The 112,561-nt window shown below is 71.9% G+C and carries 99 protein-coding genes and 2 pseudogenes (2 of these 101 only partly in view); 50 read left to right on the forward strand and 51 right to left on the reverse strand.

Annotated features, from left to right (window positions below; translation table 11 throughout):
* Positions 1 to 397, forward strand: partial view of an Fpg/Nei family DNA glycosylase gene (locus tag ACGFML_RS31575; RefSeq protein ID WP_393549054.1) — the 3' portion only. Its footprint begins 473 nt before the window's first position; the window shows 397 of its 870 coding nt (coding positions 474-870); its start codon lies beyond the left edge, outside the window; it ends in the stop codon at positions 395 to 397.
* Between the two features lie 51 nt (positions 398 to 448).
* Here ACGFML_RS31575 and ACGFML_RS31580 read toward each other — a convergent pair whose 3' ends face one another.
* On the reverse strand, positions 449 to 2,263 hold the full coding sequence (locus ACGFML_RS31580; protein ID WP_393549055.1) for a choline/carnitine O-acyltransferase: 1,815 nt from the start codon (positions 2,261 to 2,263) through the stop codon (positions 449 to 451).
* Positions 2,264 to 2,434: 171 nt separating this feature from the next.
* Positions 2,435 to 3,304, reverse strand: coding sequence for an arpA protein (locus tag ACGFML_RS31585; protein ID WP_393549056.1), 870 nt, complete (start codon positions 3,302 to 3,304; stop codon positions 2,435 to 2,437).
* 492 nt (positions 3,305 to 3,796) lie between these two features.
* Between ACGFML_RS31585 and ACGFML_RS31590 the strand changes: the two genes are divergently transcribed.
* Entirely contained in the window at positions 3,797 to 5,812 is a 2,016-nt protein-coding gene (locus ACGFML_RS31590) for an FAD-dependent oxidoreductase (RefSeq protein WP_393549057.1), read from the forward strand.
* A 29-nt stretch (positions 5,813 to 5,841) separates the two neighbouring features.
* Positions 5,842 to 6,432 carry a PadR family transcriptional regulator gene (locus ACGFML_RS31595; protein WP_393549058.1) on the forward strand — a complete coding sequence of 197 codons (591 nt, stop codon included), beginning with the start codon at positions 5,842 to 5,844 and terminating at the stop codon, positions 6,430 to 6,432.
* A 70-nt stretch (positions 6,433 to 6,502) separates the two neighbouring features.
* On the opposite strand, the gene ACGFML_RS31600 is transcribed toward ACGFML_RS31595, so the two are convergent.
* The 3 genes from ACGFML_RS31600 to ACGFML_RS31610 all read right to left on the reverse strand — a co-directional run bounded on the left by ACGFML_RS31600 (position 6,503) and on the right by ACGFML_RS31610 (position 9,758).
* Positions 6,503 to 6,775, reverse strand: coding sequence for a hypothetical protein (locus ACGFML_RS31600; protein WP_393549059.1), 273 nt, complete (start codon positions 6,773 to 6,775; stop codon positions 6,503 to 6,505).
* Positions 6,776 to 6,911: 136 nt separating this feature from the next.
* Positions 6,912 to 8,564, reverse strand: coding sequence for an AMP-binding protein (locus tag ACGFML_RS31605; protein WP_393549060.1), 1,653 nt, complete (start codon positions 8,562 to 8,564; stop codon positions 6,912 to 6,914).
* Positions 8,565 to 8,852: 288 nt separating this feature from the next.
* Positions 8,853 to 9,758, reverse strand: coding sequence for a Gfo/Idh/MocA family protein (locus ACGFML_RS31610; RefSeq protein WP_393549061.1), 906 nt, complete (start codon positions 9,756 to 9,758; stop codon positions 8,853 to 8,855).
* Positions 9,759 to 9,949: 191 nt separating this feature from the next.
* On the opposite strand from ACGFML_RS31610, the gene ACGFML_RS31615 reads away from it, so the two are divergent.
* The 6 genes from ACGFML_RS31615 to ACGFML_RS31640 all read left to right on the forward strand — a co-directional run bounded on the left by ACGFML_RS31615 (position 9,950) and on the right by ACGFML_RS31640 (position 16,334).
* The gene (locus ACGFML_RS31615) at positions 9,950 to 11,476 is read left to right on the forward strand and encodes a hypothetical protein (protein ID WP_393549062.1); all 1,527 of its coding nucleotides are present in this window, start codon (positions 9,950 to 9,952) and stop codon (positions 11,474 to 11,476) included.
* Complete coding sequence (locus ACGFML_RS31620; RefSeq protein ID WP_393549063.1) at positions 11,473 to 12,594, forward strand: hypothetical protein; 1,122 nt, start codon at positions 11,473 to 11,475, stop codon at positions 12,592 to 12,594. Before ACGFML_RS31615 ends, ACGFML_RS31620 begins: the two co-directional genes overlap by 4 nt.
* Positions 12,595 to 12,786: 192 nt before the next feature.
* Positions 12,787 to 13,809 (forward strand): glutamine synthetase, encoded by a 1,023-nt coding sequence (gene glnII, locus ACGFML_RS31625; protein WP_393549064.1) that lies wholly within the window; start codon positions 12,787 to 12,789, stop codon positions 13,807 to 13,809.
* 146 nt (positions 13,810 to 13,955) lie between these two features.
* On the forward strand, positions 13,956 to 14,855 hold the full coding sequence (locus ACGFML_RS31630; protein ID WP_393549065.1) for a DUF6891 domain-containing protein: 900 nt from the start codon (positions 13,956 to 13,958) through the stop codon (positions 14,853 to 14,855).
* A gap of 1 nt (position 14,856) precedes the next feature.
* Positions 14,857 to 15,498 carry a rhomboid family intramembrane serine protease gene (locus tag ACGFML_RS31635; protein WP_393549066.1) on the forward strand — a complete coding sequence of 214 codons (642 nt, stop codon included), beginning with the start codon at positions 14,857 to 14,859 and terminating at the stop codon, positions 15,496 to 15,498.
* Between the two features lie 260 nt (positions 15,499 to 15,758).
* Complete coding sequence (locus ACGFML_RS31640) at positions 15,759 to 16,334, forward strand: winged helix-turn-helix domain-containing protein (protein WP_393549067.1); 576 nt, start codon at positions 15,759 to 15,761, stop codon at positions 16,332 to 16,334.
* A gap of 14 nt (positions 16,335 to 16,348) precedes the next feature.
* On the opposite strand, the gene ACGFML_RS31645 is transcribed toward ACGFML_RS31640, so the two are convergent.
* The 3 genes from ACGFML_RS31645 to ACGFML_RS31655 are packed head-to-tail and all read right to left on the reverse strand — an operon-like array spanning position 16,349 to position 18,730.
* On the reverse strand, positions 16,349 to 16,999 hold the full coding sequence (locus ACGFML_RS31645; RefSeq protein ID WP_393549068.1) for a DedA family protein: 651 nt from the start codon (positions 16,997 to 16,999) through the stop codon (positions 16,349 to 16,351).
* Entirely contained in the window at positions 16,992 to 17,930 is a 939-nt protein-coding gene (locus ACGFML_RS31650; protein WP_393549069.1) for a lysophospholipid acyltransferase family protein, read from the reverse strand. The genes ACGFML_RS31645 and ACGFML_RS31650 overlap by 8 nt, the downstream gene beginning before the upstream one ends.
* Complete coding sequence (locus ACGFML_RS31655) at positions 17,927 to 18,730, reverse strand: GNAT family N-acetyltransferase (protein ID WP_393549070.1); 804 nt, start codon at positions 18,728 to 18,730, stop codon at positions 17,927 to 17,929. The genes ACGFML_RS31650 and ACGFML_RS31655 overlap by 4 nt, the downstream gene beginning before the upstream one ends.
* 298 nt (positions 18,731 to 19,028) lie before the next feature.
* On the opposite strand from ACGFML_RS31655, the gene ACGFML_RS31660 reads away from it, so the two are divergent.
* The 8 genes from ACGFML_RS31660 to ACGFML_RS31695 all read left to right on the forward strand — a co-directional run bounded on the left by ACGFML_RS31660 (position 19,029) and on the right by ACGFML_RS31695 (position 28,851).
* Positions 19,029 to 22,163 carry an alpha-N-acetylglucosaminidase gene (locus tag ACGFML_RS31660; RefSeq protein WP_393549071.1) on the forward strand — a complete coding sequence of 1,045 codons (3,135 nt, stop codon included), beginning with the start codon at positions 19,029 to 19,031 and terminating at the stop codon, positions 22,161 to 22,163.
* A gap of 49 nt (positions 22,164 to 22,212) precedes the next feature.
* Positions 22,213 to 22,440, forward strand: a complete 228-nt coding sequence (locus tag ACGFML_RS31665) for a DUF397 domain-containing protein (protein WP_393549072.1) — start codon at positions 22,213 to 22,215, stop codon at positions 22,438 to 22,440.
* 82 nt (positions 22,441 to 22,522) lie between these two features.
* On the forward strand, positions 22,523 to 24,484 hold the full coding sequence (locus tag ACGFML_RS31670) for a hypothetical protein (protein ID WP_393549073.1): 1,962 nt from the start codon (positions 22,523 to 22,525) through the stop codon (positions 24,482 to 24,484).
* 102 nt (positions 24,485 to 24,586) lie between these two features.
* Complete coding sequence (locus ACGFML_RS31675) at positions 24,587 to 25,501, forward strand: metal-dependent hydrolase (RefSeq protein ID WP_393549074.1); 915 nt, start codon at positions 24,587 to 24,589, stop codon at positions 25,499 to 25,501.
* 1 nt (position 25,502) lies between these two features.
* On the forward strand, positions 25,503 to 26,618 hold the full coding sequence (locus ACGFML_RS31680; protein ID WP_393549075.1) for a PDR/VanB family oxidoreductase: 1,116 nt from the start codon (positions 25,503 to 25,505) through the stop codon (positions 26,616 to 26,618).
* Between the two features lie 70 nt (positions 26,619 to 26,688).
* On the forward strand, positions 26,689 to 27,387 hold the full coding sequence (locus tag ACGFML_RS31685) for a TetR/AcrR family transcriptional regulator (protein ID WP_393549076.1): 699 nt from the start codon (positions 26,689 to 26,691) through the stop codon (positions 27,385 to 27,387).
* Positions 27,388 to 27,443: 56 nt separating this feature from the next.
* The gene (locus ACGFML_RS31690; RefSeq protein WP_393549077.1) at positions 27,444 to 28,223 is read left to right on the forward strand and encodes a DUF4253 domain-containing protein; all 780 of its coding nucleotides are present in this window, start codon (positions 27,444 to 27,446) and stop codon (positions 28,221 to 28,223) included.
* A 43-nt stretch (positions 28,224 to 28,266) separates the two neighbouring features.
* A complete protein-coding gene (locus tag ACGFML_RS31695) occupies positions 28,267 to 28,851 on the forward strand; it encodes a GNAT family N-acetyltransferase (RefSeq protein ID WP_393549078.1) in 585 nt (194 codons plus the stop codon).
* Here ACGFML_RS31695 and ACGFML_RS31700 read toward each other — a convergent pair.
* From ACGFML_RS31700 to ACGFML_RS31710, 3 genes are all read right to left on the reverse strand, one after another.
* The gene (locus ACGFML_RS31700) at positions 28,848 to 29,966 is read right to left on the reverse strand and encodes a hypothetical protein (RefSeq protein ID WP_393549079.1); all 1,119 of its coding nucleotides are present in this window, start codon (positions 29,964 to 29,966) and stop codon (positions 28,848 to 28,850) included. The genes ACGFML_RS31695 and ACGFML_RS31700 overlap by 4 nt on opposite strands.
* On the reverse strand, positions 29,903 to 32,731 hold the full coding sequence (pulA, locus tag ACGFML_RS31705) for a pullulanase-type alpha-1,6-glucosidase (protein WP_393549080.1): 2,829 nt from the start codon (positions 32,729 to 32,731) through the stop codon (positions 29,903 to 29,905). The genes ACGFML_RS31700 and pulA overlap by 64 nt, the downstream gene beginning before the upstream one ends.
* 105 nt (positions 32,732 to 32,836) lie before the next feature.
* The gene (locus ACGFML_RS31710; RefSeq protein WP_393549081.1) at positions 32,837 to 33,316 is read right to left on the reverse strand and encodes an ATP-binding protein; all 480 of its coding nucleotides are present in this window, start codon (positions 33,314 to 33,316) and stop codon (positions 32,837 to 32,839) included.
* Between the two features lie 154 nt (positions 33,317 to 33,470).
* Between ACGFML_RS31710 and ACGFML_RS31715 the strand changes: the two genes are divergently transcribed.
* The 3 genes from ACGFML_RS31715 to ACGFML_RS31725 are packed head-to-tail and all read left to right on the forward strand — an operon-like array spanning position 33,471 to position 36,817.
* The gene (locus ACGFML_RS31715) at positions 33,471 to 34,295 is read left to right on the forward strand and encodes a Scr1 family TA system antitoxin-like transcriptional regulator (RefSeq protein ID WP_393549082.1); all 825 of its coding nucleotides are present in this window, start codon (positions 33,471 to 33,473) and stop codon (positions 34,293 to 34,295) included.
* Entirely contained in the window at positions 34,292 to 34,540 is a 249-nt protein-coding gene (locus tag ACGFML_RS31720; RefSeq protein ID WP_393549083.1) for a DUF397 domain-containing protein, read from the forward strand. The genes ACGFML_RS31715 and ACGFML_RS31720 overlap by 4 nt, the downstream gene beginning before the upstream one ends.
* 60 nt (positions 34,541 to 34,600) lie before the next feature.
* Positions 34,601 to 36,817: a PQQ-binding-like beta-propeller repeat protein gene (locus tag ACGFML_RS31725; protein ID WP_393549084.1), complete on the forward strand. Its 2,217-nt coding sequence runs from the start codon at positions 34,601 to 34,603 to the stop codon at positions 36,815 to 36,817.
* Positions 36,818 to 36,925: 108 nt separating this feature from the next.
* On the opposite strand, the gene ACGFML_RS31730 is transcribed toward ACGFML_RS31725, so the two are convergent.
* The 7 genes from ACGFML_RS31730 to ACGFML_RS31760 form a co-directional block, all read right to left on the reverse strand.
* Positions 36,926 to 39,373, reverse strand: a complete 2,448-nt coding sequence (locus tag ACGFML_RS31730) for a hypothetical protein (protein WP_393549085.1) — start codon at positions 39,371 to 39,373, stop codon at positions 36,926 to 36,928.
* Between the two features lie 145 nt (positions 39,374 to 39,518).
* Complete coding sequence (locus ACGFML_RS31735; protein ID WP_393549086.1) at positions 39,519 to 39,818, reverse strand: hypothetical protein; 300 nt, start codon at positions 39,816 to 39,818, stop codon at positions 39,519 to 39,521.
* A 923-nt stretch (positions 39,819 to 40,741) separates the two neighbouring features.
* Positions 40,742 to 41,785, reverse strand: coding sequence for a LacI family DNA-binding transcriptional regulator (locus tag ACGFML_RS31740; protein WP_393549087.1), 1,044 nt, complete (start codon positions 41,783 to 41,785; stop codon positions 40,742 to 40,744).
* Positions 41,782 to 43,419: a glycoside hydrolase family 13 protein gene (locus tag ACGFML_RS31745; protein ID WP_393549088.1), complete on the reverse strand. Its 1,638-nt coding sequence runs from the start codon at positions 43,417 to 43,419 to the stop codon at positions 41,782 to 41,784. The genes ACGFML_RS31740 and ACGFML_RS31745 overlap by 4 nt, the downstream gene beginning before the upstream one ends.
* 1 nt (position 43,420) lies before the next feature.
* Positions 43,421 to 44,368: a sugar ABC transporter permease gene (locus ACGFML_RS31750; protein WP_393549089.1), complete on the reverse strand. Its 948-nt coding sequence runs from the start codon at positions 44,366 to 44,368 to the stop codon at positions 43,421 to 43,423.
* A complete protein-coding gene (locus ACGFML_RS31755) occupies positions 44,365 to 45,243 on the reverse strand; it encodes a carbohydrate ABC transporter permease (RefSeq protein ID WP_393549151.1) in 879 nt (292 codons plus the stop codon). The genes ACGFML_RS31750 and ACGFML_RS31755 overlap by 4 nt, the downstream gene beginning before the upstream one ends.
* Before the next feature lie 83 nt (positions 45,244 to 45,326).
* Positions 45,327 to 46,604 carry an extracellular solute-binding protein gene (locus ACGFML_RS31760; RefSeq protein ID WP_393549090.1) on the reverse strand — a complete coding sequence of 426 codons (1,278 nt, stop codon included), beginning with the start codon at positions 46,602 to 46,604 and terminating at the stop codon, positions 45,327 to 45,329.
* 224 nt (positions 46,605 to 46,828) lie between these two features.
* On the opposite strand from ACGFML_RS31760, the gene ACGFML_RS31765 reads away from it, so the two are divergent.
* The 3 genes from ACGFML_RS31765 (at position 46,829) to ACGFML_RS31775 (ending at position 50,494) form a co-directional block, all read left to right on the forward strand.
* Positions 46,829 to 48,421: a glycoside hydrolase family 13 protein gene (locus ACGFML_RS31765; protein WP_393549091.1), complete on the forward strand. Its 1,593-nt coding sequence runs from the start codon at positions 46,829 to 46,831 to the stop codon at positions 48,419 to 48,421.
* Between the two features lie 25 nt (positions 48,422 to 48,446).
* Positions 48,447 to 49,496, forward strand: a complete 1,050-nt coding sequence (locus ACGFML_RS31770) for a LacI family DNA-binding transcriptional regulator (RefSeq protein WP_393549092.1) — start codon at positions 48,447 to 48,449, stop codon at positions 49,494 to 49,496.
* 137 nt (positions 49,497 to 49,633) lie between these two features.
* Positions 49,634 to 50,494, forward strand: coding sequence for a phosphatase PAP2 family protein (locus ACGFML_RS31775; protein ID WP_393549093.1), 861 nt, complete (start codon positions 49,634 to 49,636; stop codon positions 50,492 to 50,494).
* Between the two features lie 92 nt (positions 50,495 to 50,586).
* Here the strand turns inward: ACGFML_RS31775 and ACGFML_RS31780 are convergent, their stop codons facing one another.
* Together ACGFML_RS31780 and ACGFML_RS31785 are read right to left on the reverse strand one after the other, a co-directional pair.
* Positions 50,587 to 52,218: an amidohydrolase gene (locus tag ACGFML_RS31780; protein ID WP_393549094.1), complete on the reverse strand. Its 1,632-nt coding sequence runs from the start codon at positions 52,216 to 52,218 to the stop codon at positions 50,587 to 50,589.
* Positions 52,219 to 52,286: 68 nt separating this feature from the next.
* Positions 52,287 to 53,897, reverse strand: a complete 1,611-nt coding sequence (locus tag ACGFML_RS31785) for an APC family permease (RefSeq protein WP_393549095.1) — start codon at positions 53,895 to 53,897, stop codon at positions 52,287 to 52,289.
* A gap of 171 nt (positions 53,898 to 54,068) precedes the next feature.
* Between ACGFML_RS31785 and ACGFML_RS31790 the strand changes: the two genes are divergently transcribed.
* On the forward strand, positions 54,069 to 54,674 hold the full coding sequence (locus tag ACGFML_RS31790) for a TetR/AcrR family transcriptional regulator (protein WP_393549096.1): 606 nt from the start codon (positions 54,069 to 54,071) through the stop codon (positions 54,672 to 54,674).
* A gap of 21 nt (positions 54,675 to 54,695) precedes the next feature.
* Here the strand turns inward: ACGFML_RS31790 and ACGFML_RS31795 are convergent, their stop codons facing one another.
* A complete protein-coding gene (locus tag ACGFML_RS31795) occupies positions 54,696 to 57,719 on the reverse strand; it encodes a bifunctional [glutamine synthetase] adenylyltransferase/[glutamine synthetase]-adenylyl-L-tyrosine phosphorylase (RefSeq protein WP_393549097.1) in 3,024 nt (1,007 codons plus the stop codon).
* A 28-nt stretch (positions 57,720 to 57,747) separates the two neighbouring features.
* Positions 57,748 to 59,109, reverse strand: coding sequence for a type I glutamate--ammonia ligase (gene glnA, locus ACGFML_RS31800; RefSeq protein WP_189102998.1), 1,362 nt, complete (start codon positions 59,107 to 59,109; stop codon positions 57,748 to 57,750).
* A 318-nt stretch (positions 59,110 to 59,427) separates the two neighbouring features.
* Here glnA and ACGFML_RS31805 point away from each other — a divergent pair, with 318 nt between their 5' ends.
* Genes ACGFML_RS31805 through ACGFML_RS31815 form a run of 3 tightly spaced genes read left to right on the forward strand, consistent with a single transcriptional unit; the run spans position 59,428 to position 61,405 of the window.
* A complete protein-coding gene (locus ACGFML_RS31805) occupies positions 59,428 to 59,748 on the forward strand; it encodes a hypothetical protein (RefSeq protein ID WP_393549098.1) in 321 nt (106 codons plus the stop codon).
* A 2-nt stretch (positions 59,749 to 59,750) separates the two neighbouring features.
* Entirely contained in the window at positions 59,751 to 60,719 is a 969-nt protein-coding gene (locus ACGFML_RS31810) for a WXG100 family type VII secretion target (RefSeq protein ID WP_393549099.1), read from the forward strand.
* Between the two features lie 26 nt (positions 60,720 to 60,745).
* Complete coding sequence (locus ACGFML_RS31815) at positions 60,746 to 61,405, forward strand: hypothetical protein (protein ID WP_393549100.1); 660 nt, start codon at positions 60,746 to 60,748, stop codon at positions 61,403 to 61,405.
* On the opposite strand, the gene ACGFML_RS31820 is transcribed toward ACGFML_RS31815, so the two are convergent.
* Positions 61,371 to 62,255, reverse strand: coding sequence for an alpha/beta fold hydrolase (locus ACGFML_RS31820; RefSeq protein WP_393549101.1), 885 nt, complete (start codon positions 62,253 to 62,255; stop codon positions 61,371 to 61,373). The two genes, ACGFML_RS31815 and ACGFML_RS31820, sit on opposite strands and share 35 nt — an antisense overlap.
* A 417-nt stretch (positions 62,256 to 62,672) precedes the next feature.
* On the opposite strand from ACGFML_RS31820, the gene ACGFML_RS31825 reads away from it, so the two are divergent.
* Both ACGFML_RS31825 and ACGFML_RS31830 read left to right on the forward strand, forming a co-directional pair.
* Complete coding sequence (locus ACGFML_RS31825; protein ID WP_393549102.1) at positions 62,673 to 64,319, forward strand: multicopper oxidase family protein; 1,647 nt, start codon at positions 62,673 to 62,675, stop codon at positions 64,317 to 64,319.
* Positions 64,320 to 64,409: 90 nt separating this feature from the next.
* Positions 64,410 to 66,164 (forward strand): NAD+ synthase, encoded by a 1,755-nt coding sequence (locus ACGFML_RS31830; protein ID WP_393549103.1) that lies wholly within the window; start codon positions 64,410 to 64,412, stop codon positions 66,162 to 66,164.
* 282 nt (positions 66,165 to 66,446) lie between these two features.
* Here ACGFML_RS31830 and ACGFML_RS31835 read toward each other — a convergent pair whose 3' ends face one another.
* The 4 genes from ACGFML_RS31835 to ACGFML_RS31850 all read right to left on the reverse strand — a co-directional run bounded on the left by ACGFML_RS31835 (position 66,447) and on the right by ACGFML_RS31850 (position 71,379).
* Complete coding sequence (locus tag ACGFML_RS31835) at positions 66,447 to 67,667, reverse strand: MFS transporter (protein WP_393549104.1); 1,221 nt, start codon at positions 67,665 to 67,667, stop codon at positions 66,447 to 66,449.
* A gap of 144 nt (positions 67,668 to 67,811) precedes the next feature.
* Positions 67,812 to 68,816, reverse strand: a complete 1,005-nt coding sequence (locus ACGFML_RS31840) for an endonuclease/exonuclease/phosphatase family protein (protein ID WP_393549152.1) — start codon at positions 68,814 to 68,816, stop codon at positions 67,812 to 67,814.
* 284 nt (positions 68,817 to 69,100) lie between these two features.
* Positions 69,101 to 69,763, reverse strand: coding sequence for a TetR/AcrR family transcriptional regulator (locus tag ACGFML_RS31845; RefSeq protein WP_393549105.1), 663 nt, complete (start codon positions 69,761 to 69,763; stop codon positions 69,101 to 69,103).
* Positions 69,760 to 71,379, reverse strand: coding sequence for a DHA2 family efflux MFS transporter permease subunit (locus ACGFML_RS31850; RefSeq protein ID WP_393549106.1), 1,620 nt, complete (start codon positions 71,377 to 71,379; stop codon positions 69,760 to 69,762). Before ACGFML_RS31850 ends, ACGFML_RS31845 begins: the two co-directional genes overlap by 4 nt.
* Positions 71,380 to 71,580: 201 nt before the next feature.
* Here ACGFML_RS31850 and panB point away from each other — a divergent pair, with 201 nt between their 5' ends.
* From panB to ACGFML_RS31865, 3 genes are all read left to right on the forward strand, one after another.
* The gene (panB, locus tag ACGFML_RS31855) at positions 71,581 to 72,441 is read left to right on the forward strand and encodes a 3-methyl-2-oxobutanoate hydroxymethyltransferase (RefSeq protein ID WP_393549107.1); all 861 of its coding nucleotides are present in this window, start codon (positions 71,581 to 71,583) and stop codon (positions 72,439 to 72,441) included.
* Between the two features lie 89 nt (positions 72,442 to 72,530).
* Positions 72,531 to 73,559, forward strand: coding sequence for an ATP-binding cassette domain-containing protein (locus ACGFML_RS31860; protein WP_393549108.1), 1,029 nt, complete (start codon positions 72,531 to 72,533; stop codon positions 73,557 to 73,559).
* Entirely contained in the window at positions 73,556 to 74,386 is an 831-nt protein-coding gene (locus tag ACGFML_RS31865; protein ID WP_393549109.1) for an ABC transporter permease, read from the forward strand. Before ACGFML_RS31860 ends, ACGFML_RS31865 begins: the two co-directional genes overlap by 4 nt.
* Positions 74,387 to 74,437: 51 nt before the next feature.
* Here the strand turns inward: ACGFML_RS31865 and ACGFML_RS31870 are convergent, their stop codons facing one another.
* A complete protein-coding gene (locus ACGFML_RS31870) occupies positions 74,438 to 77,800 on the reverse strand; it encodes an ATP-binding protein (protein WP_393549110.1) in 3,363 nt (1,120 codons plus the stop codon).
* 225 nt (positions 77,801 to 78,025) lie between these two features.
* On the opposite strand from ACGFML_RS31870, the pseudogene ACGFML_RS31875 reads away from it, so the two are divergent.
* A pseudogene (locus ACGFML_RS31875) lies at positions 78,026 to 78,286 on the forward strand (site-2 protease family protein); the annotation flags it as partial.
* A gap of 469 nt (positions 78,287 to 78,755) precedes the next feature.
* Positions 78,756 to 78,998 (forward strand): hypothetical protein, encoded by a 243-nt coding sequence (locus ACGFML_RS31880; RefSeq protein ID WP_393549111.1) that lies wholly within the window; start codon positions 78,756 to 78,758, stop codon positions 78,996 to 78,998.
* A gap of 253 nt (positions 78,999 to 79,251) precedes the next feature.
* Here ACGFML_RS31880 and ACGFML_RS31885 read toward each other — a convergent pair whose 3' ends face one another.
* From ACGFML_RS31885 to ACGFML_RS31900, 4 genes are read right to left on the reverse strand one after another with little or no spacing between them, the layout of a single operon-like run.
* Positions 79,252 to 79,428, reverse strand: a complete 177-nt coding sequence (locus ACGFML_RS31885) for a DUF397 domain-containing protein (protein WP_393549112.1) — start codon at positions 79,426 to 79,428, stop codon at positions 79,252 to 79,254.
* Positions 79,421 to 80,284 carry a helix-turn-helix domain-containing protein gene (locus tag ACGFML_RS31890; protein WP_393549113.1) on the reverse strand — a complete coding sequence of 288 codons (864 nt, stop codon included), beginning with the start codon at positions 80,282 to 80,284 and terminating at the stop codon, positions 79,421 to 79,423. Before ACGFML_RS31890 ends, ACGFML_RS31885 begins: the two co-directional genes overlap by 8 nt.
* Before the next feature lie 7 nt (positions 80,285 to 80,291).
* Complete coding sequence (locus tag ACGFML_RS31895; protein ID WP_393549114.1) at positions 80,292 to 80,813, reverse strand: DUF6879 family protein; 522 nt, start codon at positions 80,811 to 80,813, stop codon at positions 80,292 to 80,294.
* Positions 80,773 to 81,192, reverse strand: a complete 420-nt coding sequence (locus tag ACGFML_RS31900) for a hypothetical protein (protein WP_393549115.1) — start codon at positions 81,190 to 81,192, stop codon at positions 80,773 to 80,775. Before ACGFML_RS31900 ends, ACGFML_RS31895 begins: the two co-directional genes overlap by 41 nt.
* Before the next feature lie 182 nt (positions 81,193 to 81,374).
* Between ACGFML_RS31900 and ACGFML_RS31905 the strand changes: the two genes are divergently transcribed.
* From ACGFML_RS31905 to ACGFML_RS31920, 4 genes are all read left to right on the forward strand, one after another.
* Complete coding sequence (locus tag ACGFML_RS31905) at positions 81,375 to 81,629, forward strand: hypothetical protein (RefSeq protein WP_393549116.1); 255 nt, start codon at positions 81,375 to 81,377, stop codon at positions 81,627 to 81,629.
* Positions 81,629 to 81,823 carry a hypothetical protein gene (locus ACGFML_RS31910; protein WP_393549117.1) on the forward strand — a complete coding sequence of 65 codons (195 nt, stop codon included), beginning with the start codon at positions 81,629 to 81,631 and terminating at the stop codon, positions 81,821 to 81,823. The genes ACGFML_RS31905 and ACGFML_RS31910 overlap by 1 nt, the downstream gene beginning before the upstream one ends.
* A 261-nt stretch (positions 81,824 to 82,084) precedes the next feature.
* Entirely contained in the window at positions 82,085 to 82,246 is a 162-nt protein-coding gene (locus ACGFML_RS31915) for a hypothetical protein (protein ID WP_393549118.1), read from the forward strand.
* Between the two features lie 125 nt (positions 82,247 to 82,371).
* Positions 82,372 to 83,229 (forward strand): aKG-HExxH-type peptide beta-hydroxylase, encoded by an 858-nt coding sequence (locus ACGFML_RS31920; RefSeq protein ID WP_393549153.1) that lies wholly within the window; start codon positions 82,372 to 82,374, stop codon positions 83,227 to 83,229.
* A gap of 4 nt (positions 83,230 to 83,233) precedes the next feature.
* Here the strand turns inward: ACGFML_RS31920 and ACGFML_RS31925 are convergent, their stop codons facing one another.
* Both ACGFML_RS31925 and ACGFML_RS31930 read right to left on the reverse strand, forming a co-directional pair.
* Positions 83,234 to 83,920, reverse strand: coding sequence for a pentapeptide repeat-containing protein (locus ACGFML_RS31925; protein WP_393549119.1), 687 nt, complete (start codon positions 83,918 to 83,920; stop codon positions 83,234 to 83,236).
* Positions 83,921 to 84,305: 385 nt separating this feature from the next.
* Positions 84,306 to 84,701 (reverse strand): hypothetical protein, encoded by a 396-nt coding sequence (locus ACGFML_RS31930; protein WP_393549120.1) that lies wholly within the window; start codon positions 84,699 to 84,701, stop codon positions 84,306 to 84,308.
* 388 nt (positions 84,702 to 85,089) lie between these two features.
* Here ACGFML_RS31930 and ACGFML_RS31935 point away from each other — a divergent pair, with 388 nt between their 5' ends.
* Both ACGFML_RS31935 and ACGFML_RS31940 read left to right on the forward strand, forming a co-directional pair.
* Positions 85,090 to 85,863 carry a site-2 protease family protein gene (locus ACGFML_RS31935; RefSeq protein WP_393549121.1) on the forward strand — a complete coding sequence of 258 codons (774 nt, stop codon included), beginning with the start codon at positions 85,090 to 85,092 and terminating at the stop codon, positions 85,861 to 85,863.
* Between the two features lie 59 nt (positions 85,864 to 85,922).
* Positions 85,923 to 86,486 (forward strand): annotated as a pseudogene (locus ACGFML_RS31940) (site-2 protease family protein); the annotation flags it as partial.
* Positions 86,487 to 86,489: 3 nt separating this feature from the next.
* Here ACGFML_RS31940 and ACGFML_RS31945 read toward each other — a convergent pair.
* The 7 genes from ACGFML_RS31945 to ACGFML_RS31975 form a co-directional block, all read right to left on the reverse strand.
* Positions 86,490 to 86,708 (reverse strand): hypothetical protein, encoded by a 219-nt coding sequence (locus ACGFML_RS31945; RefSeq protein WP_393549122.1) that lies wholly within the window; start codon positions 86,706 to 86,708, stop codon positions 86,490 to 86,492.
* A 77-nt stretch (positions 86,709 to 86,785) separates the two neighbouring features.
* Complete coding sequence (gene npdG / locus ACGFML_RS31950; RefSeq protein WP_393549123.1) at positions 86,786 to 87,517, reverse strand: NADPH-dependent F420 reductase; 732 nt, start codon at positions 87,515 to 87,517, stop codon at positions 86,786 to 86,788.
* A 55-nt stretch (positions 87,518 to 87,572) separates the two neighbouring features.
* Positions 87,573 to 88,421, reverse strand: a complete 849-nt coding sequence (locus tag ACGFML_RS31955; RefSeq protein WP_393549124.1) for a carbohydrate ABC transporter permease — start codon at positions 88,419 to 88,421, stop codon at positions 87,573 to 87,575.
* The gene (locus ACGFML_RS31960; protein ID WP_393549125.1) at positions 88,418 to 89,398 is read right to left on the reverse strand and encodes a carbohydrate ABC transporter permease; all 981 of its coding nucleotides are present in this window, start codon (positions 89,396 to 89,398) and stop codon (positions 88,418 to 88,420) included. The genes ACGFML_RS31955 and ACGFML_RS31960 overlap by 4 nt, the downstream gene beginning before the upstream one ends.
* Positions 89,395 to 90,726, reverse strand: a complete 1,332-nt coding sequence (locus ACGFML_RS31965) for an ABC transporter substrate-binding protein (protein ID WP_393549126.1) — start codon at positions 90,724 to 90,726, stop codon at positions 89,395 to 89,397. The genes ACGFML_RS31960 and ACGFML_RS31965 overlap by 4 nt, the downstream gene beginning before the upstream one ends.
* Complete coding sequence (locus ACGFML_RS31970; RefSeq protein WP_393549127.1) at positions 90,723 to 91,814, reverse strand: exo-alpha-sialidase; 1,092 nt, start codon at positions 91,812 to 91,814, stop codon at positions 90,723 to 90,725. Before ACGFML_RS31970 ends, ACGFML_RS31965 begins: the two co-directional genes overlap by 4 nt.
* Positions 91,815 to 92,023: 209 nt before the next feature.
* On the reverse strand, positions 92,024 to 92,707 hold the full coding sequence (locus tag ACGFML_RS31975; protein ID WP_393549128.1) for a FadR/GntR family transcriptional regulator: 684 nt from the start codon (positions 92,705 to 92,707) through the stop codon (positions 92,024 to 92,026).
* A 202-nt stretch (positions 92,708 to 92,909) separates the two neighbouring features.
* Between ACGFML_RS31975 and ACGFML_RS31980 the strand changes: the two genes are divergently transcribed.
* A complete protein-coding gene (locus ACGFML_RS31980) occupies positions 92,910 to 93,869 on the forward strand; it encodes a dihydrodipicolinate synthase family protein (protein WP_393549129.1) in 960 nt (319 codons plus the stop codon).
* A gap of 67 nt (positions 93,870 to 93,936) precedes the next feature.
* Positions 93,937 to 94,551: a hypothetical protein gene (locus ACGFML_RS31985; protein WP_393549130.1), complete on the forward strand. Its 615-nt coding sequence runs from the start codon at positions 93,937 to 93,939 to the stop codon at positions 94,549 to 94,551.
* A 34-nt stretch (positions 94,552 to 94,585) separates the two neighbouring features.
* On the opposite strand, the gene ACGFML_RS31990 is transcribed toward ACGFML_RS31985, so the two are convergent.
* The gene (locus tag ACGFML_RS31990) at positions 94,586 to 94,825 is read right to left on the reverse strand and encodes a hypothetical protein (protein WP_393549131.1); all 240 of its coding nucleotides are present in this window, start codon (positions 94,823 to 94,825) and stop codon (positions 94,586 to 94,588) included.
* 67 nt (positions 94,826 to 94,892) lie between these two features.
* On the opposite strand from ACGFML_RS31990, the gene map reads away from it, so the two are divergent.
* Both map and ACGFML_RS32000 read left to right on the forward strand, forming a co-directional pair.
* Positions 94,893 to 95,750 carry a type I methionyl aminopeptidase gene (gene map / locus ACGFML_RS31995; protein ID WP_393549132.1) on the forward strand — a complete coding sequence of 286 codons (858 nt, stop codon included), beginning with the start codon at positions 94,893 to 94,895 and terminating at the stop codon, positions 95,748 to 95,750.
* 307 nt (positions 95,751 to 96,057) lie between these two features.
* Positions 96,058 to 96,684, forward strand: coding sequence for a heme oxygenase (biliverdin-producing) (locus ACGFML_RS32000; protein WP_393549154.1), 627 nt, complete (start codon positions 96,058 to 96,060; stop codon positions 96,682 to 96,684).
* Between the two features lie 27 nt (positions 96,685 to 96,711).
* On the opposite strand, the gene ACGFML_RS32005 is transcribed toward ACGFML_RS32000, so the two are convergent.
* Positions 96,712 to 97,440 carry a PhzF family phenazine biosynthesis protein gene (locus ACGFML_RS32005; RefSeq protein ID WP_393549133.1) on the reverse strand — a complete coding sequence of 243 codons (729 nt, stop codon included), beginning with the start codon at positions 97,438 to 97,440 and terminating at the stop codon, positions 96,712 to 96,714.
* Positions 97,441 to 97,744: 304 nt separating this feature from the next.
* Between ACGFML_RS32005 and efeO the strand changes: the two genes are divergently transcribed.
* From efeO to ACGFML_RS32025, 4 genes are read left to right on the forward strand one after another with little or no spacing between them, the layout of a single operon-like run.
* Positions 97,745 to 98,899 carry an iron uptake system protein EfeO gene (gene efeO / locus ACGFML_RS32010; RefSeq protein WP_393549134.1) on the forward strand — a complete coding sequence of 385 codons (1,155 nt, stop codon included), beginning with the start codon at positions 97,745 to 97,747 and terminating at the stop codon, positions 98,897 to 98,899.
* Positions 98,900 to 98,933: 34 nt separating this feature from the next.
* A complete protein-coding gene (gene efeB, locus ACGFML_RS32015) occupies positions 98,934 to 100,235 on the forward strand; it encodes an iron uptake transporter deferrochelatase/peroxidase subunit (protein ID WP_393549135.1) in 1,302 nt (433 codons plus the stop codon).
* A gap of 45 nt (positions 100,236 to 100,280) precedes the next feature.
* On the forward strand, positions 100,281 to 101,273 hold the full coding sequence (efeU, locus tag ACGFML_RS32020; protein WP_393549136.1) for an iron uptake transporter permease EfeU: 993 nt from the start codon (positions 100,281 to 100,283) through the stop codon (positions 101,271 to 101,273).
* Positions 101,260 to 102,135: a hypothetical protein gene (locus ACGFML_RS32025; RefSeq protein ID WP_393549137.1), complete on the forward strand. Its 876-nt coding sequence runs from the start codon at positions 101,260 to 101,262 to the stop codon at positions 102,133 to 102,135. The genes efeU and ACGFML_RS32025 overlap by 14 nt, the downstream gene beginning before the upstream one ends.
* Before the next feature lie 105 nt (positions 102,136 to 102,240).
* Here ACGFML_RS32025 and ACGFML_RS32030 read toward each other — a convergent pair whose 3' ends face one another.
* The 6 genes from ACGFML_RS32030 to ACGFML_RS32055 form a co-directional block, all read right to left on the reverse strand.
* Complete coding sequence (locus ACGFML_RS32030; RefSeq protein ID WP_393549138.1) at positions 102,241 to 102,984, reverse strand: bifunctional DNA primase/polymerase; 744 nt, start codon at positions 102,982 to 102,984, stop codon at positions 102,241 to 102,243.
* A 141-nt stretch (positions 102,985 to 103,125) separates the two neighbouring features.
* Entirely contained in the window at positions 103,126 to 103,725 is a 600-nt protein-coding gene (locus ACGFML_RS32035) for a TetR/AcrR family transcriptional regulator (RefSeq protein ID WP_393549139.1), read from the reverse strand.
* 250 nt (positions 103,726 to 103,975) lie between these two features.
* Positions 103,976 to 104,932: a small ribosomal subunit Rsm22 family protein gene (locus ACGFML_RS32040; RefSeq protein WP_393549140.1), complete on the reverse strand. Its 957-nt coding sequence runs from the start codon at positions 104,930 to 104,932 to the stop codon at positions 103,976 to 103,978.
* A 10-nt stretch (positions 104,933 to 104,942) separates the two neighbouring features.
* Positions 104,943 to 106,022 carry a serine hydrolase domain-containing protein gene (locus tag ACGFML_RS32045; RefSeq protein WP_393549141.1) on the reverse strand — a complete coding sequence of 360 codons (1,080 nt, stop codon included), beginning with the start codon at positions 106,020 to 106,022 and terminating at the stop codon, positions 104,943 to 104,945.
* A 77-nt stretch (positions 106,023 to 106,099) separates the two neighbouring features.
* Entirely contained in the window at positions 106,100 to 107,431 is a 1,332-nt protein-coding gene (locus ACGFML_RS32050; RefSeq protein WP_393549142.1) for a multidrug effflux MFS transporter, read from the reverse strand.
* A 136-nt stretch (positions 107,432 to 107,567) separates the two neighbouring features.
* Positions 107,568 to 109,217, reverse strand: coding sequence for an alkaline phosphatase D family protein (locus tag ACGFML_RS32055; protein WP_393549143.1), 1,650 nt, complete (start codon positions 109,215 to 109,217; stop codon positions 107,568 to 107,570).
* Positions 109,218 to 109,413: 196 nt separating this feature from the next.
* Between ACGFML_RS32055 and ACGFML_RS32060 the strand changes: the two genes are divergently transcribed.
* The gene (locus tag ACGFML_RS32060; RefSeq protein WP_393549144.1) at positions 109,414 to 110,235 is read left to right on the forward strand and encodes an SDR family oxidoreductase; all 822 of its coding nucleotides are present in this window, start codon (positions 109,414 to 109,416) and stop codon (positions 110,233 to 110,235) included.
* 172 nt (positions 110,236 to 110,407) lie between these two features.
* On the opposite strand, the gene ACGFML_RS32065 is transcribed toward ACGFML_RS32060, so the two are convergent.
* A complete protein-coding gene (locus ACGFML_RS32065) occupies positions 110,408 to 110,887 on the reverse strand; it encodes a hypothetical protein (RefSeq protein ID WP_393549145.1) in 480 nt (159 codons plus the stop codon).
* Positions 110,888 to 111,312: 425 nt separating this feature from the next.
* Positions 111,313 to 111,639, reverse strand: a complete 327-nt coding sequence (locus tag ACGFML_RS32070; RefSeq protein ID WP_393549146.1) for an Lsr2 family protein — start codon at positions 111,637 to 111,639, stop codon at positions 111,313 to 111,315.
* Between the two features lie 856 nt (positions 111,640 to 112,495).
* Here ACGFML_RS32070 and ACGFML_RS32075 point away from each other — a divergent pair.
* Positions 112,496 to 112,561 carry the 5' end (the start) of a hypothetical protein gene (locus ACGFML_RS32075; protein ID WP_393549147.1) on the forward strand. 180 nt of this gene lie beyond the right edge of the window, so the window shows 66 of its 246 coding nt (coding positions 1-66); its start codon is at positions 112,496 to 112,498; its stop codon lies beyond the right edge, outside the window.

Consider the following 112,561-nt stretch of genomic DNA (forward strand, 5'->3'; position numbering starts at 1 on the left):
GGGAGAGCGCCGACAGATCAAGGGGCTGCTGCGCGATCAGAGCGTGCTGGCCGGGATCGGGAACGCCTACTCGGACGAGATTCTGCACGCGGCCCGGATGTCGCCGTTCAAACCGGCCGGCCGGCTCTCCGAGGACGAGGCGGCCCGGCTGTACGAGGCGATCGGCCGGACGCTCACCGACGCGGTCGAACGATCCCGGGGGCTGCCGCTCAAGGAGCTCAAGGCGGAGAAGAAGAGCGGGCTGCGTGTGCACGGACGCAGGGGCGAGCCCTGTCCGGTGTGCGGGGACACCGTCCGGGAGGTGTCCTTCAGCGATTCCTCGCTGCAGTACTGCCCCACCTGCCAGACCGACGGCAAGATCCTCGCGGACCGGCGGATGTCCCGTTTGCTGAAGTAGCGAGCGAGGGACATCCGCCGGTCGTGCCGGGCGGTTCGGCTGCCGGGCGGTTCAGCTGCCGGACGGGCCGGACGCCAGCAGCTCCCGCAGTTCGGCCACCGCCTCGCGGAGCCGGTCGGCAAAGGTCTCCATCTGTTCGGCCACCGCCTGTGGGGTGCTCAGGTAGAGGTGGAAGCGGTCGGGCAGCAGGACGTAGGCGACGCCGATACAACGGCTGCTGGTGGAGCCGAAGCCGAAGTACTGGATGTGGGCGGAGGGTGCGGAGCTGGTGCTCAGGTAGTCGTCGCGCATCGTCTGCCAGCCCGGGGTGCGGTAGAGGGCGGGCTGCTCGGTCACTCCGAGCTCCGCCCCGCGCCGCCGCTGGATCAGCTCCAGCTCCCACAGGTGCTGCTCGGGCGCCTCGCCGGCCTGGCACTCCTTGGCGCGGGCCACGTGCTTCCCGGCCGCGGCATGGAAGGCGGCCCGGCGGGTGTCCGCATCCGCCGCCGGGTCCTCCATCGCGGCGACGAACTCCTGGATCTCCGGGGTGACGACGCGCATCGCCTCGGTCCGGCCGTGCCGCCACTGCCGGGTGGCGATCGACTCGTAGGTGGCGCCGAGGTGTCCCTTGGCGCGCTGGTGGGCCAGCTGGTAGGCGAGCTGGACGAAGGCGTCCGGGGACGCCCCCAACGCCTTGGCCGCCGTGCTGCCGAAGTCGTCGAACGACACGGTCCGGGTCGCGGTGTCCTCACCGTACGCGGCGAACGCGGCGGCGGCGGAGCGCACTTGGGCGCGGAGGGGGCCGTCCAGCTCGAAGACCACCGGTTCCAGGGTCGGGAGCCCCTGGGAGCGGGCTCCGGAACGGCGGGAGTGTTCCTCGGCGGGGGTGCTGAGCAGGGCGTCGGTGAAGCTGAGGATGGTGGTCCCGTCCAGCTCGCAGTGCTCGACGTTGATGCCGGCCCGGCCGTCGGCGAAGACGACCAGGGACACGGCCTTGTCGAACCAGCGGTTGCCGCGGTCGCCGTACAGCAGCTGGTCGCAGGCGTCCTGGGTGTCCGCGGGCGCGAAGTCCTCGAGGCAGACGCAGAACAGCGCGGTCTCGACGGTCTCCAGCGCGTCGGCGTTGCCGGGGTGGCAGGCGCGCAGGGACTCCCGGGCGGCGGCCCACTCCGCGCGGGCCATGGTGGTGAGGTGGCCGACCGAGGTGTCCGGGCCGGCCGGTTCGGCACCGGCCTTCGTCACGGCGCGCAGGCCCGCTTCGAGGTCGTCGAGGCTGTGCGGGACCCCGTGCGGGCCGAGCACGTCCATCCGGAACATGCCACCGCGGAAGAACACCACGATGTGCCGGGCCGTCGACGGGCCCGGTGACTGTGCGCTGTACGGGCTTCGTACGGTGTCCTGTGCCGCTCCGGGGATCCGGGTGGTGGAGAACAGGTACGCGTTCTGCACCATGGACTGGGGCACACCGCGCTGCACCACCGGCGGAACGAGCTCCTGGTCGAGCTGCCGCTTGTAGTCGACGGCCCCGGCGATGAGCCCGGCCGCCCGCTCCGTCTGTGACTGCGGCCGCGCGGGGTCGGTGTCCTGGAACAGGAAGAAGAAGTTGGCGTTGAGCGCGATCCGGTCCCGGCGGCCCAGATAGCGGTAGGGCCAGAAGGTGTCGAGCCAGCTGTGGACGCCCTCGGCGGCGTCGTACTCCTCCAGCGCGGCCTGCAGCACCCGGCCGGGACCGCCGGGCCGGAGGAAGGCGGCCACCTCCGCCTCGGTCGCCGCCCGCTCGTCGGCGGTCAGCAGCGGCGCGGACCAGGCGAGGAACCTCTCACAGCTCGCCTCCAGCGGGGGCAGCGGCACCCGCGGCAGGCTGTCCTCCTGGGCGAACGTCGTCATGGCGGCCTTTTCCTGACAGGTATTCAATTCTGCTCTCTCGATTCCGGTCGTGGAGACCTGCGGTGTCACTCGTCCATGGTCATGCCGTCGCGCACGGTGCCAGGTGTTCCGTGGATCGTGGACCGTGGGAACCTGCGACGTGCCTGCGGCGCCGCGCGCCCGCGCCGCCCGTCAGTCGAGCAGCCGGTCGCCCCGGACGGCCCGGCCCTCCGCGGCCGTGTGGGCGGGCAGTACCCGGCCGAAGAGCTGCCGGGTGCGGGCCACGCTCCCGATGACGCCGGGGCGCTCGCTGTAGGCGAAGATCGCGGAGTGGCGCGCGGTCCCGCCCCGCACCGGACTCACCCGATGGAGGGCGTAGCGGCCCTTGAACAGCTGCAGATCCCCGGGGCGCAGCGGGAGGCGCCGGATCAGCCGCTCGCCCCGGCCGTCGAGTACGTCGCGGACGTCGTCGAAGTGCTCGTCGTGCGCGGACCTGATGTGCGGGCAGTACTCGAAGACACCGCCGTCCTCCGCCTGCCGGGTGAGCATGCTCACGGTGAACTCGTTGGTGTCGAAGTGCCAGGGGTGCTCCATACCGGGCGCGACGACGTTGAGCACCAGCCCGGAGAGCGGGTCCGCCAGTTCGTGCAGCTGCGGCAGCCCGAAGCAGCGGGCGATGAAGCCCTGGAACGCGGGGTCGGAGTAGAGCCGGCCGATGAGGGCTCCGGCGGGGATGCGGTCGCGGGGGACGAAGGCGTTGCCCCGCTGGAAGGTCCGCCGGCCGGGGTGGTCGCCGGGCAGCGTCGAGTCCACCGCGATGTTGTAGACGTTGACCGTCTCGACGTCGACGTGCGCCTCGGGGGCGAGGGCCGTGCCCTCCCGCTCCAGCGTCTCGCGGAGCGAGGGACGGATGAAGTCCGGCAGCACGGTGCAGCCGAGGGTGTTCAGCTCGCGCCGGGCGCGGGAGATCACGGCCCGCCCACGGGCACTGTCGAGATCCGGCAGGGGATACCGGTCGGGGTCGACCACCTGGTCCAGCGTGAGGGCTTGCGCAGTGCTCATTCGATCCTCTCCACGTGCGGGCAGACCGTCCCGAGCCGGATGCCGCCCGCGGCCCCGCGGCGTGTGCCGCCGGGGCCGCCTGCGGACAGCCCCTGCGCGCGCCGCGTGCCGTCGGGCCCGCTCCCCGGCTCTTCGGCAACTCCACTGATGAGTAGCAAAGTTGAAGCTCCCATAGTGCCGCCGTGTTGTCTGTGACTCGTGGCACTGCACGACGCGGCAACCGCGGCCGAGGGGAGGGCGGCGAGGAGGGGCGGGCGGGGGTGGCGACGAGAGGCGGGCGGTACGGGCGTCGGCCGGGGCGTCGGGGCGTCTCCCCTGCCGGTCGGCGGCTCGCGGAGCGGGGTGCCCGTCGCGGGGGGCCCGTCGCGGGAGGGGCGGGCTCCCTGGCGCGGCGGCGGGAGGGCGTCGCTCACATTTTATGCAACTTGTTGCACAAGCGGCTCGGGGTGGTCTACAACGTCTTGTGACGACCGCTGCCCGAGGAGGCGCACGATGAGCCCGTACCCGCACCTGATGAAGCCGCTCGACCTTGGGTTCACCACCCTGCCCAACCGGGTGCTGATGGGGTCGATGCACGTCGGCCTCGAGGAGGCCGAGAACGGGTTCGCGCGGATGGCCGCCTTCTACGCCGCCCGTGCGCGCGGTGGCGTCGGGCTGATGGTGACCGGGGGGATCGCGCCGAACGACGCGGGGCGGCCGTACGACGGCGGGGCGAAGCTCACCACCGAGGCGGAGGCGGCGCAGCACCGGACCGTGACCGAGGCGGTGCACGCGGCCGGGGGGCGGATCGCGCTGCAGATCCTGCACTTCGGGCGGTACGCGTACCACGAGGCTCTGGTCGCCCCCAGCGCGCTCCAGGCGCCCATCAGCCCCTTCACGCCGCATGCGCTCACCGATGACGAGGTCGAGCAGACCGTCGAGGACTACGTGCGGGCGGCGGAGCTGGCGCGGTCCGCCGGGTACGACGGCGTCGAGATCATGGGCTCGGAGGGGTATTTGATCAACGAGTTCATCGCGGGGGCAACCAACCGCCGCACGGACCGGTGGGGCGGCTCGTACGAGAACCGGACGCGGTTCCCGCTGGAGATCGTCCGGCGGACGCGCGAGCGGGTCGGTGCGGACTTCATCCTCATCTACCGGCTGTCGATGCTGGACCTGATCCCGGGCGGTTCGACGCTGGAGGAGGTCGTCGCGCTCGCCAAGGAGATCGAGGCGGCGGGTGCGACGATCATCAACACCGGCATCGGGTGGCACGAGGCCCGGATCCCGACGATCGTGACGTCGGTGCCGCGCGGGGCGTACACCTGGGTGACGAAGCGGCTGATGGGGTCGGTCTCCGTGCCGCTGGTGACCAGCAACCGGATCAACACCCCGGAACTGGCCGAGGAGCTGCTCGCCGAGGGGCGCGCGGACATGGTGTCCATGGCCCGGCCCTTCCTCGCCGATCCGGACTTCGTCGGGAAGGCGGCCGAGGGGCGCGCCGACGAGATCAACACCTGCATCGGATGCAATCAGGCCTGCCTCGACCACACCTTCAGCGGGAAGATCACGTCGTGTCTGGTCAATCCGCGGGCCTGCCACGAGACGGAGCTGGTGCTGTCGCCGACGCGGCTGGCCAAGCGGGTCGCGGTGGTCGGTGCCGGTCCGGCCGGGCTGGCGTGTGCCGTGTCGGCGGCCGAACGCGGCCATCACGTCACGCTGTTCGATGCGGCGCCCGAGATCGGCGGGCAGCTGAACATCGCCAAGCGGGTGCCGGGCAAGGAGGAGTTCGAGGAGACGCTGCGGTACTTCCGCAGGCAGCTCGCCCTGCACGGCGTCGAGGTGCGGCTGGGCACCGCCGTCACCGCCGCCGACCTCGACGGGTACGACGAGACCGTGGTCGCGACGGGTGTCACCCCGCGCGTCCCGGAGATCGAGGGGATCGACCACCCGAGCGTCGTCAGCTACCTCGATGTGCTGCGCGACGGTGCGCCGGTGGGTGAGCGGGTCGCCGTCATCGGGGCGGGCGGCATCGGCTTCGACGTCGCGGAGTTCCTGACCGATGCCGGCGACGGGGCGAGCCGGGACCCGGAGACGTACTTCCGCACCTGGGGCGTGGACACGGGGTACGGCGAGCGCGGCGGCCTGCGGGCGCCCGAGCGGCCCCGGGCCCCGCGTCAGGTGCATCTGCTCCAGCGCAAGGCGTCGAAGGTCGGCGCCGGGCTGGGCAAGACCACCGGGTGGATCCACCGTACGGAGCTCCGGCACCGGGGCGTGACGATGGTCGCCGGGGCGGCCTACGAGCGGATCGACGACGCCGGACTCCACCTCACCGTGGACGGTGTGCGCAGCACGCTGGCGGTGGACACGGTCGTCCTGTGCACGGGGCAGGAGCCGCGGCGGGAGCTGTACGAGGAGCTGCGGGCGGGCGGGCGGAGCGTGCACCTCATCGGCGGCGCGGATGTCGCCGCCGAGCTCGACGCCAAGCGGGCCGTGCAGCAGGGGACGGAGCTGGCGGCGACGCTGTGACCGGGGGCCGCGGTGCCTAGGATTTCCCCATGTCCCTTCCGCATGCGATTCTCACCGCCCTGCTCGAAAAGCCGTCGTCGGGGCTGGAGCTGACGCGCCGGTTCGACCGTTCGATCGGGTACTTCTGGTCGGCCACGCATCAGCAGATCTATCGCGAGCTGGGAAAGCTGGAGCAGGCCGGGTTCATTCGCGCGCTGCCGTCCGAGCGGCCGGCCCGGGGGCAGAAGAAGGAGTTCGAGGTGCTGCCCGCGGGCCGGGCGGAGCTGACGCAGTGGGCATCGCGCGAGCAGGACCCCAAGCCCATCCGGGATGCGCTGCTGCTGCGGATGCGGGCGGCGGCGGTCGTGGGGCGCGAGGGGCTTGAGGAGGAGCTGCGGCGGCATCTCGTGCTGCACCGGCGGCAGCTGGCGGAGTACGCCGAGATCGAACGGCGGGACTTCGGGGCGGCGACGGCCGACGCGGACCGGCTGCGGCGGCTCGTGCTGCGGGCCGGGATCGGACTGGAGACGTTCTGGGTGGAGTGGCTGGAGGAGGCTCTGGGAGAGGCCGCCGGGATGGGGTCGGGGCCCGGCGACTCCCCCGACGGCTCCGCCGCCGCCCCTCCCGGCGGGGGCGGGTGAGGCGCGGCCGGCCCCGGAGGACGTCCCGGAGCCGGCCGGCCTGTCGGCGCTGTCACAGGTGGGCGCCGCGTCAGCAGTTGTCGTAGAGGAGTGCCCGGACCAGGCGGCAGGTCGTGTCGGACGGCGCATGCACGCCGATGGCGGCGGCGGCGGTGCGGATCGTGCGGTTGTGGGCCTGCTCGGGGCGGTAGACGCCGCTGTCGAGCAGGGCTATCGCCAGCCGCATGGCCTTGAGGCGGCGGTTGTGGGATTCATACCGCTCGCGCGGCCAGCCGGCGGGCAGCGGCTTCTTGGCCGGCGGCTGCGCCGGGAGAGGTATCGAGACGAGTGTGGCAGCGGCCATCGGGGACCTCCTGGAGTGCTGGGCGAACCCTCATCGACTGGTTCCCATTCTACCGTCGGCCACTGACAAAAGCCTCTGGCCAGCAGCGATTTGAGGCCCCTGGCCGAGATCCGGCGGGAGCGTGCGGCGGCGGGTCTCAGGAGGCCGTCGCGGCGGCCCGCAGGCGGACCTTGTCGGGCTTGCCCACCGGGGTCAGCGGGATCGCGTCGAGGACATGGACGGCCGTCGGGACATAGAGGGCGCCCATGTGGGTTTCCACCAAGTCCCGGACCTCGGCGGGGCCGACCTCGCGGCCCGGGGCCGGGACGATCGCGGCGTGCACCTCCTCGGTCTCGTCCGCCGTGCGCACCCCGTAGACGGCGCAGTGGGCGATGGCCGGATGGGCGTGCAGCAGGTCCTCGATCTCCGCCGGGTGGACATGTCCGCCGACGACGATGATCAGGTCCTTGCTGCGGTCGACGAGGAAGAGATGGCCGTCGTCGTCCAGGCAGCCGACGTCGCCGGTGCGCAGCCAGCCGTCCCGGAGGACTTCGGCGGTGAGTTCGGGCTGTTTCCAGTAGCCGGACATCACGCCTGCGGAGCGCACATGGATCTCGCCCTGCTCGCCCGGCGGCAGTGTGCGGCCCGCCGCGTCCCGGATGGCGAGCTCCACGCCGGCCATCGGGCGGCCGACGGTGATCCGGCCGCCGGGCCCGGTGACGGTGTGGTCGTCCGGGCCCGCCTCGGTGATGGACATCGCCTCGGACTGGCCGTACCAGCCGTACAGGACGGGGCCGAAGGCGTCGAGGGCCTGCCGCAGCCGGGACGGGGCGGCGGCGCACCCGCCGTAGGTGATGCGGGTGAGCGAGCCGAGGTCGGTGGTGGGCAGGTCGGGGTGGTCCAGGAGGCGGTAGAGGAGCGGGGGCAGCAGCCAGAGGTGGGTGATGCGTTCGCGGGCGAGGGCGGCCAGGACGGCGGCGGGGTCGAAGGTGCGCTGGAGCACGACCGTGCCGCCGGCCGCGAGCGTGGCGTCGGTGAGGATCCCGGCGAGGTGCGCGAGCGAGGTGCAGACGAGCAGGCGGGGCGGGTCGCCGGCGGCCGGCATGCGGAGCGTGAGCAGGCGGGCGAAGGGGGCGTTCGCCATCCGGACGCCCTTGGGGATGCCGGTCGTTCCGCCGGTGTGGCGCAGGCACCAGTCGTCCTCGGGGCGGGCGGCGCAGGCGATGTCGGGGGTGGCGGGGAGCGCGGCGCAGGCGGCCAGGAGGTCGGGCCCGAGGGGGGCTTCCGGGTGCGCCGTGGCCGGAGAGGTGTCCGGGGCGGGCACCGGGCCGAGGGTCATGACCTCGGGGGCCGGACCCTGGAAGTGGCCGAGCAGCGCGCGTGCGGTGGCGCGCAGCTCCGGGTCGGCGAGGAGCAGGGCGGTGTCGGAGCTCTCCGCGATCCGGGCCAGCGTCTCGGGGGCCATGCCGACGTAGAGGAAGACCACGCGGGCGCCGACGAGGTTGGCGGCGTAACGGGCGGCGAGGACGTCGGGGCGGTTGCCGCTGAGGAGCGAGACGGTCCGGCCGCGGCCGATGCCGTGGCGGGCGAGGACGGCCGCCATGCGGTGCACGGTGGCATGCAGCGCACCGGCGGTGACCTCGGCGCCGTCCGCGTCGATCAGGGCGGGGCGGCCGGGGTCCCGGGCCAGGGCGGCGAGAAGGAGCTCCACGTAGCAGGCGGGGCCGGTGGCTTCGGCGGGGCCGGTATCGGCGGCGTTCGGGCCGGTGGCACGAGCTTCGGCGGCGCCGGGATCGGCGGCGTTCGTCATCGGGTGCGTCCCTGGGGTCGGCGGGGCGGGTGTCGTCCGGGCGCCCTCTTCGTCCGGTCGTCCGGGCGTCCGGACGAAGGGACGGTGCGGGCGAAGGGACGGTGCGGGCGCGCCGCCGATGCGGTGCGCGAGCGGCGCCGGACCGTTGCACTGACGACGTTAGAGCGGTGGCGTCATGCCTTCCACGACCGAATTCGCCATGTGCTCATGGCCGCCCGGGCATGAGGGACCGCCGAGAGCGGAAACGCGCCGCCCCGGGGCGCCGCGCTCTCCCGCTCGGCCGTCCGCTCACCCCAGCTCCGCCTCGGCCTGCGCCAGGATCTCCGTCACCCGCACTCCGAAGCGGACGTCGCAGGCGTGCGGGCGGCCCGAACGGGCGGCGGCGAGCAGGGCGTCGACGGCCCGGTGGAAGGCCGCTTCCGGGCCGGCCTCCCGGCGGGGCAGGGCGGTGGTGCCCGCGGTGCCGCGCAGGGTGACCGCGACGCCGGACGCGGGCCCGGGGGCGGTCAGGGCGAGCGTCACCGAGCTCGCCGCGCCGGACACATGACGCAGCGTCAGCAATACCGTGTCGGCCGGGCCGCGAACGGCGGTGACCGTCTCCACGTCCCCGAGGACCGGGAGCAGCACGGACAGGGCATGCGGGCCGACGTCCCAGAGGGCGCCCTTTTCGCGGCGCCAGGGCGAATCGGCGTACGGGCTGTCGCTGTCCTCGGCGAACACCGAGCCGAGCCAGTCGGCGTGCGCGGTGAACCAGCCGCCGGCGGAGGCCTGGGCGTCGATCCAGGCGCCCTCCCGCTCCCCGAAGCGCGCGGTGAAGAAGACCACCGAGGCGGCGCCCGCGCGCTCGGCGGCGCCGGCCACGGCGCGGGCCTCGGCGGCCGTGGTGGCGACCGGCTTGTCCAGGAGGAGATGGCAGCCGGCCTCGGCGGCCCGCACCGCCAACTGCGCCTGGACGGACGGCGGGACGGCGAGCGAGACCGCGTCGCAGTCGGCGAACAGCTCCTCGGGACGGTCGTGGACACGGGTGCCGTGGGTCCTCGCCAGCTCGGCGGCGGCCGGCGGTCTGCGCCCCCAGACGCCGGCGAGCTCGACGCCGGGGTGGGCGGCGAGGACGGGGGCGTGCACGCGCCGCGCCCAGGGGCCGGTGCCCAGGAGTCCGATGCGCACGGCCGGATTCAGGTCCACACTCGTCATGCGGCCAGTGTCCCGCGCTCCGCTGACAACGGCCCGCCGACGCGTAATTCCGGTGCCCGCGCGGCAGCACGGATGCTAGGTTTCCCCGGCCGGCCGCGGGACTCCGGTGCGACTTCCGGACCTGCTCTGCAAAGCAACGATTCGCTGTTCGCGCCCCCATTCCCCGGCCGGCTCTCGCTACGGGGGGCGACATGGCGGCAGGCACCGCACCGGCGCACGCGCACGACGACACTCATGCGGACACACCCGTGGGCACACCCGCGGATCTGGTGGCGGCCGAGGACGTGCTGCTGTTCGTGAACGCCGCGATCACCTCCACCGGGCAGCGGGAGTTCCACTCCGACGAGCACGCACAGCACATGTCGCTGGACTTCCTGCACGAGTACGTCCGGGTCAACTACCGCACCCTGTACGCCGCATCGCTCGCCCTGGACATCAACGACCACAACGCGGCGCTGATCGTCCGGCGGCTGCTGGAGACGGCAGGCGAGGCGAGCGCCGAGGAGCGGCGCGCGGAGGGGCGGCTGATCGCGGCCCGGCTGGCGCGGCTGCCCGCGCCGCGGGTGTACCGGCTCTTCCGTGCGCTGCGCGCCGCCCGGGTGAACAACCGCCGCACCCGGGCCATCATGCGCGACTGGCTCGCCGCACGCCCCGACCCCTCCCTGGACGCCGTCAAGTACCGTGCCGGCCTCAAGTGCGCCGTGCGCCACGTCCACCTGACGCTGGACGGCGCGCGGCACGGCGACGGCGAGCTGGGCGACTTCCTCTTCGCGCCGGGCCGCCGCAAGCACTTCGCCACCCCGCTGCTGGACGCCTGGCGGCGGGCGCACTACGAGCAGGGAGCCCTGTACGAGCTGCCGTTCACGGTGGCGGAGGGCTTCGCGGCGCGGCGCGGCATCGACCGCCGCGTCTTCCTGGAGCGCATCGCGCCCCGGATGACGCGGCTGGAGCGGCTGCGGGTGCAGGAGTCGGCACGGGCGCACCGTGCCGACGTGGACCGGGACCTCACGGGGATGCCGCTGACCCGGCTCGCCTCGTACGTCCTGGGCCTGTCCCTCGACGACCGGGTCGCGCGGCGCGCCGAGCTGACCGGTGCGCTGCGGGCCGCGGCGCGGCGCACGGCGGGCGCGCAGGCCGGGACGTGGGGCCGGGTGGCGGCCGTCCTGGACGACAGCTTCTCGGCGGGCGGTTCGCGGCAGAAGCGGCAGCGGCCGCTGGCCGTCGCACTGGCCTGCCACTTTCTGCTGGAGGCGCTGGCCGGGGCGTATCTGCCCGGGTGGACGTCGGGGCGGCAGGACGCCCTCCTGGCCTATCCCTACGGGCCGACGCCGCTCGGGATGCGGCTGCTGGACGCGCTGGAGTTCGCGCCCCAGCGGCTGGTGATCGTCTCGGACGGGTGGGACAACGCGCCGCCGGGGCTGGCCGGTGAGGTGCTCCGGGCCTGGCGGACCAGCCTGGATCCCGAGGGCCGGACGGCCGTCGTCCACCTCAACCCGGTCTACGACGCGGAGGACTTCGCCGTGCGGCGACTGTCGCCCTCGGTACCGACGGCGGGGGTGCGCAACGCCGAGGACCTGCCCGCGCTGGTGCAGCTCGCGCGGTTCGCCGAGGGGCGTACCGGGGCGGCGGAGCTGCGGGCCCATCTGGCGGGCCGGGTACGGCAGTTCCTGGCCGAGGGGGCGGACGGCGGGCGCCGGGAGCGGGGCGGTACGGCATGAGCGGGCTGGATCTGGACGGACTGCGGACGGGCCCGGCGCAGGTGTGGGGCGCCGTGCGGCTGGTCCCGCTGCTGCGGGCGGAGCCGGTCGCCGATCTGCGCCTGCACCGCGAGGTCCATGACGCGGGGGTGACCACGGTCTCGGCCGGCGGCCGCTCCTCGTACACCGCGTACATTCCGCACGGTTTCGTGGCGAACTGGACGGGTGACGGGACGCCCGCCGCCGCGTACGGCACCCAGCTGGGTGATCAGCGCGCCCCGGTGGACTGCGCGCCGCTGCATCTGGTGCGGCGGCAGCCCGGGTCCCGCCGGTCCGGCGGCGGGGCGGGCGCGCTGCGCTTCCTGCCGCTCCATCTGGCACTCGACGGCTATCTGGCGCTGCACTTCGGGGGCCCGTCCGTGGTGTGGGAGGAGTGGACACGGCGGGCGGTCCGCGAAGGGCTGTCGCCGCGCGCCGAGACGGCCTACCGGGGCGGGGTGGTGCGCGGCCTCGGCGATGCGCTGCGGATCTTCGAGATCCATCCGGGCCAGTGCGGGGTGCTGGTGTACGTCGCCGACGCCCTGGCGTCCGCCTTCGTGGTGCCGCATCCGGACGACTACCGGGCCCTGCACCCCTCGCTGCTGCACGACCTGTACGGCGAGCTGATCTATCAGTACGGCCGGTACGGGCCCGATGCGGTGCCGGATCTCCCGGTGCGGATCGATCCGGCGTACATCGCGTCGGTGGCGGACCTGCGGGCCGTGGCGGACCGGCGGCAACGCGAGTGGGAGGCGCAGCACCACGACCTGATGGCGGGCGACCTGCTGGACGAGTCGTACTCCGTGCGCCAGGTGTACCGGATGGGGCGCTTCCGGCTGTCGCGGTTCCGGCCGCCGTTCGCGCTGCACCGCACCCAGCACATCGGCGAGATGATCACGGACGGCAAGGGCCGGGTCGCGTATCTCAAGACGTTCCGGCTCTCCGACAAGCAGGTGCGGCGCGGCCACGTACTGGACCGGCTCGCGGTGCACGACTGGCACATCGGGGCGACGGCGGCGGCGATGGGGATCGGCGCTCCGGAACTGCTGCGGCGCATCCACCATCTGGGATTCACGGGGCTACTGAAGGGCGACGTCTGAGGTTTTCGCACCCAGAAGCCGATCGCACCCATGAAATGCCAGGCCGCGAGCACGGTAGAGGGTGACAATCGAAGGATGTCCGATTGAGTAACCCGCGGTTCACATACGAGCAACGGACGGGAAACGGCTGCTTGCGAGAGTGCATCGGTACGCCCGCACGCGTACCCGCACCTACCCGTATTTGAGGACCCCGTGACCATCAAGGCCGAGTACATCTGGATCGACGGCACCCAGCCGACCGCCAAGCTCCGTTCCAAGACCAGGATCCTTGCCGACGGCAGCAAGCTGCCGCGCTGGGGCTTCGACGGATCCAGCACCAACCAGGCCGAAGGCCACTCCTCGGACCTCGTCCTCGAGCCGGTGTTCAACTGCCCCGACCCGATCCGCGGCGGCGACCACCTGCTGGTGCTGTGCGAGGTCCTGCACACCGACCTGACGCCGCACGCCACCAACAAGCGTGCCCTGCTGCGCCCGGTGGCGGAGAAGTTCGCCGGCCAGGAGCCGATCTTCGGCATCGAGCAGGAGTACACCTTCCTCAAGGGCGACCGCCCGCTCGGCTTCCCCGAGGGCGGCGGCTTCCCCGCCCCGCAGGGCGGCTACTACTGCGGCGTGGGCGCCGGCGAGATCTTCGGCCGGGAGATCGTCGAGAAGCACCTCGACCTGTGCCTGGCGGCGGGCCTCGGCCTGTCCGGCATCAACGCCGAGGTCATGCCGGGCCAGTGGGAGTTCCAGGTCGGCGCGCTGGCGCCGCTGGAGGTCTCGGACCACATGTGGGTGGCGCGCTGGCTGCTGCACCGCGTGGCGGAGGAGTTCGGCGTCACCGCGTCGCTCGACGCCAAGCCGGCCAAGGGCGACTGGAACGGCGCGGGCGCGCACTGCAACTTCTCCACCCGCGCGATGCGCGAGGGCTACGACGCGATCATCACCGCGTGCGAGGCGCTCGGCCAGGACGGCAAGCCGCTGGAGCACGTCAGCCAGTACGGCACCGGCATCGAGGAGCGACTGACCGGAGCCCATGAGACCGCCCCGTGGGACGCGTACTCCTACGGCGCCTCGGACCGTGGCGCCTCGGTGCGCATCCCGTGGCAGGTCGAGGTCGAGAAGAAGGGCTACATCGAGGACCGGCGACCGAACGCCAACGTCGACCCGTACGTGGTCACGCGGCTGATGGTGGACACCTGCTGCACGGAGCTGGCGCGGCGCGAGCAGGTCTGAGAGAGCCCGGCGGGCGCACCGCCGGGGCCGATGTGAAGGGGCCGGAAGGCCGGACCGGGGTGGTCCGGCCTCTTCGCATGTCCGGCGGCCGAGCCCCGGGCCCCAGGTCGGGGCCGGTTGTCAGTGGCGGGTGGCACGCTGTGGACATGCTTGCGATCACCGTCACCACCGAGACCGGGCCGGAGCTCTCCCGCCCGGCCCCCGCCGAACTGGCCGCCGTACTGCGGCGGATCGGCGCCGACGCCGACCACTTCGCGGTGGTGGAGCGGATCCCCGCGGACGACCAGCGGTTCGTGCAGGTGTGGCGGGACGGCGACGGGCCGTTCACCGTGGAGTACCGCGAGGGCGGGCCGCAGGCGCATTTCCGCGCCGAGAGCACCGATGCCGACCAGGTCGCAGCGGTGTTCCTGGACTGGGCACGGGGCGGGGAGTCCTGGCGCACGGCGCTCGGCTGGCAGCCGCTGGACCTGGTCTCGACGCCCGGCCTCGCCCCGGAGACCCGCGCGGCGGCCGAAGAGAAGGCCCGCCGGAGCATCCGGTCCGGGTTCTGGGGCTTCCACGACGTCGCGCGCAACGTATCGGAGTCCTTCGAGCCCGACGAGGTCCCGCTCGACGACGCGGCCCGCATCGTCACCGGCCTGTGGGAAGAGCGCCTCGCCGAGCAGGCCGGCTGGCCCGAAGTGACCGACGCGGACCGGGTCGTCGAGGTGTTCGCCGCGCTGGGGCGGCAGGGGCTGACGGCACGGATGAACTTCAGCTGCTGCAGCGGCTGCGCACTGGCCGAGATAGGCGCCGAGCGCGCCGAGGGCGACCACGGCTTCGTCTTCTTCCACTACCAGGACACCGAATCGCTCGCGGACGGCCACGGCCTCTCGGTCCGCTACGGCTCCTATGCGGACTCCGGGCGCGACCGGGCGGAGGTCGGGCGCGCGGTGGTGGCCGCGCTGACCGGGGCGGGGCTGCCGGCGGCGTGGGACGGCGATCCGGACAAGGTCATCGACGTCGCCCCGCTGGACTGGCGCAAGCGGCTCCCGGTGAGGGCCTGAGATGCGGGCGGCCCCGAGGCGGCCGGCCCTCCCCTGGGCAGCGCCGCTGTACACCGCGGCCGTCCAGCTCGGCGCGTACGCCACCGGGCGGCTGCCCGCGCAGCGGCGCACCCAGCTGCTGCGCCGGCACTCCACCAATGTCGCCAACCTCCACGCCGGGCGGTGGTGGACGCTGGCCACCAGCGCGGCGTTCGTCGAGGAGCCGCTGCCGGTGGCGTACGGCGCCGCACTGGTGGCCACGCTCGGTACGGCCGAGGCCCGTTGGGGCACCGCACGCGCGGCCGGGGTGTTCGCGGCCGGGCACGTCGGCGCCAGCCTGCTGGTCCACGCGGGGCTGCGCCACCGGGTCCGGGTGGATCCGCCCGACGCGACCGCGCGGGCCGTGGACGTCGGCGCCAGCTACGGCTTCCAGGCCACGCTCGGCGCGCTCGCCGCCGCCGTGCCGCACCGGGGCGCGCGGGCCGCGGCGACGGCGGGGCTGCTGGCCCTGGGGGCCCTGCCGGTGCTGCGCCGGGGGCGGACCTTCACCGACGCCGGCCACCTGACGGCGCTCGCGCTCGGGCTGGCCATGGGCACCGCGCTGCGCGGCCGCGGGCCCCGTCCGACGCCCGGACGACCGTCCGCGATACCGAAGCCCACGTGATGTCGGTCAACTCCGTTCCCCATCTCCTCGACCGTCTGGTTGAATAGGGCCATGGCCAGCCTTCTTCACAGCGCGACGGGTCGCAGCGACCTCGAGCCTTTCTGGCCGTCCCGGCAGGCGCACTCTTTCGACCGTCTGTGTTGCCGCGCATACTGAGCGCGGGCCCGCACACGCCTCACCGACGCTGCTGACCGGCGTCCCCAGCCCTGCCCGCGCGCATGACGTCCCCGACGCCCCACTGCGCGAAAGAGCTGATCCCGATGACGAACCTCCGTACCCTGCCCGCCACCTCCGCGACGGCAACTCTCTCCGCCCCCGCCGCCCCGCCCCGACACCGATTGCGCGCCGTGGCACCTGACGAAGTACCGCCCGTGGCCGAGCTGTTGAACGCCGGTGCGACCTGGCTTCCGGCACCCCGGCACAGCCTGCCCGTCCTGCCCGGTCAGCCCCCGATGGTCGGCTACCTCGTCCTCGTGCCGGCCGAGCAGACCGCGGAGGCCCAGATGACCGCCGGGTCCACCGACGGGCCCGCGGCCGCCACGACCGGCGACGCGGTCGTGCGGATCGACCCCGAGCAGCGCAGCGTGCAGGTCCAGGGCCGGCCGCTGGACCTGACGTACCTGGAGTTCGAGCTGCTGGCCCACCTGGTGGCCCATCCGCACCGGGTGCACACCCGCGACCAGCTGGTGACCACGGTGTGGGGGTACGGCCACGTCGGCGACGGCCGCACCGTCGACGTCCATGTCGCCCGGTTGCGCCGCAAGTTGGGCGCCGAATTCCGGTCGTCGATCGTGACGGTACGGCGGGTCGGCTACAAGTACGTCCCGAGCGTGTAGGGCGGCGGGACGGGTCAGACCCCGTCCCGCGCCTGACGGCACACACCCGGCGGGGCGGGGACCGCTCCCCCGCCCCGCCGGCGCAGGACCGCCGCACCCACCGCGACCAGCAGCCCCGCCCCGGACGCCAGCAGCAGCGCGCGCACCGGGGAAGCGGTGAGCGCCGCACCGCCGAGCCCGCCGAGCGCGGTGCTGAACAGCGCCCAGAGCGTGGCGCCCAGCGCGTCCAGCAGCACGAAGCGGCGCAGCGGAAAGCCCGCGCCACCGGTGCAGAGCGCGGCGACCACCCGACCGCCGGGCAGGAAGCGCCCGGCGATGACGAGGGTGGCGGCATGCCGTTCGACCATCGCCCGGGCCCGCCGCATCCGGTCCCGGCCGCGTGCGCCGCGCAGCAGCCGGGTGGTGGCGCGCGGTCCGGCACGGCGGCCGACGGCATACCCGAGGCAGTCGCCCGCCAGTGCGCCGGCCGCCGCGACGGCGGCCAGCAGCGCGAGCTGCGGCGGGCGGGGGCCGATCAGCACGGCCACGCACACCACGGTGGTCTCGCTCGGCATGAACGGCAGCAGCGCGTCGAGGCCGGACACCAGCAGGACGGTCAGCCACAGCCAGGGCGAGTCCAGCATGCCCCGGAGCGGTGCGGCGAGCTGGTCCAGCTGGTCAACCATGCCGGTCTGCCATCGGTTGCGGCGTGCGCCGCGGCGCCGGCACGCCGGGCGCACCCGTCGGGAGTCCGGTCCGCACCCGGCCGCCCAGCACGGCGTGCTCCGCCAGGGCCGCCAGCTCCCGCCGGTCGAGCCCCACACCGGCCACCGCCGGATGGGCCGTGACGCGTACGGCCAGTGCGCGGGCCGTGAGCACCCGGCGCAGCGAGGCGGCGAAGGTGTCCTCGCCGCAGAACGCGGCCACCGTGCTGGGGCCGCCGCCCTGGGTGTAGCCGACCGTCACCGGCCGGACCGGGGCGCCCGCGTCGAGAGCGGCCTGGAAGGTGGCCCGGCGGAAGGCGCCCGGGCCGGCGGTGCACCAGGTGGTGGCCTGGGGGAAGACCGCGACCGACCGGCCGGAGGCGAGCAGTTCGGTCAACTCGGCGACGGCGTAGGGGAGCCGACGGGGATCGGTGCGGTCGATGAAGTGCGTACCGGCCCTGCGGGCGAGACCGCCGACGACGGGCCAGCCGCCGACCTCGCGCTTGGCGAGCAGCGTGACCGGTTCGACCGCGAGCAGCGCCGGGATGTCGAGCCAGGAGATGTGGTTGACGACGACGAGGGTGCCGGGGCCGCCGGCGGGCACGGTCAGGCCCTGGCCCTGGCCCTGGCCCGGGGCGGCGGGTCCGCCGGCGTCCGCGCAGCCCGTCCCCTCGCGCCGTATCCCCAGGGACGCGAGCAGGGCGCGGGCGTGGGTGCGCAGCCGTACCGGCTCGTCCGCCCGTCCGCCGTCCGTCAGGGCGCGGCGTACCGCGTGCGCGAACGCGGCGAGGCGGCGGGCGGTCAGGGCCGCCGGGACCCGGGGCAGGGTGTGCACGGCGCAGGCCGGGGTGCAGTCGGACCGGATGTCCCAGGGGCCCCTGACCGCGGCCGCGGCCGCCGCTGCGGCCGTCATCGCTCCCCCAGGAAGAAGCGGCGGTAGCGGTCGCCGAGGCGTTCCATGTCCAGGACGACGAAGAAGTCGGCGACGTCGAAGGCCGGGTCGTGGGCGGGCGCGCCGCAGATGACGGCGCCGATGCGCAGATAGCCGCGGAGCAGCGGTGGCAGCTGGGCGGCGACGGGGCGTTCGGGAAGGGGAACGGCGGGGCGCCAGGGGTGGTGCGGGGTGACCTGGAGCTCGGGCGGGGCGGCGTAGCGGGTGCGGCCCAGTTCCCAGGCGTGCGCCGCCGCCGTGCCGCCGTCGGCGAGCGGGACGGAGGCGCAGCCGGCGAGGTAGCGGTGGCCGGAGAGCAGGGTGTAGCGGGCGAGGGCGGCCCACATCTGGTTGATGACCGCGCCGCCCCGGTGTTCGGGGTGGACGCAGGAGCGGCCCGCCTCGATCAGCGAGGGCCGCAGCGCGTCCAGCGCGCCGAGGTCGAACTCGCCGTCGGAGTACAGCCGGGGGCTGCGGCCCGGCGGCAGCAGCCGGTAGGTTCCGACCACCTCACCGGTCTCGGTGTGGGTGACGACGAGGTGGTCGGCGAGGTCGTCGACGGCGTCGATGTCGTGGCCGGCCAGCGGTGAGTGCAGGGTGGCGCCCAGCTCCTCGCCGAAGACCCGGTGGCGCAGGCGCTGTGCGGCGCGGATCTGGTCCTGGGTGTCGGCGATCACGGCGGTGTAGGCCGGGGCAGCGGGCGGGCCGGTGACGGGAGAGGCGGGGGTGGCGGGGGTGGCGGGGGTCGGGGTGGCGGCGGACGCGGTCGGTGCCAAGCGCATGGGAGGCCTCCTCGAGACGGTGGTGGGTGCACCCCCGAAACGGCGGTGCGTACCCCTATGACCTGGCCTTCTCTACGCGCCAGACTGTCCCCGCGCCCGGCGGCCGGGGGCGTGAAGCCCAGGGAGCGTACGGATGAGGGTCCGCAGAACACTGGTCGCCGCGGCCCGCGGGTCCCTGCGTGCCCGGCCGCCGAACCGGCGGCTGCTCGCCGTCCCGGCCTACTTGGACCGCGACCGGCCGCCCGTTAGCGTGCCCCACGCACGGGTCCGTTGTAACTGCCGAGCAGTGGGGGCACACGTGAGCCAACCGTCACGACGCGCGCTGTTGGGAACCGCCGGAGCGATCGGTGCGAGGGCGGCGCTCGGCGCCGCGGCCCCGGCCACGGCCGCCGGGCCGCCGGTGCCCGGGCCGGAACGGGTGGCCACCTTCGACACCGCCCCGGCGCGGGCCGCGCTGGAGCGGCTGCTGCCCGGCCACGCCGAGCAGTTCCACCTGCACCGGCTGGCCCCGGACGACGGCACCGACCGCTTCCGCGTCGACGGCCGGGCGGGCCGGATCACCGTGGCCGGGACCACGCCCGCCGTCCTGCTGACCGGCGTCCACTGGTATCTGAAGTACACCTGCCGGGCCCACGTCTCCTGGGCCGGCGACCAGCTGGACCTGCCCGCCCGGCTGCCCGCGCCCGCCCGGCCGGTCGAGCGCGCCACCGGCCTGCCGCACCGCTTCGCGCTGAACGACACCCACGACGGCTACACCGCCCCGTACGCCGACTGGGCACACTGGGAGCGGATGATCGACGTCCTCGCGCTGCACGGCGTGAACGAGGTGCTGGTCACGCCCGGCACCGAGGCCGTCTACCACCGGGTGCTGACCGATTTCGGCTACTCCGACGCCGAGGCCCGCGGCTGGCTGCCGGCACCCTCGCACCAGCCGTGGTGGCTGCTGCAGAACATGAGCTCCTACGGCGGCCCCACCAGCGGCGAGCTGATCGCCAAGCGGGCCGCGCTGGGCCGCCGGATCACCGACCGGCTGCGCGACCTGGGCATGCACCCCGTACTGCCCGGCTACTTCGGCACCGTCCCGGACGGTTTCGCCGCCCGCAACCCCGGCGCCCGGACCGTCCCCCAGGGCATCTGGTCGGGTCTGCGGCGCCCCGACTGGCTGGACCCGCGGACCGGGGCCTTCGCCGAGGTCGCCGCCGCCTTCTACCGCCATCAGCACCAACTACTCGGCCCCGCCGACCACTTCAAGATGGATCTGCTGCACGAGGGCGGCGATCCGGGTGACGTCCCCGTCCCGGACGCGGCCCGCGCCGTGGAGAAGGCGCTGCGCACCGCGCGTCCCGGCGCCACCTGGGTCATCCTCGGCTGGCAGGGGAATCCGCGGCGCGATCTGCTGGACGCCGTCGACCACGATCGGATGCTGGTCGTCGACGGCCTCAGCGACCTGGAGACGGTCACCGACCGGGAGCGGGACTGGGGCGGGGTGCCGTACGCGTTCGGCTCCATCCCCAACTTCGGCGGCCGGACCACCATCGGCGCCAAGACCCATATGTGGGCGAAGCGTTTCACCGCATGGCGCGACAAGGAGGGCAGCCGGCTCGCCGGTACCGCCTACATGCCGGAGGCCGCCGAACGCGATCCGGCCGCGTTCGAGCTGTTCGCCGAACTGGCCTGGCGGGAGCGCCCGGTGGACCGCACCGCGTGGTTCGAGGGCTACGCGGACCTGCGCTACGGCGCCCGCGACGACCACGCCCGCGCCGCGTTCGCCGCCCTGCGCACCAGCGCGTACGCCATCGACAGCGCGGACGGCCGCCCGCACGACTCGGTCTTCGCCGCCCGCCCCGACCTCGCCGCCCGCTCCGGCACGCGCTACGCCACCCACACCCCGGCCTTCGACCCGGCGGCCTTCGACACCGCCTTCGCGGCGCTGCTGGCCGTCCGCCCCGGGCTGCGCGGCAGCGACGCCTACCGCCACGACCTGACCGACGCCGCCCGGCAGGCCCTCGCCAACCGCTCCTGGCAGCTGATCGGACAGCTTCAGGACGCCTACCGCCGCAAGGACCGGCCGACCTTCCGGGCGCTGGCGCGGCTGTGGCTGGAGCTGATGCGGCTGAGCGAGGAGGTCACCGGGGCCCACCGCCGGTTCCTGCTCGGGCCCTGGCTGGCGCAGGCCCGCGCGATGGCGTCCGGCGACGCGGAGGAGGCGCGGCTGGAGCACAGTGCCCGCGCCCTGATCACCACCTGGGCGGACCGGGCCACCGCCGACGGCGGCGGGCTCGCCAACTACGCCAACCGCGACTGGCACGGCCTGATCGGCGACGTCCATCTCCCGCAGTGGCGGGCGTACCTGGACGAGCTGGAGGACGCGCTGGCGGCGGACCGGCCGCCCGAGCCCTTCGACTGGTACGCGCTGGAGGAGCCCTGGACCCACCGGCGCGACGACCACCCGCTGCGGCCCACGGCCGACCCCCACCGGACCGCCCGCCGGGTCTACGCCGTCCTCGCCGCGGCCCCCTTCCAGGGCACCCTCACGGTCGGCGCGGATCCGCACACGCTGCCGCCGGGCGGCCACGCCACGGTGACCGCGGCGCTGCGCAACGTCAACGGCCTGCGCGCCACCGGCCGGGTCGACTTCGCCCTGAGCGGCGTCGAGGCCACCGCCGACGGGCCTCTCTCGCTGCCGTCCGTCCCGCCCGGCGGCACCGGCGAGGCACGCTGGCGGGTGTCGGCCCCCGCCGGGCCGCCGGGGGGTCCGCTGGAGCCGTTGCCGTACGGCCTGACGGCCGAGTACGGGCCCCAGGGCGAGCCCCGGGTCCGGGCCGTGCGGCACGGCACGTTCTTCGTGGCCGGTCCGCTGGACGAAGCGCTCGAGACCGTCACCACCAATGCGGCGGTTTTCGGCCAGTTGGACGGCCGTTTCGCGATCGACGGGGCGGGGGGCGACCTGTGGAAGGGCACCGCGGAGTTCGGGGCCGTCTACCGGGCGGGCGCGCTCGGCACGGGCGGATCGGTGACGGTGGACGTGACCCGCCAGGACGCCACGGGCCCGTGGGCCCGCGCGGGCGTCATCGTGCGCAACCACCTGGGTGCGGCCGCCTCCCCCGGTTTCGTCAACCTCTCGGTCACCCCCGCCAACGGTGTCGTGCTCTCCTACGACTCCACCGGCGACGGCACCCTGGACACCTACCGCCGCCTCACCGGCGTCACCGCCCCCGTCCGGCTCCGGCTGACCCGGGGCCGGGACGACGGGCGTTCGGGCACGTACACCGGGGCCTGCTCCACCGACGGCGGCGGCACCTGGCGCGAGATCGCCACGGTGAGCGTTCCCGGGGCCGCCGCGGAACAGGACGCCGGGCTGCACCAGTGCGCCGCCAACTCCGGTACCGGGGAGCGCGGTACGGCGGAATTCGGCCGCTGGATGCTGTCCTGACCACGGCGTACCCTGACCCCGAACGGATCACGAGCGAGGGGACACCGGCATGGGTACCGCAGCTGACAAGGAGTGGCTCTACGGCCTCGACATCTCCGATGCCGTCTGGCAGCGGCCGCCCGGCGACGCCGAGGAGGCCGTGGAGATCGCCTTCCTGGAGCGCGGCGCGGTGGCGATGCGCAACTCCACCGAGCCCGAGGTGGTCCTGCGCTACACCGAGGCCGAGTGGCGCGCCTTCGTCCTGGGTGCGCGGGACGGCGAGTTCGACCTGACGTAGCACCGGCCGGCGGCCCGGTCACCCGTGCGGGCGAGCTCTCGCCCCCGGGTGACCATCACAGGATTCACTCGTTTCACCGAACGTGGAGCAGCAGCAGGCGACATCCCCGCGTCCGGACCGCACCCCCTCGGGCAGTTTCGCCGACATCGGTGCGGCCATCGATGTCGAGCAGGCCGAGGCGGCCCTGGTCGAGCACTATCCGCGGCTGGTGCGGCTCGCCTACCTCGTGCTGCCGTCCGGCCGGGGCCGCGGCCGGCGGGTGCTGACCGCGCACGCGGTGGTGCAGCGGGCCCTGCCGCGCCAGCAGTCGTCCGCCCGCGGCGCCGTCCTTGCCGCCCCGGGCGGCGGCAGCGCCGGTGACGCCGATCCCTGCTACGTCTTTCTGCGCGGGCGGGTGCTCAGGGCCGCGCTCGCCGCCGGGCGGTCCCGGTGGCGGCCGCCGTCGCCACTCCCCCAGGTCTGGGGCCTGCGGCTCTTCCCGCGCTCCGGCGGCGCCGACGAACTCGCCCTGGACCAGGCGCTGTCGGCGCTGTCCGGGCCCGGCCGGGCGGCCTTCGTCCTGCGCGATCTGGAGGGGCTGACGCCGCCGGAGGCGGCCCGCGTCCTGGAGGCCGCCGGGGTGAGCGGTGTCCCCGAGGCGCTGGCGGAGGCCGACGCGGCGGCGGTCCCGGCGGGCAGTCGGGACCGGTCACTGCTGGAGTCGGTGGAGTTCGACCCGTGTGCGCTACAGGCCCGGCCGACGGATCTGCTCCGGCGGCGCCAGCACCTGCGCGCGGTGCTGGCGGCGGGCGCGGCGGTGGTGGTGTGCGGGGCGCTGCTGGGGTTGCCCGGGGAGGGTTGGGGGCCGGACGGGGCCGCCGCTCCCCCGTACGCGCAGAACACCGCGGCCGAAGCGGCCCTGGACCCGGGCCGGTTGACGAAGACCCCCGCGCACGCCTGGCGCGGGGCGGCGCGCCAGGACTTCTCGGCCTGGCCCGCCCGCGGCGACCGGACGGGCGACCGGGCGCTGCTGCGCCGGGCGCTGGCGGCATGGGCCAGGCCCGGCTCCGGTGTGCCGGTCTCGGCGACGCCGGGCACCATGACGGGCCCCGCCGCCGGGCCGCCGCAGCTGCTTTTCGCGGGCGTCGTGGACCACTCCGCGGTGGTGCTCTTCCACGACGGGCTACGGGTGGTGCGCTACGCCGAGGCGGCGGACGGCGAGGATCGGGCGCAGGGCACCGGTGCGGCACTCGACTTCGCCCGCGCGGACGGCGCGGAGAAGGCGACGGCCGACGCCCTGGTGGTGGGCCGCACCGAGGGCAACATCCGCTATCTGACGGCTCCTTGGGTGACGTCCGCCCAGCTGGTCGACCTGCTCGCGCCGGATGCGGCGCCCCAGCGTGCGGGCATCGACGCGCACGGTGTGACCGATCCCGTGCCGGTCCCCCGCCCCGAGCGGAAGTGCACCGCCTGGCCCGCGCTGCGGATGGGCGGGCAGCTGCTGACCGACCTGGGCGAACTGGCCCCGGCCCGGCTGACGTACGGCAGTCCGAGCAGGCCGGGCGAGGTGCGCACGCCGCGGGCGCGGACGGCCTGGGCGCGCGGCGCCTGCGCGCTGGCGGCGGTGCGCGGGCAGGGCGTACGGAGCGTGAACTCCTGGGAGTTCGCGCGGCAGCCGCTGCCGGGGGGCGCGGGCAGCGCGGCGTGGGTGTGCACCCGCGCGGAGACCTGGCGGGGGCCGGGCAGCCGGACGCTCGCGCAGTTCCAGGCGCCGGTGCCGGGCGGCCGGCCGTATCCGCCGGGCGCGGTGGCGGCCGTCGCCGAGGGCGGGACGGCCTGCGGGCCGAGGGCGCCGCGCGCGCTGGCCGGGGTGCTGTGGAAGGCAGCGGGCGGCCAGTGGTGGCTGCTGGCCGCGGGCAGTGCGCAGGTCACGTCCGTCACCGCCGACGGCGGGGTGCGCGGCCGGGCGGCCGGGCGGCTGATGGCGGTACAGGCCACTGCGGGCGCCCGGGCCCGGCTGGCGGGGCGGTTGGCGAACGGGAGGACCATCGACGCGCTCCGCTGAGTCCGTCCGTGCGCGGCCGGGGTCCCGGCCCGTGCGGGGGGGCGCGCGGAAAGGTGTGTCCGGGGGGTACCGGCATTCCTTACCCGCCAGTACATTGACGCCATGTCTAATACGGCCTCGTTGCGGCCCCGGCCGGTCGCGTCCGAACACCTCCCGCTGAAGGCCCGCAACGTCGCCTTCGACTGGGCGGACACCCCGCTGCACTGGATACCGGGCGACCCGTCGAGCACCCACACCATCAATGTCCTGCACCTCCTGCTGCCGGCCGGCGAACGCTGGTTCGTGCACGTCTACAAGCAGGTACTGCCGTACATCCGCGATCCCCGGCTGCGCGAGGACGTGATCGGGTTCATCGGCCAGGAGGCGATGCACTCCCAGGCACACGACGACGTCCTGCCGCATCTCAAGGCGCAGGGCCTCGACCCGACCCCGTACACCGCGCAGGTCGACTGGCTCTTCGAGAAGCTGCTCGGCGACCGGACGCTGCCGCCGGGCCGGGCCCGCAAGTGGTGGCTGCTGGAGCGGGTCGCCACCATCGCCGCGATCGAGCACTACACCGCCTTCCTCGGCGACTGGGTGCTCAACGCCGACGCGCTGGACGCCAAGGGCGCCGATCCGACCATGCTCGACCTGCTGCGCTGGCACGGCGCGGAGGAGGTCGAGCACCGTTCGGTGGCCTTCGACCTCTTCGTCCATCTGGACGGCGGCTACCGGCGGCGGGTGCGCACCTGGGCCACGGCCTTCGCCGCGCTCGTCTTCCTGTGGCAGCGCGGCACCCGCTTCTTCATGGCGAACGACCCCACCCTGGTGGAGGGCCGGGCCGCATTCCGGGAGTTCTTCCGCGCCGGCCGGCAGGGTCTGCTGCCGACCGCCGGGGCCATGGCCCGCTCCATTCCGCAGTACCTGAGCCGTGGCTACCACCCTTCCCAGCACGGCAGCACCGAGCAGGCCGTCGCCTACCTCGCCGCCTCCCCCGCCGCGACGGCGGCCGAGGCGCACCCGGCCGGAGGTGCCTGAGATGCCCCGCACCCTCCGCACGCCCCGGCTCCGTACCGTCGTCGTGGTCGCCGCGGCCGCGCTGGCCGCCCGGCGGGCGCTGCGCAGCCGGGTCCGGGCCTCGCCGCTCTGGCCGCTGCCCGCCCTGGAGCACCCCGTCTCGGGCCAGGGGCGGGCGGCCAACGCCTCCGGTGCCCCGCGGCGGTTGACGGTCGTGGAACGTACGCAGGAGGCCGAGGGCGTGGTGCGGTTGCGTCTGGCGGGCGACGATCTGCCGGACTGGGAGCCGGGTGCGCACATCGACCTGGTGCTGCCGTCGGGGACCGTACGGCAGTACTCGCTGTGCGGGGAGCCCGCGGCGGCCGGCTCGTACACCATCGCCACCCGGCTGATCGAGGACGGCCGGGGCGGCTCGCGCGAGGTGCACGAGCAGCTGCACGAGGGGACGGCCGTGGAGGTACGCGGTCCACGCAACCGCTTCCGCCTGGACGACTGCCACGCCTATGTCTTCGTCGCCGGCGGCATCGGCATCACCCCGCTGCTGCCGATGGTGCGGCAGGCCGAGCGGGAGGGGGTGCCGTGGCGACTGCTGTACGCGGGACGGTCGCGGGCCGCCATGCCCTTCCTGGAGGAGATCGAGAAGCTGGCGGGGGCCGGGGCGGACCGGGTGACCGTCGTCGCGGAGGACGAGGAGGGGCGCCCCGATCTGGCCGCGGCGCTCGCCGATGCGCCCCCGCACGCCGCCGTCTACTGCTGCGGGCCGGAGCCCCTGATGGACGCGGTGGCGGCGCTGCTGCCCGACGGCCCCGAGGGACTGGCCCTGCACACCGAGCGGTTCGCGCCCGCCGCGCCCGCACCGGCCGGCGAGGACGCCCCGTTCGAGGTGGAGCTGCGCCGCACCGGCCGTACGGTCACCGTGCCCGCCGGCACCAGTGTGTTGCGGGCGATCCGTGACCAGGCGCTGCCGGACCTGCCGTACTCCTGCGAACAGGGCTTCTGCGGCACCTGCCAGCAGCGGGTGCTGGCGGGCGAGGTGGCGCACCGCGACGAGCTGCTGACGGATGCCGAGCGCGACGACTCGCTGCTGATCTGCGTCTCTCGGGCGCGGGGCGGGGAGCGCCTCGTCCTCGACCTGTAGCTCCCGCCGGGGCACGGGCCGCTCCGGGCCGTGATACCGCGGGGCGTCCCCGGTCGTTAGGGTGGGCCGCATGACGACCGGGGCGCGCCGCAGGATGGGTGTCGAGGAGCGACGCGAGCAGCTCATCGGCGTCGCGCTCGACCTCTTCAGCCACCGTTCCCCCGAGGACGTGCAGATCGACGAGATCGCCGAGGCCGCGGGGATATCGCGACCGCTGGTGTACCACTACTTCCCGGGCAAGCAGCAGCTGTACGAAGCCGCGCTGGGGCGCGCCGCCGAGGAGCTGGCGGCGCGTTTCGTGGAGCCGCACGAGGGCCCGCTCGGCGCCCGCCTGCTGCGCGTGATGGAGCGGTTCTTCGACTTCGTGGACGACCACGGCCCCGGCTTCTCGGCGCTGATGCGGGGCGGCCCGGCAACGGGTTCGCAGAGCCGCACCGGGGCCATGATCGACGGTGTGCGGCAGGCGGCCCACGACCAGATCCTCGCCCATCTCGACGTCCTCGACCCGCCCCCGCGGCTGACCCTGGTGGTCCGTTCCTGGATCTCGCTCGCCGAGACCACCGCCCTGCTGTGGCTGGACGGGCGGCGGATCGCGCGCGAGGAACTGGAGCGACAACTGGTGCACGACTTCGCGGCACTGGTGGCGGTGAGCGCGGCGTACGACGCGCGGATGGCGGAGATCCTGCGCCGGATGCTGGCGGACGAGCCGGCGGACGGGATGTTCGCGGAGCTGGTGGCGCGGCTGATGGAGCTGCCACAGCCGGTGTGAGCCACCGTCCTCCCTCGCGGGGCCGATTGTCGGACCCTCGCCGTAGCGTGGTGGTCATGACGAACCCCCTGCTCGCGCTGAAGGACGATCCGAGCGGCCGGACGCTGGGGCTGGAGCTGCCCGCGGGGCGGCTGATCGACGGAACGGCCGACGGGCCCTGGCCGGAGCCGCTGTTGTGGTGTGCGGCGGATGCCGGGTCCGGCGGGGCGTCGGTCGCCGATCCGCGGTGGCAGCGGGCGGGGCTGTATCCGGTGATGCTGGACTGCGGCAGACGGCCGCGGCCGGACCGGCTGTGGGACGGGGAGCTGATGCCCGGGGAGTCGTCCGCGCCGGGTTCCTTCCACGCCGAGGACGTGCTGCGGAGCTGGTGGTCCGCATACGGCCGGGGGCGGTGGCCGGGGACGGCTCCCGGGACCGAAGGGGAGCGGGCCGGGGACCCGCCGGCCGTGGTGGGCGAGCGGGTGGCGCAGCTGCTGGTCGCCCACGGAGTGCTGAGGACACCGCGGTTGGGCCTGGTGCCGGCGGCCCGCGGGGCGGATGTCCTCCCCGCGATCGGCTGGACCGGTCCGCTCAACTACGAGAGCGACATGGGGCGGTACGCCGCCGTGCTGCGCTCGTGGGAGGATCGGTTCGGGGTCCGCGTGGTGGGGCTGGGCCTCAACACGCTGTACCTCTCGGTTCCCGCGCCGCCGCGCACGCCGGGCGAGGCGCTGCCGATCGCCGTCGAGCACCTCGCCTTCTGTCCGGACAACCTGCTGCAGAGCGACTGGACGTCGCTCGACGACTATGCGCGGTCGCTGGTGGATGTCGACACCTGGGGGTTCTGGTGGGACTGAGGCCCCCGCGTGGTCAGCGGACCCGTGGGGACACAATCGCCCCATGGATGCGATCATTTACCGGCTCGCCGACGCCGCACGCGACCTGCCCACCCTGGTGTCCCTCTACGACGGCGCGGCCCGCTGGATGCAGGACCACGACATCGATCAGTGGAAGCCGGGCGAGAAGGACGCGGAGCACTTCCGGCACCGGATAACGGAGCGGGAGAAGGGGGAGGTCTGGCTCGCGGAGGCGGGCGGGCGGATCGTCGGCGGCTTCGAGCTGTGGTGGGAGGACGTACCCGCGTGGGGCGAACAGCCCCCGGTGGCGGCGTATGTGCACCGGCTGATGGTGGACCGGACCTCTGCACCGGCCGGGACCGGGCGGGCAATGCTGGAACAGGCCGAGCGGCGGACCGCCGAGGCGGGGAGGGGATGGTGCCGGCTGGACTGCGTGGCGAGCAATCCGCGCCTGCGGACGTACTACGAGGGCGCGGGCTACACCGTCGTCGGGGAGCAGCCGCTCAAGGAGGGTGTGGGTGAAGGCCGGTATGCCGTCACCCTCCTGGAGAAGCGGCTGGTCTCAGCGGACCACTGGGGGGTGTCCGCAAAGTCCCGCCTGGTCCGCGACGCCTGGCACGGCACCTAGCGGGTACGGGCTCGGGCGCGGAGCGCCTTGTGGTACTCCTCGACCGCTTCCCCCAGCGCTCCCATGCGGTCGCGCATGCCACCGGACGTGCGTGCTTGCACGAGGGACCGCAGGACGTGGTCGGGAGAGAACGCCGCGCCGAAACCATGGGGAGTGTTGGCAGTGATCAACAGCTCGCTGGTGAACACCCGCTCCTCGTCGTCGGAGTGCCGGTAGGTCCAGCGGCACGGCCGGAGCCGCAGCGCGGTCTCTCCGACGTACCTGACCGCGCCCTCGAAGAACGCCTCTCCGGCCGCCGCCTCCAGCGCGGCGGGACCGTCGAAGCGGTCCAGCACCAGCCGTTCCAGCGCCGCGAGCGAGTCCGGCGAGTGGTCGAAGGGGAAGTCGCCGGGCAGATGGGCCGTCCGCCACCGCTCCAGTGCGCCGTCCATGGGCGCGAGCCACTCGTCGAGACGCCGGCGGGACTCCTCGCTCGCCTGCAGGCGGTCGTCCTCCATGTACCACGCGAGCGTCTCGGGTTCCGCCGTGGGGATCCCGTCACGCACCCGGTCGCCGAGGTCCACCGGCAGCGGCAGACCGAACTCCTGCAGACCTTCGGCCTGTTCGGGAGTCAGCGGGAGCCACCAGGCGTCATAGGAGTCCTCCTCCAGCTGGTAGAAGATCCGGGGATCGTCGTTGCAGGGGGCGAGGTCGCCGATGATGTCGAAGGCGATGTTCCAGTCCAAGTAGCGGTAGTTGTCCGAGGGGTCCCTCGTCCGGTGCCATACCGACCGCCCATTGCGCCGGTAGTGCAGGTACTCGAGTCCTTCCTCGACCTCCACCCGCTCGACCTCGTCGACCACCACCGAGCCGCCCGTGCACGCCGCTATCTCGTGCACCATCTCCTCGAGATCGACCCCCATCTTTTCGGGCGTCTGGAAGCCGAGGCCGCTGCAGAAGTCGAGGAGGCAGGTCAGCTCGTCGGCGTCCTCGGCGTCCTCGAATTCCTCGTCGAGGTCCAAGCCGATGTCGGCCGCCTCCGCCAGGCCGGCCGCGGTCTGCTCCTCCGTCGCTATGCCCAGCCGGACCAAGATCTCCGCAAACCCCCGGAGGGTGCGTGGTATTGCGTTGTCCATGACAGCACCCTCGCACAATCCGGTCGCCGCGCGGCGCGGATCTCCCCCTGGCGTCCGGTCGCCCGGGTGAAGACGGCGACCGTACGCGCCGGAACGGTGAAGCTGCCCGAAGTGGCGCTGTACGAAGCCGACTTGACGATCGGGTCGGAGCCGTGGGCCTGGCGGGGATGGAGCACGTACGACACCGGTCCCCCGGCGGAGGGCAGGCGTGGGGACTGGCGATGCGGGGTGGCGTTGAAGACCACGACGAGGCGACCGAGGCGCATCGTGATGACTCCGGGAGTCTCGTGCGTACCCGAGAGGGGGAAGGAGAGGGCGGACTGGACATCGGCGGTGGTGGCGAGGGCGAAGGCCGGTTCGGCGGCGTGGATGCGCAGCAGGTCACGGTAGGCGGCGGAGGTGGCGGCCATCGTGGCGCAGGAGGGGCGGAGGGCCGGGTCGGCGAGGAGGGGCTTGGCGTAGGGCCACTTGTCCTTGTTGTCGGCGGCCGGGGGCAGACCGCGCCCGAAGCCGTTGCCGGACCCGGTACCGCCGGTGCAGTTCCAGTGCAGGGCGTTGAACCAGTCGCCGCTGTCGAAGGAGTTGCGGTCGAGGGACTTGGAGCGCAGGAGGTCCGTCCCCGCTTGGGAGAGGGCCGGGCCCTGGGAGAGGGCGGCGGTGGCCAGGGCGACGACCTGCATACGGGAGCGGTCGGCGGCCGAGGTGCCGGGCGGAAGCTTGTAGGCGAGGGCGTCGTAGAGGGTTTCGTTGTCGTGGGCGTCGGCGTAGGCGAGGGCGTCACCGGGGGCGGCGGCGTATCCGGCGGGGGCGCCGTTGTAGTCGACCTCGGAGCCCTTGACCCGGCGACCGGTGGTGTCGGTGAAGGTGTAGCCCGCCAGGTTGCCGGTCAGGCCCAGCTTGACGAGGTCCTGGTAGTGCAGCAGGCGGGCGCGCTGGGCGGCGGTGTCACCGTTCGCGGGTGAGGAGTTGGGGTCGGTGAAGAGGCCGGAGGCGAAGCCCTGGACCCGGGGGTCGGGGTCGAAGGGGCTGCCGCCGCGGACCGCGTCGCGGGCGCGGTCGCTGAAGGTGGCGATGCCGGTGCCCGCCATGTTGCGCTGGGTGGCCTGGACGAAGCGGGCGTCGCCCGCGGCCTCGCCGAAGTCCCAGCCCTCGCCGTAGAGGACGATCGCTTTGCCGTCCACGCCGTCCCGCGCTGGGGTCAGGGCGTCGAGGGCCTTGCGTACGGCCAGGATGTTGGCCTTGGGGTGGTGGCCCATGAGGTCGAAGCGGAAGCCGTCGACCTTGTACTGCCGGGCCCAGGTGACGACGGAGTCGACCACGAGCTTGCCCATCATGGTGTGCTCGGGCGCGGTGTTGGAGCAGCAGGTGGAGGTGGCGACGCTGCCGTCGTCGAGAAGCCGCTGGTAGTAGCCCGGCACGATGCGGTCCAGGAGGGATTTCGGGTCCTGCCCGCCGGCCGCGGTGTGGTTGTAGACGACGTCCATGACGGTGCGCAGGCCCGCCCCGTTCATGCCCTGCACCATGCGGCGGAACTCCGTGGTGCGGCGGGGGCCGTCCGGGTCGGAGGCGTAGGAGCCCTCGGAGACGGTGTAGTGGAGGGGGTCGTAGCCCCAGTTGAACGCATCGCGGGCGGCCGTCCTGCCGGCGCATTCCTGCTGGCGGTCGGAGTCGGCGGGCAGGGCGGCAAGGTGGCAGTCGGGTTGCTGTCCAGGATCCTGCTGGTCGGTGCGGCGTTCGGGGACGGTGGCGAAGTCGAAGGCCGGCAGCAGGTGGACGTAGGACGTGCCGGCCCGCGCGAGGGATGTCAGGTGCCGCATGCCGTCCGAGCGGCTGTCGGTGAAGGCGAGGTACTGGCCGGGGTGGCGGGAGGTGCGGTCCGCGACGGAGAAATCGCGGATGTGCAGTTCCTGGATGCGGGCCTTGCGCAAGGGGACGGCGACGGGCTTCTTCAGCCGTGACCAGCCCTTGGGGGCCAGTCGGGGGTCGGCGAGGTCGACGACGAGGCTGCGGGCGGAATCGGCGGTCAGAGCGGTGGAGTAGGGGTCGGTGACCTTGTTGGTGACGAACGTGCGGACGCTGGGCGCCCAGACCCGTACGACGTAGCGGTACGGCTTTCCGGCCCAGGACGGTTCTCCCTGCGCCCGCCAGACGCCGGTCGCGTCGTCGCGGTGCATCGGGACCGTGCGGCCGTCCAGTTCGAGCGCGACGGTGCGGGCGGTGGGCGCCCAGACGGAGAGGGTGGGGCGTCCGGCGGCGTCGAACGTCGGTCCCAGGTGGGCGTGTCGGGCGGCGAGCCCGTACAGGTCGTCCAGGACGCCGGGTATCTGGACGCCGGTGGTCGCGGAGGACGCGGTCGCGGGGGACGTGGCCGCGTCCGAGGAGCGTTGCTGGGTGGCGATGAGGCGGTCGCGCACGGCGTCGCGGGCCAGGTTCCGATCGCGCGGGTCGACGGTGAAGGCGGGAAAGTCCTTCAGGTGGGGGTAGGCGGCCCGCTCGGCGGGGGTGAGGGTGCCCGGGGTCAGGCGGATGCGGTGCGATGGCCCGCCGTCGCCGAACTCCATCCGGGCGGCGGTGCGTTCGGCGCCCTTCCACACCACGGTGTCGCGGTCGATCCACTGCGCCTCGGCCTTGACCGGGTCGGCCGGGGATGCGTGTGCCTGCTGCCGTGGGGCGGTGGCGAGCAGTGCCGCCGCGCTGAGGGCGAGCACGGCGGCCAGGTGCCTGCGCGGCCGATGGCGGCGTTCCGTGGAGGACTTGGAGGACATGGGTCCCGGTTGTATCCGCGTTGCTCGATGACTGCAAGACCTTACGCAAGATATTGCAAGGGTGTTAAGTTCCCGCAGTAGCCGGTCCGGCCGGCCGGAGGGCCGTCATCGCGGGCCCCACGCGCCCGGCCGGTCGGACCGGCCCTCAAGCAGCAGTTCGGCGACGACGACCTTGCCGACCGGCGACCGCTCCTCGACCCGCCAGCAGGAGGCGAGTGCGGCGACGAGGGCGAGTCCGCGCCCGGATTCGCTGTCCGGCGGCGGGAGTTCGACCGCGCCGGGAGCGGGCGGGCGCAGCTCCGTACGGGTGTCGGCGACCGCGATACGCAGGACTCCGGGACGGGCCGAGCCCGGCAGCCGGGTGAGCCGCAGCTCGAAGTCCCGGCCGGGCACGCGGCCGTGGGTGGCGGCATTGGCGGCGAGCTCACCGACGATCGCGGCGACGGAGTCGGAGACCTCGCCGCCGTAGGGGAAGCCCCATACGTCGAGTTGATGGACGGCGAGGTGCCGGGCGAGGCGGGCACCCCGGGGGGTGGCGCTGAAGCGCTGACTGAACATACGTACGGTGACGGTGGGGGCTCGCATGATTCCAAGGTCGGCCTCCGTGTCCCCGGTGACCAGGGACCCCGCTCGTAGCGATGAAAGAGTACGAGCTCCGAGGGTGGACGCGGAGAGTAACCGCCCATGAATATGGGTGACTTGCGGGGACGGACACAAGTGACCCTCGGGGGTACCCGGTATGACGGAAGACACCACGGAGCCCGAACGTTCCGACAGCCTCAGGACCTTCGGCGCCGTATATCAGGCGTTCCGTGAATCCCGGGGATTCACCCAGGAGTCCCTGGCCCCGGAGATCCAATACTCGTCGGACTACATCGGCTCCGTGGAACAGGGCCGCATGCTGCCGTCGAAGAAGTTCATCGACCGCTCGGAGGAGGTGCTGGAGGCCCTCGGGGTACTGCAGAAGGCGGCCACGCGCCTGTCGAAGCAGCGTGGGCTGGCCTCGTGGTTCAAGGCGTGGGCGGGCCTGGAGGAGCATGCGATCACGCTGTATACCTACGAATGTCGTCTGGTTCCGGGGCTGTTGCAGACGGAGGCGTATGCGCGGACGCTGTTCACCCATCAGCTTCCGCCCCTGAACACCGATCAGATCGAGGTCCAGTGGGCGTCGCGGGCCGAGCGTCAGCGGCTGCTGCGGGAGCGGCCGAACACCGCGTACAGCTTCCTCCTCGAAGAGCACCTGTTCCTGCGACGAACAGGTGGAGCGGAGGTCACCCGGGGGCTGATCGACCACGTTCTCGCTCTCGCCGAGCAGCCGAACATAGAGCTTCAGATCATGCCGGTGGTGCGGGAGACGCACGCCGGGCTGGACGGTCCCATGCGGTTGCTGGAGACCCCGGAGAACCAGTGGCTTGCCTACTGCGAGGCGCAGCGAGGCGGCCTGCTCATCTCCGACCCCAAAGAGGTCAGCGTGCTCCAGATGCGGTATGCCAGGATGCGCTCACAGGCTCTCTCCCTTGATGACTCCTTGAGCCTGTTGCAGCGGATGCGAGGAGCGCTATGAGCACCACGGAACTGGCCTGGTTCAAGAGCAGCTACAGCAGCGGCGGCGACGGCGACTGCGTGGAAGTCGCCCTCTCCTGGCACAAGTCGAGCTACAGCGGCGGCGACGGCGACGACTGCGTAGAAATCGCCACCTGCCCCACCACCATCCACATTCGCGACTCCAAGGACAAGGCCGGCCCGCAGCTCGCGGTGCCGGCCGGGTCCTGGGCGGCGTTCGTCGCGTACGCCGCCCAGGGGGCCTGACACAGCGGCGCACTAGGCTGACCCTCCGGTCACGCGAACACGCGGGCGAGTAACGGGGGGATGGTTGCCGTGCAGCCGTTGCAGACAGGTGATCCGGAGAGCCTGGGGGACTACCGTCTCGTGGCCCGGCTCGGCGCGGGCGGAATGGGCCGGGTCTACCTGGCGCGCACATCCGGCGGACGTACCTGCGCCGTCAAGGTCGTACGGCCCGAACTCGCCGAGGACGCCGATTTCCGGCGCCGCTTCCAGCACGAAGTGAGCATCGCCCGCGCGGTGTCCGGGCCGTACACCGCCGCGGTCGTGGACGCCGACACCGAGGCCGCCCTCCCCTGGCTGGCCACCGCCTTCGTGCTCGGCCCCGCCCTCGACGACGTGATCGAGGGGCACGGGCCGCTGCCCGAGGCGTCCGTACGCGCCCTGGGTGCCGGCCTCGCGGCGGCGCTCGGCGGGATCCACGCCGCGGGGCTGGTGCACCGCGACCTCAAGCCGTCGAATGTGCTGCTGGCCGCCGACGGGCCGCGCGTCATCGACTTCGGCATCGCGCGCGCGGTCGACGGCGAGCGGCTGACGAGCACGGGAGTCGTGGTCGGCTCCCCGGGATTCATCCCCCCGGAGCAGGCCACCGGACAGGTGGCCGGACCGCAGGGCGACGTGTTCTCGCTCGGCGTCGTGCTGGCGTACGCCGTGAGCGGCCGCCGGCCCTTCGGTACCGGGTCGGCCGCCGGCCTGCTGTACCAAGTGGCACACGGCGAACCGGACCTGACCGGGATACCGGAAGCCTTGCGGCCACTCGTCGGGCAGTGCCTGGCCAAGGACCCGCAGGCGCGACCCACCCCCGACCGGCTCGTCGCCGAACTCGCCCCCGACGGCGTCCCGGCGGCGCTGGACCACTGGCTGCCGGGGCCGGTCGCCTCCGCCATCGCCCAGCACGCCGCGCGCATCCTGGACCTGGACACGCCGCTCCGTACAGGGCAGGAAGCGGCCGTCCGCACTCCCACCGCGCTCGATCAGGGAGCCTTCGACGGACCGACCCGTCCGGCGGCCGTGCAACCCGAGAAGCGCACCACGTCGCGTCGCGGGTTCCTCGCGCTGGGGGCCGGGGCCGCGGTACTCGCCGCCGGCGGCGGAGCGGCATGGGCGTGGCAGGGGCTCGGCGGCGAGCCGGCCCACCACAGGCGGCACCAGGGCAAGCGGGACCAGGACGACCCGGTCGATCCCCAGGACTTCACCACCCCGCCCGCCGGGACGAGCCCGAAGCCGCTGTGGGACGCGCAGGCGAAGCACCTCAGCCTGAACTACGAGATCCCGCCGCTGGCGATCGGCGATCTGATGGTCGCCAGCGGTGACCCGCTCATCGCCCACGACGTGGCGACCGGCCGGCAGAAGTGGTCGGTGGCCGGTGTGACGACCCCCGGCGCTCCCCTGGTCCACGCCGCCGGGCTGCTGTTCTTCGCCGGCAGCAAGTACGACGGCGACTTCGTGGGTCTCGACCCGGCTACCGGCAAGGAGGCGTGGCGCAGCAGGCTGGACGGCGGGTACGACACGCCGCGCCCGATCGCGGCCGACGGCCGGCGGGTCTTCGTCATCGCCGACGTCGTCACCGGCGACGTGGGAAAGACCTCCACGGTGATCGCTGCGGTGGACACCAAGACCCACAAGGTGCTGTGGAGGAAGCCGCGCGGGGCGGGATCCGGCGACTGGGACGTCGCGGCGACCGCCGACGGCCGGCATGTCGTCTACACCGACGACCTCCACAACCTCACGGTCCGCGACGCCGGGAACGGCCGGCAGTTGTGGACGAAACCCGTGGGTGAGGACAAGGCGGCGCGGCCCACCGTCCACCGCGACAAGGTCATCATCGGTGGTCCCACGATGCGCGCCTTCGACCTGAGGACGGGCGCCCCGCGCTGGTCGCTGCGCACCGGTCACAGCAATCCGTTCCAGACTCCGCTGACGCTCGTGGGCACGACCCTTTACGCATCGGTCTACAACGGCGGTGTGTGGGCGGTCGATGCGGCCACCGGCAAGAAGCTGTGGAAGTCGGACGACCTCGGCCGGCGGCCCGTCCCCGTCGAATTCGTGCAGGTCGAGGACACGGTCTACGGCGCGACCGCCTTCGACTCCGGCGGGGTTCACGCCTTCGAAGCGCGTACGGGCAAGCTCCGCTGGACGTACAACGACGGCGTGCACGACGACGGGGCCTGGCATATCGCGGCGGCGGGACGGCGGCTGCTCGTGGCCCACTCGGACCGGCTGTACGGGATCCCCGCCGTCTGACCGTGCCGGGGCGGGCGGGAAGCACGGCTCCGGCCGGCTCCCGGGCGGCGTTCGTCACGTACGCCGCCCGGAAAGGGCGCGAGCCGCACGGCTGATCGTGGACCCGTGTCAGCCGGCGACGGCGCCTGCCGTGGCGAGGAGTTCGGGGACGGTCCCGTGGAACTCCGGCAGCAGGCGCAGGGCCACGACCCATGCCTCGACGTTCGAGCCGAGGTGTTCCCGGGCCATCTGCCGCGCCTCGGCACGGGCTTGGGTCCAGGCACCCTTGTCGATCCGCAGATAGGGATTGGACGGGTATGCGGCAACGGTGGCAGCCGGCTGGGCGCACTGCACCAGGTCCTCGGGAGTGAGTGGCCCCCAGCCGAGGGACCACCGGACCCACCACTCATGGTTGGTCAGGCGTACGGCGGCCAGGCAGGCCCGGAGCAGGGTTCGAGGGCAGTCGCGCTCGTCCACGAGCGCGCGCAGGAGGCCCGTCGGGAGAGGATCCTCGGCGTGGGCCCGTATCAGCTCCGCCCAGGGGAACTCGGTGCCCTCGGAGACGATCCTGCGGATGCGTTCGGCGTAGGCGTCAGGTTCGTCGGCGTCGCGGACGGTGCGGACGTTGCGCAGGAGCGCCACCACCCGGGCGGGGTCCTCCTCTGCGGCGAGCCGCTCGCGCAGGCCGTTCGGGCCGCCGGGGGTGTCCAGGGCCTCGAGGACCGCCCGCTGGATGCGGACGGGCCAGGAGCGCCTGTCCTGGTGGAAGCGGGACTGCGTCAAGAACTCGCGGACCGCATCCGGGCCCTGCCGCTCCCACAACGCGATCACCAGGCGCAGCCGGCCGGCGTCCGTGTACAGCCTGACCCGGTCCAGTACGACTTCGAGCACCTGGGCGTCACCGGAGGCGATACCTGCCGTGAGCCACTGGCGGCAGCCGCTGAGGTCGAGGTGCCCGAGATACGAGAGCAGCCGGTCGTGCACGGGGACCGCGCCGCCGCCCCGGCCGACGCCCGCCAGAATCCGTATCCGCTCCTTCTGGCCGAGTCGGTGATCCTCGAACAACTGAGCGTTGACGAGGGGGTCGTCGCGGTCGAGGAGCCCGTCGACCACGTCCTTGGCCAGGACGACGCGGGACACGTGAGCCGCCAGCTCGGAGCCGTGGACGGCGACGATCTCGGCGCAGACGCGCGGAGACGGCTCGCGGAGGGCGAAGAGGTGCTGGACGGCCCGCATGTCCAGATGCGGTACGAGCGCGAGCTGCGCCTCCTGTGGCGCGCAGCCGAAGAGATCCAGAAAGACCCGTCGGGCGCCCTCGGGTTCGTCCTTTCCCGGATCGCCGGGGCCCAGCGGGTCGGGCCACGCGGTGACGCGCTTGGTCGAAGCACACACCTTGGCGATGAGTTCGGTGGCGGAGCCCTCGAAGCGGCGCAGGCGCTTGGAGAAGGTCAGCCATGCGGTGGGGTCGTTCCCGAGCGGAGCGATCAGTTCGGCGACGGCCTTGCGGACCGGCTCGTGGTCGTAGTCCAGAGCGGCCAGGATCCTGCGGGCGGGCGCCGCCTCCGCCAGGACGCGATCGAGGGGCAGCCAGCCGGCGAGGACGCCGCGGCGGACGAGGGCACCGACGTCGAAGCGCCGGTCTCGGGCCTCGGCACCGAACAGCACCTCCACCGGCAGCCGCGCCGCGGAATGCGCCGCCCCCCGCGGGTTGCTTCGGAAGATCTCCAGAGCCATGTCCTCGGGGCAGTCGGGCCATTCGCTCAGGGCCGGCAGCCGCTTGGTGCGGAACGGCCGCCGCTCGTGCTCGCGCCGTACCAGATCCCAGTCCAGGGGGACATGGACCGGCATGCGTCCCATGTCCTCGCCGTCTCCGCGCATCCGCAGCAGCACGGACACCGCCGCCGGGTCGATCCGCTCCCCCGGCTCCCGCCGGCTGCGGAGCACCGCGGCCGGGTCGGGTGCGGTGGCGGCCTCGTGCAGCAGCGCCAGGAGACCGGGATGGGCCGGCCTCCCGAGGGTGCCGGCGAGGTCCGCGAGCGCCTGCGGACCGCCGTGCGCGAGCAGGACATCGCAGGCGTCCAGCACCACCGGCAGCGGCAGATCCGACACGAGCACCCGCACGGCGTGCGCGACGACATCCGGGAACGGGCCCTTCAGGGCAGGCGCGAGCATGCTCGCGCCCTCCGCCCCGAGCAGCATCTCCACGAGCCCGCCCGGCGCGTGCCAGCCGGGGTCGGCGGGGTCGGCGGCGGCGAGCACGGCGGCCTGGACACCGGGCTCCTCCTGCACCTGCCCGATCCGGTACAGGTCACGGCCGAGCTCGGGGGCGCCGAGCTCGGCAAGCCGCAGCAGCGCCGCCGTATCGCACCCGTCCGGAGGGGAGTTGCCCACCAGGGCGGCGCACAGCTCCCGGTCGCCGGAGGCGGCAACGGCCGTCACCAGCTCGGCCGGCAGCGCCTTGCCCTGGCTCAGCAGCGAACGGGCCTCGGCCCGGAGCCGGATGAGCAGCGAACCGGCGAGAGACGGATCGGCCAGCTGGAAGGCCCTCTCGAGCGCTGTCTGCTCGTGGAGATTCATGTGTGCCTCGGTTCAACGGGGTGACGTGACAGACATGTTGGCAGGGGGGTCTGACAATCCCGGTCGGCGCGGGGCGGAGGTCCTCCGGCCTCGTTCTTCGGCCTCGTTCTCCGGCCTCGTTCCTCGCCGGTGGTGACGGTCGGATTCAGCGTTCGCCTTCCTGGACCGACCAGCGGTGGAGGGTGTCCCACTCCGTGGTCAGCCAGGTTCCGTCCCCGAGGGGCCACACGAAGCCGACGTCGCGCATCGGGTACTCGATCCGGCCGTGGAGGTCGCCGGTCGCCGGATCGGCCAGCCAGTGGCTGTGCTCCTCCCAGGCGTCCCGGCCGAACACGAAGACCCTGGCCTCGTCGTAGGAGTTGTGCAGGGTCACCAGGGCGGTGTCGGCGTCGACATAGCCGCCCCCGTAGGAGATCCAGGGGGCGGTCGTGGACCGAGCAGTCACCTGTGCCCGGTGCGGGGAAGTCGCTCAACGGCAGTACCGCCGCCACCTCATGGGACGGGAGCCGGTGCCAGCGAACGTCCCGGCCGCGCTCGTCGACGCTCATCTCCCCGGTGCCGGACGGGTTCGTGTCCACACGGTCCCGGCCGCACAGCGCCGGCTGTCCGGCCTGCGCCGTCGTCCGCTCCTTGAGGACGATACGGCCGCAGACCAGGGAAGCCGGATAGTGGGCCGTTCCCGCTCTGCGGTCGTCTACGTACACACCCGTCAGATACCCCTCGGACCCCCACGCGAGACCGGCGTTCCCCCCGCACGGCAGGACGCTGCGCGCCAGGACGTCTCCCGCGGTGTCCAGCGCGACGAACAGGGCCTTGTCGACGGGCGCCCGACGGCAGGCGCAGCAGGGTCTGGGTCTCCCGATACGGTCCCGCCATGGCGAAGCCCACGTGACCCGACCAGCTCGCCGGCCAGGTGCAGTAGGGGTGCTGCCACATCCGGTTGCCGTCCCGGTCGACGGCAACGTACGAGGTCTCTCACTCGAAAACGGCGAAGGACAGGTCCGGAGCAACCCAGTGGCCTGCGTCTCTCCAGCGTGTGGAGGGCCTGGGGAACTCGGCGAGCAACTCCGGCTCCCTGCCCAGCTCGTACACCCGAAGCGAGTCCGGGTCACCGAGCCGCAGCCGCGGAAGCGGTGTGCTCGGATCGAGCCTCCCGCCTCCCGTCGAGATGCGATGGACCCCCGGTATCCGGTACTTCGCCACCAGGCGAGGAGTGATCGTCACAGCTTTCCCTGTCGTTGTGTGCCTGGTCCGACGGGTCCGGCGGGTCCGGCGGGTCCGGCGGGTCCGGCGGGTCCGGCGGGTCCGACGGGTCCGACGACAGGCGAGGCGGTCGGTGGAAGTATCACCGACCGCCTGTCGCGCCCCTCAGTGCGGCAGCGGGGCCGGGCCCGTGGAACCCCGTACGACCAGCTCCGGCTGGAAGACGAACTCGGTGCGCTGGACGGGGTTTCCCTGGATCTCCTCGATCAGCGCGCCCACGGCGGCGGTCGCCATCGCCTGCACCGGCTGGCGCACCGTGGTCAGCGGCGGGTCGGTGAAGGCGATGAGCTGCGAGTCGTCGAAGCCGACGACGGAGAGGTGGCCGGGGACGTCCAGGCCGCGTTGGCGGGCCGCGCGGACGACGCCGAGCGCCATCAGGTCGCTGCCGCAGACGATGCCCGTACAACCGTCGTCCAGGAGGGCGGCGGCGGCCGCGTGGCCGCCCTCGACGCTGAACAGGGTGTGCCGGACGCGTCGTTCGGCCTGCCCCCTCGACAGGCCGAACGACTCCTCCAGCGCCGCCGCGAAACCCTCGGCCTTGCGGCGGGAGGGGACGTAGCGGGCGGGTCCCACGGCGAGGCCGATCCGTGTGTGGCCCAGCTCGGCCAGGTGGCGTACGGCCATCCGGGCCGCCGCGCCGTCGTCGGGTGAGACGAAGGGCGCGTCGATGCGGGCGTTGTAGCCGTTGATCAGGACGTACGGGACGCCCCGCGAGGTCAGGCGGGCGTAGCGGGACGGGTCGGCGGCGGTGTCGGCGTGCAGGCCGGAGAGGAAGACGATGCCGGTGACGCCGCGTTCCTCCAGCTGCTCGACGAGTTCGTCCTCCGTCGCGCCGCCCGGCATCTGGGTGCACAGGACCGGGGTGTAGCCGTGGCCTGCCAGGGACTGCTCGATGATCTGGGCGAAGGCCGGGAAGATCGGGTTGGTGAGCTCGGGGATGACGAGGCCGACCAGGCCCGCGCTGCGGCGCTTCAGCCGTACGGGGCGTTCGTAGCCGAGGACGTCGAGGGCGGCGAGCACGCGTTGCCGGGTGCCTGCCGCGACGCCCGCCTTGCCGTTCAGGACCCGGCTGGCGGTGGCCTCGCTGACCCGCGCCTGGGCCGCGATGTCGGCCAGACGCGGGGTGGGGCGGGGTGTCGGCAGGGTCACTCCTCCCACCAGATCGTGGTGTCGGCGGCAACCATGCGGTCACTCTCGGTGTTCACCACATGAGAAGAAGAAGAGGGGAGGCGGGAAGCAGCTGCGAGAGGGGAGGAGGGAAGGGATGAGAGGAGCACCCGGCCGGGTCGCGCGGGCAGTGTCACCGCCGCCTCGGTGGTGTTGACCGTGCAGATCAGGCCGCCCGGCCGCCGGAAGGCCAGTACGCCCGCGGGGGCGTCCAACCACTCGACCGCGTCGCCCGCGCCCAGACCGGGGTGGGTGCGCCGCAGGTCGAGTGCGGTGCGGTAGAGCTCCAGGGTGGAGTCGGGGTCGCCGGTCTGGGCCTGGACGGTGAGCGGGGCCCAGTCGGCGGGCTGCGGCAGCCATGGGGTGCCGTCGCCGAAGCCGTACGGGGGCGCCGCCTCGCCCCACGGGAGGGGGACGCGGCAGCCGTCGCGAAGGCCGTCCTGTCCGTTGGCGCGGAAGAAGGAGGGGTCCTGGCGGACGTCGTCGGGGAGGTCGGTGACCTCGGGCAGGCCCAGTTCCTCGCCCTGGTAGAGGTAGGCGGAGCCGGGGAGGGCGAGCATCAGGAGGGCGGCGGCACGGGCGCGGTCGAGGCTGCCGCCCAGGCGGGTGCGGTGGCGCACGACGTCGTGGTTGGACAGCACCCAGGTGGCGGGGGCGTCGACGGGGCGCATCGCCTCGAGGGACTCGTCGATGACCGCGCGGAGTGAGTCCGCATCCCAACCCGTGTTCAGGTAGTGGAAGTTGAAGGCCTGGTGCAGCTCGTCCGGACGGACGTAGAGGGCGGTGCGGGCGGTGGTGGGTGCCCATGCCTCGGCGACGGCGATGCGCTCGCCCGGGTACTCGTCCAGGACCGCGCGCCAGGTGCGGTAGATGTCGTGCACCCCGTCCTGGTCGAAGAACGGCAGGACCTGGTTGCCGAGGAGGGTGAGCTGCTCGCCGTGGCCCATGTCGGGCAGCCCGGCCGCCTTGACCAGGCCGTGCGCGACGTCCACCCGGAAGCCGTCCACGCCCAGGTCCAGCCAGAAGCGCAGGATGGAGCGGAACTCGTCCTGGACGGCGGGGTGTTCCCAGTTGAAGTCGGGCTGTTCGGGGGCGAAGAGATGGAGGTACCACTCGCCGTCGGCCAGGCGGGTCCAGGCGGGACCGCCGAAGATGGACTCCCAGTCGTTGGGGGGCGCCTCGCCGTTCTGGCCGCGCCCCTTGCGGAAGTGGAAGCGCTCGCGCAGGACCGATCCGGGCCCCTCGGCCAGCGCCCGGCGGAACCATTCGTGACGGTCGGAGCAGTGGTTGGGGACAATGTCGACGATGATGCGCAGGCCCAGGTCGTGGGCCTCGCGGATCACGGCCTCGGCGTCGGACAGGGTGCCGAACATCGGGTCGATGGCGCGGTAGTCGGCGACGTCGTAGCCGCCGTCGGCCTGCGGCGAGGCGTAGAAGGGGCTGAGCCAGACGGCGTCCACGCCCAGGCTCCTCAGGTGCGGCAGACGGCTGCGGATGCCCGCCAGGTCCCCCATGCCGTCGCCGTTGCCGTCGGCGAAGCTGCGCGGATAGACCTGGTAGATCACCGCGTCGCGCCACCAGTCGGTGGCAGGAGTGAGGTTGTGCTGTGCGGTCATGTCATCCCTTGGTGGTGCCGGCGGTCAGACCGGATACGAGGTGGCGCTGGGCGAAGGCGAAGACGAGCGCGGCCGGCACGGCGATGATCACGGCGGCGGCGGTCATCGAACCCCAGTCGTTGGTGTACTGGTTGACGAAGGTCTGCAGGCCGCCGGCGAGCGTCAGATTCTCCTCGCCGGTCATGAAGGCGGAGGCGTAGGCGACCTCGGCCCAGGCCGTGACGAAGGTGTAGAAGCCGGTGACGGCCAGCCCCGGTCGGGCCAGCGGGAGGACCAGGCGCCAGAAGGTGCCGAAGGGGTTGAGGCCGTCGACCCTCCCGGACTCGTCGATCTCCACCGGGATGGTGTCGAAGAAGCCCTTCATCATCCAGGCGCAGAACGGGACGGCGATGGTCAGGTAGGTGACGACCAGGCCGGTGGGCTGGTTGAGCAGGCCCAGGGTCGCCATCAGGTTGTAGAGCGGCACGATCAGCACGGCCACCGGGAACATCTGGGTGATCAGCAGCAGCCACATCAGCGGTCGCATACCGGGAAAGCGGAAGCGGCTGACGGCGTAGCCGGTGGTGGCGGCGATGAAGACGCCGAGGACGGTGGTCAGGCCGACCACGATGACGGAGTTCTTGAACCAGCTGAGGAACTCCGTGTCGGCCACCACATGGGCGTAGTTGGCGAAGGTGAAGTGCGTGACGAGGTTGGTGGAGAAGGCGTCGTTACGGGGCTTGAACGACGTCACCACCAGCCACAGGGGTGGGAAGACGGCGATGACGGCCGCCACCGCGAGGACGGCGTGCAGTCCCACGGAGGCCAGCGGATGCCGCTGGTCGCGCTTGCGCGGGGCACGCGTACGGGACACGGTCCTGTCGGACACGTGCTTGTCGGACACGGGCGCGTCGGACACGTGCTTGTCGGACACGGGCTTGTCGGATACGGGCTTGTCGGTCATGGTCACCACGCCTCTCCCTGCTTGCGCAGCGCCCGCCGGTAGACGACCGCGACGGCCGAGAGCAGGACGAGGATCAGGACGCCCCAGGTCGCGGACTCGGAGAAGTTGCGGGGGCTGTCGACGAAGGAGAGCCGGTAGGCGTAGGTCACCAGGATTTCGGTGGCGTCTCCGGGGCCGCCCCTGGTGAGCAGGAAGATCACCGGGAACATGTTGAAGGTCCAGATGGTGGAGAGCAGGATCACCGTGCTGCTGACCGCGCGCAGCCCGGGCAGGGTGATGTGGCGGAAGCGCTGCCAGGCCCCGGCGCCGTCCATCTCGGCGGCCTCGTAGAGCTGGCCGGGTATGGACTGCAGACCGCCGAGGAGCGTGACGAGCATGAACGGCACGCCCAGCCACACGTTGACGGCGATGACCGAGAGCTTCGCCCAGGTCGGGTCGTTGAGCCAGGGCACGGCGTCGATACCGCCGCCGGCCAGCAGCTTGTTGAGGATGCCGTTCTTCTCGTTGTAGAGCATCCGCCAGGTGAAGACGGAGATGAAGGCGGGGATGGCCCAGGGCAGGATCAGCGCGAGGCGGTAGAAGGTGCGGCCGCGCAGGGTGCGGTTGAGCATCGTGGCCAGGGTCAGGCCGAGCAGGAAGGTGCAGGCGACACAGGCGACGGTCCACAGGACGGTCCAGCCGAGGCGGTCCCAGAAGACGCCGTCGGAGAGCACCGCCCGGTAGTTGTCGAGGCCGGTGAACTTGTAGGTGGCGGGGATGTGGTTGACGCCGATGTCGCGTGCGACGTTGGCCTCATTGGCGTCGGTGAGGGAGAGATAGGCACCGCGCACGAGCGGGAAGCCGATGATGACCCCGATGACGAGTACCACCGGGGCGACCATCGTCCATGCGTACCAGTGGGTGCCCAGCGCACGGCGCACCCGGATGCGGAGCGGCGGCCGTGGCCGTGCCCGTACGGCGAGGGTCACTTGTAGTCCTTGAGCAGCTTCCGGTAGGCGTCGCCGGTCGCCTTGGCGGCCTGCTCGGGCGTGGAGGCGCCGGTGAGCACCTTGTTCATCTGGACCTTGATCGGCTCGAAGAGGGAGTTGCCCTCGGCGATCCAGGGGCGCTGTACGGCGCCGTCGACGGCGGGCTTGAAGAACGTCACCATCTCGTTCTTCTTGACGGCCGGCACCTCGTACACCGACTTGCGGGTGGGGAGCAGGCTGAGCTTGTTCGTGGTCTCCTGCTGCACCTTGGCGGAGCTCATGTACTTCACGAAGGCGTAGGAGGCCCGGAGGTTCTTGCTGCCGGCGTACACGGAGAGGTCCCAGCCGCCCTGCGGGGAGCCCTGGGCGGTGCTGCCGCCGGGCACGGGGGCGACACCCAGGTTCTCCTTGTCCTTGAACGCCTGGCCGGCGCGGGCGCCCTCGATGTCCCAGGGGCCGTCGACGGCCATGGCGACCTTGCCGTCCTTGAGGGCCTTGAGCTGGTTCTCCTGGCCGTCGGTGGCGTCGGTGACCGCCGCCTTGGAGGCGACCAGGTCCTTCATGGTCCTGAATGCCTTGACGCCCGCGCCGTCGTCGATCTCCACGATCTTGGATCGGGCGTCGACCATGTTGCCGCCCTCGCCGTAGAGGTAGGGCAGGAACCAGTACGGGTCGTCGCCGCGGAGGTAGAGGGCGGTGGCGCCGGTCTTGGACTTGATCTTCTTGGCGGCGGTGGACAGTTCGGCGAAGGTCTTGGGTACGCCGACGCCCGCGTCCTTGAGGAGCTTCTTGTTGTAGAAGAGACCGAGGGTGTCGATGACCTGAGGTGCGGCGTAGGTCTTGCCCTTGAACTTCGTGGATCCGACGGCCTGCGGGAGGTAGTCGCCGGCGTCGTCGAGGGCCTCGGTGCCGTCCAGCGGCGCGAGGTAGCCGAGGTTGGCGAAGTCGGCGACCCAGGCGACCTCGGTGCGCATCACGTCGGGGGCGCCGGAGTTCCCGCCCGCGGCGTTCTTGAACTTGGCGTTGGCGTCGCCGAAGGGCACGTTCACATAATTGACGTGGACCTTGGGGTGCTCCTTCTGGAAACCTTCGGCAAGCTTGCGGTACGTCGCCTTCTCGGCGTCGTTGGAGGTGTCCCAGAAGGTGACGGTTCCAGACAGTTCGCCGCCGCTCGCCCCGTTGTTGCCGTCGTCACCCCCGCCGCACCCGCTCGCCGCAAGTGCCAGGCCCGCTATCAGCGCGGTGGCGGTGACGCCACGCATGCCACGCCGCATGTGAACTCCTTAGGGAATCGCCAGAGATGGCGGTCAGGAAGTTAACAGCGCTGCAAAAAAACCGAAAGACCTTGCGGCAAATTTCTGCAAGGTCTCTGGAACTGGTTGCAACGCGATGGCCGGATCGGCACCCTAGCGGCCCCCTCGACACCGTCACCCCGCGCCCGCCCGGACGTTGATTGCGTGAAGGCACCCCAGCCTCTTGACCTCGACAGGGACGGCAGATGACCCAGGAGCTCACTTCCCCCAGCCCCGACCCCCGACCCCCCGCACCTCGCCGGGGAGCCGGCTGGTGGCGGGACGCCGTGATCTATCAGGTCTACGTCCGCTCCTTCGCCGACAGCGACGGTGACGGCATCGGCGATCTGCGCGGGGTGCGCGGGAAGCTCCCCTACCTCAAGGCGCTGGGCGTGGACGCCCTCTGGCTCACGCCGTTCTACGCCTCGCCGCAGGCCGACGGCGGCTACGACGTCGCCGACTACCGCACCGTCGACCCGCTCTTCGGCAACCTCGACGACGCCCGGAACCTGGTCCGCGCGGCCCATGACACGGGCCTGCGGGTGATCGTCGACATCGTCCCCAACCACACCTCCGACCGGCACCCGTGGTTCCAGGACCCCGAGATCGCCCGGCAGCGCTATCTGTTCCGCCCCGGCAAGGGCGAGAGCGGCGAGCTGCCACCCAACGACTGGGAGTCGGTCTTCGGCGGGCCGGCCTGGACCCGCACCGACCGGGGCGACTGGTACCTCCACCTCTTCGCCCCCGAACAGCCCGACCTGGACTGGAACAACCCGGAAGTCCACGCCGAATTCGACGCCATCCTGCGCTTCTGGCTGGACCTGGGCGTGGACGGCTTCCGAGTGGACGTCGCCCACGGCATGGTCAAGGCGGCCGGGCTGCCGGACATCGGCCGCGGCGAGCAGGCCAAGCTGATCGGCAGCCAGGTCCTGCCGTTCTTCGACCAGGACGGGGTGCACGACATCCACCGCACCTGGCGCCGCCTGCTGGACACCTACGACGGTGAGCGGATCGGCGTCGCCGAGGCATGGGCCCCCACCCCCGAGCGGCTGGCGCTGTACGTACGCCCCGACGAACTCCACCAGGCGTTCAACTTCCACTACCTGTACGCCGGTTGGGACGTCGAATCGCTTCGCGCCGCCGCCGACGCGTCGCTGGCGGCGATGCGTCCGGTGGGCGCGCCGGCCACCTGGGTGCTGTCCAACCACGACGTCGTGCGCCACCGCACCCGCCTGGGCGGCAGCCTCGACCGCGCCCGCGCCGCCGCCCTCCTGATGCTCGCCCTCCCCGGCTCCGCCTACCTCTACCAGGGCGAGGAACTGGGCCTGCCCGAGGTCACCGACCTCCCCGACGACGTCCGCCAGGACCCCTCCTTCTTCCGCGCCAACGGACAGGACGGCTTCCGCGACGGCTGCCGCGTCCCCCTCCCCTGGTCCGGCAGCGAGGCACCGTACGGCTTCGGCGACGGCGGCAGCTGGCTGCCGCAGCCCACCGACTGGGCCCCGCTCACCGTCCAGGCCCAGACCGGCGACCCCGACTCCACCCTGGAGCTCTACCGCACCGCACTCCATCTGCGGCGCCGCCTGCCGGGCCTGGGGGACGGGGAGATGAGCTGGCAGCCGGCCCCCGCGGGCATCCTCGCCTTCCGCCGCCCGGGCGTGCTGTGCACGGTCAACACCCGCCCGCACCCGGTCGAACTCCCCCTGCCCGGACCGCCGCTGCTCTCCAGTGCCCCGGTGACGACCGACGGCACCTGTGTCGTGGTGCCCGGTGACAGCTGTACCTGGTGGGCAATCTGACATGCGCCCGGTAAAGTCGCGTCCCATGACCGCCCGGCTTTCCGATATCGCAGCACAGGCGGGTGTCAGCGAGGCCACCGTCAGCCGGGTTCTCAACGGAAAGCCCGGTGTCTCCGCCACCACCCGCCAGTCGGTGCTGGCCGCCCTCGACGTGCTGGGCTACGAACGTCCGGTGCGGCTGCGCCAGCGGAGCGCGGGACTGGTCGGGCTGATCACGCCCGAGCTGGAGAACCCCATCTTCCCCGCCTTCGCCCAGGTCATCGGGCAGGCGCTGACCCGTCAGGGCTATACACCGGTCCTCGCGACCCAGACACCGGGCGGCTCCACCGAGGACGAGCTGACCGAGATGCTGGTGGACCGCGGTGTCGCCGGCATCATCTTCGTCTCGGGGCTGCACGCCGACACCTCCGCCGACATGCAGCGCTATGCGCAGCTGCGCGGCCTGGGCGTGCCCTTCGTCCTCATCAACGGCTTCTCCGACAAGGTGCAGGCACCGTTCGTCTCCCCCGACGACCGGGCCGCCGTGGACCTGGCCGTCACCCACCTGCACGCCCTCGGCCACCGGCGGATCGGGCTGGCGCTCGGACCCGAGCGGTTTGTGCCCGTACAGCGCAAGATCGAGGGCTTCGTCCGCAGCATGCAGGAGCGTCTCCAGCTCGGCCCCGCCGAGGTGGCGCCGTTCATCCAGCACTCCCTCTTCACCCTGGAGGGCGGGCAGGCGGCGGCCGGCGCGCTGATCGAACGCGGCGCCACGGCCCTGGTCTGCGCCAGCGACATGATGGCGCTGGGGGCCATCCGCGCGGCGCGGCAGCGGGGTCTGGACGTGCCGGGCGAGGTGTCCGTCGTCGGCTTCGACGACTCCCCGCTCATCGCCTTCACCGATCCCCCGCTGACCACGATCCGGCAGCCGGTCACGGCCATGGGCCAGGCGGCGGTACGCGCGCTGCTGGAGGAGATCGGCGGCACTCCCGCGCCGCACAGCGAATTCGTCTTCCATCCGGAGCTGGTGGTGCGCGGCTCCACCGCATCGGCGCCCAAGCCGGCCCGGATTCCCCGACCTGTCCGTACACCCTGAGACGGATCTCAGGGATTCGGTCGGCAATTCCTCCGGGTTACGGGGGTCGGTTGTCCCTCCACAGAGGGATACCGACCTTCGAATACCCGACCGAAGGATGATCGGCGACACGCCCGTTTCTGGCAGACTGTCTGCCTATGGGTGATCCGCATATGAGGACTTTGGACGGTCGGCCCACCGCCCCGCCACCCCGTGAGGGAAGCGCGGACCGCCCGTCGGGCGGACGCCGGTGGGCCCGGGTGCGCACACCTCGCACGCCACGCCTCTGGTTCGAGGTCCTGCTGATCGCGGTCAGTTACTGGACGTACTCGCTCATTCGCAATGCCGTGCCGGAACAACAGGCCAAAGCGCTCCGCAATGCCGACTGGATCTGGCATGCGGAGCACTCATTGGGCATTGCCGTGGAGCACACCGTCAACCACGCGGTGAATTCCGTGACGTGGCTGATCGTTTCGATGAACTATTACTACGCGACGCTGCACTTCATCGTGACGATCGGCGTGCTGATCTGGCTCTACCACTGGCATCCGGGCCGGTACGCCGCCGCCCGGACGGCGCTCTTCGCGACGACCGGGATCGCCCTGGCCGGCTACTACTTCTACCCGCTGGCGCCGCCGCGGCTGATGTCCGGCGGCGGCTTCGTCGACACCGTGGTCCAGCACGACACCTGGGGCTCGATGGCGTCGGGCAACCTCGCGTCGATGTCCAACCAGTACGCCGCGATGCCCTCCATGCACATCGGGTGGTCGCTGTGGTGCGGCATCACCATCGCGCTGCTGGCCAGGCCGCTGTGGGCCCGGATCCTGGGCCTGCTCTACCCCACCGTGACCCTGCTGGTCATCGTGTCCACCGCCAACCACTTCTGGCTGGACGCGGTCGGCGGTGCCCTCTGCCTGACCTTCGGATTCACGGCCGCGATGAGCTGGTACGGCAGGCTGCCGCACCGGCTGGCGCGATATGTCGCGGCGCCGGACGCGAATCTGCTGAAGGCGGGCTGAGCGCCCTCCGGCCGACGGGCGGGAGGGCTCGCCGCGCGCGCGTCCCGCCCGTCACCCGACTGGCCCAAGGTCCGCCGTATAGGTATGCGGCGTCAACTCACTCCGCGGTGCGTGACCCGCCCGCCCGTCATCGTCAGCCGCACCGGTGCGGCGCCGAGCTCATCGCCCGGTGCGGTCACCGGATCCACGGCGAGCGCGGTGAGGTCGGCGCGGAATCCGGGCGCGATGCGGCCCGCCTCGGACTCCTCACCGGCCGCCAGCGCGGCGTGCGAGGTACAGCCCTCCAGGGCCATCAGGCCGGTCAGGGCCTGTTCCGGGGTGACGGGTGCGACGCCGGGCTCGCCCGCGGGACGGCGCAGGCGCGCGGTGGCGAGGACCTGGCGGGGGTCGTGGTGGGCGATCGGCCAGTCGGAGCCCAGGACCAGGACCGCTCCGGCGTCGCGCAGATCGCGACAGCGCCAGGCGCGGCCGGCGCGCTCCTCGCCGACCCGGAGGGACCAGGCGTCGGTGTGATCGGCGCGGGTGTAGGCGGTGTGGGTCGGCTGCATCGAGGCGGCGACACCGAGGCGCGCGAAACGGCCGAGCTGGTCGGCGGGGACGGTCTCGATGTGCTCGACGCGGTGGCGGTAGCGGGCGGTCGGGTCGTCACCGAGCAGTTCGACGGTGTCCAGGACGTGCCGTACGGCGGCGTCGCCGATGGCGTGGGTGGCGGTGCGGACCCCGGCCCGCGCGAGGTGGTGCACGGCGTGGGTGTAGGCCGCCGGGTCGGGCCAGAAGGCGTCGGTGCCCTGACCGTGGCAGTCCGGGTGCTCCAGCCACGCCGTACCGCCCTCGACGGTGCCGTCCATGAAGAACTTCACGCCGCCGACCCGCCAGTGACGGCCGGCCAGGCGCTGGAGCGCGACGAGGTGGTCGAGCCCTTCGGCGTCGATGCCGGGCATGCACCAGGGGGCGAGCCGGAGGCGGACGGGGAGGTCGCCGTCCGCCTCGATACCGGCAAGCAGCTCGGGGACGTCCTCGTTCTCCATGTCCATCACATGGGCACCGGTCAGGCCGCCGGCGGCCATCTCGCTCAGGAGGGTCAGGAGCCGGGCGCGCCGGTCGGCGGCCGAGGGCCGGGGGACGACGGGCATCAGGAGGTTCATCGCGGCGTGTTCGACGAGGTGGCCGGTGGGGCGGCCGTCCGCGTCGCAGACGACGCTGGCGCGCTGGCCGAACGTGCGCGGCCCGGTGATGCCCGCCGCCGCCAGGGCCCGGCCGCTGGCCAGCGCCGAGTGGCCGTCGTAGAGCCGGATGACGGCGGGGGCGCCGTCGAGTGCGTCCTCGATCAGGTCGCGGTGGACGGCGTGGCCGGCGAAGACGTTGTGGTCCAGGCCCCATGCGGTGAGCCACTCTCCGGGGCCCAGCGCGCGGGCCGACGCGGCGAGGGCGGAGCGCAGTCCGGCGAGGTCGCGGCAGTCGGAGAGGTCGGTGCCGGTCGCCATCTCGACGCCCCAGACGGGGTGGCTGTGGCCGTCGACGAGACCGGGCGTCAGGGTGGCCCCGGCCAGGTCGATGACCTCGGTCGCCGCGCCCCGCCAGTCCCGTACGTCCCGTTCCTCGCCCACCGCGGCGATCCGTCCGTCCTTGACGGCGACGGCCCCGGCCGTGGGGCGCGCGGGGTCGAGGGTGCGGACCCGGGCACCGGTGAGGACGGTGTCGGCGGTGGTGAGGGCGGCGGGCATACGGGCTCCTTGGGGCGCGGGTGGGATGCGGGTGGTTCGGCCGTGGTGGCCGTGGTGGCCGGGTGACTTCAGCGGGCCGTCCCGGCGGCGGACGCAGCAGCGGCTGCGCCCTTCTCCCTCTTCTCCCCCTTCTCCCCCTTCTCGTCGTTCCGGTCGTCCTCGTCGTCCGCGCCGCCCTCGTCGTCCTCCTCGTCCTCGTCGTCCTCCGCCGGCTCCGCCGCGAAGCCCGCGTAGACCTCCGGGCGGGTGCGGCGTACCCGTCGGGCGAGGGCGAGGCCGAGCAGGAAGGCGAGCGGGACGGTGAGGACCAGGACGACATTGGTGGTGAAGGGCGCCCCCGTCATCAGGTCGATCTTGGCGATGACCAGCCAGAGGGCACCGATCATCAACACGGTGGCGGCGACGGGCGTGACGACCGTGCGCAGCAGCCCCTCCTGATGGGTGAAGCGGCGGAAATAGCAGGGGACGGCGGCCGCGGTGACCGCCTGGAGCGCCAACAGGCCCAGCATTCCAGGAGTGTTCATCCACAGCAGGAGCTGCTGGTAGGGGTCCATGCCGGCGAGGGCGAAGCCGAGGACGACAACGGTCGCGAGAACGCTCTGCGCGGCTCCGGCCAGGTACGGCGACCGGTGGCGCGGGTGGACCCTGCCGAGCGGGCCGGGCAGCACGCCTTCCTGGGCCATGGCCAGGCCGTAGCGGTTGATCGCGTTGTGGAAGGCCAGTTGGGAGGCGAGGATGCTGGTGATGATGAAGACGTGCATCAGGCCGGCGGCCCAGCCGCCCACGTACCGCGTGGTGGCGGTGAAGAACAGGCCCGCCGGGTCGTGCAGCGCGGCCGACACGATCTTGTCGCTGCCGAACGCCTGGATGACGATCCAGATGGTGAAGGCGTAGAAGAGGCCGAGGAAGGCGACGGCGATGTAGGTGGCGCGCGGGATGGTGCGGGCCGGACTGCGGGCCTCGCGGCGGTAGATGGCGGTGGATTCGAAGCCGGTGAAGGCGGCGAACGCGAACGCCAGAACCACGCCGGTGCCGGGGACCAGCACATTGCCGGTGGTGAAGGAGTCCGCCCCCAGTCCGTGCGCGCCGCCGTGCAGCAGCACTCCACCGGCGAGCAGCACGAGGATGCCGGTCTCGGCGGCCAGGAGGACGCCCAGCACCTTGGCGCCGAAGTCGATGCTGCGGTAGCCGAGGTACCAGATGACGAGGACGCCGACGAGGGCGATCGGCGGCCAGGGGACGTGGATGCCCCAGAACGCCGTCAGGGCGTCCTGGGTGGCGGTGGCCAGGAGTCCGTAGACGCCGATCTGCATGCCGTTGTAGGCGAGCAGCGCCACGGTCGCGGCGCCGAAGCCGGCCGGGCGGCCGAGGCCGCGGGTGATGAAGGCGTAGAAGCCGCCGCCGTTGCGGACGTGGCGGGCCATGGTGGTGAAGCCGACAGCGAAGAGGGCGAGGGTGGCGCCGGCCAGGACGTAGCCGACGGGGGCGCCGACGCCGCCCGCGGCGATGGCGAGCGGGGAGGTGCCGGCCATGACGGTGAGCGGCGCGGCGGCGGAGATGACGAAGAAGGCGATATCGGCGACGCCGAGGGTGCCGCGGCGGAGCGAGGTGTCCTCGGCGGGGGTCGGTGGTGCGGGCTGCTGCGGCGCCCCGTTGCGGGACTCGGACTCGACGGCCATGACTCGGTGCCCTTCTGCGGACGGCGAGGGGAGGAGAGGCGGCCCGGCACGTTCGGGGATGTGACGGCAGCATGACCGCGAAAAAAACCTAAAGCCTTTCGGTTTTTGGACCGTACCCCTCGCCGTACGATTCGGGAAGACCCGGCGACGGGTCGGTCGGAAGGGGGCACCATGGGGCGGCCGCGGAAGGCCCTGCTGGACAAGGAGCGCATCGGGGCGACGGCGCTCGAACTCGTCGACGAGATGGGCGACTTCAGCGTCCCGGAGGTGGCCCGCCGGCTCGGCGTGCAGACCGCGTCGGTGTATCACCATGTGGACGGCCGGGCCGGGGTGATCGAGCTGCTGCGGGAACGGATCACCGACGCGATCGACCCCGGCACCCTGGGCGACGCCCCCTGGGACCTCGCGCTGGCGGCCTGGGCGCGCTCCTACCGCGCCGCGTTCGCCGCCCATCCCCGCGCGATCGGGATGCTCATGACCTCACCGATCCGCGCCCCGAAGGTGCTCTCCCAGTACGACCGGGTGGCCGGGCTGCTGCTGGACGCGGGCTTTGCGCCGGCCATGGTGATGCCCGTGATCACCGGCCTGGACAACATCGTGCTGGGCTCGGCGCTGGACATGTCGGCGCCCGAGCCGATGTGGGACGTGTCCGGGGACGTCGACACTCCACGCCTGTCGGCGGCCCAGGAGGCGACCGGCCCGGACCGCGCCGACCACGCCTTCGATCTGACGCTGGCCGGGTACCTGGCGTACTGCCGCGGGCTGCCGGGGGCGTGAGCGGCCGCCCGCCGCCCCCGCTCAGCCCTCGTAGAAGAGCTCCTCGACGACTCCCCGCGCCCGCCGGGTGATCCGCCGGTAGTCGTCGAGCATGTCCCCGACGTGCCCCTCCTCGTAGCCGAGGTAGCGGCCGACCGCGGCCAGTTCACGGCCGTCCACCGGGAAGGTGTCACCGGAGCGCCCGCGGACGAGCATCACGGCGTTGCGCACCCGCGCCGCCAGCACCCACGCCTCGTCCAGGGTCTGCGCGTCCTCGGTGCCGATCAGCCCGGCGGCGTGCGCGGCGGCCAGCGCCTGACGGGTACGGGTCGTGCGCAGCCCGGGAATCTCCCAGCCGTGGCGCATCTGCAACAGCTGCACGGTCCACTCGACATCGCTCAGGCCGCCGCGCCCCAGCTTGGCGTGGGTGGTCGGGTCGGCGCCGCGCGGCAGCCGCTCGGACTCCATGCGGGCCTTGAGCCGCCGGATCTCCCGGACCGCGTCCTCGCCCAGGCCCTCGGCCGGATAGCGCAGCGGATCGATCAGGTCGACGAACCGTTGCCCCACCCCGGCGTCCCCGGCGACCGGCTCGGCACGCAGCAGGGCCTGCGCCTCCCACACCAGCGACCAGCGCCGGTAGTAGGCCGCATACGAGGCGAGGGTGCGCACCAGCGGGCCCGACCGGCCCTCCGGACGCAGATCCGCATCGATGGGCAACGGCGGGTCGGCGGACGGGAGTTGGAGCAGCCGGCGCATTTCGTTGGCGATGGCCTGGGCGGCCTTGGCGGCCTCCTGCTCGTCGGCGCCCTCGCGGGGTTCGTGGACGAACAGCACGTCGGCGTCCGAGCCGTAGCTCAGCTCATGGCCGCCGAACCGGCCCATGCCGATGACGGCGAAGCGGGTGGGCAGGGTGTCGCCCCACTGCTCGCGGACCGCCGCGCGCAGTGCACCGGCGAGGGTGGCGGCGTTGAGGTCGGAGACGGCGGAGCCGACGGCGTCGATGGCGTGGCCGTGGTCCTTCTCGGCAGGGTTGCCGTCCGTGCCGTACGCGCCGATCAGATCGGCGGCGGCGGTCCGGAACAACTCCCGGCGGCGGACCCCGCGGGCCGCCGCGACCGCCGCCTCGGCGCCGTCGGCGCGGCCCACCGCGGCCAGCACCTCCTGCTCCAGCGCGGCCCGGCCGCGCGGCTTGAGGCCGTCGGCGGCCCCCAGCAGCGCGACCGCCTCGGGGGCGCGCAGCAGGAGGTCGGGGGCGAGGCGCCCGGCGGACAGCACCCGGGCGAGGTTCTCGGCGGCGGCGCCCTCGTCGCGCAGCAGCCGCAGATACCACGGCGTCTTGCCCAACGCGTCGGACACCTTGCGGAAGTTGAGCAGTCCGGCGTCGGGGTCGGCGGAGTCCGCGAACCACGCCAGCAGCACCGGCAGCAGCGTCCGCTGGATGGCAGACTTCCGGGTCACTCCGGACGCCAGCGCCTCCAGGTGGCGCAGCGCGGCGACCGGATCCGCATACCCGAGGGCCTCCAGGCGGTGGCCGGCGGCCTTGGCGGACAGTCGGGTCTCGCCGGGCTCCAGATGGGCGACGGCGTCGAGCAGCGGACGGTAGAAGAGCTTCTCATGCAGTCGGCGCACCTCTCTGGCGTGCCACTTCCACTCCTTGCGGAGGGCGTCGACCGGCTCGGTGAACATGCCCAGGGAGCGGGCCAGGCGCCGCAGATCCGTCTCCTCCTCGGGCATCAGATGCGTACGGCGCATCCGGAAGAGCTGGATGCGGTGCTCCAGCGCGCGCAGGAACCGGTAGGCCGTGTCCAGCGCGGCGGCATCCTGGCGCCCCACATAGCCGCCGGCCGCCAGCGCCGCCAGCGCGTCCAGCGTGCCGGCGCTGCGCAGCGTACGGTCGCTGCGGCCGTGCACCAACTGCAGCAGCTGCACGGCGAATTCGACGTCGCGCAGGCCGCCGGGGCCGAGTTTGAGTTCCCGATCGACGCGGTCTGCGGGGATGTTCGCCACCACCCGGCGGCGCATCTGACGGACGTCGGCGACGAAGTTGTCCCGCTCGGCGACCTGCCAGACCATCGGTGCCAGCGCGTCGACGTACGCCTGCCCCAGGTCCAGGTCGCCGGCCATCGGGCGGGCCTTGAGCAGCGCCTGGAACTCCCAGGTCTTGGCCCAGCGCTGATAGTAGGCGAGATGGCTGGAGAGGGTGCGCACCAGCGGACCGTTGCGGCCCTCCGGGCGCAGGTTGGCGTCCACCGGCCAGATGGTGCCCTCGACGGTGACGTCCGAGCAGAGCCGCATCATCCGCGAGGCGAGCCGGGTGGCGGCCTGGAGCGCCTTCGCCTCCTCCACGCCCTCCTTCGCCTCGGCGGCGAAGATGACGTCGACGTCGGAGACGTAGTTCAGCTCCCGGGCACCGCACTTGCCCATGGCGATGACGGCCAGCCGGCAGACCGCCGCGTCGCCGGGGGCCTCTTCGTAGCTGATCTGGAGGGCGGCGCGCACGGTCGCGGTGGCCAGGTCCGCCAGCTCCGCCGCGGCCTCGGCGACATCGGTCGTCCCGCACACGTCGCGGGCCACGATGCCCATCAGGGACCGTCGGTAGGCGACCCGCAGCGCGTCCGCGCGGGCGCGGTCCGCGCCGCGCTCGCCCCAGATGCCCTCCGCCAGCGCCTGCTCGAACTCGGGGGTGGTGGGGTGCAGGTCGACGTACTCGTACGTGGCCAGCGAACGCCAGTCGGCCGGGTGCCGGGCGAGATGGTCGGCGAGCGCCTCGGAGGCGCCCATCACCCCCAGCAGCCGGTCGCGCAGCGGTTTGGCGGCCACCAGCGTGCTCAGCAGTTCCTGCTGCTCCTCGGGGGGCAGCGCCTCCACCAGACGGGCCAGACCGAGCAGCGCGAGATCGGGGTCCGCGGTGCCGCCGAGCGCCTCCAGAAGGACCGAATCCTCGCGCACCGAGGAGAACTCGGGCGTGCCGAGCAGCCGCCCGGCCGCCGAGGGGTCCGTGAACCCGTGTCTCAGCATCCGGGTGAAGGTGCTGCTCCGCCGTCCCTGCGGCGCGGGAAGTGCCATGGGTCCAGCCTCTCGGTGGCGCGGTGACTCAGAGCACGGGCAGCATCTTGCGCAGCTCGAAGGCGGTGACCTCGGAGCGGTACTCCTCCCACTCCTGCTTCTTGTTGCGCAGGAAGAAGTCGAAGACGTGCTCGCCGAGGGTCTCGGCGACCAGTTCGCTGCGCTCCATCAGCTCGATGGCCTCGCCGAGGTTCTGCGGCAGCGGCTCGATGCCCATCGCGCGGCGCTCGGAGTCGGACAGCGCCCAGACGTCGTCATCGGCACCGGCCGGCAGTTCGTAGCCCTCCTCGATGCCCTTGAGCCCGGCGGCGAGCAGCACCGCGTACGTCAGGTACGGGTTGGCGCCGGAGTCGATCGAGCGGACCTCGACCCGGGTCGAGCCCATCTTGCCGGGCTTGTACATCGGGACGCGGATGAGCGCGGAGCGGTTGTTGTGGCCCCAGCAGATGTACGAGGGGGCCTCGCCGCCGGCGCCCGCGGTGCGGTTGGCGCCGCCCCAGATGCGCTTGTAGGAGTTGACCCACTGGTTGGTGACCGCGGAGATCTCGCCCGCGTGCCGCAGCAGACCGGCGATGAACGAGCGGCCCACCTTGGAGAGTTGGTACTCCGAGCCGGACTCGTGGAAGGCGTTCCGGTCGCCCTCGAAGAGGGAGAGGTGGGTGTGCATGCCCGAGCCCGGGTACTCGGAGAACGGCTTGGGCATGAAGGTGGCCTGCACGCCCTGCTCCAGCGCCACCTGCTTCATGACCAGACGGAACGTCATGATGTTGTCGGCGGTCGACAGGGCGTCGGCGTAGCGCAGGTCGATCTCCTGCTGGCCGGGCGCGCCCTCGTGGTGGCTGAACTCCACCGAGATGCCCATCGACTCCAGCATCGTGATCGCCTGGCGGCGGAAGTCCATGCCGACGTTCTGCGGGGTGTGGTCGAAGTAGCCAGAGGAGTCACCGGGGGTCGGCCGCCGGCCGTCCACGGGCTTGTCCTTGAGCAGGAAGAACTCGATCTCCGGGTGGGTGTAGAAGGTGAACCCGAGGTCGGAGGTCTTGGCCAGGATGCGCTTGAGGACGTAGCGCGGGTCGGCGTACGACGGGGAGCCGTCGGGCATCAGGATGTCGCAGAACATCCGGGCGGTGCCGGGGGCCTCGGCCCGCCAGGGCAGGATCTGGAAGGTGCCGGGATCGGGCTTGGCGATCATGTCGGATTCGTAGACCCGGGCGAAGCCCTCGATGGCCGAACCGTCGAAGCCGATGCCTTCGTCGAAGGCCTGCTCCAGCTCCGCCGGGGCCACCGCCACCGACTTCAAAAAGCCCAGCACGTCGGTGAACCACAGCCGGACGAAGCGAATATCGCGCTCTTCCAGAGTCCGGAGCACAAACTCCTGCTGCTTGTCCATGGCTCACCAATCCTTGCAGGTCAATCGGCCTGTCCACGCACGTGGGATCACGCCGCGTGGCACACCAGTATCACGTGAGGGGGTTACCGTCACATTACGCACCCTTGGCCTGAAGCAGAACCGTCGGCCCGTGACCCTCGCCCCGATCCTTCCCGCACGAGGAGGAGTCAGCGCGGCCGGGGACGGCAATCGGGGGGCTTGACCAAGTCTTGATCCTTCAGTAGAGCGGCCTTGACCTGGCGTTGAAGGGTCTGTGTCATGGCCTTCCTAGCCTTGGCCGAGATGGTGATGGACAACCCGACCAGGGGGAGACGGGTAATGGGGCAAGGCTTCCAGATCAACCCGGACGCGATATTCCACTGTGCGTCCGGAACCGACCAGCAGAAGGAAGCGATCCCACGGATCGCGCGGGCGCTGGAACATGTGGAGATTCCTTCCGGAGCCTTCGGCAAGCTGCCGGAGTCCGACGAGCTGCTCAGCGCGTACAAGGAGCATGCCACCGCGGCGCAGGAGAACGTCCATGACCTCGTCGAGCTGCTCGAGGGGGCGGTGGAGGCCCTGCGGGCCACGGCGGGCAACTACGTCGCCATCGAGCACGAACTCGAGTCGGGCTTCAGCGGCAACGGCGGGGGTGCGTAGACATGACAACGGCTTCGGACGCGTACGCGTGGGTGAACAAGGAGATCGAGAAGCTCCCCGACATCCCGGAGATCAGCAACAACGCGGAGCACGGCATCGACGAGGGGCTGGACGATGCCATCCGGTGGTTCCTGGACAAGGTCGGGCTCATGGACGAGCTCGAAAAGCTCACCGGTATGCCGTCGCAGCTCACCGCGGCCGCGCAGGAGTGGCGCGCGCAGGCGGCCGCGCTGCACAAGGTGTCCGAGGGGATCCGGCAGGCCACGCGCCACCTGCCGGAGGAGTGGGAAGGCGACGCCTCCGACGGCTTCGGCCGCGGCATGGGCCAGATCGTCGAGGCGATCGACGGCACCGCCAAGGAGATGGGCGAGTGCGCGAGCATCCTCAGCCAGGCCGCCGCGGAGTGCAAGTTCGCCGAGGACGCCGTCGTCGCGATCATCCGCGAGGCCATCGAGTGGGCGGCGATGTCGATCGCCGCGATGCTGGTCGCCGACATCGTCACGCTGGGGCTGGCCTCGGTTGTGGACGCGCTGGTCGTCGAGGGGGAGGTGGCGGTCTTCCTGGCCAGGGTGGAGAGGGTCTCCGTCAAACTGGCCAAGACTCTGAGTGACCTGATGAAGGCCGTGCGGAAGTTCAAGGAGGGTGAGAAGTCCTGGAAGGCCTTCAAGGAGGCGAAGGCTGCTGCCAAGACGCTGCGCACGATGAGCAAGTTCAAGAACCGGCGTCTGGACGGGCAGACGTTGAAGGACTGGCAAGCCCACAAAATGGTGTCGAAGGGCCTGCTCCGCGGCCACGTCATAAACCCTGTCCTCACGGCCACCACCGGTCTCACGGGCGACTACCAGGGCAAGGCGAAGGAAGCGGTCGAGCACTTCGGCAAGGAGGCGCTGGACGAGCACGACGGCAAGGGCCCGAAGTCGCCGGAGCCGTACCGCGTGCCCAAGGCCAGCATCGAGGACACCTTCGGCTGAGCGCCAGGGCAGACAGAGAGACGGATATGAACCCCACCCTCGTAGTCCCGGACTGGGACGGGGACGCCTGGCTCGTCCCGCACACCACCGCTCATCTGCGACCGGGCGAGGCACTACAGGGCGTGCTCCCGGTGAGGCTGGACGTACTGGCCCCCGAAAGCATCCCGAAGCGGTACCGCAAGCCCAAGCCGGAGGTGGATACGAGTTCAGGGTTCAAGGGATGGCAGCGGATCTTTCTGCCCTGGGCGTACGTCACGTGGCTGTGTTCCCTTCCCGCCGGACTGCTGGAGGACGGCGCCGGCAAAACCTGGCGCGGCATCCGCCGGATCTTCCGGGGGCGGGTCTGGGAGGGCGGCTGGGACAGCACGGCGGGCTGGTTCGTCATCACCGCGCGCACCGGCCCGATGGACGACGGCGGGTACACCAACGACAAGATCGCGCTGGCGTGCACCGACCAGCGGCTGTTGTTGCTGAACAAACCCACGTGGCATGAGCGGGAAGCGGCGCAGCTGCTCGGTGAGCTCCCCCGCGGGCGGTTCGCGGTGCGCCGCGAGCCGCATCCGCCGCGCCACAAGCAGCGGGTGGACCTCGCGTTCCCCGACGGCTCATGGCTCGCCCTGGAGGTGAGCCGGACGCACGAGGTACCGCTGCTCACCGCCCTGCTGTCGCAGGATCGACGGGGCTGAGGTCCAGTACCGCACGGGCGACCGCCCCCGGTGCATCGGCCATCACCAGATGGCCGGCCGGGGCGGCGACCGTGCAGCGGCCGCCCAGCGCGGCGGCGAGCGCCCGCTGGCGTTCCAGCCAGCGCAGATCGCGGGCGGTCTCGCCGCCGTTGTACGCCGCCAGGACGGCGACCGGGATTACCGGGAGCGGATGGCCGGGCCGCAGGGCGACGAGGTCGGCCGCCTGGTAGGGGTAGGTGGCGTTCTCCAGGACGCAGGCGCGCAGCACCCGGCTGGTGCGGTAGCCGACGCTCTCCCACGGGTGCGGCGGATGGCTGCCGACGGTGGAGGCGCGGCCGATCAGCCGGCGGGCGGCGGGGCCCAGGGCGCGCGGCACCCCGGCTGCGGACAACGCGGTGGCGAGGCCGGACGCCCAGGCCGTGCGGGCCGCGCGGGGCAGCAGCGGGCGCGGGTCCTCCTCGATGCTGGCGTCGACGAGGACCAGTCCGGCGCACCGGTGCGGGTGCAGCCGGGCGAACGCCTCGGCGTGGAAGCCGGCGAGGGAGTGGCCGACGACGGTGGCCGGGCCCGGGAGGCCCAGGACGTCCAGGACGTGGGCGATCCGGTGCGCCTCGGCGGCGAGGTCGGGCGGCGTGGCTGACGGGGCGCTCAGGCCGAGGCCGGGCCGGTCGAAGCGGATGACGGTGCGGTGCGGGGCGAGCAGCGCGGCCACCTCGTCCCAGTCGAACCAGGCCATGCCGAGGCCGCCGCTGAGGACGCAGGGCGGACCGCTGCCCTCGGAGAGAACATGCAGCCGGATGCCGTCGACGGTGCGGATGCGGCCAGGGATGCGTATGGGGCGTCGGGTCATGTGCGTGGCCTCCGGCTTCGGTGTCCTGACTTCTTTGTGCCCGGCCGGGCGGCCTCGGCACCCTGCCGGCACCCGGGACGGCGGCGGCCCGGGAGAGGCGGGGCGGGGCACGGCCGGGACGTCCTGGTGATCGGATCGGGTGGACCCGGCCCGTCGGACGGAGCGCCGGGCGCACCAAAAGCGTGGAACGGCCAAGGATAGGCGGATGGTCCATGGCAATGGGGTGACGGCGGCGCACGGCGCCACGGGCGGTCGGCCCCGCACCGCCCCGCCACGGACTCCTCGCCCCGCTGTCGGTGCTGCGCGTGCAGGAGCGCGCCACGACGCCGACGCCTGTCCGCGTTCGCGCCCGCGCGCCCCCTCTTCCGTTCCTCACTTCGACTTGCTCACTTCGAAACCGACACGAGGTGCTCAGCCATGCGTATGCATTCCTCCCAGTCCCCCGCTCCCTCCAGCTCCCGCCGCACGGTGCTCGGCGCCGGCGTCGCCGCCGCGGGCGGCGCCCTGCTGGCCGCCTGTTCCGACGGCAGCTCCGGCCCGCGCGGCATGGACGGCATGGACGGCATGGACGACGGCAAGAACGGCATGCGCCACGACGGCGACCCGTCCGGCTACGTCAGCCCCGACGGCCCGGAGGTCGCCGCGGCCGAGAAGCACCGCCGCACGGACGGCACCGTACGGAAGTTCCGGCTCACCGCCGCCACCGCCGAGGTGGATCTGGGCGGCCGCACCGTCCACACCTGGGCCTACGGCCACGAGCTCCCCGGCAAGGAGGTCCGCGTCACCGCGGGCGACACCCTCCAGCTGACCCTGCACAACCACCTGCCCAAGTCCACGTCCGTGCACTGGCACGGGCTGACGCTGCGCAACGACATGGACGGCGTCCCGGGCGTGACCCAGCGCCCCATCAAGTCCGGTGCGTCCTTCACCTACCGGTTCGCCACCACGCACCCCGGCACGTACTGGCTGCATCCGCACACCGGCGTGCAGATCGACCGCGGGCTGTACGCACCGGTGATCGTCGACGACCCCAGGGAGCCGCTCCACTACGACTGGGAGTGGGTGGTGCTGGTGGACGACTGGGTCGACGGGGTGGACGGCAGCACCCCGGACGCCGTCATGGCCGAGCTGCACGGGGGCAGGGGCGGCGGCACGGGGCACGGCATGGACATGGGGGACGACGACGGGCACACCATGGACGGCGGCCGGTCCGAGGAGCCCGGCACCAAAGGGCCGTCCCGCCGGCTGAAGGCCGCCAGGAGCCGGCTGCTGCGCGGCGAACCCGGCGATGTGGACTACCCGTACCACCTCATCAACGGCCGCGTCGCCGAGGACCCGGAGGTGTTCCGGGCAAAGCCCGGCGACAGGATCCGGATCCGGCTCATCAACGCGGGCGGCGACACCGCCTACCGGGTCGCCCTGGGCGGTCACAAGATGACCATCACGCACACCGACGGCCACCCCGTCGAGCACACCGAGACCGACGCCCTGCTGATCGGTATGAGCGAGCGCTACGACGTCCTGGTCACCGCCAAGGACGGCGTCTTCCCGCTCACCGCGCTCGCCGAGGGCAAGAACCGCACCGCGCTCGCCCTCCTGCGCACCGGCGGCGGCGCCGCGCCCGGACCGTCGGTCCGCCCGAAGAACCTGGACGGCAAGCTGGTGACCGCGGACCGGCTGAGGGCCGCGGAGTCCGTGCGGGCGGTCGCCCGGCGCGCCGATCGCACCCTCGACTTCGTCCTCAGCGGCACGATGGAGAAGTTCGACTGGGCGCTCAACGGGAAGCAGTACACACCCACCGAGCGCTACCCGGTCGAGGCCGGTGAGCGGGTGCGGCTCGCCTTCCACAACCACAGCAGGATGTGGCACCCGATGCATCTGCACGGGCACACCTTCGCGTTGCCCGGCGGCGGAGCCCGGAAGGACACCACGATCGTGCTGCCCGGCAGCACCGTCAACGTCGACTTCGAGGCCGACAATCCGGGGCTGTGGATGCTCCACTGCCACAACATCTACCACTCGGAGTCGGGGATGATGACGACCGTGGGCTACCGCAGGAAGTAGGCCGGCCCACCTGGGGACGCGAAGGGACGAGGGACGTCCGACCTCCCCCTTCGCGTCAATTCGACGATTATTCTCCACTACACTGATCCCGTGGCCCAACTTCGTCTCGCCCTCAACCAGATCGACTCCTGCGTCGGCGACATCACCGGGAACGCCGAAACGATCGTGCACTGGACGCGGCATGCCGCCGACCAGGGCGCGCACCTCGTCGCCTTCCCCGAAATGGCGCTCACCGGCTATCCCGTCGAGGACCTCGCGCTGCGCTCCTCCTTCGTCGAGGCGAGCCGCACCGCACTGCGCGCCCTGGCCGGTCGGCTGGCCACCGAGGGGCTGGGCGAACTCCCGGTGGTCGTCGGCTATCTCGACCGCTGTGCACAGGACCAGAAGCGGTACGGCCGGCCGGCCGGCGCCCCGCAGAACGCCGCCGCCGTACTGCACCGCGGCGAGGTCGTCCTGAGCTTCGCCAAACACCATCTGCCCAACTACGGCGTCTTCGACGAGTTCCGGTACTTCGTCCCCGGAGACACCCTGCCCGTCGTCCGGGTGCACGGCGTCGATGTCGCGCTCGCCATCTGCGAGGACCTGTGGCAGGACGGCGGCCGGGTACCGGCGGCCCGCAGCGCGGGGGCCGGGCTGCTGGTGTCCGTGAACGCCTCGCCCTACGAGCGGGACAAGCACGACACCCGGCTGGAACTGGTGCGCAAGCGAGCCCAGGAGGCCGGCTGCACCACCGCCTATCTGGCGATGATCGGCGGACAGGACGAGCTGGTCTTCGACGGCGACTCCATCGTGGTCGACAAGGACGGCGGGGTGATCGCGCGGGCACCGCAGTTCGCGGAGGGCTGCGTGCTGGTCGACCTCGAACTGCCGGACGCGGCACCCGAGGCGCCCGCCGGCGTCCTGGACGACGGCCTGCGCGTCGACCACGTCGTCCTGACCCCCGACCCGCTGCCGCCGTACGCCCCCGAGACGCTCGGCGGCGAGGCCGAACGGCTGGGCGACATCGAGGAGATCTACACCGCGCTGGTCGTCGGCCTGCGTGCCTACGTCGCCAAGAACGGCTTCCACAGCGTGGTCATCGGCCTGTCCGGCGGCATCGACTCCGCGCTGGTCGCCGCCCTCGCCTGTGACGCGCTGGGCCCGGCGCACGTCCACGCCGTCGCGATGCCCTCGCGCTACTCCTCCGAGCACTCCCTCACCGACGCCGCCGAACTGGCACGGCGCACCGGGCTCGCCTTCCGCACGGTGCCGATCGCCCCGATGTTCGACGCGTACATGGAGGCGCTGGGTCTGACCGGCCTCGCCGAGGAGAACCTCCAGTCACGGCTGCGCGGCACGACGCTGATGGCCATCTCCAACCAGGAGGGCCACCTCGTCCTCGCGCCGGGCAACAAGTCCGAGCTGGCGTGCGGCTATTCGACGCTCTACGGCGACTCGGTGGGCGCCTACGGGCCGATCAAGGACGTCTACAAGACCGTCGTCTTCCAGCTCGCCCGCTGGCGCAACCAGGCGGCGGCCGACCGCGGCCAGACCCCGCCGATCCCGGAGAACACCCTCACCAAGCCCCCGAGCGCCGAGCTGCGCCCCGGCCAGGTGGACACCGACTCGCTGCCCGACTACGCCGTCCTGGACCGGGTCCTGGAGCTGTACGTCGACCGGGACCGGGGCCGCGAGGAGATCGTGGCGCAGGGCTTCGACGCGGAGCTGGTGACCCGGGTGCTGCGGATGGTCGACCACGCCGAGTACAAGCGCCGCCAGTACCCGCCGGGCACCAAGATCTCCGCCAAGGGCTTCGGCAAGGACCGCCGGCTGCCGATCACCAACCACTGGCGGGAGGGCGCGTAGCGCCTGGCCTTCTCCCCACGCTGGGTCCATCCCGCCGTGTGGTTTCGCATCGCGGTGGTTTCCCGCCGTGGTGGTTTCGCGTCGTTGCGCCTGCGGCGGGCGTGGGTTTGGTGGGTGCGGTGCACCACCTCCGGACTCCGTCCTGCGGCGCGGCCCCTCCCACGGGTGGGTGGAGAGCGGGTCGGTGGGGGTGCGCGTTCCGGGTCAGCTGCGCCCTGTGATGCGTCCCCAGGGTGCAGCTGACCACGCCCCCCACAGCGGGACGGCCGGCGACATGGGACCTCAGCCGCCGGCCGGCACCGTCTCGTCGGCGGATACCGCGGCCGCCTCCCCGCGGGCCACGATGCGGGAGGGGTCGTGGGCATCGCGGTCCAGCAGTCCGGCGACCACCGCGACGGCCAGGCCGACGGCGGCCAGGACGGCGCCCACCAGGGCCGGGGAGGTCCAGCCCCAGCCGGCCGCGATGGCCAGGCCGCCGACCCAGGCACCGCCCGCGTTGGCGAGGTTGAAGGCCGACTGGTTCGAGGCGGCGGCCAGGGTGGGTGCCTGGTGCGCCTTGTTCATGACGAGCATCTGCAGGGGTGTGGTGGTCAGGAAGCCGATGGCGCCGATGAGGACGACGCCCACCAGGGCGGCCCACTTCACCTCGGCGGTGAAGTGGAAGACGGCCAGCACGAGGGCGAGGGCCCCCAGCGCGCCGTACAGGGTGGGGCGCAGCGCGCGGTCGGTGAGCGGGCCCGCCGCGAGGGCGCCGAGGGTCATGCCGATCCCGAAGAGGGCGAGGACGAGCGTGACCGAGGTCTCGGAGAAGCCGGTCACCTTGGTCATCGTCGACGCGAGGTAGCTGTAGACGGCGAAGATCCCGGCGAAGCCGAAGACCGTGGTCAGCAGCCCGAGGAGCACTTGGCGGTTGCCGAGGGAGCGCAGCTCGCGGGCCAGGCCGGTGCGCTCCTCGGCGGGCAGCGGGGGGACCAGGCGGGCCAGGGCGGCCATCGCGGCGAGGCCGATGCCGGCGACCACGAGGAAGGTGGCACGCCAGCCCAGGTGCTGGCCGAGCAGGGTCGCGGCGGGGACACCGACGATGTTGGCGATGGTCAGGCCGAGGAACATGGTGGCCACCGCGCGGGCCTGGCGGCCCTCGCGCACCAGCCGGGCGGCCACCACCGCGCCGACGCCGAAGAACGCGCCGTGCGGGAGCCCGGCGAGCAGCCGGCCGGCGACCAGCAGGCCGAAGGTGGGGGCGAGGGCGGAGGCGAGGTTGCCCACCGTGAAGACCGCCATCAGCAGGACGAGCATCCGCTTGCGCGGGATGCGGGAGCCGAGGGCGGTCAGCAGCGGGGCGCCGATGACGACGCCGAGGGCGTAGGCGGAGACGAGGTAGCCGGCGGTGGGCACCGAGGTGCCCAGATCGTCCGCGACGTTGGGCAGCAGGCCCATCATCACGAATTCCGTGGTGCCGATTCCGAAGGCCGAGATCGCGAGAGCGAGCAGAGCCAAGGGCATGTGGACCTGGACCTTTCCGAGGGACGTGCGGGCGGTTCGCCGCCCAGTTCGTTTACGTACGGAACAAAGTCTCTCAGGTCCAGTATTCCGACGCGAGAACGGGACGTTACGACTCCGCGTCCGGTGCACGCCCCCCGGGCGGCGTCAGATCCTGACGGAGGCCGCGAGCGGCAGGTGGTCGCTGCCGGTGGCCTTCAGTGTCCAGGCGGCCACCGGGTCGATGCCCTTCATCATGATCTGGTCGATCCGGGCCATCGGGAAGGCGGCCGGCCAGCTGAAGCCGAAGCCGTCGCCGGCGGCGCCCTGCGCGGAGCGCATCTGGGAGGTGACCGGAGCCAGCGAGCGGTCGTTCATGGTGCCGTTGAGGTCGCCGAGCAGGATCACCTTCTTGGCCGGGTCGGCGGCGATCGCCTCGCCCAGCGCCTTGGCGCTGCCGTCGCGCTGCCCCGCGGTGAAGCCCGCCTCGACCTTGACGCGTACCGAGGGCAGATGCGCGACGAAGACGTCGAGCTGCCGGCCGTCGGCGGCGGTCACGGTGGTGCGCAACGCCCGGGTCCAGCCCATCTTGATGTCCACCGGTCCGGAGTTGCTCAGCGGCCGCTTGCTCCAGACGCCGACGGTGCCCTCGACCGCCCGGTAGGGGTAGGTCTTCGCCAGCTCCCGCCGGTAGGTGGGCAGGGCGGTGCCGGTCAGCTCCTCCAGGGCGACCATATCGGCCCCGGAGCGGACGATGTCCTGGGCGGTGGCCGCCGGGTCGGGGTTGTCGGCGTTGACGTTGTGGGTGACCACGGTGAGGTTGCCGCCGGTGCCCGACTTGTCGGTGAGCTGCCCGCCGAAGAGGTTGAGCCAGACCACGGCCGGCAGGACGAGGGCGAGGAGCGCGGTCGCGGAACGGCGCAGCACCGCGAGGAACAGCAGCAGCAGCACGCCGATTCCGAGCCAGGGCAGGAACGTCTCCAGCAGACTGCCCAGGTTTCCCACGTCGTTGGGGATCCGGCCGTGCAGGAACATCAGCAGCCCGAGCAGCACGGCCAGCACCGCGAGCACGATGCCGCGGCGCCACATCCCCTCCGGGCGCCACCAGTTCCGCAGGCGTCCGGCGCGGGAACCGGCCCGCTCGGGGGTGTGCCCCTGTCCCGGTTCCGTCATGTATGCCTGCGCCATGTAGCTGTCCTCACTGCCTTGCTCCGCGCCTCGCCTGTGGTCTCCGACCCTAGGCGATCGGCCTTAATGCCCGTTCTTAGAACCGTGCCGCCCAGCTGCACGCCGCGTTGCCACGCGGTGCGGGCGGCGCCGCTCGCCAGTGAGGACGGCGCGGTGACGGGATGGGGTTCCGGCCGGCGGGCCGGCGGCGGCAGCTGTGACAGAACGGGCATGTTCCCTCGTCGGGAGCGGGCACACGGGCGGACAACGGGCCGGTGCGGCGGCGCGGTTCAGCCCGCCGCCCGCCCCGGGCCGGGGCGTACGCCCTCGAGGACCAGGTCGACGATGTCCCGGGCGAGCCCCTCGGGGAGTTCCTTCCACTCGTGGAGGATGGCGCGGGCCAGCATCGGACCGACGAACAGGTCGGCGAGGGTCTCCACATCATGGTCGCCGCGGATCTCACCGGTGGCCACGCCCCGCCGCAGCACCCGCAACAGCGCCTCGTTACGTGCCCGTACGACCGTCTCGTGGTACTCCGCCCACAGCTGGGGGTGCCCCTGGACATGGCTGACGACGGTGCGCAGCAGCGCCGAGTTGCGCTTGGCGAGACCGCGCCGGCGCAGGAACTCCAGCAGGACGATCAGGTCGTCGCGCACGGACTCGCCGCCCAGCGGCGGGGGCGGCGAGTCCAGGGACCGCATGACGTCCACCATCAGGGCGTCCTTGCCGGGCCAGCGGCGGTAGACCGTGGCCTTGCCCACGCCGGCCTGGCGGGCGATGCGCTCCATCGACAGCTCGCCGATGGCGGCACCGTCCTCGATCAGGTGGAGCACGGCCTCGATGATGGCCGAGTCGGCCGCGGCGCTGCGGGGTCTGCCACGGCGCCCGGGAGGCGCCGGGTCCGGCCGGGCGCCGGCTGCCGTCGCGTCGGAGTCTCCCGCCGCCCCGCTCATCGCCCCACGCCTGCCTCTCGTTCCTCGTTCTGCTCCGCCTCGTGCGGCGCCGGTGCCATTCTGCCGGGCAGGAAGGCCGCGACCACGACGGCTCCCACCACCGCGGTGGCGGCCGAGCCGAGGGCCGTGACGTGCATGGCGTGCACGAAGGCGTTCCGGGCGGCGGCGATCAGGTCCTGCCCGGCCGGGCCCAGCTGCCGGGCGAGGGCGAGGGTGGCCTCGACGGACTCGCCGGCGGCGTGGCGGGCGGGAGCCGGGACGCCGGGCAGCGCGGCGAGCCGGTCCTGGATGCCGTTGCGGTAGGTGGTGGACAGCAGCGAGCCCAGGACGGCCACGCCGAGGGTGCCGCCGACCTGCCGGAAGACGTTGTTGAGCGCCGAGCCGGAGCCGGCCTTCTCACGCGGCAGCGACTGCATGACCGCGACGGTGACCGGCGGCATGATGTGTGCCATGCCGGTGCCCTGGAGGAAGAACACCGCCTCCAGGACCCAGATCGGGGTGTCGGTGTCCAGCAGCAGCAGCCCGGACATGGTGACGGCCACGGTCAGCATCCCGGCGGTGCACACCGCCCGGGCGCCGAAGCGGTCCACCGCGTGCCGGGCGCGCGGCGAGAAGACCATCTGGGCGACCGCCAGCGGCAGGATCAGCAGCCCGGCCTCCAGCGGGCTGTAGCCGCGCACGCTCTGCACATAGAAGACGATGAAGAAGGTGACGCCCATCAGCGCGAAGAAGACCAGCGCCACGGCGGCGATCGCGGCGGAGAAGGCGGGCTTGCGGAAGTAGCTGATGTCGATCGACGGGTGGTCGCTGCGCTTCTGGTGCAGGACGAAGACGGTCAGCGCGGCGAGGCCGCCCAGGATCGTGCCGAGCACCTGCGGGTCGGTGAAGTCGGCGAGCTGGCCGCCCCTGATGATCCCGTAGATCAGCAGGACCAGACCGATCACGGACAGCAGCACACCGAGCGGGTCCAGCCGGCCGGGGCTGGGGTCCTTGGAGTCGGGCACCAGGACGGCCATCGTGGCGAGTGCGATCAGCACGATCGGGACGTTGACGAGGAAGACCGATCCCCACCAGAAGTGGTCGAGCAGCAGGCCGCCGGCGATCGGGCCGATCGCGATGGCCAGGCCCACGCCGCCGGCCCAGATGCCGATCGCCCGGGGCTGCTCGTCGCGCTCGAAGACGTTCATCAGGACGGCAAGGGTGGCGGGCATGACGAAGGCCCCGCCCAGGCCCATCACGGCGCGGAAGGCGATCAGCTCGGCGGGCGAGGCGGCCATCCCGGCGAGCACCGAACCGGCGCCGAAGACGACCAGGCCGGACAGCAGCACCTTCTTGCGGCCGAGCCGGTCACCGAGCAGGCCGGAGGTGAACAGCAGCCCGGCGAAGACGAGCGTGTAGGAGTTGATCGCCCATTCCAGCTCGCTCTGCGTGGCGCCGAGGCCGGACGGCGCCGGGGTCGCGATCGTCTTCATCGCGACGTTGAGGATGGAGTTGTCCAGCACGACTATCAGCAGGCTGAGCATCAGGACGGACAGGATCGCCCAGCGGCGCCGGTGGACCGTGTCGGAGACCTGGCGGGCGGGCGGGCCGTCAGGTACGGGGGGAGAGGTGGCCATGCCGCCCACCATACGCTCATTTCGATACGAGCCCGTTCCGTATTGATGACGTTGCCCTTCGCCCCGGAGAAAGCACAGGTCAAAGCGGTGCGCACGGCAGCCGGCGGCCCCCTTCCCCTGGGCGCGCCCTGCGTGCCAGCATGGAGGGGATTCCGGGGACACCGTCAGGGTGCCTCGAGATGATGAACAGGAGCCGTCACCATGACGCAGCTTTCGCCTGCCCAGAAGCCGGTCGACAAGTCCCTGTACGGGGGCAGCGGCTCGCGCCGCCTCACGGTCCGCGACATCGCCGCCGCCAAGGAGCGCGGCGAGAAGTGGCCGATGCTCACCGCCTACGACGCGATGACCGCCTCCGTCTTCGACGGCGCCGGCATCCCCGTCCTGCTCGTCGGCGACTCGATGGGCAACTGCCACCTCGGCTACGAGTCCACCGTGCCGGTCACGATGGACGAGATCGCGCTGCTCGCCGCCGCCGTCGTCCGCGGCACCGACCGCGCCCTCGTCGTCGGCGACCTCCCGTTCGGCTCGTACCAGGAGGGCCCGGTGCAGGCCCTGCGCAACGCCACCCGGCTGGTCAAGGAGGCGGGGGTGGGCGCCGTCAAGCTGGAGGGCGGCGAGCGCTCCGCGCACCAGGTCGAACTGCTGGTCTCGTCCGGCATCCCGGTGATGGCCCATGTGGGCCTGACCCCGCAGTCCGTCCACGCCTACGGCGGCTACCCCGTCCAGGGCCGCGGCGAGGAGGCGGCCCAGCAGCTGCTGCGGGACGCCAAGGCGGTACAGGACGCGGGCGCGTTCGCGGTCGTCCTGGAGGCGGTGCCGGCGGAGCTGGCCGCCGAGGTCACCCGCTCGCTGCACATCCCGACCGTCGGCATCGGCGCGGGGCTGGAGTGCGACGCCCAGGTCCTGGTGTGGACCGACATGGCGGGCATGACGGCCGGCCGGGTGCCGAAGTTCGTCAAGCAGTACCTCGACCTGCGGGAACTGCTGGGCGGGGCGGCCAAGGCGTTCGCCGAGGACGTCGTCGGGGGCACCTTCCCGGCGCCGGAGCACACCTTCCGCTGAGCGACCCGCCGACCGGCCGCCGACACCGGGCAGACCGGCTGTCGGCGGCCTGTCGGCGCTCTGTCGGCGGCCGCTGGCACCTTGAGGGCATGACGCGACAGACGATGACTCCCAGGGGCGGCAACGCCGTGGAGGTGCGCGGTCTGGTCAAGCACTTCGGCGACGTCAAGGCCGTCGACGGTGTGGACCTGGACGTGCGGGAAGGCACTGTACTCGGCGTGCTCGGCCCCAACGGCGCCGGCAAGACGACCCTCGTACGCTGCCTGTCCACCCTCCTGGTGCCGGATGCCGGGCAGGCCGTGGTGGCCGGCTTCGACGTGGTGCGCCAGCCCCGCGCGCTGCGCCGCACGATCGGCCTGACCGGGCAGTACGCCTCGGTCGACGAAAAGCTCTCCGGCCGGGAGAACCTCTACATGATCGGGCGGCTGCTCGATCTGCCCCGCAAGGACGCCCGCCGGCGGGCGGACGAGCTGCTGGAGCGGTTCTCCCTGACCGAGGCCGCCACGCGCCCCGCCGCCAAGTACTCCGGCGGAATGCGCCGCCGCCTGGACCTGGCCGCCTCGATGATCGGCCGCCCCTCGGTCCTCTATCTGGACGAGCCGACGACCGGACTCGACCCCCGCACCCGTAACGAGGTGTGGGACGAGGTCCAGGGGATGGTGCGCGAGGGCGCGACGGTGCTGCTCACCACCCAGTACATGGAAGAGGCCGAGCGGCTGGCCGACGAGCTCACCGTCATCGACCGTGGCCGGGTGATCGCCGAGGGCCGGGTCGACGACCTCAAGGCGAAGGTCGGCGGCCGGACGCTGCAGATCCGGCCGGTCGGGCCGGGCGAGCTGGACCAGATGGTCGGCGCCATCGCGCAGGCCGGCCTGGACGGCATCGCGGGCGCCACCGCCGACCACGACGAGGGTGTGGTCAACGTCCCGATCATCAGCGACGAGCAGCTGACCGCGGTGGTCGGCGTACTCGGCCGGCGGGGCTTCGCGCTCTCCGGGATATCCACCCACCTGCCCAGCCTGGACGAGGTGTTCCTGGCCATCACGGGCCAGAAGACCTCCCGGGCCACCGGCTCCGAGGACGTCCAGGACGAGAGCTACGCGGAGGTATCGGCATGAGTACGGCCACACTGACGGCGCCGACCCTGAAGCCGGGCGCCGACGAGGGCCGGATCGGCCTGCGCGCCAATCTGCGGCACATCGGTGCGCTGGCGCGCCGCAACGTCCTGCAGATCAAGCAGGACCCGGAGTCGATGATGGACGTCCTGCTGATGCCCGTCATCTTCATCCTGCTGTTCACCTACGTCCTCGGCGGCGCCATCGCCGGCAAGGGCCACCAGCACGGATACACCCAGTACCTGGTCCCCGGCATGATGGCGATGATGAGCATGAACATCGCCATGGCGGTGGGCAGCGGCGTCAACGACGACTTCCGCAAGGGGGTCATGGACCGCTTCCGGACCATGCCGATAGCCCGGTCCTCGGTCCTGATCGCCAAGATCGTCGTCGAGATCGGCCGGATGCTGATCGCCATCGCGATCCTGCTCGGCATGGGCTTCCTGATGGGCCTGGAGCTCAAGGGCGGCGTCCTCGCCCTCCTCGGCGCGATCGCGCTCTCCACGGCCTTCGGCGTCGCCCTGATGTGGATCTTCATCGTGCTGGGACTCAGCGTGCAGACCCCGCAGGCGGTGCAGGGCATGGCGATGCTGGTGCTGATGCCGCTGCAGTTCGGCTCGTCGATCTTCGCGCCGCCGACGTCGATGCCCGGCTGGCTGGAGGGCTTCACCAAGGTCAATCCGCTCTCCAACCTGGCGGACGCGGCCCGTGCCCTGGTCAACGGCCAGGGTGCGGTGCTGCACCCGACGCTGATCACCCTCGGCTGGACGGTCGCCATCACGGCCGTCGCCATGCCGCTCGCGGTCGCGAAGTTCCGCAAGAAGACCTGACGCGGGTCCCGCGGGGGGCTTCCCCGCGGGACCGCCCTCGCCCGGCTCGCGTCAGATGAGGGCGGTGGCCTCTTCGAGAGAGAGGCCGCCGCCCTCGGCGTACCCGCGCTCGTACGCCGCATCGCCCAGCAGGGCCCGCGCCGTCCCCTCCGTACGTCTGCGGTCGGCCCGTACGGGCATCGGCGGCGCGTGCGAGGTCGACCGCAGTGCGTCGTACGCCCCCACCAGGCGCGCCGCGTCCGGACCGCCCCGTTCGCCGCGCACGGCCATCAGCACCCGTGCCCCGGTGAGGAGTTGGATCACCGCAAGGTCCGGCGCGACCATCTGCGCCAGTTCGTCCTGCGTCAGCTCCAGCGCCGCCCGGAACCTGGGCAGCAGATCCCCGCCGCGCCCCTCGTCGACATCCAGCGAGACCAGCGACAGCTCCAGGACCCCGGCGAACAGCTCCGGGGCGCGCGGCCCGAACGCCTCGCGCACCGCCTCCAGTTCCGCGCGCGCCTCCGCCGTACGCCCCTGGACGGCCAGATGCGTCGCCAGCGTCAGACGTGCGAACGGCACCGCATCGCGGCCGCTGCCGGCCTCCTTGCCCTCCTCCAGGATCTCGCGCAGCAGCCGCTCCCCCGCCTCCGCCTGGCCGTCCTCGAGCAGGACGCCGCCGAGTCGGCCGCGCAGCAGCTGGGTCTGACCGTGCGCGCCCAGGTCCTCGGCACAGTCCATCGCCGCCCGGTAGTCCTGCGCCGCGAGCCCGTACTCGCCGCGCTTCTCCCGGGTTTCGCCGCGCCCCGCCAGCGCCTCGGCGGCGCCCCAGGCATCGCCGATCCGGAGAAAGATGCGCAGGGCCTCGTCGGCATCCGCCAGCGCCTGCTCCAGCCGGCCGGCCCAGTCGTTGAGCACCTTGGAGCGCAGTTGCAGGACGTAGGCAAGCTCCCAGTCGTGGCCGAAGCCACGGCTGGCGCGCACCGCGCCGTCGACCAGCTCCACCAGCTGCTCGAACCGGCCGGAGATCAGCACCGCGAAGTACCACAGGACGCCCGGCATCCGGCAGGTCTGCGGCATCCCGGCGCGGTAGGCGGAGATGATCCCGTTCAGCTCCTGGCGCATCTCGGGGCTGCGCAGCGCCTCGATGTCGCTCTCGTGGCTGGCGAGCGCCACCAGGCGCACCCCACGGCGGGCCTCCAGGAGCAGCTCGGGGGCCATCGGCGGCGGGTTGTCGATGGGCCGCTCGAACAGATCGGGGGCGGCGGCGAACGGCGCCAGGAAGGGGTTGGGGCCGAGCGCTCCGGCCGCACGCGCCCAGTGCCGCGCATCGCTGAGGTGGTCGCGCAGCGACCAGAACCAGTGCAGGGACAGGACCATGCAGAGCGCCTCGTGCTCGTCGCCGGCGGCGACGGCGCGGCGCAGCGCGGTGCGCAGATTGTCGTGCTCCAGCTCGAGGTGGTCCATCGCGGCGCGCTGGCCCGGACCGCGCAGCAACGGGTCGGTGGTACGGGCCAGTTCGCGGTAGGCGACCAGATGGCGGCGCTCGACGCCGGCCCGTTCGCCGGCCTCGTCCAGCCGCTCACCGGCGTACTCCCCGACCGTCTCCAGCAGCCGGTAGCGCATCGCGCCCCCGGTGCCGGCACCGCTGCCCACGCCCTCGAAGCCGGCGGGCGCGGCCACCACCAGCGACTTGTCTATCAGCGAGCCGAGCAGCGCGGCCACATCGCGCCCGTCGACGCCGTCGCCCGCGCACACCGCCTCGGCGGCGGCCAGATCGCAGCCGCCGGCGAAGACGGACAGCCGGCGCAGCACCGCCCGCTCGGGTGCGTCGGTCAGGTCCCAGGACCAGTCGACGACGGCGCGCAGTGTCTGCTGGCGGGGCAAATGGGTGCGGCTACCGCTGGTCAGCAGCCGGAAGCGGTCGTCGAGGCGATCGGCGATCTGTCGCGGGGAGAGCAACCGCAGCCGGGCGGCGGCCAGTTCGATGGCCAGCGGGAGCCCGTCCAGGCGGCGGCAGATCTCGGCGCAGGCCGCCGGGTCGTCCGTGGTGTCGAACCCGGGGCGGGCGGCGGCCCCGCGGTCGGCGAGCAGCCGCAGCGCCACCGGGTCGGGCAGCGGCTCGACCGGCCGCAGCACCTCGCCCGGCACGGCCAGCGGCTCGCGGCTGGTGGCCAGCACCGTGACGCCGGGGCACTCGGCGAGCAGCCGCTCGGCCAGGGCGGCGGCGGCACCGATCACATGCTCGCAGTTGTCGAGGACGAGGAGCATCCGGCGGCCCGCGCACTGCTCGGCGAGCCGGGCCGCCGGGTCCAGCGCGGTGGGGTCGCCGGCGGCGCGCAGCCCCTCGGCGGTGGTGCCGCGCACGACGGTCTCGCGGGCGCCCAGTGCGGTGAGCACCGCCTCCGGCACCGTCGCCGGATCGTCCACCGGCGCCAGCTCGGCCAGCCATACGCCGTGCGGCCAGGTGTCCGGCGCCGCGGCCGCGGCGCTCTCGGCGCCCTCCAGCGACAGCCGGGTCTTGCCGGCGCCGCCCGGCCCCAGCAGGGTCACCAGGCGGTGGGCGGCGAGATCGGCACGGAGTGCGGCGATGTCGACGTCGCGGCCCACGAAGGAGGTGAGGCGCGGGCGGACGTTGCCGGGGCGTCGGCCTTCCGGAGCCGGCGCGGGGGCCGCCGGGGCGGCGGGCGGCCGGGCCGCTCGCGGGCGCAGCAGTTCGGCGTGCAGGGCCTGCAGTTCGGGGCCGGGGTCGGCGCCCAGGCGGTCGGCCAGGTCCGCGCGCAGCGCCTCGTACGCGGCGAGCGCCTCGGCGCCGCGGCCCGCCGCCCGCAGGGCACGCAGCCGTAGCGCCTGGAGGGGTTCGTCCAAGGGGCGGTCCTGGCAGAGTGCAGCCAGGACGGGCAGTGCCCGGTCCGGGCGGCCCAGGGCGAGGTCGGCGGCGAGGCGGCCGCGTCGGGCGTCCAGGCGGCGGCTCTCGGCGCGGGCCGCCTCGATGCCCGCGTCCGGCAGGTCGGCCAGCGCCGGGCCGCGCCACAGCGCCAGCGCCTCGTCGAGAAGGGCGGCGGCGCGGGCCGGGTCGGCCTCCTCCAGCGCCCGGCCGCCCTCCTCGGCCAGCCGCTCGAAGCGGTACAGGTCGACGGCGTCCGGTTCGACGCAGAGGCGGTAGCCGCCGTCGGCGGAGGCGACGGCGGGGTGGCCCAGGGCCCGGCGCAGCCGGCCGACCAGGGCCTGGAGGGCTCCGGCCGCGTCGGCGGGCGGGTCCATGCCCCAGACGTCGGCGATCAGCAGGTCCGGGGGCAGCGCCCGGCCGGGACGCAGCGCGAGGGCGGCGAGCAGGGCACGCAGACGTGCGCCACCGAGGGCGACGGGGGTCCCGTCGGCCCGGCCGGCCTGTGTGGTGCCGAGGATTCCGTAGCGCACCGCGCCATTGTCGTTCACGGCTGCGCCGCCCACTCCGCGCTCACGCCTCTCGCATCCCTGACCCGCCCCTGTCCTGCGGGGACCGCCCCCGAATTCTCCCCTGGGGTCCACTGTGCCCGGAACCCGGCGGGTACCGCGCGACGTTTTCCGCACAGGCCCGCTGAACGGGAACCGTGCGCCGGGTGCCACGTCGCGGTTACGGTCGGGGCTGCCCACCACTCGACCTCGGGAGAGCACGCCACGATGACCACAGCCATTCAGCGCGCCGACCGGCGCATCAGCCCGGTCTTCCTCGCGCTCGTCGCCGTCATGGCGGTATCGGGATGGGCCGTGTGGAGCCGGACCATAGCGGCCAACACCGGCTTCGCGGTGTTCTTGTTCGTGGTGTCCGGCTGGGTGGTGTCGCTGTGCCTGCACGAGTACGCGCATGCCCGCACCGCGCTGCACAGCGGTGACATCTCGGTGGGCGCCAAGGGCTATCTGACGCTGAACCCTATGCGTTATAGACCTGTTACCCATCAGGATGGTTACCGCGCTCAACCTGAGACGTGCCCACCATGGGCACCCGGACCCTGCACGCGCGGGCGCTCGCGCACCTAATGATTCATTCATTCACTGACACGGCGATATCCCCTATCGCTCGAATGTCATTACGCATTTTCGCACGCAAGATATTCCCTATCCGTGTCCACGCGGATACCTCACCACGCATGAATGAATGAACTATTGCGCACACACATGACGGGGGTAACACTTGATAATTCTTAAGCAGGACCCACCGGGGGCGCCTTCCTCGAACCGTGTACGGGTATGAACGAATCGCTCCGTCTCGCCAGACCGAGCCGGCGGTGGGGACCGACATGCGCATAGACCCAATCAGCCTCACCAACGTGCAAATGCGGCGGCGCGCTGTTCCCTTGGAGGTGTCGACGCGGCACCGGCCGCAGTCGTTCCTACAGGCAGGAGTGCCGAGATGCCGGAGCAGAACCCGTTCGCCGCAAGCAAGGGCAAGCCCGCAACTAGCGGACCGCTGGATCCGTCCGCCGGTAACCCGTTGGCGAACATTCCGGGCTTCAAGCAGGGCCCCGTCGTAGGGCTGGTGAGCATGATTGACCAAGCGCCAGTAGGAAGCAAGATCACGGTCACCCAAGATGTCAAGGACGCAGCCGTGTCACTCGGCGAAATCTTCAACACGTCTGACGGCGGCGGCAACTGACGCCCGAACCTGACGCTCGGACCCCTTCGACGGCAGGTGCAGATAGGCCCAGCAACCGGCACTCGTTCCGGTGATCGTGGTCACACTTCGGGGTTCGGGCGTGACGGATCGAGGGTCAATAACAGGTACGTTATTTGTGGGCCGGGTTATATACCCGGCCTCGGACGCCTCCCCTAAGGGAGGCCGGCAGATGATTCACTCACCAGACATGACTAAGCCCCCTCCCTGGCGAGGGGGCTTAGTGCGAACATCGTCAGGACTTGACGAACTCCACGAATTCCGTCCAGGAGGACGACGGGAAGGCCAATTCAGCGCCCTCCCGGCGCTTGGAGTCCCTCACTCTGACCTTCATCGGGTTATTGTCGGCGACTTCAACGCAGCTATCGTGTTGCGTGTAGCTACTGGTGCGCCATTTCGGATCTTCAATCACGATTTTCCCTCTCCATGCGTTCGAAATGCTCGATTGCAGCCATGATGAGGTCTCTGGCTGCCTTACCGTAGACAGCAGAATGCCGGTGAAGCTCGAATGCCTTCATGTAAATCTCGATCTCCCCAGGCTGCGTCACCTGCATCTCGGCAGACTCGGTCTCCACGCGGACGACCTTGTCGTCAAACATGGAAAATCCATGACCGAGCCAGATTTCGAGCGGTGCTGATCGGGGGACAATGCCGAGGCTGAGTCGGGGCAGCGCCATAACCACCGTGAGCCGGTCGAGCTGCCCCCGCATAACCTCCGCGCCGCCAAGGTTCGAGTAGAGAGCTTGCTCTCCAAGCACCACGTTGAAGATCCGGTCGCCTTCGTACAGGTATCTCTGTCGTTCGAGGCGCTTGGCCACCGCAGCATCCTCGCCCCCCGTGTCACCGTGCACCCTCACGACCGCTTCGAAGATCGCCTTGGCGTATTCGCCTGTTTGGAGAGTGCCCCACACGACGTTGGGCTCCCAGATCCGAAACACCTTGGTTTTCTGGTAGAGCGGCACCAACTTCTTCTGTGGCTGGTCAATGCCAGCCTGGAGCTGCCGACGCCACTCGCTCCACAGTTCGTCGATATGTCGGAGCGTCGCGACGAGATCCCCGGCGTTGGCTTCGCGCCCCGTCTTCTCGCACCAGACCCGGATGTCGTCCTCGCTGGCGTTCTGTTTGCCGTTCTCGATGCGGGAGACCTTGGACTCCTGCCACCCTGTGGCGGCAGCGAAGGCCCGGCCGCTGGGGAACCCCGCATCCTTGCGGAACCCACGCAGCCGGGCACCCAACGCCTCACGGGACTTCTGTGCCTGGTTGTTCACTGCTCGGTCAGGGCTTGTACTCGGAGTGCTGAATGGCAGAGTCCCAGAGCAGATCCCGGACACGGACACACTCGGCGACCGTCTCGGGATTGTCGATCACCTCGGACCCAAGAACCCTGCCGTCGTCGTCGAAGTGGCCCACGGCCAGGAGCTTGTCATCCAACAGCCACCAGTCTTTGCCGCCCAAGGGGAAGGACAGCCCCTCGGGAAGCTCCTGCCGCGGAAGCCACCGGATCTGTTCGCCGGCTCCCTCGTTCAGTGGGGTGGTCTCGTGCTCCCAGTGGATGTACGGGGTGTGAGGCTCGGTCACGACGCGGACGCGCCGGACGATCTTGCCTTCCTGGGTGAGCCTTCGGATCATCGACAACCACGAGTCCATGAAACCGTTGTCGACTACCCCCGCGAGCCACTTCTCGTACGGCCCGTCTTCCAATGGCACCGAGTAGTCGTCCCTCAGCTCCAGATGGAAGGCATCGTGCGCGACAGCCTCAATGAGCCGGTTGCGCTCGGCGCTGGAGATCAGCTCCACGTGGTTCCTCCAGTAGGGCTGTGATCGCGGCCTTGGGGACCTCGACCACGGTCTCGTAGTCCGGAATCGACATCTGGGACAGGGCCTCGGGATCAGTCACCTCCCGGCCCTGCACAACGTACGTTCCGCCCGGTGTGAGGACCATTAGCGGGTCCTCAAGACGCTTGAACTCCCCAGCGGGGAGACCGTCCTTCTCCAGGTGCTCGAACAGCTCGGTGGGCACCTCCACGGCAGTCTCTCCCTCGTGGAGGGTGAGTTGCATCAGCAGGTCGTTTGCGAAGATCTTCCACCCCTGGACGAGGTAGGTGTCACGGTCGGTTGCGTACAGGGTCGGGCAGTCGCCCACTTGGGAGTTCTTACCAAGGAACCGTAGCTTCATGGCTGTTCTCCTGTCGTCTGCCTTGCGCGAGATTGCGCGACACATCGATGGTCGATGCCCCGTTCGACCGCGTCAATCGTCTTCCTGCAAACTCGCGCAATCTTCTTGGAGGTTGGGGAAGCCCCGCTCTACGTTCGTCTTCGCATCCACGTGAGGCAGCGAGAACTGACGAGGAGCCACCGATGGCTATCCGCAGCACTGACACCGGAGACCCGAAGAGCCTCGGGTTGTCGCACTTCGATCACCCGCTACTCGGCCACCAGGTCGTTGACCACGGCCACGACGATGCGGTTGGCGTCCTGCGGGCCTTCGCGCCGGCCGTCGACAAGGTGACCCTCGTCCCCTCCATCCCGAAGGGCGACCCCGTGGCGTGGCTTGCTCCCGTCCGCGGCGGGTTGGAGTGGACCACGCACCCCGACGAGATCGAGGCCGTGTGATGGGCGCCAAGCTGCCCGAGGTGGGGGACGAGGTCGAGCACGTATCAGGACGGTCCGGTGTGGTCACGGACATCTGCAAGGGTGAGTTCATCCTGCGGTGCCCTGGCCAGTTGGACTGGCCCGTGTCCGACCCGACGCAGCTCACCGTGACACGGTGCCGGGAAGAGCGGGTCAAGGCCGGGGACTTCAGATGAGGGGCGCCCACGCAAAGCCTCGCGCCCCAATCCGTCTGGATGTTTGGCGGCCCATCACAGCCCTGGCGTTCCTCGGGATCGGTGTCCCCGTCGCCATGGTCAGCGGCCTCTCCGAAGCACATGGCGCTACTCCGTCGGCTATTGCCCTCGATATGGAGGATGACTGCGCCCCACAGTCCCCGTCCGCCTGCCCAGCCTGGCACGGTCGGCAGACGGACGGGTCAGCAAGTGCACCACCCACCCATGAGATGGAGGAGCACCATGATCAAGTCGAATGACCAGATCACCGTCCCGAGCGTACTCAACGGAGTGGTCGCGGCGGTCGCCCAGGACTCGCCGGCCGTCGTCGCCACCGTGGCCGCGAACGTCCAGCGTGCCCAGGAGGACGAGAACAGCTGCATGATGGGCGGCTGGACCGCCTGACCGCTCCTGAAGCGCTGACGCGCTGACGCGCTGACGCGCTGACGCGGTTCCCTCTCAGTGGGCCCGGAGCACCCCGCTCCGGGCCCACGCCTGGAGGCAAAGAAGGAGCGATCCTCGTGCACTTCATGAACATCGGCCACACCTACGAGAGCATGGCTCGGCTCGTCCACGCGCAGACGGGCGAGTACCCCACCGCTGAGGGCATGTCCGGGGCTTACCGGGCGGCTATCTCCAACCCGGCCATGCGACCCATGGCCGCCGCCCCCGCGGGTCTCGACATCACGTACGAGGACGGGGCCTGGGCGGACTTCTGCAAGGCCAACGGCATCTTCGCGCACATCTTCAAGGGGGCCGGCCCCACAGACGGTCCGACCCGTGAAGCATGGGACAACAAGGTCACCGAAGCCCTCGCATTGATCCAGGAGATCGACCCCAGCCTCCGCCTGATGGTCGACCTCCTCGTTACGGACCTCGTCATCCTCAACAGCGGGGCGGACGGTGGAGGGTCTGCCTCGCAGCTCCCCGGCGTCGTGGTCATGAGTCCCGGCGAGAAGTGGGAAGTACTCGACTACACGATGTGCCTCGTCCACGAGGCGATGCACCTGAACCTCTTCGTGGGCGACAAGGTCTACGGGACCTTCACCCTGTCCTCGCGTGAACTCGATGCGGACCAGTACCGCGCCCTGTCGGCGGTGAAGATCGGCCAGCGTCGGCCGCTCGACAAGGCGTTCCACGCCGCCATCGTGACCGTGCCCCTGATGTTCATGGAGCATCACCAGGGCAAGACGACCCTCGTTGACCTCTACACGGCCTCGCTCCGGGACGCGTGCGAGGACCTGAAGAAGCAGCGCGAGCACTTCACTCCATACGGGCGGATGCTGCTCGACGAGCTGTGTGCCTTCGGCGAGAGCATCGACTTCGAGGCGGTAGCCCACGCAACCTCCAGCGGGGCGTACGCGGGCTACCTGCCGGTCGCTGCCTGACGGCCTACGGCTCGAACAGGATTCCCGCTTCGCGGGCAAGGCTCAGGGCCAGTTCCATCGACCCTGGGCCTTGCACCGTCGCCCCCTTGAGGCTGGCGCCGCCGCCTACGTCGATGAGGGTGCAATTCTCGAAGCGGACGACGCCCATTTCAGCGTTTGCGAACTGTGCTCCTGTGAGGTCGCAGTTTTCGAAGCGTACGTTGTGCATTTCGGCTGCCTGAAAGTCGGCTCCGATCATTTTGCAATCGCTGAACACGACGCTGTAGAGCTTCATGTGGCGATACATTGCCGGGCTGCTTTGGCTCCCTTCGATACGCACGTCGCGGAACGTCCCAGACTTCCACGAGGCCCCGGTGATGCGGCTTCCGGTGATGTGGCACCGGATGAGTGAGACGTCTTGCGTGACTAGCTGAGCAAAGTCGCAGGTCTCGAACCGCGAGTCACTGAACTGGGTTTGTCGCAGGTCAGTGCCGGTGAAGCGCACGCTCTCGAAGCTGCACCCCTCGGCTTCGAGGGCTTCGACCGAGAGGCCGGCGAAGCTGGTCCCCTCGTACCGCACCCCCCTGATGACTGCATCGTGTTCGAAGTTGTCTTGGGGCATCTCAGCCAATCGCAGATTGGCCGAGACTTTGGGTGCCGTGGGGTTCTTAACTCGCGCGTTCCTTGCGCCCTGCCGAGCGATCTGAGCCATGCGGTTAATCCATTCTCGGGGTTCCTGAGAGGCGGCTCAGTCTAGGGGAAATAGCTGTCCGCTCTTGCCAGCTAACCCACTTGGGAGTGAATGAATGAATCATTGATCAGACGGGGCCGGGTCGTAGGCTTCCTTCACAGTCTCGTCGACCGCCTTCTCGGCCACCTTGTCCACGTGGTCGGGGTCCTTGACCTCTGCGGTGTTGTCCACGGGCACGTCGGAGTCCGGGGCAACAGCAACTGTCTGGACGGTGGTCGGGTCTTCCGTCGTGGCCTGACTCGGGTCCTCGACAGTCAGCAGCAGCTCGACGCCGGTCGACTCCTGCTCGTCTTGCTGCTCCTCGGTCGGGAACGCGGCGAAGAGCCCGCTGAGGAGCCCGTTCCTGTCACTTCTTCGGGTCCACCACAGCGTGGACGACGAGAGTGCCGTCCTGGGCGACGAACGCCTCGCCCTGATCCGGGTCGACGGCCTTCTTCTTGACGTCGTAGACGATGGGCTTGGCCCACTTGGGGGTGTACTTGCTGGAGCCGGGCAAGAACTTGTCGGCAAGATCACCGACGTAGGTGTGATCCTCTTCGTCGCTCTCCGGCTTCTGCGGCTTCTCGGGGTCGTTGTCCCTCCGCCGCTTGCCCTCTGTCTTGTCATCCTTCTTGCCGTTGGCCGGCCGCCCCTTGGGGTCCTCTGCGCCGCGGCCCCTGCGGTGATGCCCGGAGGTATCCGGATCGGGATCTGCGGGGGTTCCAGTCCGCTTCGCCTCCCAGCCCCCGGAGGTCGCCGGCATCGGTCCGTCGTCGTCCAGGTCCCGACCGGGCGCACCTTGTTGCGTGGTTGACGCTTCATGCGGCTTGTGGGGGAAGGAAGGCTGCCGGGACCGGCGCTCCTGCCGATCATGGATGCCGCCCGCTATCGCGATCGGTACGGCAGCTACAAGAAGGCTCCAACCCAGGATGGCGCTGAACGGTACGGACTTGCTCGCTGGCAGGCGCAAGGGTTCCCCCTGTGAAGCAGAATCAGTGGTTCCGCCACCTATCCAAATGTGCGTTCTAGGCGATCTTGGGTCGGGACGGGGTGAATAGGTACACAGCGAATTCAATGACCACAACTCAACCATTGAGGCCCAATCCGACTCAGCAGATGGTTCGCCAAGGACACACCTCTAGGCTCGTCGCATGGCCACCACAGCGTCCGCTAAAGAGCGGCAAGGGATCAGCCCCCTCTTCCTCGCGTTCGTCGCGATCACGCTCGTTTCCGGGTGGGCCGTCTGGAGTCGGTCCCTCGCAGCCAACCCCGGCTTCGCGGTCTTCTTGTTCGTGGTGGCCGGCTGGGTGGTGTCGTTGTGCCTGCACGAATACGCCCATGCCCGTACCGCGTTGCACAGCGGCGACTTGAGCGTGGAGGCCAAGGGATACCTTCGGCTCAATCCCCTCGCCTACAGCCACGCACTGCTGTCGATCGTGCTGCCAGTAATTTTCGTGATCATGGGCGGCATCGGACTTCCGGGCGGTGCCGTCTTCATTGAGCGCCATCGCATCCGGGGGCGCTGGCGGCACAGCTTGATCTCGGCGGCCGGGCCGCTGGTGAACCTCGTGTGCGCAGTGGGGCTTCTGCTACCCCTCGGTCTCGGCTGGCTCAGCTCGTCACCAATCGAGTTCCGAGCCGCGATGGCATTCCTCGGGTTCCTTCAAGTGACCGCGACGCTTTTGAACCTGTTGCCTGTCCCCGGCCTGGACGGTTACGGCGTCATTGAACCGTGGCTGTCGCACAAGATCCGCCGTCAGGTGGAGCCGTTCGCGCCGTTCGGGCTGCTGGCGATCTTCGGGCTGCTGTGGGTGCCGGAGATCAACCGCGTCTTCTTCGATGTGATCTACGGCTTGATGCGCGGCCTCGGGACGCCTCCAGAGCTGGCTTCCTTCGGCGAGAGCCTGTTCCGCTTCTGGCAGTAGCCCACTGGCTCAGTTTCGTCACCGTTTCCCCAGGTCAGATGGGGTTAACGGGTACATACCTCAGCCCACTGAAGTACACCCATGCGCTGCTGAGCATCGTGCTCCCGGTGATCTTTGTGATCATGGGTGGCATCGGGCTGCCGGGCGGCGCAGTGTTCATCGAGTGCGGCCGGATCCAGGGCCGCTGGCGGCACAGCCTGATCTCGGCGGCCGGGCCGCTGACGAACATCCTGTTCGCGGTGGTGTGCACCGCCCCGTTCTGGCTGCACGCCCTGGACGGCGTGCCCGTCCCGTTCCGCTGCGCCCTGGCGTTCCTGGCGCTGCTCCAGGTCACCGCGGCGATCTTGAACTTCGTCCCGGTGCCGGGCCTGGACGGCTACGGCGTGATCGAGCCCTGGCTGTCGCTGAGGATCCGGCGCCAGGTGGAGCCGTTCGCGCCGTTCGGGCTGCTCGCGGTGTTCGGTCTGCTGTGGGTGCCGGGGATCAACCACGTCTTCTTCGACCTGGTCGATGCGATCCTGCGCGGGCTCGGCGTCTCCCAGCTGGACACCTACCTCGGCCAGGAATTCTTCCGGTTCTGGCGGGGTGAGCCGGACCTCTCGCAGTTCAGCGGCCTGTTCTGAGGGTCAGCCGGCCGCTTCGGCCTGCTGCGCCCGCTCCAGCTTCGCCTTGCGCACGTAGAACCACGCCATGTTGCTGGAGATACCGGCCATCAGGACCCAGACGATGCCGACGAAGCTGCCGTTGACGAACGAGACGACGGCCGCGGCGACGGCGAGGGCGCACAGGGCGAGGGCCATGAGGGCGAGTCGCCGGGCGGGTCCGGGCGGGAGCAGGGGGGACATGGGGTCGGCTCCTGGGGGAAAGGGATCGGGCATTCCCACCCAGTGTCCCCCATGCCCCGCCGGCACCGCTGGCCGCCTCAGACGTCCGTGATCCGCAGCCCCGCGTGCGCCTTGTAGCGAGTGTTGGTCGAGATCAGGTTGGCGACCAGCGACTCGACCTGGTGGGCGTTGCGCAGCCGGCCCGCATAGACGCCGCGCATCCCGGGGATGCGGGCGGCCAGCGCCTGGACGACGTCGGTGTCGGCGCGGGCCTCGCCCAGCACCATCACATCGGTGTCGATCCGCTCCGTCGCCTCGTCCTTCAGCAGCACCGCCGACAGGTGGTGGAAGGCGGCGGTGACGCGGGAGTCGGGCAGCAGGGCCGCGGCCTGCTCGGCGGCGCTGCCCTCCTCCGGCTTGAGCGCGTAGGCGCCCCTCCGGTCGAAGCCGAGCGGGTTGACGCAGTCGATGACGAGCTTGCCCGCCAGTTCCTCGCGCAGCCCCTCGAGGGTCTTGGCGTGGCCCTCCCAGGGCACGGCGACGATCACCACATCGCTGCGCCGGGCGCAGTCGGCGTTGGCCTCGCCCTCGACGCCGAGTCCGAGTTCGTCCGCGGCGGCCTGCGCACGCTCGGCCGCCCGGGAGCCGATGATCACCTTGTGGCCGGCCCGGGCGAACCGGTAGGCGAGGCCGCGGCCCTGGTCACCGGTGCCGCCGAGGACACCGACGACGAGGCCGGAGACGTCCGGGAGGTCCCAGGGGTCGCGCTTGAGGGCGGCCTTGGCGCGGGTCGCGGCGTTCGGGGACTGGGCAGGATCAGGAGTAGTCATGACAGCGATACTGTCACGCCGCACTGCGCGCGGCCGTGCCGTCACGGTGATCCACTCATGCCTTCACGCTGCCCTCCGTCAGCCCCGTACGCCAGTAGCGCTGGAGCACCAGCATCAGGACCATCAGCGGCACCACGGACAGGAACGCGCCGCCGACCGTGTACTGGTAGAGCACCGGCTTGCGGTCGGCGAAACCGGTCCAGGACGTCAGGCCCAGCTGGATCGGGTAGAGGCCGGAGTCGGACAGCATGACCAGCGGCAGGAAGTAGTTGTTCCAGATGTGGACGAACTGGAACAGGAAGACGGTGACCAGCGCCGGCGTCATCAGCCGCAGGCCGAGCCGGCCGAAGATCCGGGCCTCCCCCGCGCCGTCGATCCGGGCCGCCTCCAGCAGCGAGTCGGGCACCGCAGCGGTGGCGTAGATCCGGCACAGATAGACGCCGAACGGGCTGACCACACTGGGGATCAGCACCGCCCAGTAGGTGTTGGCCAGGCCGATCTCGCTGAAGAGGAAGTAGAGCGGCAGGGCGAGCGCGGTGCCCGGGACGAGGACCCCGGCGAGCACGGTGTTGAAGATCGCCTCCCGGCCGCGGAAGGGGAATTTGGCCAGCGCGTAGCCGGCGGCGGCGGACAGCAGGGTCGCACAGACCGCGCCGACCCCGGCGTAGAGCAGGGAGTTGGCGAACCAGCGGGCGTAGATGCCGTGGTCGTAGGTGAGGACGTCGATGAGGTTGTCGACGGGGTGCGGGTGGTCGGAGAACCAGAAGCCGAAGGTGCCGAAGAGGTCGGCGCTGGACTTGGTGGCGGAGACGACCAGCCAGTAGACCGGCACCAGGAAGTAGAGCGCTGCGATCGTCAGCAGCGACGCGGTGATGATCCGGTGGCGGACCGGGGGACGGGTCATCGGCGCTCCTTCCCGCGGCCGCCCACCAGCCGCAGGAAGCCGAAGGACAGGACGCACGCCACCAGGGCGAGCAGCACCGCCTCGGCCGCCGCCACGTGCTGGTTGTTGCCGATGAACGCCTCGCTGTAGGCATGCAGATTGGGGGTGAAGCCGGTGTCGATGGACGACGCCAGCGGGCGCAGCACCTTGGGCTCGGCGAACAGTTGGAGGGTGCCGATGATGCTGAACACACCGGTCAGGACGAGCGCGGGGCGGATCAGCGGGATCTTGATGTACCGGGCGACCTGCCAGGCGCCCGCGCCGTCGATGCGCGCGGCCTCGTACAGCTCGCCGGGGACGGACTTGAGCTGGGCGATCAGTACCAGCATGTTGTAGCCGGTGAACTGCCAGGTGACGATGTTGGCGATGGACCACAGGACGGTGCCCCGCGAGAGGAAGTCCACGTCCCAGCCCACGGACTGGGCGATCTTGACGAGCGGGCTGATGCCGGGGACGTAGAGAAAGCCCCACAGGATCGAGGCGATCACGCCGGGCACGCCGTACGGGAGGAAGAACGCGCTGCGGAAGAAGGGGATGCCGCGGGCGCCGGCGCTCTCCAGGAGCAGCGCGAGGGCGGTGGCGAGCACGATCATCAGCGGGACCTGGACGGCGCCGAAGAGCAGCACCCGGCCGAAGCCGGCCAGGAACTGGTCGTCGGCGAGCGCGTGGGCGTAGTTGGCGAGGCCGGCGAATGCCTCGTGCTCCTGGCCGCCGAGGCCGAGCGGGCCGGTGCGTTCGGTCTTGTGCAGGCTCTGGTGGACCGCGTAGACGATCGGCGCGATGAAGCAGAGGGCGAACAGGACGAGGAAGGGCAGGATGAAGCCGGCCGCGGCGCGGGCGTTGCGGGCCTCGGTGCGCGAGACGCGGCGCGTCCGACGTGGGACGTCCCTCCTGCGCCGGGTGAGCGGTTCCGGCCTGCTCAGCGTGGACCGGCTCACCCGCCGCTCGCCACTTTCAGGCCCTTGCCCTTGAGGTCGGCGACGGTCTGGCCCTGGACCTTCTTGAGCACGGAGCGGAAGGAGGCGCCGGTGCCGAGCGCGTCGGTGAAGGCGTCGCCCAGGCGCTGGTAGAGGGTGTCGACGCCGGGACCCCACTGCCAGCTGGTGTCGACGTGCGCCCCGGCGTCGGCGAAGATCCTGCTGTACTCCTGGCCGCCGAAGAACGGCTTGTCGACGTCGAGGGCCGTGGTGGCATAGCCCTTCTTGGCGCTGGGGAAGCCGTAGCCGCCGTCGATCAGCAGGCCGATCGACTCCGGGTCGGTGTTGAGCCAGACCGCGAAGTCCAGGGCGTCCTTGGGGTAGCGGGCCTTGGCGAAGACCGCGGTGGTCGAGCCGCCCCAGTTGGCGTACACCCTGGCGCCCGCCCGCCACTGTGGCAGCGGTGCGGCCCGCCATTTCCCCTTGGTGCCCGGTGCGTTGCCGACCAGCAGCGCATCGCCCCAGCTGGCGCCCACCCAGGCGGCGATGTCGCCGGTCTGCAGGTCCTTGTACCAGGCGTTCTGCCGGTCGGGGATGGTCTTGATGAGCTTCTGCTTGACGAGGGCTTCCCAGTAGTCGGCGACCTTGCGGGTGGGCTCGTCGTCGACGTTGATGATCCAGGTGTCGCCGCTGGTGGCGTACCACTTGGCACCCGCCTGCCAGGCGAGACCGGCCAGGCGGTTGCCGTTGGTGGCGGAGAAGGTCTCGATCCAGGCGCCCTTCTTGCGGATCTTCTTGGCGGCCGCCTCGTACTCGTCCCACGTCGCGGGGACCTCGACGTCCCACTTGTCGAAGAGGTCCTGACGGACGAACAGGCCCATCGGGCCGGATGCCTGGGGGATGGCGTAGATCCCTTGCCCGAACACCGACTGCTTCCACTGCCAGCCGAAGAACCGGTCCTTGTGCCGGGCGGCGCCGAGCGGGGCGAGGTCGAGCAGCCCGTTGTCGAGCAGGAAGCTGGGGATGACCGGGAACTCTATCTGGCCGAGGTCGGGCGGGTTGCCCGCCTTGATGGCGGCGTGCATCTTCGCGTACTGCTCACCGTCGACGGCGGACACCTTCTCCACCGTGACCTGCACTTCGGGGTTCTTGCGGTTCCACAGGTCGACGGGCTTGTCGATACCCGGCACCCAGGACCAGAAGGTCAGCTCGACCTTCTGCCCCTTCTTGCGCTCCCTGGGCGCGCCGCCCCCGTCGCCGCCCTCGCCGCAGCCGGTGAGCGCGCAAGCGGCGGCGAGGGCGGCCGCCCCGCCCAGGACCGATCTGCGGTACACGTCGTTGCTGGTCATGCCGGCTCCTCCACGGGGATGCGGCGGAAGGTGATCGTCGAGTAGGCGCTGTATTCGCCGGTCTCGTAGAGCAGTCCGACGCTCGCCCGGTCCAGCCGGACGAGGTCGGAGTAGGCGGCGGGCAGCCCCGAGACGGTGCGGGCGGTCCGCCAGGTCAGGCCGCGGTCGCGGCTGACGCGCAGGGTCGGCAGGGCGCGGGCGAGCGGATGGGCCGGGCCGGAGAACAGCAGTTCGTCGCGGTCCGCCAGGTACAGCAGGCTGCCCTGGCAGACCGGTCCGGCCAGGCCGGCCTGCGGGCGGAAGGGGGCGGTGAGGTGGGCGCCGCCGTCGACCGAGCGGGCGTCGGCCCGGCGCCAGGCCGCGGTGGTCTCGGAGCGGGTGTTCAGGTAGAGGCTGCCGTCGGGGAGTTCGGCGGCGGTGGTCTCGTTGGGAGCCACCGAGGGGTGGGTGTCGCCGTCGGTCCAGCCGATCCGCCAGGTGGCGCCGCCGTCGTCGCTGAGCAGCGCATGGCCGCCGTTGTAGCGGGCCTCGGTGCCGTCGTCACCGGGGGCGACGGGTGGGGTGGAGTGGTTGGCGGGCACGACGAGGCGTCCGGCGTACGGGCCGTGGCGCAGCCGCAGCGCGTGGCCGGGGCCGGTGGCATACCAGCGCCACTCGGGCCGCTTGACCTGGTCGGTGATCTCGCGGGGCGGGCTCCAGTGCGCCCCGCCGTCGTCGCTGTGCTGGAGGTGGACGCGGCGGCCGTCGGCGGGCGGGACCTCGCCGCGGCGGATCCGCTCCTCGGTGGCGTCGGTGGCGCTGTGGACCTGGAGGAGCAGCACCCGGCCGTCGGCGAGGACCACGGGCGCCGGATTGCCGGCGGTACCGGTGCCGTTGCGGGCGACGACCTGGAGCGGGCCCCAGGTGCGGCCGCCGTCCGTGGAGCGTTTGAGCACGACATCGATGTCGCCCCAGTCGGCGGCCGAGGCGACCCGGCCCTCGGCGAAGGCGAGCACGGCCCCGGAGCGGGTGCGCACCACGGCCGGAATCCGGAAGCTCGTATACCCCTCGGTCCCGGCGCGGTACGGCACCGAACTCTCGTCCACCACGGGTCACCCCCAACGGCCGGACGTAGGATGTCCCCTGTCCTGCGGCGACCATAAAGAGGGCCCAACTGACCGTCAAGGCACCCGACATACCCCGTTTTCGTGTCGGCAACGAGGTCGTCGACTCCGGGTGAAATCGCGGTGAACGAGAGCCGTGGTGAGGCCGGGGCCGCCGCCGTGGCGACGGCCCCGGGACTGCCCCGCGGGCGGCGCTATTCGGTGAGCCGGCGGCGGATGCCGTCGAAGTGCCGATGCATCGCCGTCACCGCGCGCTCGCCGTCACCGGCCTCCAACGCCTCGACGATCGCCAGGTGCTGACGGTAGGTCACCTCCGGGTCCTGGGTGTCGTCGGCGCGGTCCTCGCGCACCCGCCGCAGCGCGGCCCAGAACGCGTCCAGCACCTCGCTCAGGAGGTGGTTGCCCAGCGAGCGGTACAGCGCCTGGTGGAAGGCCCGGTCGGTGGCGCTCTGCACCCGGCCGCCGCGCGCCTCCTCCGCCATCCGCTGCACCAGGCCCTTGAGGTGGGCGAGGTCCTCGGCGGGCAGATTGCGCGCGACGGCGGCGATCAGCCCGGCCTCCAGTGCCTCGCGGACCTCCATCAGCTCGTACAGACTGGATTCGCCCTGGTGGTGGCGGACCGCGGCGCGGAAGGCGACTCCCTCGACGAACGGTTCGAGGGAGAGCGGGCCGACGTAGGTGCCGAAGCCGTGCCGGATCTCCACGATGCGCATGGCCTGCAGCGCCTTGAGCGCCTCACGGACCGAGTTGCGGCTGACGTCGAGCAGGGCGACCAGCTCGGCCTCGGTGGGCAGCGGGTCGCCCGGCGTCAGCCTGCGCCGCAGGATGAGCCGCTTGATCTGCGCCTGGACGTCCTCCGCCATCGTGCCTCGCGCCATGTGGTCACTCTCCTTCTCCCGCGTCTGTCGTGCCGCCGACCCGTCAACGGCCCCGTCGGACCGCGCGTCCGCTGCCCGGGTGCCGGCGCACGCGTCTATTGTGACCCCGAGATAGGACATCCCATGTCCCACGTCCGACCTACTCGACCGGCCGCGACCTGCCCCGATCACGCACCGTGGCCCCGAAGCCGCTGGAGCCCCCATGGCATTCCCCGCACCGCTGCGCGGCGTCGTCCCGCCCGTCTGCACCCCGCTCGACCCGCACGGCGAGGTCGACACCGCCTCGCTGACGCGCCTGGTGACCCACCTCGTGGACGGCGGCGTCCACGGGCTGTTCGCACTCGGCTCCACCGGCGAGGCCGCCCACCTCACCGACGCCCGGCGCGCCACCGCCCTGGAGACCGTCGTCAAGGCGGCGGACGGCCGGGTCCCGGTACTCGCCGGGATCATCGACACCACCACCCCCCGGATGCTCGACCACGCCAGGACCGCCGCCGCGCTGGGCGCCGACGCCCTGGTCGCCACCGCGCCCTTCTGTACCCGCACCCACCCGCGCGAGATCGCCGCCCACTTCCGCCGCCTGCGCGCCGACACCGGCCTGCCCCTCTTCGCGTACGACATCCCCGTCGTCGTGCACCGCAAGCTGCCCGGTGAGCTGGTCCGCGAGCTGGCCGAGGACGGCACCCTCGCCGGTCTCAAGGACAGCAGCGGCGACGACGGCGCACTGCGCCGACTGCTGGTGGCCCTGGGCGGCCGCACCGCCCGGCGCACCGGCCCCGCGCCCGACTTCTGCGTCCTGACCGGATCCGAACTCACCGTGGACGCCGCCCTGCTGGCGGGCGCCGACGGCGTCGTCCCCGGCCTCGGCAACGTCGACCCGGCGGGCTACGTACGGCTCCACGAGGCCGCCCGGACCGGCGACTGGGCGCGGGCCGCCGCCGAACAGGAGCGCCTGGCCGCGCTGTTCTCCATGGTGGACATCGCCCCCGAGTCGGAGATGGGCCGCGGCTCCGCCGCACTGGGCGCCTTCAAGGCCGCACTGTGGCTTCTCGGGGTGATCGACCACGGCGCCACCGCCCTTCCGCAGCTCCCGCTGAGCAAGGAGGCGGTGGCCGAGGTAGGACGTCGGCTCACCGCCGCCGGGCTGCCGCCGGTGCGGTGAGCCCGTACGGGTGACCCCTGGCGAAACGGCGCCGCGGCCGCGGCGTCCGGCGGCAGGATGCGGGCGCATGGATGCCGTACGGGTCGCGCTGCTGCGCGAAGTCCTTGCCGGAACCGAATGGGTGCAGGCCACCCGCCGTTTCGCCGGATCGCTGCGGGCCTCGGTCGCGGCGCACGACGGTGGTCTGCTGCTGGTGGGCAGCCAGGCGTACGAGCCCTGGCACCTGGCCGCCCACCTGGACGACGAAGCCGCCTGGTCCGGCCTGCCCCAGCTGTCGCCGACGCTGGTGCGGCACCGCGTCCCCGGCGGCGCGCCGGCCCATCTGGCCGTGGGGCTGGGCCGGTTGGAGGCCGCCGGGCGCGGCGCGACGCTCCTGGTCGTCACGCCGGAGCAGCCCGGCGCCGGTCTGCTGGAGCGGGTGCACGACGCCCGCCGCAACGGCGCGACGGTGCTCGCGCTGGACGCCGGCGATCATGATCTGCGCTCCCTGGCCCATGACGCGCTGGCCGCCCCCGACCCGGCCCAGGACATCGACCTGGACACGGTGCAGCACCTGGTGAGCGCCGCCGCCGGCGAGAACGGCCTCCCCGCCCCGTTGGGTGGCACCGCCCGGCGCCGCTTCCGCGACCGGCTGGCCCGTCTCGCGGACGGGCTGACGGCGCCCCCGCCGCCGCGGTGGTGAGCCGGGGTCCGCGCATCCGGGGAGGGCGGCCCGGTCAGGGGGTGTCGTCCCCCTGGCCCCCGCCCTGCCCCTTGTCGTGCCACTTGGGGTCGTTCTCCCACTCCAGGTTGCGCTCGCGGGCCGTCTCCATGGCGTGCGCCGCCTCCTCGCGGGTGGCATACGGGCCGAAGCGGTCGGCGGCCCGGCATTCGGGACCCTCCTCGACCTTCTGGTGCGCGAGGCAGTAGTACCACTCGCCCGGCTTGCCGACCGTACGCCTCTTGAACAGCGCCATCGCCGCCTCCTGTGACCGACTTCAGTGCCGCCATCCTGCCCGATGGCCCGCGGATACACTCGCTGGCATGTCTGGCCAGTCGCTCCTTGTCCCGGGGAACATCTCCCCCACCCGCCCCGTCCCCTCCTCGATCCCGCGTCCCGAGTACGTCGGGAAGGACGCTCCCACCCCGTACACCGGGCCCGAGGTGCAGGACGCCGAAACGATCGAGAAGATGCGGATCGCCGGCCGGATCGCCGCGCAGGCGATGGTGGAGGCCGCCAAGCACATCGCACCCGGCGTGACGACCGATGAACTGGACCGGGTCGCCCACGAGTTCATGTGTGACCACGGCGCGTACCCGTCCACGCTCGGCTACCGCGGCTTCCCCAAGTCCTTGTGCTCCTCGCTCAACGAGGTCATCTGCCACGGCATCCCGGACTCGACCGTCGTGAAGGACGGCGACATCGTGAACCTGGACGTCACGGCGTACATCAACGGTGTGCACGGCGACAACAACGCCACCTACCTGTGCGGCGAGGTGGACGAGGAGTCCACGCTCCTGGTGGAGCGCACCCGCGAGGCGCTCAACCGCGCGATCAAGGCGGTCAAGCCGGGCCGCCAGATCAACATCATCGGCCGGGTCATCGAGTCGTACGCCAAGCGCTTCGGCTACGGAGTCGTCCGCGACTTCACCGGTCACGGCATCAACTCCTCCTTCCACTCCGGTCTGATCGTTCCGCACTACGACAGCCCGCACCACACCACCGAGATCAAGACCGGCATGACCTTCACCATCGAGCCGATGCTGACCCTGGGCACGTACGAGCACGACATGTGGGAGGACGGCTGGACGGTGGTCACCAAGGACCGCAAGCGGACGGCGCAGTTCGAGCACACCCTCGTGGTGACGGACACCGGAGCGGAGATCCTCACGCTTCCCTGACGTCAGGAGGGGGCGAATTTTACCGACAGGGCGTCGGGAACAGGCGTAGGCTGGTTTACCGACAGGCCGTCGGGAACGGGTTGACTCGGGCGACGTCGGGTAGTTAGGTAAGCCTAACCTGATCGGCGACGGCAGGACAGCCGGCCTGTTCCCGTCCGCTCCCCTCGGCCCCCGGAGGCCCGCCTTGGAAGCGTCCCGCCCGACCCCGACGCCCTCCCCCAAGCTCTCGGACCCTCCTCCGCGTTCGGCTTCGCCCGAGCGCGGGGAGCGCCATGAGCAGGACGGAACCCCGCCCTTCTCGACGGTCATCCGCACCGCCTCGCACGAACAGCACACCGAGGCCGAGAACTCCTCGTTCATGAGCGACCTCCTGGGCGGCAGGCTCGGGGTCGCGGCCTACCGCCGCTACACCGAGCAGCTGTGGTTCGTCTACCGCGCCCTGGAGGAGACCTCCCCGGCGCTCACCGACGACCCGGTGGCGAGCCCCTTCATCCGTCCCGAGCTCGCCCGCACCGCCGAGCTGGAACGCGACCTCGTTCACCTGGGCGGCCCGTCCTGGAGCGCCGGCCTGGAGCCGCTGCCCGCCACCGCCGCCTACGCCGACCGCGTGCGCCACTGCGCCCGCGACTGGCCGGCCGGCTATGTCGCCCACCACTACACCCGCTACCTCGGCGACCTCTCGGGCGGCCAGATCATCCGCGGCACGGCCGAGAAGACCTGGGGCTTCGCGCGCAAGGGCGACGGCGTGCGGTTCTACGTCTTCGAGGACGTCGGCAATCCCGCCGCCTTCAAGCGCGAGTACCGCGAGCTGCTGGACGCCCTGCCGGTGGACGACCTGGAGAAGCAGCGGGTGGTCGACGAGTGCAAGCGCGCGTTCGCGCTGAACAGCGCCGTCTTCCGGGAGCTGGGCGAGGAGTTCCCGCTCAGCGCGTGAGGGGCGCGCGGCACGCGGCGCGGCCCGTCAGGCGCCACCTGCCGGGCCGGCCGCGGCGAGGGCGACGCGGCCGCCGATGTCGACGGCGCCGTCCGGCCGCGGCCGGGTCAGGATCTGCGAACCGGCGCCCTGCCGGATGTCGAGGGCGCGGCCCAGCTCATGGGTGAGGGTGAGCGCCGCGGCGCCGGTGGCCTCGTCCTCGATGACGCCGCCGGCACGCCGCGGGAAGGCCCGCGCCCTCACGACGCCCGCCGCCCTGTCCTGCCAGGCCCACGCGTACAACCAGCCCTCACCCGGCGGGGGTGCAGGCAGCGCGTCGACCTCGGCGGGGGTGGCGTACTCCTCCGTCCGGCGCCCGGTCGCCCACTCCGGGCGGCCGCGCACCCAGGTGAACTCCGCATCGCGGACGACCGGCACCTCACCGGCGGGCGGGCGCAGCGTCCCCACCGGGCGGCCCAGGTGGCGCAGCAGCCAGGCCACCCCCACCAGCGGATGCCCGGCGAACGGCAGCCGGCCGCCCGGAGTGTGGATGTCCACCGTGCCGCGGGTCTCGTCGTCGATGAACACCGTCTCGCTGAAGCCGAGTTCGACGGCGAGGGCCTGCCGGTCCGCCGGCGCCGGACAGGCGGCTCCGTCGAGCACGACACCCAGCAGGTTGCCGCCGCGCCCCCCGCTCCCGCAGAACACCCGCAGCACCCGCAGCCCGGCCCGGCCCCCGTCGGCCGCCACGGCGCCCTTCCCGCTCCCGTCGATCATCCGCCCAGTCAACCGCACCCGCTGCGGGGCAGGCGAGCGCGGCGGGAGGTGCCCGGCGGCCGGTGGGGCCGCCTGCCGGCGCCGGTCACAGCCCGTCGCCTCGACGGGCCCTTACCTTGACCGGTCGATGACGCTTTCGTGACCGGAGCAGACCCAACTCGTGACCGCGCCGTTGTCGGTGAGAGCGGGATCACTGGACAGGGTGCACGGGAGCAGGTAAGCCTCAGATAACTTAGGGCTGCCTTAGTGGCCGCCCCCCGTCCGTCCCCCGTTTCCGCAGCACCGAAAACCGCCTGGAGTCCGCATGCGAGCCCACCGCTCCGCCGTCGTCGCCGCCATAGCCGTGGCCGCGGCCCTGACCGCCGTCACCGGCTGCGCCGAGAAGAGTGACGGCAAGGGCACCGGCGGCAAGGGCGTGGTCGAGGTGACCGCGACCGACAGCGCGTGCACGCTCTCGGCCAAGGAGTTCCCGGCCGGCCATGTGCGCTTCGCCGTGCAGAACAAGGGCTCCAAGATCACCGAAGTCTACGTCTACGCCCCGGGCGACCGGATCGTGACCGAGCGGGAGAACATCGGGCCCGGCACCAAGACGGAGATCACCGCGGAGATCAAGCCGGGTTCCTACGAGGTGGCGTGCAAGCCCGGCATGAAGGGCGACGGCATCCGCCAGAAGGTGACCGTGAGCGGCAAGGGCACGGCGGCCGAGCGGAATCCGAAGCTGGACGCCGCGGTTGCCGCGTACCGCAAGTACACCCAGGAGCAGGCCGACCGGACCCTCCCCGCGGCGCAGAAGTTCGCCGACGCGGTGGCGAAGGGCGACGTCGAGGCCGCGAAGAAGACCTACGCCCTCTCGCGGGTGGGCTGGGAGCGGACCGAGCCGGTGGCCGAGTCGTTCGGTGACATCGACCCCAGGGTGGATGTGCGCGCGGACGGGCTGACCGACGGCCAGAAGTGGACCGGCTGGCACAAGCTGGAGCAGTCCCTGTGGGAGAAGAAGAAGATCTCCGCGGACGACAAGAAGCTCGCCGGGCAGCTGATGCGCGACCTCAAGGACTGGCAGAAGCGGGTCGGCAAGGCCGTCATCACCCCGACCAGCATGGCCAACGGTGCCAAGGAGCTGCTCGACGAGGTGGCCACCGGCAAGGTCACCGGTGAGGAAGAGCGCTACAGCCACACCGACCTGATCGACTTCCACGCCAACGTCGAAGGCGCCCGCAAGGCGTACGAGCTGCTGAAGCCGGTCGTCGCCAAGAACGACCCGGCGCTGGCCAAGGAGCTGGACAAACAGTTCACGGCGATCCTGGCGCAGCTCGACGAGCACCGCGACGGCAAGTCCGCCGACGGCTTCGCCGCGTACGACACGGTCGGCAAGACCGAGCGCAAGAAGCTTTCGGACGGCGTCAACGCGCTGGCCGAGCCGCTGTCGAAGTTGGCCGCCGCGGCCGCCGAAGCCAAGTAGTCCGGGCATGAACGACGGGTCAGGGGGTCCTTCCATGGCGCACGACGAGACGCACGACCGGACGCACGACGCGCCGGCCGGCCGCACGCCCTCGCGGCGGTCGCTGCTGGGCTGGGGCGGCGCCGGGCTGGCGCTCGGTGCGGTCGCCGCCGGCGGTACGGCAGCGGCGCTGCGTACCGGCGACGACGCCCGGCCGGCCGGCGCGGACGCCACCGCGGGCGCGGCCGTCGCCTTCCACGGCAGGCACCAGGCCGGGGTCGCCACCGCGGTCCAGGACCGGCTGCACTTCGCGTCGTTCGACGTCACCACCGAGGACCGCGCCGAGCTGATCGCGCTGCTGAAGGAGTGGACGAAGGCGGCGGCGCGGATGACCGCGGGCGACGCGGTCGGCGACGGCGCCGTCGGCGGGCTCGCCGAGGCGCCGCCGGACGACACCGGTGAGGCACTGGGCCTGCCGCCGTCCCGGCTCACCCTGACCTTCGGCGTCGGCCCGTCGCTGTTCGAGAAGGACGGCAAGGACCGCTTCGGCCTCAAGGCGCGGCGTCCGCAGGCGCTGATAGACCTGCCGAAGTTCCCCGGCGACAACCTCGACAAGGCCCGCAGCGGCGGCGATCTGTGCATCCAGGCGTGCGCGGACGACCCCCAGGTCGCGGTGCACGCGATCCGCAACCTGGCCCGTATCGGCTTCGGCAAGGTCGCGATCCGCTGGTCGCAGCTGGGCTTCGGCAAGACGTCCTCGACGACGCCGGACGCGCAGACCCCGCGCAATATGTTCGGCTTCAAGGACGGCACCCACAACATCGCGGGCACCGACGACGCGGCGCTGGACGCGCATGTGTGGGTCGGCGAGAAGGAAGCCAAGGACGACGCCGCCTGGATGGCCGGCGGTTCGTACCTCGTCGCGCGCCGGATACGCATGCACATCGAGACCTGGGACCGCACCTCGCTCAAGGAACAGGAGGACGTCTTCGGGCGGAACAAGGGAGAGGGCGCACCCGCCGGGAAGAAGCACGAGCGGGACGCCCCCCATCTGAAGTCGATGCTCCCGACGGCCCATGTCCGCCTCGCGCACCCGGACTCCAACGGCGGCGTGCGGATCCTGCGCCGCGGCTACTCCTTCACCGACGGTACGGACGGCCTCGGGCGGCTGGAGGCGGGGCTGTTCTTCCTCGCCTACCAGCGCGACGTCCGGCACGGCTTCGTCCCGCTCCAGAAGCGACTGGCGTCGAGCGACGCCCTCAACGAATACATCCAGCACGTGGGTTCGGCGCTGTTCGCGGTCCCTCCGGGAGTCCGGGACGCGGACGACTGGTGGGGCCGGGGACTGTTCGCCTGACGCGTCCGACGCTGTCACCACAACGAAGGAAGGGGAGGAACCGACGTGTTCGGCAACTACCTGATCGGTCTGCGCGAGGGCCTGGAAGCCAGCCTCGTCGTCTGCATCCTCATCGCCTATCTGGTCAAGACCGGCCGGCGGGAGGCGCTGCGGCCGGTCTGGCTCGGCATCGCGCTCGCCGTGGTGCTGTCGTTCGCGTTCGGCGCGGCGCTCCAGTTCGGTTCGCAGACGCTGACGTTCCAGGCGCAGGAGGCGCTCGGCGGCTCGCTGTCGATCATCGCGGTGTGCCTGGTGACGTGGATGGTCTTCTGGATGCGGCGCACCGCGCGGCATCTGAAGCGGGAGCTGCACGGGAGGCTGGACGCGGCGCTCCGGATGGGCACCGTCGCACTGGTGGTCACCGCGTTCCTGTCGGTGGGCCGTGAGGGCCTGGAGACCGCGCTGTTCATCTGGACGGCCGCACAGTCCGCCCACGACGGCGTACGGCCGCTGATCGGGGCGCTGCTGGGCCTGCTGACGGCCGTGGTCCTGGGCTGGCTGTTCTACCGCGGTGCGGTGCGGATCAACCTCGCGAAGTTCTTCACCTGGACCGGCGGCATGCTCGTCGTCGTCGCGGCGGGCGTGCTGGCGTACGGCTTCCACGACCTGCAGGAGGCGGCACTGCTGCCGGGCCTGGGCAGCCAGGCCTTCGACATCAGCGCGCAGATCCCGGTCGACAGCTGGTACGGCACACTGCTGAAGGGCATCTTCAACTTCCAGCCGGATCCGACGGTTGTTCAGGTCACGGTGTGGGCTCTGTATCTGATCCCGACCCTCGCGCTCTTCTTCGCCCCCGGTAGGGTTGCGCCGAATCGTGCCACCCCGGCGGACGCCGAGTCCGCCCCGGTCGCCCCGAAGGAGCCCGAGCCCCATGACACGCAGGTCGCCGTTCCGGGTGCCCGCAACACTGACGTCGGCAGCGGCGGCGATGGTGATACTGAGCGGGTGCATGACGGTGCACGGCGAGCGGGAGATGCTGCCGGCGGTGACGAAGGCTGAGGGCGCCAAGGCGCTCCGGCACTTCACCGACGGCTTCAACAAGACCTACCGCACGCTCGATCCCAAGCTCAACGCCTCCTACGAGGCGGGCGCGCTGCTGGCCATCGACCAGGCAAAGGTCAAATCGGCCCACGGCATGCGGCCGCGGGGCAACCCCGGCTACACGCCGCTGACGTTCAAGGACACCCACTTCACGGTGCCCGAGCAGGCGGGCTGGCCGAAGTCGTTCGTCGCGGACGGGCTGACCAACCGCAAGGACCCCCGCACCGGTGCGCTCCTCCGCTGGTTCCTGGTGTTCAGCCGGGACGGCATCGACGAGCAGTGGCGCGCGGTGCATCTGGCGACGTTCAAGAACAACACGGCGCCCCAGCTCAAGAGGGACGGGAAGTTCGCCGAGGCGGTGCCCGTGAGTGCCGCTTCGGGGCTGAAGGTGGCACCGGGCAAGCTGAGCAAGACGTACGCGGACTACCTCACGACCGGCAGGGGTGGCGCCTTCGCGCCCGGCGCGGACACCGACGCCTGGCGGCGGGACCGGGCCAAGCAGGCCAACGGGGTGGGCTCGCGGATCCAGGTCCAGGACCAGCCCTCCGACTACCCGGCGTTCGCGCTGCGCACCGAGGACGGCGGCGCGCTGGTGTTCTTCTCGACCTACTACCACCAGCAGCAGACACTGTCCACGGGGCTGACGATCCACCTGCCCGACCGGCTGCGGGGGGTCATGCAGGGCCCGGCCAAGAAGACCAACCGGATGGCCTTCACCTCGGTCTCGGGCCAGGCGGCCAAGGTGCCGGCCGAGGACGCCGGCGGCCGGATCGAGATCCTCAACCGGCTCGACGCCATCACCTCGGCGAAGCCGCTGTAGGCGGGAGCGGTACGCAGGGCCGTCGGTTCTCCGGCGGCCCCTTCGTCGTGCGGATCGTCGTACGGCTCGTCCGGCGCCCGGCAGGACGGGAGCCGGCGGGGCCGGTCAGCGGCCGATCGGCCAGGCCGCCGTCTCGTGGTCGGGGGCGCCTTCGATGAACGCGGCGCAGGCGTCGGTGAGCGACTCCAGCAGCGTCAGCGGGTCGGGGAGCGGCAGCTCGGGGCCGCGCAGCCAGCTGACCGCGGGCTGTTCGCCGGGCAGTGTCGAAGGCGGCAGCAGGACGTAGCTGCCGCGGCAGTGCCAGCGCAGTCCGGGGTGCTCGTCCAGGGTTTCGGGGTGGCAGTCCAGCTCGCAGGGCCACCACTCGTCCTCGTCGTCCGGGGTGCCGCGAGTGGCGGTGAAGAACAGCATCCGGCCGTCGCCGAATCCGGCGCCGCTGAGGGTGACCGGCCCGACGTCGACGCCCGCCGCATCCAACCGGCCCAGTGCGCTGCGGCCCGCCTCGACGGGGACGTCCAGCACGTCGTGGGCGATGCCGGTGGCGGTGATGAAGTTGGCCTGCGGCAGGGTGCGGACCCAGGCGGCGACCTTGTCGCGGTCGGTGGTGGCGACGGTCTGCCAGCCGAAGGAGACCGGATGTCGACCGGGGGTCGGACAGCCGATGCGCTCGCAGGAACAGCCGTAGCCCGAGGGGTGCGCCGCCGGGGCCACCGGGAAACCCGCGTCGGCCGCCGCCAGCAGCAGGTCCTCGCGGCTGCGCGCGGCCGCCGGTCCCGTGTCCGTATCGCCGCCGTCCCCTCCGCTCTTCGGGCGGCGCAGCCACTGGGAGAACCTGCTCTTGCGGTCCATCTATCCCCTCACTTCGAGCGGTGGTCTGGGATCAATGCTGCCACCATCCTGCGCCTCGGGTGACCGGTGTACGGATCCGGGGTGAACGAATGGGGGGCGAAAACCGGCAATCGGCTCCATCGGGGCATTCCGCCGGTCCGGTCAGCCGCGCACCCGCAGACCGCGCAATGCCAGGTCGACCAGGGTGTCGACGTAGTCGTAGGTCAGTTCGCCGCTACGCATCAGCCAGCGCTGTGAGAAGGGACTCAGCACCAGCTCGGCGGCGATCCGGGGGTCGATGTCGGCGGCCACCTCGCCGGACTCCTGGGCGGCGCGGATCCGGTCGACGTAGCCGCGGATGCCGGGCTCCAGCAGGCGGGCGGTGAAGGCGCGGGCGAGCTCCTCGTCGGCGGCGCCGGCCGCCGCGAGGGCGCGGTAGGGGGCCTGGAACGCGGGGTCGTTGAACTCGTCGGCGGTCGCCCGCAGTACGCACTTCAGGTCGGCCGCGAGATCGCCGGTGTCCGGGAGTGCCTCTTCGCGACCCTCGTCCGCTCCGGCCGTGAAGGCGTCCAGGAGGACGGCGGCCTTGGACGGCCACCAGCGGTAGATCGTCTGCTTGCCGACCCCGGCGCGGGAGGCGATGCCTTCGATCGTGAGCCTGGTGTAGCCGAGCTCGCCGACCAGCGTCAGGGCGGCATCGAAGATCGCACGACGGGAGCGCTCGCTGCGGCGGGAGATGTCGGGGACTGCCCTGTCGGCCATGTGGCCGAGCCTATCGAGGGCACAAGGCGAGACGTATCGTCTCGAATGGACCTGACGAGGCCATCGCCTCGCTGCCTGCCCGATCTCGCGCGAGGCGGACCGTCCCGCACGGGAGATCCATGGCGGCGGAACGGAGCCCTGAGCGGGGCAACGCAGGCGGCACGCCCTCAGTGGGCGATACCCGCGCCCGTCCCGCGCGCTGCTGCGCGGACCCCGGGAGGGGCGGGGACGCCCGGCGGCAGCGGGCCGGTCAGGCCCATTCGTCGCCCCAGGACGCGTCCCGGGCGGCACGGTAGTCGGCGCCGTGCCGCTTGGTGACGGTGGCCCGCCGCAGCCCCTCCCCCTCGGTGCACAGGTCCAACAGGACCTGTCCCTTGCGCAGTTGGGGCTTGCGGATGATCCGAGCCGTCGGCTCCGTCGCGGCGGCGTCCAGGGTGGTGGCCGCGACATAGCTGAACTTCTCGTCCTCGTACGCCAGGGAGCCCCCCTTGACCTGGCGGTGCAGCGAGGAGCGGCTGACCCGGGCCGAGAAGTGGCACCAGTCCGTACCGGGGACGATCGGGCAGGTGTCGCTGTGCGGGCAGGGCGCCACGACCCTCAGACCGGCCGCGACGAGCTGGTCGCGGGCCTCGCGGATGCGGAGATAGCCCTCGGGGGTGCCCGGCTCCACCAGGACGACGGACCGGGCGGTGGCCGCGGCCTGGACCACGGCCCGGCGGGCCTCGGGACGCAGCTCGCCCAGGACGTAGGAGACGGTCACCAGGTCGGTGCCGTCCGGGACGGTCAGGCCCTCGCCGATCACCTGCCGCTGCCACCGGGTGTCCGGCAGGGTGGCGGCGGCCAGTTCGCGGCCGAGCTCGAGAGCCGGCTGCGCCCAGTCCAGGACCGTGCTGTGGTGGTCCTCCCAGACGGCCGCGGCGGCCCAGGTGGCGGCGCCGGTGCCGCCACCGATGTCGACATGGGTGACCGGTGACCAGTCGGGCATCCGGGCGGCGAACGCGCTCAGCGCGGCCCGCGCGGCCTCGAAGGTCGCGGGCATCCGGTAGGCGGCGTACGCGGCGACATCGGCGCGGTCCCGCAGCACCGGGGCATCGGTGGGGGTGGTGCCCCGGTAGTTGGCGATCAGCCGGTCCACGGCCTGCGCGGCCTGCTTGGGCGGCAGGCCGTCGAGCAGGCCGGCCAGAGCGGCGCGCAGTTCCTCGTGCATTCGGCCAAGTTTACGGGGCGGCCGGCCCACCCCGGTCCGCTCGGTCGGTGACCGCACGGGCCAGACACGTTGCGGCCCGCGCGCGGGGGGCGCTGTCGCCGCCGGTGCGCCGCGGGTGGACGGTGTTGGCCAGCAGCACCAGGAACGTGTCGGTGGCGCGGTCCAGGACCAGGCTGGTGCCGGTGAACCCGGTGTGTCCGGCCGCCCCGCGGCCCGCCAACTCCCCCATGAAGTACGGCTGGTCGACGCCGAAGCCGAGGCCGGGCGGATCGAGCAGGGCGGCCACCGCCTCCGCCCCCAGGATGCGGGCGGTGCCGTAGGCGCCGCCGTTGAGGAGCGCCCGGCACAGTACGGCCAGGTCCTGCGCGGTGGCGAAGAGGCCCGCGTGTCCCGCGACGCCGCCCAGCGCCCAGGCGTTCTCGTCGTGCACCACGCCGCGCAGCATCCCCCGGTCCGCCTTGCCCCACGGCCGCCGCTGGTCCTCGGTCGCCGCCACACCCGGCGGCGCCAGCGGCCCGTAGGAGGTGCTGACCATGTCCAGCGGGCGGGTGATGCCCTCCCGTACGAGGGCGTCCAGCCGGTGGCCGGTGACGGACTCCAGGACGAGTTGGAGGGTGATGAAGTTGAGGTCGGAGTAGCGGCGCGCGCCACCGGGCGGGCCGGCCGGGGCCGCCGCCTGGGCCCAGAGCAGCTCGAGCTGTGCGGCGCGGCCCGTGCGGTCGTGGAAGGGCAGCTCGGGGCTCAGGCCCGAGGTGTGGGTGAGCAGCTGGCGGATCGTACCGCCCGGGGCGAAGGCGGGGAGGTGGGTGTGGACCTCGTCGTCGAGGTCCAGGCGGCCGCACTCCACCTGCTGCAGCGCGACGATCGCGGTGAAGAGCTTGCTGAGCGAGGCCAGGTCGAAGACCGTGCCGACCCGCATCGGCTCCCACAGGTCGCGCGGCAGATCGAGGCCGCGGTCCCGCTCCGGGTCAAAGGCGCGGTAGCGCACCGCCCAGCCGGCGGCGGCCTCGGCGGCGACCACCGGGCCGCGCCCGGCCAGCACCACCGCGCCGGCGCACCAGGCGGGCCGTCCCTCGGGCAGTTCGCGCACACCGCTGACGAGCCGTTCCGTCCACCCGGGATCGAGTCCCGCGCCCGCCGGTGTGCCGTGTCGGAGTCTCGGTGCGTTCAGAGTCGGCTCCCCTCGCCCGCCGTGCCGCCGGTGTCCTCCCCCCTACGCTGCCACGGGCGGCACATTCCCAGGAAGCTGACGAGCGCCAGAACGGCGCATGAGAGTTGCACCACGGCCATCGGTACGGCCGTCCGCTCACCCGCGACACCGACCAGCGGGGAGGCGATCGAGCCGAGGAGGAACGTCGAGGTGCCCAGCAGGGCGGAGGCGGAGCCCGCCGCGTGCGGGGTGCGCAGCAGGGCCATGGTGTTGGTGGTCGGCATGACCAGGCCCATCGCCGCCATCAGGACGAACAGTCCGGCGGCCACCGGCACCAGGCCCACCGCGCCGAAGAGCCCGGAGGACATCAGCAGCAGCGCCGTGGCGGCGACGGCGACGAGCGCCAGGCCGGTGCCCAGCACCTTGTCCATACCGACCCGGCCGACCAGCACCTTGCCGTTGATCTGGCCGGCCAGTACCAAGCCGACGGAGTTGAGTCCGAAGAGCAGGCTGAAGACCTGCGGGGAGGCGCCGTAGATCTCCTGGACGACGAACGGCGAGGCGGAGATGTAGGCGAAGAGGGCGGCGAAGGCGAAGGCGCCGACGAGGAGATAGCCGGCGAACACCCGGTCGGCGAGCAGATCGCGCATGGTGCGCAGGGCCTGGCCGAGGCCGCCGGAGTGCCGCCGGGCGGGCGGCAGCGTCTCGTGCAGGGTGCGCCACACCAGGAGGGTGAGCAGGACGCCGACGACGGTCAGGACGACGAAGACCCCGCGCCAGGCGGTGAACCGCAGGATCTGGCCGCCGATCAGCGGTGCCACCACCGGGGCGACGCCCGAGATCAGCATCAGGGTGGAGAAGAACCGTGCCATCGCCACGCCGTCGTACAGATCGCGCACCACGGCCCGCGCGATGACGATGCCGGCCGCACCGGCCAGGCCCTGCAACAGGCGGAAGGCGATGAGCAGTTCGACGTTGGTGGCGACCACGCACAGGGCGGTGGCGAGGACGTAGATCACCATGCCGACCAGCAGCGGGCGGCGGCGGCCCCACTTGTCGCTCATCGGGCCGACGATCATCTGGCCCAGGGCCATGCCGGCCAGGCACGTGGTGAGGGTCAGCTGCACGGTGGCGGCCGGGCTGTGCAGGGCGGCGGCGACCTGTGGCAGGGCCGGCAGATACATGTCCATGGAGAGCGGCGGGACCGCGGTGAGGCCGCCCAGGACGAGGGTGACCAGGAGGCTGGTGCGGCGGGACGCGGACGGCGCGGGGGGCGCCGCCACCGCGTCCCGCCCGGATATCCCCTGTCGGTCGTGGGATGCGGCCGTGCTGGGACCGGGCTCCGTCATGAGCGTCTCCATGGGTGAGTGATGTCCGCACCATGGTGACACGCACACGGCGGCGCCCGGCCGGGTCTGCGGCCCTCCGTTGGTCCTACGCCTGACGGACGAGTGGGGGGCACCCGAGGTCCTGGGCCCCGGACCCTCAGGCGGGCTTGAGCCCGGGGTCGCCCGCCTCCGTGACGAACGACGCGGCGGTGCGCACCGGCGCCCCGGGGGTGGTGACGGCGGACACCGTCCGGTAGTCGCCGCGCGCGGTGTCCTGGCCGAGTGTGACGGTCACATAGCCGCGGCGACCGTTGTAGAACTTCAGATGCGGGTTGGCGGCCATGTACGTGGCCCAGTTGGCCGGCCGGTCCGCGCCGTCCTTGCCGCTGGCGATGGAGGAGGTCACGAACTCCACGCCCGCGGTGCGTGAGGCGGGGTCCGCGAAGTCCTTCTTGATGTCGAAGGCGTAGTGGACGTGCACATCGCCGGTGAGGACGACGAGATTGTCCACCCCGGCCGACTCGGCGCCCGCCAGCACCCGCTTGCGGGAGGCCGGATAGCCGTCCCAGCCGTCCATGCTGACCCGGTAGTCCGCGCCGGTGGCGTCGCGCCGCTCGGAGAAGGTGACCTGCTGGGGCACGACGTTCCAGCGGGCGGTGGACGCGCGCCAGCCGTCGGTCAGCCAGCGCTCCTGGGCGGCGCCGGTCAGGGTCCGCCCGGGGTCCTGTGACTCCGGGCCCGGCGCGTGCCAGCCGTCCCCGTACGCCTGGTCGGAGCGGTACTGGCGGGTGTCGAGGATGTCGAACTGGGCGAGCCGGCCGTACTGGATGCGGCGGTAGAGCCGGGCGTCCGCGCCCTTGGGCCGCTGCGGGCGGCGAAGCGGCTGGTTCTCCCAGTACGCGCGGTAGGCCGCGGCCCGGCGGACGAGGAACTCGGCGGGCGGGAGGTCGTCCTCGCTGATGTCGGAGGCGTAGTTGTTCTCCACCTCGTGGTCGTCCCAGGTGACGATGAAGGGGTGCGCGGCGTGCGCGGCCCGCAGGTCCGGGTCGGACTTGTAGAGCGCGTAGCGCAGCCGGTAGTCGTCCAGCGTGACCGTCTCGCGGTCGAAGAGCGCGGGCAGCGTGCGGTCGGTGTACCCGCGGGCGCCGCCCACCGCGCTGACCGGGTACTCGTAGAGGTAGTCGCCGAGGTGGAAGACGACGTCCAGGTCCTCCTCCGCCAGGTGCCGGTAGGCGGTGAAGTAGCCGTCGTGGTAGGCCTGGCAGGAGACCGCGGCGAGCTTGAGGTCGGAGATCGTGGCGCCGCGGGCGGGCGCGGTGCGGGTGCGGCCGACAGGGCTGATCCAGTTGCCGGCCCGGAAGCGGTAGTAGTAGACGCGGTCCGGGGCGAGGCCGGTGGGCTCGATGTGCACGGCGTGGTGGAACTCCGGGTGCGCGTCGGCGCGGCCCTGCCCCGCGAGCTTGGCGAACCGCTCGTCGTAGGCGACCTCCCAGCGGACAGTGACCCTGGCGTTCGGCATGCCGCTGCCCGGCTCGTACGGGCGCGGGGCGAGTCGGGTCCACAGCACCACGGAGCCGGGCAGCGGGTCGCCGGAGGCGACGCCCAGGGTGAAGGGGTTCTCGCTGATCTTCCGGGCGTCGGCCTCCGCGGCATGGGCGGCGCCGGTGGCCGGCAGGTTCGTCGCGAAGGCGAGCGCCGCGGCGGCGCCGGTGACGGTGAGAAAGCGGCGGCGGCCGAAGTGCGCGGCGGCGGCCCGGATTTCCTGCTCGTGCGCCGGGGTCTGCCGGTGCGCGGCGTACTGAGTCATCTGCCCCTCCCCTGACGGTGGTTTGTCACCGATGAGCCAAGCGGCGGGGGCTGGCGGGCCGCTTGCGGTGGCCCGACGCATGCATGACAGCTGGGTGATGACTGGGCCCGCAACGGACGCCGTCGGACAATCACGGCACCCCGCCCGGGGCCGGCCCCGCCCCGGACCCCCACCGTCCGCCCTCTACGCTGCCGCCATGGCACAGAACACGAACGAGGCCGGTGCGGCGGACGAGCGGGACGGGGCGCGCACGGCGCCGGCCGAGGGCCGGGTGGCGGTGGTCACCGGCGCCGGCTCCGGCATCGGGCGCGCGGTCGCCCTGGAGCTGGCCGCCGCCGGCTGGCAGGTGGTCCTGGCAGGCCGGCGCCTGGAGGCCCTCGACGAGACGGCCCGGCGGTCCGGCCACCGCACCGAGGGCCGCACGGCCGTGCCGGTGCCTGCCGACGTCACCCGCCCCGACGAGGTGGACGCCCTCTTCGCCACCGTCCGCGAGCGCTTCGGCCGCCTGGACCTGCTGTTCAACAACGCGGGCACGTTCGGCAGGCCGGGCCCCCTGGAGGACCTGTCGTACGACGACTGGCGCGCGGTCGTCGACGTCAACCTCACCGGATCCTTCCTCTGCGCGCAGGCCGCCTTCCGCGCGATGAAGGAGCAGGACCCGCAGGGCGGCCGGATCATCAACAACGGCTCCGTCTCCGCCCATGCGCCGCGGCCGCACTCCATCGCCTACACCGCCACCAAGCACGCCATGACGGGCCTGACCAAGTCCCTCTCCCTGGACGGCCGTCCGTACCGGATCGCCTGCGGCCAGATCGACATCGGCAACGCCGCGACCGAGATGACCGGCCGGATGCAGACCGGCATCCTCCAGGCGAACGGCGAGACGGCGGTCGAGCCGGTCATGGACGCGGCGGACGTCGCCCGTACGGTCGCCCACATGGCCCAACTGCCCCTGGAGGCGAACGTGCAGTTCGCGACGGTGATGGCGACGAACATGCCGTACGTCGGGCGGGGGTGACCCCCCGGGCGGGGTGGCCCCCCGCCGACGGGAGCAGCCGGGCCCGGGCGCCACGTCACGGCGGCATGCCCCACAGTGGACGGCGACGCTGCGGCGGTTGGCGCTACATCCCGCCCCAGCCGCGCCCGAGCAGCGCCGAGAGGCCGCCGGACGCCGGGAGGGTGGATTCCCCTCACCCTCCCCGCCTCGCACCGCCAGAGTCGAACGCACTGGGGCCACCCGCCTTCGCCAGAAGGAATCCTCTGAAGGTGAGCAGACAAAGGGTGCCGTCCGTGCCGTCCTGACCCTCGATCGACTGCACGATGCCGACCTCGGAAAACCGAGGAAGGATGAGATGCCGGATCACCTCTCGCTCGGTCGCCGAGAACGTGGCGCCATACATGTCCCGAAGCCATTCGTAGGTGTCCGGCAAGCTGACGACCTGGACCGTGCCGCGCCGCCGGCGCCAGTAGGGCCTCAGCATGAACAGTCCCAGAAGCACGTAAGAGGCCAGCCGCCCGGCATGGATTCCGCCGAGCCCCGCGTCTCGCAGAACGCACTCCCCCTCCGCCACTTTCTGACGGGCTATGTCTGCGGAACAATCGGTCACGTCGGGACAGGGGACGGACGCGGCGGAATCCCGACCGCTCATGTGCAAAGCCTGCACATTCATGGCAGCTTCAGCGGCAACCGAGGCCGGACGCCGGCAGTCGGGACCCGACTTTGCATGCTCCGGTCGCCTCCGATGTGCTCCGCTATGACGCCGAGAAGAATGGCGTCAGGCTTCTGCTCGTCCTGGCGGCGGCGCTCGCAGCGATCACCGTCGGCAGGGCGGCCGGGCTGCCGGCCCGGTGGGACGGTGCTCGGATGCCCGGATGCCCGGATGCCCGGCTGCATCATGCGGGGAGGGGCGGTCTTCGGCATCGCCATGACGCTGATGGTGCTGGCCCTCACCAGCCTTGGGGCTCTCGGCTGGGGCTCGCTGCGGTCGGCCGCTCGGGGCGCCTGTGCCCATACGCCGCATCACCCGACACTCCGGGGCAGGCAAAGAGGCCCCCTCGCACGCCATGAGGGGGCCTCCGGTCCATTCAAGTAAGGTCACTTGGCCTTTTGGTATGCCTCGCGAATGTCGGCGGGGACGCGGCCGCGGTCGTTGATGTTGTAGCCGTTCTCCTTGGCCCAGGCCCGGATCGCGGCCGTGTCCTCGTTGCTGCTGGTGCCGGCGTTTCGAGGCTTGCGGGCCTTGCCCGTCCGCCGCCCGACCTTCGTGAAAGGAGCGACGGCCTCAAGGAGCTTGTCGTAGCTGTCGGGACCCAGATCGATCTCGTATGTCACACCGTCGATAGAAATGGTGTGAGTTGCGGCCTCCGAGGTTTCTTCGCCTGTGAGGTCGTCCGTGTAGATGGTGATTACCTTCTGTGCCATGGCGAGCATGCTACGCGTCCGACCAGCAGGGGTAACCCGGCCTCTACCACTGCGCCCAGTCGAGAGCATTCCCGATCGCCGCGAAGATGCCGAAGACGCCCTTCCGCCAATCCGGCGGATCCACCCAGTCGGCACCGTATCCGGACTTGGGGCCCTCGAGTACGTGAACATCCGGGCGATCCCGGTGCCTTCTACAGCGGCACGGCTCGGACGGCTGCGGAGTCGAACACAATCGACGCTTCCGCCAACGACATCCTCAATGTCACCTCCATTGCCGGTCTCCTCCCTCAGCCCCAGGGCGCCACCCACGCCGCGACCATGCCTTCCTTACGTCGACGACGGAGACGGTGTTCTGCGAGGCTCGTAGCTCCGGTGTCCACACCACGGTGCTCCACCCCGGTTTTGCCCGGCGTGGCGAGGGCGGAACGCACGGCATTCGGCTGCCGGATTTCGCCTGGCTCGACCGGGACGGGGTGGCCCGCGAGGCGATCGCGGCCGTGCAGTCCGGCAAGCCGGTCTGCATCCCGGGGCGGCACTACCGGGCGGCGGGTTCACCATGTACCGGGTGGTCGACGACGCGGGTCGATTTCCGGCACGCCTCGGCCGGCGCCGCGAACGACAACCAATTGTCCGTGGCGGAAAGGACCCTCGGGGAAATCCACGCCGCGCAGCGCCTCGCCGACGCTCTGGACTCCCCGCACCCCGTACGCGTCAAGGTCGACCAAAACGGCATCGGCCATGGCATCGTGTCCATGCTGGAGCGCTGGGCCGAGACCGGGCGACACCGGACGCAGAACGACGGCGTCATGGTGTCGGAATCCCCGAGCCAGGACGACCCCGGCACCGTTATGCGGCCGTGGCGCAAGCGAGACGAGATGGGCTCGCCACCAGGTCGCTGCTCCAACCGGACCCTACGTCCGGA

It is taken from the genome of Streptomyces sp. NPDC048650 (assembly GCF_043199095.1).
Classification (GTDB): Bacteria; Actinomycetota; Actinomycetes; order Streptomycetales; family Streptomycetaceae; genus Streptomyces.

Bases quoted from the DNA above. Each gene is read 5' to 3' on its own strand.
- ACGFML_RS31580 (WP_393549055.1), bottom strand. From the start codon at position 2,263: ATGACGACGTTCGCCCAGGAGGACAGCCTGCCGCGGGTGCCGCTGCCC.
- ACGFML_RS31585 (WP_393549056.1), bottom strand. From the start codon at position 3,304: ATGAGCACTGCGCAAGCCCTCACGCTGGACCAGGTGGTCGACCCCGAC.
- ACGFML_RS31590 (WP_393549057.1), top strand. From the start codon at position 3,797: ATGAGCCCGTACCCGCACCTGATGAAGCCGCTCGACCTTGGGTTCACC.
- ACGFML_RS31595 (WP_393549058.1), top strand. From the start codon at position 5,842: ATGTCCCTTCCGCATGCGATTCTCACCGCCCTGCTCGAAAAGCCGTCG.
- ACGFML_RS31600 (WP_393549059.1), bottom strand. From the start codon at position 6,775: ATGGCCGCTGCCACACTCGTCTCGATACCTCTCCCGGCGCAGCCGCCG.
- ACGFML_RS31605 (WP_393549060.1), bottom strand. From the start codon at position 8,564: ATGACGAACGCCGCCGATCCCGGCGCCGCCGAAGCTCGTGCCACCGGC.
- ACGFML_RS31610 (WP_393549061.1), bottom strand. From the start codon at position 9,758: ATGACGAGTGTGGACCTGAATCCGGCCGTGCGCATCGGACTCCTGGGC.
- ACGFML_RS31615 (WP_393549062.1), top strand. From the start codon at position 9,950: ATGGCGGCAGGCACCGCACCGGCGCACGCGCACGACGACACTCATGCG.
- ACGFML_RS31620 (WP_393549063.1), top strand. From the start codon at position 11,473: ATGAGCGGGCTGGATCTGGACGGACTGCGGACGGGCCCGGCGCAGGTG.
- ACGFML_RS31630 (WP_393549065.1), top strand. From the start codon at position 13,956: ATGCTTGCGATCACCGTCACCACCGAGACCGGGCCGGAGCTCTCCCGC.
- ACGFML_RS31635 (WP_393549066.1), top strand. From the start codon at position 14,857: ATGCGGGCGGCCCCGAGGCGGCCGGCCCTCCCCTGGGCAGCGCCGCTG.
- ACGFML_RS31640 (WP_393549067.1), top strand. From the start codon at position 15,759: ATGACGAACCTCCGTACCCTGCCCGCCACCTCCGCGACGGCAACTCTC.
- ACGFML_RS31645 (WP_393549068.1), bottom strand. From the start codon at position 16,999: ATGGTTGACCAGCTGGACCAGCTCGCCGCACCGCTCCGGGGCATGCTG.
- ACGFML_RS31650 (WP_393549069.1), bottom strand. From the start codon at position 17,930: ATGACGGCCGCAGCGGCGGCCGCGGCCGCGGTCAGGGGCCCCTGGGAC.
- ACGFML_RS31655 (WP_393549070.1), bottom strand. From the start codon at position 18,730: ATGCGCTTGGCACCGACCGCGTCCGCCGCCACCCCGACCCCCGCCACC.
- ACGFML_RS31665 (WP_393549072.1), top strand. From the start codon at position 22,213: ATGGGTACCGCAGCTGACAAGGAGTGGCTCTACGGCCTCGACATCTCC.
- ACGFML_RS31675 (WP_393549074.1), top strand. From the start codon at position 24,587: ATGTCTAATACGGCCTCGTTGCGGCCCCGGCCGGTCGCGTCCGAACAC.
- ACGFML_RS31680 (WP_393549075.1), top strand. From the start codon at position 25,503: ATGCCCCGCACCCTCCGCACGCCCCGGCTCCGTACCGTCGTCGTGGTC.
- ACGFML_RS31685 (WP_393549076.1), top strand. From the start codon at position 26,689: ATGACGACCGGGGCGCGCCGCAGGATGGGTGTCGAGGAGCGACGCGAG.
- ACGFML_RS31690 (WP_393549077.1), top strand. From the start codon at position 27,444: ATGACGAACCCCCTGCTCGCGCTGAAGGACGATCCGAGCGGCCGGACG.
- ACGFML_RS31695 (WP_393549078.1), top strand. From the start codon at position 28,267: ATGGATGCGATCATTTACCGGCTCGCCGACGCCGCACGCGACCTGCCC.
- ACGFML_RS31700 (WP_393549079.1), bottom strand. From the start codon at position 29,966: ATGGACAACGCAATACCACGCACCCTCCGGGGGTTTGCGGAGATCTTG.
- pulA (WP_393549080.1), bottom strand. From the start codon at position 32,731: ATGTCCTCCAAGTCCTCCACGGAACGCCGCCATCGGCCGCGCAGGCAC.
- ACGFML_RS31710 (WP_393549081.1), bottom strand. From the start codon at position 33,316: ATGCGAGCCCCCACCGTCACCGTACGTATGTTCAGTCAGCGCTTCAGC.
- ACGFML_RS31715 (WP_393549082.1), top strand. From the start codon at position 33,471: ATGACGGAAGACACCACGGAGCCCGAACGTTCCGACAGCCTCAGGACC.
- ACGFML_RS31720 (WP_393549083.1), top strand. From the start codon at position 34,292: ATGAGCACCACGGAACTGGCCTGGTTCAAGAGCAGCTACAGCAGCGGC.
- ACGFML_RS31725 (WP_393549084.1), top strand. From the start codon at position 34,601: ATGGTTGCCGTGCAGCCGTTGCAGACAGGTGATCCGGAGAGCCTGGGG.
- ACGFML_RS31730 (WP_393549085.1), bottom strand. From the start codon at position 39,373: ATGAATCTCCACGAGCAGACAGCGCTCGAGAGGGCCTTCCAGCTGGCC.
- ACGFML_RS31745 (WP_393549088.1), bottom strand. From the start codon at position 43,419: ATGACCGCACAGCACAACCTCACTCCTGCCACCGACTGGTGGCGCGAC.
- ACGFML_RS31755 (WP_393549151.1), bottom strand. From the start codon at position 45,243: ATGGTCGCCCCGGTGGTACTCGTCATCGGGGTCATCATCGGCTTCCCG.
- ACGFML_RS31760 (WP_393549090.1), bottom strand. From the start codon at position 46,604: ATGCGGCGTGGCATGCGTGGCGTCACCGCCACCGCGCTGATAGCGGGC.
- ACGFML_RS31765 (WP_393549091.1), top strand. From the start codon at position 46,829: ATGACCCAGGAGCTCACTTCCCCCAGCCCCGACCCCCGACCCCCCGCA.
- ACGFML_RS31770 (WP_393549092.1), top strand. From the start codon at position 48,447: ATGACCGCCCGGCTTTCCGATATCGCAGCACAGGCGGGTGTCAGCGAG.
- ACGFML_RS31775 (WP_393549093.1), top strand. From the start codon at position 49,634: ATGGGTGATCCGCATATGAGGACTTTGGACGGTCGGCCCACCGCCCCG.
- ACGFML_RS31780 (WP_393549094.1), bottom strand. From the start codon at position 52,218: ATGCCCGCCGCCCTCACCACCGCCGACACCGTCCTCACCGGTGCCCGG.
- ACGFML_RS31785 (WP_393549095.1), bottom strand. From the start codon at position 53,897: ATGGCCGTCGAGTCCGAGTCCCGCAACGGGGCGCCGCAGCAGCCCGCA.
- ACGFML_RS31790 (WP_393549096.1), top strand. From the start codon at position 54,069: ATGGGGCGGCCGCGGAAGGCCCTGCTGGACAAGGAGCGCATCGGGGCG.
- ACGFML_RS31795 (WP_393549097.1), bottom strand. From the start codon at position 57,719: ATGGCACTTCCCGCGCCGCAGGGACGGCGGAGCAGCACCTTCACCCGG.
- glnA (WP_189102998.1), bottom strand. From the start codon at position 59,109: ATGGACAAGCAGCAGGAGTTTGTGCTCCGGACTCTGGAAGAGCGCGAT.
- ACGFML_RS31805 (WP_393549098.1), top strand. From the start codon at position 59,428: ATGGGGCAAGGCTTCCAGATCAACCCGGACGCGATATTCCACTGTGCG.
- ACGFML_RS31810 (WP_393549099.1), top strand. From the start codon at position 59,751: ATGACAACGGCTTCGGACGCGTACGCGTGGGTGAACAAGGAGATCGAG.
- ACGFML_RS31815 (WP_393549100.1), top strand. From the start codon at position 60,746: ATGAACCCCACCCTCGTAGTCCCGGACTGGGACGGGGACGCCTGGCTC.
- ACGFML_RS31820 (WP_393549101.1), bottom strand. From the start codon at position 62,255: ATGACCCGACGCCCCATACGCATCCCTGGCCGCATCCGCACCGTCGAC.
- ACGFML_RS31825 (WP_393549102.1), top strand. From the start codon at position 62,673: ATGCGTATGCATTCCTCCCAGTCCCCCGCTCCCTCCAGCTCCCGCCGC.
- ACGFML_RS31835 (WP_393549104.1), bottom strand. From the start codon at position 67,667: ATGCCCTTGGCTCTGCTCGCTCTCGCGATCTCGGCCTTCGGAATCGGC.
- ACGFML_RS31840 (WP_393549152.1), bottom strand. From the start codon at position 68,816: ATGACGGAACCGGGACAGGGGCACACCCCCGAGCGGGCCGGTTCCCGC.
- ACGFML_RS31845 (WP_393549105.1), bottom strand. From the start codon at position 69,763: ATGAGCGGGGCGGCGGGAGACTCCGACGCGACGGCAGCCGGCGCCCGG.
- ACGFML_RS31850 (WP_393549106.1), bottom strand. From the start codon at position 71,379: ATGGCCACCTCTCCCCCCGTACCTGACGGCCCGCCCGCCCGCCAGGTC.
- panB (WP_393549107.1), top strand. From the start codon at position 71,581: ATGACGCAGCTTTCGCCTGCCCAGAAGCCGGTCGACAAGTCCCTGTAC.
- ACGFML_RS31860 (WP_393549108.1), top strand. From the start codon at position 72,531: ATGACGCGACAGACGATGACTCCCAGGGGCGGCAACGCCGTGGAGGTG.
- ACGFML_RS31865 (WP_393549109.1), top strand. From the start codon at position 73,556: ATGAGTACGGCCACACTGACGGCGCCGACCCTGAAGCCGGGCGCCGAC.
- ACGFML_RS31880 (WP_393549111.1), top strand. From the start codon at position 78,756: ATGCCGGAGCAGAACCCGTTCGCCGCAAGCAAGGGCAAGCCCGCAACT.
- ACGFML_RS31900 (WP_393549115.1), bottom strand. From the start codon at position 81,192: ATGAAGCTACGGTTCCTTGGTAAGAACTCCCAAGTGGGCGACTGCCCG.
- ACGFML_RS31905 (WP_393549116.1), top strand. From the start codon at position 81,375: ATGGCTATCCGCAGCACTGACACCGGAGACCCGAAGAGCCTCGGGTTG.
- ACGFML_RS31910 (WP_393549117.1), top strand. From the start codon at position 81,629: ATGGGCGCCAAGCTGCCCGAGGTGGGGGACGAGGTCGAGCACGTATCA.
- ACGFML_RS31915 (WP_393549118.1), top strand. From the start codon at position 82,085: ATGATCAAGTCGAATGACCAGATCACCGTCCCGAGCGTACTCAACGGA.
- ACGFML_RS31920 (WP_393549153.1), top strand. From the start codon at position 82,372: ATGAACATCGGCCACACCTACGAGAGCATGGCTCGGCTCGTCCACGCG.
- ACGFML_RS31925 (WP_393549119.1), bottom strand. From the start codon at position 83,920: ATGGCTCAGATCGCTCGGCAGGGCGCAAGGAACGCGCGAGTTAAGAAC.
- ACGFML_RS31930 (WP_393549120.1), bottom strand. From the start codon at position 84,701: ATGCCGGCGACCTCCGGGGGCTGGGAGGCGAAGCGGACTGGAACCCCC.
- ACGFML_RS31935 (WP_393549121.1), top strand. From the start codon at position 85,090: ATGGCCACCACAGCGTCCGCTAAAGAGCGGCAAGGGATCAGCCCCCTC.
- ACGFML_RS31945 (WP_393549122.1), bottom strand. From the start codon at position 86,708: ATGTCCCCCCTGCTCCCGCCCGGACCCGCCCGGCGACTCGCCCTCATG.
- npdG (WP_393549123.1), bottom strand. From the start codon at position 87,517: ATGACTACTCCTGATCCTGCCCAGTCCCCGAACGCCGCGACCCGCGCC.
- ACGFML_RS31955 (WP_393549124.1), bottom strand. From the start codon at position 88,421: ATGACCCGTCCCCCGGTCCGCCACCGGATCATCACCGCGTCGCTGCTG.
- ACGFML_RS31965 (WP_393549126.1), bottom strand. From the start codon at position 90,726: ATGACCAGCAACGACGTGTACCGCAGATCGGTCCTGGGCGGGGCGGCC.
- ACGFML_RS31975 (WP_393549128.1), bottom strand. From the start codon at position 92,707: ATGGCGCGAGGCACGATGGCGGAGGACGTCCAGGCGCAGATCAAGCGG.
- ACGFML_RS31980 (WP_393549129.1), top strand. From the start codon at position 92,910: ATGGCATTCCCCGCACCGCTGCGCGGCGTCGTCCCGCCCGTCTGCACC.
- ACGFML_RS31985 (WP_393549130.1), top strand. From the start codon at position 93,937: ATGGATGCCGTACGGGTCGCGCTGCTGCGCGAAGTCCTTGCCGGAACC.
- ACGFML_RS31990 (WP_393549131.1), bottom strand. From the start codon at position 94,825: ATGGCGCTGTTCAAGAGGCGTACGGTCGGCAAGCCGGGCGAGTGGTAC.
- map (WP_393549132.1), top strand. From the start codon at position 94,893: ATGTCTGGCCAGTCGCTCCTTGTCCCGGGGAACATCTCCCCCACCCGC.
- ACGFML_RS32005 (WP_393549133.1), bottom strand. From the start codon at position 97,440: ATGATCGACGGGAGCGGGAAGGGCGCCGTGGCGGCCGACGGGGGCCGG.
- efeO (WP_393549134.1), top strand. From the start codon at position 97,745: ATGCGAGCCCACCGCTCCGCCGTCGTCGCCGCCATAGCCGTGGCCGCG.
- efeB (WP_393549135.1), top strand. From the start codon at position 98,934: ATGGCGCACGACGAGACGCACGACCGGACGCACGACGCGCCGGCCGGC.
- ACGFML_RS32030 (WP_393549138.1), bottom strand. From the start codon at position 102,984: ATGGACCGCAAGAGCAGGTTCTCCCAGTGGCTGCGCCGCCCGAAGAGC.
- ACGFML_RS32035 (WP_393549139.1), bottom strand. From the start codon at position 103,725: ATGGCCGACAGGGCAGTCCCCGACATCTCCCGCCGCAGCGAGCGCTCC.
- ACGFML_RS32040 (WP_393549140.1), bottom strand. From the start codon at position 104,932: ATGCACGAGGAACTGCGCGCCGCTCTGGCCGGCCTGCTCGACGGCCTG.
- ACGFML_RS32050 (WP_393549142.1), bottom strand. From the start codon at position 107,431: ATGACGGAGCCCGGTCCCAGCACGGCCGCATCCCACGACCGACAGGGG.
- ACGFML_RS32055 (WP_393549143.1), bottom strand. From the start codon at position 109,217: ATGACTCAGTACGCCGCGCACCGGCAGACCCCGGCGCACGAGCAGGAA.
- ACGFML_RS32060 (WP_393549144.1), top strand. From the start codon at position 109,414: ATGGCACAGAACACGAACGAGGCCGGTGCGGCGGACGAGCGGGACGGG.
- ACGFML_RS32065 (WP_393549145.1), bottom strand. From the start codon at position 110,887: ATGAATGTGCAGGCTTTGCACATGAGCGGTCGGGATTCCGCCGCGTCC.
- ACGFML_RS32070 (WP_393549146.1), bottom strand. From the start codon at position 111,639: ATGGCACAGAAGGTAATCACCATCTACACGGACGACCTCACAGGCGAA.